Here is a 111,281-nt window from a genome sequence, read left to right as displayed (position 1 = left end):
TTTGCGGGAGGATCATTATTTCGTCGTGCCCAAGGTGATCGAATAGCGCTTGTCGCGCCGGCGCCGCGCATGTGGCGGCCTCAGATATAAAGGGACAAATGTCCGACCCCACGCATCTTTCATTGGCCGAGGCGCGCGACGCGCTCAAATCCAAACAAGTTTCCGCCGTTGAACTGGCGCAGGCGCATATCGACGCTATCAGCAAATCGCGCGCGCTCAACTGCTTCATCACGGAGACGCCGGAGGTCGCGCTGGCGCAGGCGCAAGAAAGCGACGCGCGCATTGCGCGCGGCGACGCGCGACCGCTTGAAGGTCTGCCGCTCGGGATAAAGGATCTCTATTGCTCCAAAGGCGTGCGCACGACGGCGGGAAGTCGAATTCTCGACGACTTCACGCCGACATATGAATCGACAGTCTCGGCGAATTTGCTGCGTGACGGCGCGGCCACGCTCGGCAAGCTCAATCTCGACGAATTCGCGATGGGGTCGTCGAATGAAACGAGCGCCTTCGGCCCCGTTATTTCGCCGTGGCGCCGCGCTGCGGATCCCGACGCCAAGATCGTGCCGGGCGGTTCTTCGGGCGGCTCGTCGTCGGCGGTCGCCGCGCGTCTTTGCCTTGGCGCCACGGCGACAGATACAGGCGGCTCGATCCGTCAGCCCGCCGCTTTCACGGGCACTGTCGGAATCAAGCCGACCTATGGCCGCTGCTCGCGCTGGGGCATCGTCGCCTTCGCCTCGTCGCTGGATCAGGCGGGTCCGATCACGCGCACTGTGCGCGACGCGGCGATCATGCTCAGGTCGATGGCCGGTCATGATCCGAAAGACACGACCAGCGTCGACGCGCCCGTGCCGGACTACGAAGCCGCCGTCGGCGCCTCCGTGAAGGGACGCCGCATCGGCGTGCCGAAGGAATATCGCATCGATGGAATGTCGGCGGAGATCGCCGCCTTATGGGACGCGGGCGTTGCTTGGCTGAAGGACGCGGGCGCGGAGATCGTCGAGATCTCCCTGCCGCATACACGCTATGCCTTGCCGACATATTATATTATCGCGCCGGCAGAAGCGTCCTCCAATCTCGCGCGCTACGACGGCGTGCGTTACGGGTGTCGTGAGCAGGGCCGCGACGTCAGCGAAATGTACGAGAAGACGCGTGCGGCGGGCTTTGGTCCGGAGGTGCGGCGGCGCATTATGATCGGCACTTATGTGCTCTCCGCCGGCTATTACGACGCTTATTATGTCCGCGCGCAGAAAGTCCGCAGCCTGATCAAGCGCGACTTTGACGAAGCCTTCGCGTCCGGCGTCGACGCTGTCCTGACGCCGGCGACGCCGTCGACCGCCTTCGCGCAGGGAGAGAAGGGCTCGGCCGATCCCGTGGAAATGTATCTCAACGACGTGTTCACCGTTACAGTGAACATGGCCGGTCTTCCCGGCGTCGCCGTTCCGGGCGGTCTCGCGGCGAACGGTTTGCCGCTGGGGTTGCAGCTCATCGGCAAAGCATTCGACGAAGAGACGCTGTTCTCTCTCGCCGCGGCGATCGAACGGGCGGCGCCGAAGATCGAACTTCCGCAGCCATGGTGGCGCGAGGGCTGATGATGACGACGCCGCGCGCTGAAAAGGACATTGCGGAACGCCCGCAGCAAGCGCTGCAGGACGAAATGTCCGACGTGCGTCGCTTGATCGACGAGCTGGACGAAGAGCTTGTGACGCTACTCGCAAAGCGCCAGCGACAGATCGAGCGGGCCGCCAGGATCAAACCCGCGTTGGGCCTGCCCGCCAATGTGCCCGAGCGCGTCGAGGAAGTGTTGGCGCATGTGCTTGGCGCCGCGCGCCGCGAGGGACTGTCGGTTGAGGTCGCGATGACCCTGTGGCGCACGTTGATCGACTGGTCGATCTGCTATGAAGAGCGGCTGATGGGCGCTCGCGCGCTAAAGGGCGACTCTCAAGGATCGGCGGAGCGCGACGGGTCTTTATGATCGCTGCTGGGCGTCTTGCTCTTGACGCGGACGAAACCGTTGCGGATCGACCAGCGCAGGACCTTTAGCGACCACCAATGAAAACGCCGGGACAGCCTGTGAGCGCCCGGCGAGTGCGGGGCGAGGATCGCAAGGCCCAAAGGGAACATCCACACCCCGAAGACGGGAAGCGGCGCAAGAATGGTTCCGCCGAGGATCAAACCGACGCCCACAGGAATGCTCACATAGCGGGGCGCGCCGCGCATGCGGGCCATGAGGCCTTTTCGGCGGCTGTCCTCAGAATTCGGTTCCGTGGCCATCTCGCCCGTTTCCCTCTGCTGCGCGCCGGCCGTTCCGCTCTAGCGAAGCGTGGTTTATATGGAAGGCGTAAGTTTAGCGAGGCGGATATGACGACACAGGCGGCCCCCAACAAGCTCATCAGCGGCGCAACCGGCGACTGGGAAGTCGTGATCGGCATGGAGATTCATGCGCAGGTGACGAGCAACGCCAAGCTCTTCTCCGGCGCTTCCGCGGAGTATGGCGGCGCGCCGAACGATCACGTCTCCCTGGTCGATGCGGCCATGCCGGGCATGCTGCCGGTCATCAATGAGGAATGCGTCAAACAGGCGATCCGCACCGGTCTCGGCTTAGAGGCCAAGATCAACCTGCGTTCGGTTTTCGACCGCAAGAACTATTTCTATCCCGACCTGCCGCAGGGCTACCAGATCTCTCAGTACAAGCATCCGATCGTCGGCGAAGGCGCCGTGATCGTCGACGTATCGCCGAGCGAGCGCATCACCGTGGGCATCGAGCGTCTGCATCTCGAGCAGGACGCCGGCAAGTCGCTGCATGATCTTTCGGCGACCGAAAGCCACGTCGATCTCAACCGCAGCGGCGTGGCGCTCATGGAGATCGTCTCCAAGCCCGACCTGCGTTCGGCGGAAGAGGCGCGCGCCTATGTTTCGAAGCTGCGGACGATCTTGCGCTACATCGGCTCCTGTGATGGCAACATGGAGCAGGGTTCGCTGCGCGCCGACGTCAACGTCTCCGTGCGCCGTCCCGGCGCGCCGCTCGGCACGCGTTGCGAAATCAAGAACGTCAACTCCATCCGCTTCATCGGCCAGGCGATTGAGGTCGAGGCGCGCCGACAGATCGGCATTCTTGAAGACGGCGGCGCCATCGCCCAGGAGACGCGGCTCTTCGATCCGGGGAGGGGAGAGACACGCTCGATGCGCTCCAAGGAGGAAGCGCATGACTACCGGTACTTTCCCGATCCGGATTTGCTGCCGCTCGAGTTCGACCAGCCATATGTCGACGCGCTAAGGGCGCAGTTGCCGGAGCTGCCCGACGCGAAGCGCGCGCGCTTTATCGATCAATACGGCCTGCCGCCTTACGACGCCGGCGTGCTTGTGATGGAGCGCGCGGCCGCCGACTATTTCGAGGAGACGGCGAAGGGACGCGACGCCAAGCTTGCGGCCAACTGGGTGATCAACGAGTTGTTTGGCCGTCTGAACAAGGAGGGGCTCGACGTCACGCGCTCGCCGGTGTCGGCGCAGGCTCTGGGCGCGATCATCGACCTCATCTCGCAGAATGTTATTTCCGGCAAGCTCGCCAAGGATCTTTTCGAGATCGTCTGGACGGAAGGCGGCGACCCCAAGGAGATCGTCGAAGCGCGCGGCATGAAGCAGGTGACCGACACGGGCGCCATCGAAGCCGCCGTCGACGCCGTCATCGCCGCCAATCCCGATAAGGTAGAGCAGGCGAAGGCGAAGCCAACAATGCTCGGCTGGTTCGTCGGACAGGTGATGAAGCAGACGGGCGGCAAGGCGAATCCGCAGTCGGTCAACGAGCTGCTCAAGCGCAAGTTGGGCGTCTGACGCACGCCCGATCGTCGAAAAAACGAATCAGTTCACGACGCGCGCTGCGCGATTCTTCTCCCAGCGAAGCTGTCGCGCGTCATTTTTTTTTGATCCGACCGCGCTGATCACAATTTTTTTTTCTCTCCGAATGCGCGACCTCGCGCGCGTCCCAGAGGCGCGCGCGGTCGGCGCCGCCCGACGTCCTCCGTCTCTCCGCCGGCGTCGAGTCGCGCGACCGGCACAGGCGCGTTCCGCGGTTTTTCATCGTGTTCCGATAGATCGTGTCACGGACGATCTCGGGCAGAGTGCGCGCGTCGCAACTGTTCGCGGATACGAAAGCAAATCAAGTAATTGAACAGCAGGCGCGACTTGCGCCAAAGCGCGTGTCCGCACGTCTAGAGGCCTTCTTGGAGTGGATGTCGCCAACCGAATCCGCGCGCGCATCGTCGCTAATAAAACGCATGGCGCAAACCTGTCGCGATAGTCTCGCCGAAGCGTTTGCAAAGCAGCTTCGCGATCATTTTGCTTGTCGCGCGACAGCGCTCAACATGCCTCGTCATGCGTTGCGTTGATCACTTCTGCCCGCGCAGCACTTGAACGACTGCTTAACCGCGTTACGCTATTTGCGCGTATTGTCGGTGGACCATAGTTCCGGCAATTCGGATCAAGGGGACTTATTATGGCGAGAGCTACAATGAAGCGTAAGCCGGCCAAGAAGGCTGCGGCGAAGAAGGGTGCGCGTAAAACCGCAAGGAAGGCAGCGACGAAGAAGTCAGCGGCCAAGAAGGGCGCCCGCAAGGCTACGCGAAAAACCGCTGCGAAAAAGACGGCCCGCAAGGGCGTCCGCAAGGTGGCGACGAAAAAGCGCGGCGCCGTGAAGAAGGCGGGCGCCAAGAAGAGCACGCGCAAGGCTACCGCGAAGAAGCGCACGCCGCGCAAGGCGAAAACGCCAACCCCGCCAGCAGCGCCAGCGACCGCGTAAGCCGAGCGCCTCGCATGCGCGATCGGTCTTTCGCGTCATTGCGGCAGCGCTTCACGCACTCATCGCCCGGGGTCGCGCGTCCAGTGAGACGCATCCCGGGCGATAGCATCCGCAGCTCACTGCTTTTTCGGCGCGTGCGAAGCGTCCGGCGCGGGTCAGCGGTTTAACGCGCCTAGCGCGTCAGGCATTGCGTCGCGAAATCGCGCCACATCGGCAACCCATCTTTCGACTCGCGTTTCATCCTGTCCCATTCCTCGGCGCAGGCCCGCATCTTCTCGCGCGGCGCGCGGGGAAGAGTGGGCGGCGGCTGGCTCGTATCGACCGCAGGCGGCGCTTGCGGCGGCGAAAGCGCATCGCCGCCAGGCGGCCGCGGAGTTTGCGGAGCGGGCTTCGCGCTCGGCGTCGGGGATACGACCGTTGGAGGTCGCGTTGCACGGGGCTGCCGCGCCGGCTCCTGTGGAGGCGAGGGGGTTCTTTGCTTTTGCTGCGCCGGGCCGGAGCGCGCTCGTGTCGGCGGCGTTGGCGTCGCCGGCTTGACCTGTGCGAACGACACGCTCGCAGCGAGAAGCGCGCCGACGGCGATCGCCGAAGCGCGCGCCAATCGGCTCAGAGAAGAGTTGCGCGAGCCGACTTTCAATGGTTTTTCCTCGCGCAACCACAATGGCCGTCTATCCTCTATAGCCTGAAGTCCGTTCCCCTCGAAAGCGGATGACGGTGATGACCGGAGGGACGCATGCAGCGAGCCCAGAGAGCGGAGGCGCCATGAACGATGCACGAAAGCCCCTCGAAGCGGCAGCGCGGCTGAGCCTGCTACAGCGCCCGCGTCGGAATCGGAAGAGCGAATGGGCGCGCCGTCTCGTCAGGGAAAACGCGCTTGAGGTCTCGGACCTCATCTGGCCCCTCTTCTTGATCGACGGGTCGGATCGACGCGAACCCGTATCCTCGATGCCGGGCGTGTTCCGTTACTCGGTCGACGCGGCGGTTGAAGCAATCGCAGAGGCGGCGGCGCTCGGCGTGCCCGCCGTTGCGCTCTTCCCCTATACGGATCCGGACTTGCGCGACGAGATCGCGAGCGCGGCGCTCGATCCCGAGAATCTCGTCTGCCGCGCCTGCCAGGCGATCAAGAGCGCCGTCCCCGGCATCGGCCTCATCACCGACGTCGCGCTCGATCCCTACACGAGCCACGGGCATGACGGGCTTCTCGTCGGCGACGAGATTGTCAACGACGCGACCGTCGCCGTGCTGGCGCGGCAGGCGGTCACCCAAGCGCGCGCAGGCGCGGACATCATAGCGCCCTCGGACATGATGGATGGACGCGTTGAAGCGATCCGCAACGCGCTCGACGCCGAGGGTTTCGAGAATGTTCAGATCATGAGCTACGCCGCGAAATATGCGTCGGCGTTTTACGGGCCGTTCCGCGATGCGATCGGCACCAGCAAGACGCTGAGAGGCGACAAGCGCACCTATCAGATGGACCCCGCCAATTCGGACGAAGCGCTGCGCGAAGTGGGTCTCGACCTTGAGCAGGGCGCGGATATGGTGATGGTGAAGCCGGGAATGCCGTATCTCGACATCGTGCGACGCGTCGTCGACGTCTATCGCGCGCCAACATTCGCCTATCAGGTGTCGGGCGAATACGCGATGATTACCGCGGCTGCGCAGAACGGCTGGATCGATGGCGAACGCGCCATGCTTGAAAGTCTGCTCGCCTTTAAGCGCGCCGGCGCCTCAGGCGTTCTGACCTATTTCGCGCTCAGCGCGGCGCGGGCGCTGCAAGGAAGAAAGTGACGCGTGGTGCGTCACTTCCTTCCGAAGCATCATCACGCGGCGTCGCGCAGGCTGCGTACGCGGTCGTGGTTCTCCTTCACGCCCTGATACTGGCGCTGGACCATCGATCTGATCTCCGGAGGCAGGGGCTGCGCAATGGCCTGCTGATAGGCGTCCTTGGCGGCGTCTTCGCCGCGCTCGACCTCCTCCAGCACCGCCTGTTCCGAGCGGCTTGTCAGCGCGGCCTTCAAATTTGTCCAAGCCCGGTGCACGGCGCCGGTCATGGAGCCGCTCTTCGAAGGTTCGCCGCCCAAGCTGACGATCTTCGATTCGAGCTCCTTGGCGCCTTCAGCGCAGCGCGCGGCCGCCGTTCGAAACACAGTCTTTAGCGTCGGATTTTCGACGTCTTCAGCCGCAGCCAGAAACCCTTGCTCGCCGTCACGACTGATTTCGGCAAGTTCATTCAAGGTGGTGATGACTTCAGACTTTTCCATTTTTCTGCCTCCCGAGGACGCAAGCGCGTACGGGTCCTAAACAATAGCCCGATTGCTTTGTTCCGGCGGATTGCACGGCCGGCGCGTCGGTGGGATGGACGGGCGCGGAGAGCCTCCGAGGCCGCGGGGTGGACAAAGACTCGCAAGCATGGTTTGCAGGACCGCCCGCTGCGCCGCTTTCGCGCGCGTCAGCGAGCTATCTTCAGCCCCCTCCAGGCCTCGCTAAAGATATGATTCGACGCGCCGTTCTTGTTGCCGCTCTAACGTTTTGCGCCGCCGGGCCCACCCGCGCGGATTTTCGTCTGTGCAACAACACGAGCGCGCGCGTCAGCGTCGCCATCGCTTATACCGACGGGCGCAACTGGTTGTCGGAGGGTTGGTGGAACCTTCGGCCGAGCGTTTGCGAAACGCTTCTGCGCGGTCCGCTCGCCGCCCAATATTATTATATCTACGCGATGGACGAGCGCGGCGGCGAATGGAAGGGCAAAGCGTTCATGTGCACGCGTGATCGGGAATTCCGCATCGACGGCCGAGAGGACTGTTTCGCGCGCGGTTTTGATCGAACCGGATTTTTCGAAATCGACACGGGACGGGACGCAAAGAGCTGGACGGTTCAGCTCACTGACCCCAACGCCGCTCCCGCACAATAATGACTCATTCAGGAACGGCTTCATCATGAGAAGGTCGCGGCGCGTCAAAATTATCGCAACGCTTGGTCCGGCGACGGTCGACAAAGCGGTCATCGCGGGGCTTGTGCGCGCCGGCGCCGACGTCTTCCGCATCAACATGAGCCACACGGATCATGCCGGCCTCGCCAGCTATGTTCGGATCATCCGCGAAATTGAGAACGATATCTCGCGCGCGATCGCCGTGCTCGTCGATCTCCAGGGCCCGAAGCTGCGCATCGGCGCCTTCGAGGAAGGCTCCGTGCATCTGCGCAAGGGCGACGTCTTCGTCTTCGACAGCGACCCCAAACCCGGCGACGCCACGCGCGTGCGCTTGCCGCATCCCGAGATTTTAGCGGCGCTCAAGGTTAATGATTCGATCCTCATCGACGATGGCCGCGTGCGGCTGCATGTCGTCGAAACATCTCCGGAGCGGGCGCACGCCGTCGTCGACGTCGCTGGGCGCCTCTCGAACCGCAAGGGCGTCAGCCTGCCCGACACCGAAATTCCGATCACCTCGATGACCAACAAGGATCGCGCCGATCTCGACGCCGCGCTCAAAGAGCGCGTCGACTGGGTTGCGATCTCCTTTGTCCAGCGTCCCGAAGACGTCCTTGAAGTGAAGCAGATCACGCAAGGCCGGGTGATGGTCATGGCGAAGATCGAGAAGCCTCAGGCGATTTCGAGACTAGAGGAAGTGATCGAGGTTTCTGACGCGCTGATGGTGGCGCGCGGCGACCTTGGCGTCGAAGTGCCGCTCGAGCGGGTGCCTGGACTTCAAAAACGCATCAACCGTTCGGCGCGACGACTGGGCAAGCCGGTCGTCATCGCGACGCAGATGCTCGAGTCGATGATCCTGTCGCCCTTGCCGACGCGCGCCGAAGTGTCTGACGTGGCCACCGCCGTCTTTGAAGGCGCGGACGCCGTCATGCTCTCGGCCGAAAGCGCCGCGGGGCAATATCCGCACGAAGCCGTCGCCACCATGAGCCGGATCGCGGAAGAGGTCGAGACCGACGCGATCTACCGCTCGATCATCAACGCCCAGCGCGGCGAATTGCCTAATCCAACCTCAGCCGACGCCATCGCCGTCGCCGCCCGCGACGTGGCGCAGACGCTTCATTCAAAGGCGATCATCGCGTGGACGTCATCCGGCTCGACGGCGCTGCGTATCGCGCGCGAACGGCCGCAATCGCCGATTCTCGCGCTCACGCCCAAGCGCGACACCGCCCGTCGCCTGGCGCTCGTCTGGGGCGTGCACGCGCTTGAGACGCGCGACGCCGTCGACATTGAAGATATGGTGGGCCGCGCCTGCGAATATTCGGAGAGCGAGGGGTTCGGCGGCCCCGGCGACCGGGTCATTATCGTCGCCGGCATGCCTTTCGGCACGCCGGGAGCGACAAACATGATCCGCATCGCACATCTGGGCGAGCAGCGCCAAGGCGGCGAAGTCTAATCCTGCAGTTGCAGCTTATCGGCGGAGGACCTGCCGCTACGCTTGTCCACGACAAGTTCGTAGGAAACCTTCTGGCCTTCAGCGAGGCTGTCGAGGCCTGCGCGCTCGACGGCGCTGATGTGAACGAAGACGTCCTGGCCGCCGGCGTCCGGCTGAATGAAGCCGAAGCCCTTTTGTGCGTTGAACCACTTTACGGCGCCTGTCGGCATGGCTTTTCCTTTCAAAATAGCGGGAACGCTGCGGATCGCTGCGTTCTTCTCAGTCAATCGAAGCTTGGGAAAGGTCAGGCGCCGCGCGTCTTGAGACGAGAGAGCAAGATCGTTCGGCCGAAACTCGAATGCGCGAATAATATTATAGGAGCGAACGCCCGATGAAAACCCGGCAGGCGAGAATTGTTATTCTCCCTGCGGCCGCGGCGCCGCTGCGCCTCTCACCAGAAAATCACCTGCGTAGTGACGCGGTAAACTACTCCCACTACCGCGAAGCGGGGGAGGGTCGGGGGCTAGCGCCACAGCGCATAGAAATGATGCGGCGGGCCGCGGCCTTCGCTCAATCGCAGCTGGTCCGCCGCCCCCAGCGCCCCCTCCAGCCAGACTTTCGCGGCGGCGATGGCGTCGATCAGCGGCGCGCCCTTGGCGAGTTCGCAAGCGATCGCGGAGGACAGGGCGCAGCCGGTTCCATGCGTGTTGCGCGTCGGAATGCGCCGCCCGCGGAAGATGCGCCTCTCTCCAGATTCGAAAAGAGCGTCGACAGGCTCGCCCTCGAGATCGCCGCCCTTGACCAGCACCGCGTGGGCGCCGGCGTCACAGAGAAGCCGCGCCTGCGCCGCCATCTCCTCGGCGTTTTTGGCGAGGGGCGTTTGCGTGAGCACGCTCGCCTCATAAAGATTGGGCGTCACGAGACGCGCCAGGGGAAGGAGGGCCGCAATTAGCGCAGCTTCCAGCCCGGCGGACGCGAGGCTGACGCCCTGCGTCGGCACCAGCACCGGATCGAGCACGATGTTGCGCACGTCGTAGCGCGCCAGCGTCTCGGCGACGGCCCGGGCGATGTCCGGCGTCGACAGCATGCCGATCTTGATCGCGTCGGGAGAAATGTCCGACAGCACCGCCTCGATCTGCGCGGCGACAATCTCTGGCGCGATGGGATAGGAAGCGGTCACGCCCTGCGTGTTCTGCGCGGTGAGCGCCGTGATCGCCGCCATGCCGTAGCAGCCGAAGGCGGAAAACGTCTTGAGATCAGCCTGAACGCCCGCGCCGCCGGAAGGGTCGGAGCCGGCGATGGAGAGGACGCGGGGGATTTTGCGCAAATGCCCTTACCTTTCCCGCGTCATGGCCGGGCTTGGCCCGGCCATCCACGCCTGCCGCCCCGGTGACTATTGCCACCTATGCAGCGTCCGTTCTTTTCCGTTGTGCAACATTCTAGCGTGGATGCCCGCGACAAGCGCGGGCATGACGCGCTTCCTGTTGTGTGCGCAGTCACGCCTTCGGCAGGCTCAGCACGCCCGCGTCGCCGTTCTCAGCGCCGAAGGCGAGACGCGCGCCCTTCTCGTCCCAGGCGAGCGCGCTGATCCGCGCGCGATCGTCCTCCTGCGCCGGACGGCGCACCAGAATCTCGGATCCATCGGTAAGGCGCGCCAGCATGACAAGGCCGTCGTCATAGCCCATCGCTATGACCAGAGCGGCGGGATGGAACGCGACGCGCGTCACGATCGCCGAATGCACGCCGCATTCGCGGGGCGCCTGGCCCATCGGCCCCTCCTTGCCCGAAAACGGCCAGACGATGCAGGCGTCGGCGCCTGAGGTGGCCAGCCATTTCCCGTCATGCGACCAGGAGAAGCTGCGCGTTTTGCCCGGATATCCGGCCATCCGCATGTGCTTGGCGTCGGAGAGGCGCCAGCCGTGCAGCATATTCTCCTGCATCGAGGTGACGAGAAAGCGCCCGTCGGGAGAGATCGTGGCGTCAAGATGCGATCCCGCCCAGTCGAGCGCTTCCGGCTTGCCGGCGTTCGGAAACCAGAGAGTCGCGCCGCCGTAATGCGCGATCGCCAGCCGGTAGCCTTTGGGAAAGAAGGCGAGCCCGCGCGAGGTCGAGGGCAGATCCAGCGTCTTCGCGTCGCCCTTGGCCGAGCGTGCTCTCGCCACCTTTCCTGCTGTCCACGCCACCGCGCCGCCCCGTGCGGCGACGGCGTCGATCCATTTGCCCTTTTCGTCGCCGATGACTTCGACGCCGCCTTTCGCGTCGGTCGCCACAACGCGCCCGTCGTCTCCGCCGGTGACGAGCCGGTCGCCGTCCTGCGCGACGACGAGGATGGCCGCGTCTTGGTGGGCCGGAATGCGGCGTCCCTCCGCGCCGTCGCCGAAATGCAACGTCCCGTCGGCGAGCGCGAAGACCGGCGCGCCGCCGAGGAACGCTGCGGCTGCGACAGGCTCACGAAGCCCGATTGTTTCGACTTTGTCGGCGAGCGTGGAAGACATCGTCACGTCGATGCATGGTCCTCGGCAGGCGCGCTCCAGCCAATCGGCAGGCGCGGGCGACGTTTCCGGAATTGGCCGCGCATCACGAGCGCGAAGGCGATGGCGTCCAGTCCCGCGAGGGTCAGCCACCACAATTGCTCGGCCGCGGGACCAAACAGACAAATGGCGAATCCCGCGCCAAGACCGCCCAGCAGGAAGGGCGCGAGCGCCGGACGCGACTGGCCGACGAACAGGCTGGTGCGGGCGGCGACGAGCGCCGCCGCGGCCGCACCGAGCAGGCCGAGATCGAACCAGATCTTGAAGATCAGGCTGCGCGGCGTCGCCGGCGTCAGATAGCCGCCGAGCACGCCCCAGGTGGCCGCGCCAAAGCCGTGTCCGATCAAGGTGCGCCAGCCGTCCGCCTCGATCATCTGACCCCAAAAGGCGAGATGTCTGAAGAAGCCGGGCGGACGTTCGGGCCAGATCAGATGCGCCGCATAGGCGGTGAGCGGCGCGAGCAGCACGATCGCCGTCATGAGCGCCGCAAGGAAAATGGACATCAGCCGGGCGCGGCCGAAGGCGGCGGCGAACACAGCCGCGCCGACGGCCAGCGCCGGGACGCCGTTCGGGGCGCCGGAAAGATAGCAGGCGATCACGGTCGCCACCGCAAGGGCGGCCGCCGAATACCACCGGCCGCGGACCGCGAGCGCGCCCATGGCCGGCCAGACGAGCAGGGCCAGTCCCAGTCCGGCGCGGCCAAGCGGTCCGACATCGAGAATGTCGTCGAGCGTATATTGCGGCTTCAACAGCAAAGTGACGGCGGCAAGCGCAATCGTCGCCGCGGCGACGCCGATCGGCAACAGGTTGAGATTCGAGGTTTTGGTGCGCAGCGGCAGAAATCCGGTGGCGAGCGCCACCAGGGCGAGCGTCGCCGTGATTTTGGCGAAGCGTTCCGCCGGTCCCTCGAACGGGGTCCAGAGCAGCGAGAGCGCCGTCCAGGCGGCGAGCAACAGCGCGGCGAGAAAGGGCGGCGAGAGCAAGATCGAGCGCATCGAGCGCCCCGACCCTTCCTCCGGCGTCAGTGTCGCGGCGGCGAGTAGCAACGCCGCGCCGATCGGCAGCAGCACATAAACCGTCTGGCGCGCCAGAATGGGCGCGATAAGCGAGATCACGAACAGCAAAAACACGCCAATCCGCAGCAGAAGGCGGGAAGCCTCCTCTGCGGGTTCGTCGGTATTGCGGCGCGAAAGGACAGACATGGCGGAGGTGCGGTTGAGTAGGGGATCTTCGATAGAGATTAGAACGAAATCGCCGGCGAGTAGCCTGCCGCAACGCAGTAAACCTGGGAAAGACCCCGATTTTTAGGCGACTGTGGCGCTTTTGCCTGTTTCAGGCCGTTTGGCGCCACTCTTGGCGGACAGCCGCGTCGGGTTCGGCCGCCAGCCGATCGTGGCGCAGCTCCGCCGCTCGCGCCGGCGCCAGTCTGCCGAGGGCCCAGATGGCGGCGCCGCGAACAATGGCGGCGGCGTCTGTTATGAGCCGCTCGGCTTCGGCGGCAAGTTCCGGCCGGGCTGAATTGCCGATCGCGATTAGAACATTGCGCAAGAAGCGGTCGCGTCCCACGCGCTTGATTGGGGAACCCGCAAAAAGCGCTCGGAACGCCGAATCGTCGAGGCGCGCCAATTCCGAAAGCGGCGGCGAGCCGAATTCGGCGCGCGCGGCGAGCTTCGCCTCGCGTCCGGCGCTCGCGTATTTGTTCCAGGGGCAGACTGCAAGACAGTCGTCACAGCCGTAGATGCGATTGCCGATCTTGGCCCGAAATTCGAGAGGAATAGGGCCTTTGTGCTCGATCGTCAGATAGGAAATGCATCGCCGCGCATCGAGTCGGTACGGCGCCGGGAAGGCCGCCGTCGGGCAAACGTCGAGACATTTGCTGCACGAGCCGCAATGATCGTGTTCGGGCGGATCCGGTTCGAGGCGAAGAGTCGTGAAAATCGCGCCCAGAAAGAGCCACGATCCGAAGTCTCGCGAGACGAGGTTCGTGTGTTTGCCCTGCCAGCCGACGCCGGCCGCCTGCGCGAGCGGCTTCTCCATGACGGGCGCGGTGTCGACGAAGACTTTGGCGTCGCCGGCGCCGGCGCGGCTGAGGATGAATCCGGCGAGCTGTTTCAGCCGGCCCTTGATGATGTCGTGATAGTCGCGGTTGCGCGCATAGACCGAGATCGTCGCGCAGTCCGGTTTCGTCAGCGAAGCGAGCGGATCTCCGTCCGGTCCGTAGTTCAGGCCGAGCAAGATGAGACTCGCCGCCTCGGGCCAGAGCGCGCGCGGCGCGGCCCGCCGCTCGGCCGTCTCGCGCATCCAGGCCATGTCGCCGTGCGCGCCGTCGCGCAGCCACGCCCACAGCCGCTCGCCCTGCTCAGGCGCAACATCCGCCCGCGCGAAACGGCAGACGTCGAAGCCAAGCTCGAATGCGCGGGCGCGAATTTCCTCCTCCAGCGCCGGAACCGCAGGCGATCGAACATCATAAACTGCCGGCGAACCCATCAATGCATTCGGGACAGGCGCGTGCATGTCAGCAGGGCCCTTGCAGGGGGATCGAGACGATGAACTCCGCGCCAGGATCGTGCTTCTTCATTTCAATCGTCGCACTGAGTTGACGCGTAAATGACGCAATGATCCGCATGCCGAGCCCCTTGCGATTGCGAGGGTCGATGTCATCGGGCATTCCAGCGCCTTCGTCGCGCACGGAAACAGTGAACTTCTCAGCGCCCTGGCGCGCGACCTTCACCGAAATAATTCCTGACTGGCTTTCGTAAGCATATTTCGCCGCATTGGCGATGAGTTCGTTGACGATCAGCGCGGTCGAAACCGCCCGGTCGGTTGCGATGACGATCCCTTCTTCGACCTCGGTGCGCACGTCGCATTGCGCGACGCTTTCATCCAAATCGTGACACAGCGCTTCAATGTATTTGCCAACGTCCATGCAATCGACGTCCGAGCCGCGAGACAACTGGTCATGCGCCTTTGCGATCGCTTCCACCCGGTGAGAGGCTTCGTTGAGAAGTTCGGACACCTGTTCGTCGCCTGCGTCGTTCGCTTGCAGGCGGAGCATGCTGCTGACGATGGAAAGGCTGTTCTTCACGCGATGATTCATTTCTTTGAGCAGCGCTTCGTTGCGCGCGAGCGCCGCTCTTAGCTTGCGCTCTTCCCGCTCGCGTTCGATCGCCATGCCAAGAAGATTCGCCGCGCCCTGCAGAAAGGCGATGTCCTGCTCCCTGAAATCGGCCGGCGAGCGGCTGTCGACTTCCAATACGCCATAGGGCTTTCCGTCACCCTGCAGGATCACGTTCATCGCCCGGCGAACGCCATGCTGACGCAGCAATTCGGGAGTCCTGAACCGCGTCTCCTTTTCGAGGTGATTAGAGATGACCGGTTGGCCGCTGCGTAATGCGTATCCAGCAGGCGAGTCGAGATCAGCGCCGACTTTCGCGACGCCCACGACGCCGCGACTCCAGCCGACCCCGGCGCGCACCAGAAACTGGTTCTCGGACGGAAGCAGCTCCAGCACTTTGCAGAAGTCCGCGTCCAGTCCTTGCGCCGTAAGTTGTACTGTATCCGTCAGCAGCTGATCGAGCGAAGCGCCTTGGAGGGCCGAGACGCCGAGCTCCGCCAATATTTCCTGCTGCCGGATCCGACGCTGCAGTGCGGGCGATGGTTCGCCGCCGTCGGCGGGCTTCGTCTCAACCTTTGCGAGCTCACGCTCGTTGGGTGCGCTCATACGATGTTCCCGTATTGACGGCTACTTGCCTCATTCCACCCGATGGTTGTCAAGCGCGGCCGCAGCGCGGCTTACGACAGCGCCGCCTGAGCCTTCAGACGCCGTTCAGCGACGCTTAGAAATCCAGTTCCGCGTAGTAGCGGCCGGGCGTCAATCCTGGGGCCCGATAGGACAGCAGCGGACGAAACGCGGGGCGCGACTTGATGCGTTGATACCAGTGTTTCGCCGCCTCATCCTCGTCCCACGGCGCATCGCCAAGATAATCGGCGCAGGAGATATGCGCGGCCGCTGCGAAGTCAGCATAAGTCAAACGATCGCCCGCGAGCCAGTTGCGCGCATTGGTGAGATAACCAATGTAGCGCATATGGTGGCGAATGTTGGCCCGCGCCACACGCACCACGTCCATATCGGGCGCGCCGCCCGGAGGCGCAAAGCGCTTGTAAACCTTCTCCGTGATCAGCCAGTTCGTGACCTCGTCGAAAAACTTGACGTTGAACCAATCGACGAGTCGACGCGTTTCGATGCGCGCGGCCATTTCCTGTGGCAGGAGTCGTTGCGCGCCACGTTCGGCGCCATAGGTCTCGTCGATATATTCGGCGATGAGATTGGCGCCGGGCGCGACAAGACCATTATCGTCAACGAAGACCGGCGTGCGGCCGGCGGCATCGAGCGCGAGAAATTCAGGGCGGCGATCGCTCACGCGCTCCTCGATGAGCGTTGCGTCTATTCCATATTCGGACAGGACGAGCCGGACAAATCGCGAATGGGGGCAGAGCGGGTGATGATAAAGCGTGGGCATGAGGCCTTTTCGAGCGGACGCGAAGCGACGAGCTGCGCCGCTTCTGTATGCTGGTTCGGGTTAGCGCTGCTAGCCGGCGGTTTTACGGCTTTGATGAGCTTTTAGCGCGCAGCTTTTGCTAGGATATGCCATGATTCGTTTGCTCTTCGCACTTTCGCTCGGCCTGATGTTGTTCACGGCCGCGGGGAACGCCGACACGCTGAAGGACGGCGTTCCAAATCTCTCAGTCATTGGCGAGGCTTACGAGGACGTCGCGCCCGACCTGGCGATCCTGCGGTTCGGCGTCGTCACCGAACGGCCGCTGGCCGCCGACGCCGCGGCGGAAAATGCGCGCGCGGTCGAAGCTGTTCTCGCCGAGCTCAAAAAATTAGGCGTTCCCGACGCTGAAGTGCAGACGCAAGGCGTAACGCTCGCGCCCGTCACCGTCGACGAGCGAGACCCCAAGACGGGCAAACCCAAGACATCACAAAAGTTTTTCCGCGCGCGTAACGATTTGCGCGTGCGGGTGACTCGAATCGAACAGGCCGGCGAAATCGCGGGCGGTCTGATCGACAAGGGCGTCAACAGCTTCGAAGGCATTGACTTCGAAATCGCGCATCCCAAGCAGCGGCTTGACGCATTGCGGCGCGAAGCGGTCAAGGATGCGGAGCGGCAGGCGAAAATCTATGCGGAGGCGGCCGGACTTCGGCTGTCCCGCGTGATCGAAATTCGTCCGCTCGAGGAGATCGACGCGCGCCCGCGCGCCTATGCGGCGAAGGCCGCCGGGACTCCCGGAGCCGCCGAGATTCCTTTGCGTCCAGGCCTGGAGCGTCTCTCGGCGCGCGTGAACATCGTCTGGGGACTCTCGCGCTAACTCGCTCTGCCTGCTGAAGCGGCGAAAGCGGGCGCGGCTGCTCGTAATTTGCTCGCTTGAAGCCGTATCGCGCTGCACAATTTCACGCTAAGCTCGCGTTCGCGACTGGTGGGCCGCAATGTGAGGGGTCGCTGATGGCTCATGTCATCTTTTACGAAAAGCCGGGCTGCGCCGGCAATGCGCGACAGAAGGCGCTGCTCGTCGCCTCTGGACATGAGGTCGAGGTTCGAGACCTTCTGACCGAATCCTGGAGCCCCTCGAGCCTGCGTCCTTATTTCGGCTCCAAGCCGTTGCCGGAATGGTTCAACGCCGCCTCGCCGCGCATCAAATCCGGCGAGATCGACCTAGAGAAAGTCACGCCGCAGGAAGCATTGGTGATGATGATGCTCGATCCGGTGCTCATCCGTCGCCCGCTGATGCGCATCGGCGACCATTGCGAGGCTGGTTTCGACTCGGCGGCGGTCGACCAGTGGATCGGACTTAAGCGGACCGATGAAACTGTCAGCGATGTATGCGTGCGCTCCATAGCAAACGACACTTTCTAGCCTCCTAGGTAGCGCTGCTCCGCCATAAACGTGGCGCTGCCAAACCCCTCCCGACGAACCATAATATGCTAGTGGCTCGGTTCGGCCATGCGCAGCCCATATCAATTGGCGCGGCTGCCGTGACCGTGGGGAAGCCGGGGAGGAGGAGCCCTAAGAAATGCAGCCTTCGGCGGAAGGAAAGGAATATTGGGCGATCGGAGCCGATGCGGCGCTTGAGCGCCTGGGCGTGACGCGTTCGGGCTTGAGCAAGGCTGAGGCAGAGCGGCGGCTCGCCGTCCATGGCCCCAATCGCCTCCCGGCCGGCAGACGGCGCAGCGCCCTGGCTCGCTTCGCGTTGCAATTCCACAATGTGTTGATCTATGTGCTGCTCGCGTCCGCCACGGTCACGGCGCTGATGCAGCACTGGGTCGACACCGCCGTCATCGTCGCGGTCGTCGTCATCAACGCCATCATCGGGTTCATTCAGGAGGGCAAGGCCGAAGAGGCCATGGAGGCCGTCCGCAACATGCTGTCGCTGCATGCGACGGTCATTCGAGACGGGCAGCGCGTCGTCATCGACGCGACCGATGTCGCGCCTGGCGACATCGTCTATGTCCAATCGGGCGACAAGATTCCGGCGGACATCCGTCTCATCCGGGTCAAATCTCTGAAAGTGCAGGAGTCGGCGCTCACCGGCGAGTCGCTGCCCGTCGACAAGGACCCGGCGCCGGTCATGGCGGATGTGCCGCTCGGAGATCGGGCGCCGATGGCCTATTCGGGAACCGTCGTGACCTACGGTCAGGGAACGGGCGTCGTTGTCGCCACGGGCACCGCGACCGAGATCGGGCGCATCAACGCCATGCTGTCGGAGGTGGAGACGCTTACCACTCCCTTATTGCAGCGCATGGATGAATTCGCGCGCTGGCTCACGGTCGTCATTCTGGTCGTTTCCGCCGCCGTTTTCGCTTTCGGCGCGCTGGTCTGGGGATTCGACACCGGCGAGATGTTTATGGCGGCGGTGGGGCTTGCGGTTTCGGCGATCCCGGAGGGATTGCCAGCGATCATCACCATTACGCTGGCGATCGGCGTGGAACGCATGGCGCGGCGCAAGGCGATCATCCGCCAACTGCCGGCGGTCGAGACGCTGGGCGCGGTGACGACAATCTGTTCGGACAAGACCGGCACGCTGACGCTCAATGAATTGATTGTGCGTTCGATCGTCATTTCCGGCGGGACTTACGACACGACCGGATCGGGATACGATCCGCATGGCGGCTTCTTGCGCGATGGCAAGGATGTCGTGGTGCGCGAGGACGTTCACCTGACCGCGGCCTTGCGCCCTCTTGCGCTCTGCAACGACGCCGTGCTGCGCGAAATTGACGGCGCCTGGAGCGTCGAGGGCGATCCGACCGAAGGCGCCTTGCTCGCCGCCGCCGTCAAAGGCGGCGTCAATCTGGAAAAGCTGGCGCTGGAGCTGCCGCGCACGGATGAGATCCCCTTCGAGTCGCAGCATCGCTTCATGGCGACGCTGCATCACGACCATGAAGGCGTTGGCTATATTTTCGTCAAGGGCGCGCCCGAGCGGCTTCTCGAAATGTGCTTTTGGGAAGAAGGCGTGCGTGAAGAGCAGCGTGCGATCGACTGCAGTTGCTGGCTCGCGCGCATCGATGAAATGGCCTCGCGCGGGCAGCGGGTTTTGGCGGTCGCCTCCAAGAAAGCCGAAGAGGGTCAGCAGCAACTCGCATTCGGCGACGTTGAAAGCGGGCTCGTCTTTGTCGGTCTCATTGGCCTGATTGATCCGCCGCGCGCCGAGGCCGTCGAGGCGATCCGCGCATGCGCGACTGCCGGCATGTCCGTCAAAATGATCACGGGCGACCACGCCGCGACGGCGATCGCCATCGCCCGCGAACTCGGATTGAACCATCCGGATTCAGTGCTCACCGGACGCGACCTCGACGCGATCGGCGACGAGGCGCTCGGCGAGGCGGCAAGCGCCACGACGGTGTTCGCGCGCACCAGTCCCGAACATAAGCTGCGACTCGTTCAGGCGTTGCAGAAGCGCGGCGAAGTCGTCGCGATGACTGGCGACGGTGTCAATGACGCGCCTGCCTTAAAGCGCGCCGACATCGGCATAGCGATGGGCGTCAAAGGCACCGAGGCGGCCAAAGAGGCCGCGGAGATGGTGCTTGCCGACGACAATTTCGCATCGATCGTGCATGCGGTGCATGAGGGCCGCGTTGTCTACGAAAATTTGAAGAAGACGATCCTCTACATCTTGCCGACCAATGGCGGCGAGGGCCTCACGGTGATCGCGGCGATCGCCATGGGCGAGACCCTGCCGGTGACGCCGGTACAGATCCTGTGGATCAATTTGATCACCGCGGTCACGCTCGGTCTCGCGCTCGCGTTTGAGCCGCCCACCAAGGGCGTCATGCTGCGCCCACCGCGCCAGTCGGGCGAACCGATCCTGTCCCGCTACTTCATCTGGCGCATCGTCTTCGTCTCTTTCCTGATGCTGCTCGCGACCTTCGGCCTCTACGAATTGGAGAAGGCGCGCGGCATGGGACTCGACAGCGCGCGAACGGTCGCGGTCAACACGCTCGTCGCCTGCGAAGTCGCTTATCTCTTCAACGCGCGTTTCCTTTCCGAGTCGTCACTCTCAATGAAAGGCCTGTTCGGCAGCCGCGCGGTGCTGATTTCCGTCGCCATCGTCGTCGTGCTGCAGGCGCTGTTCACCTACGCGCCCTTTATGCAGGCGCTATTCAACACCACGCCGCTCGATCCGGAGATATGGTGGCATATCGCCGGCGCGAGCGTCGTGCTGTTCCTGCTCGTTGAGGTGGAGAAAGCCATTTTCCGTTCGCCTGCCAAGGCTCCCGCGCCTCGCGGCGCTCCTGCGGCGCCGGCGACCGGCGCAGCCGCTCTCGTGGCGCCCGGCGAGTGGGTCCGACCTGTCGTCGCCGGTTTATTGGGGCTGCTCATCATTGTCGTGAGCGGCGCGTTCTATCTTCACACGCGCGTCAGTCTCACGCGTGAAGAAGCATCAGCTGGTCGAACGGTCGTCGTCAGCGGCGTGATCGCCCCGGTCGCGCAGACGCCGATCAATGCGCCTGCGGCAGGCGTGGTCGCGACGCTCTCTTGCGATGTCGGCGCGCAAGTGGAGAAGGGCGAGACTTGCGGGACGCTCGCGCCGTCTTTCGTCGACGAGGCTCTGGCGCGCGCGAAAAGCGCTCTGGCGGCCGCTGAGCGGCAACTGGCGCCGCGCCGAAGCGCACAGGCGAGGGCGCAGGCGAACCTCCAAAGATTGGAGGCGCGTTCGGCAAGTCGCGCCCCGAGCCGCAAGGCGCTTGTCGCGGCCCGAGGCGCCCTGGCGCGCGCGCAAGCGCAACTCGAAGGCGCCGAAGCGGAAGTCGCCCTGCGCCGCGAGGCGGTGACGAAGGCGGAGGCGGGTCGAGCCGGCGCAGCGCTTGTCGCGCCTATCGCCGGTTTCGTCTTAGAGCGAACGGCTGCTGTCGGCGCGCGCGTCGAAGCGGGCGCGCCCCTGTTCATCATCGCTGACGCAAAGACCTTTCGGCTTCGAGGGAAAGCGGAGGGGGAGGGCGCTTTGACGATCGCGCCGGGCGCAGAGGCGGTCGTGACAAGTGAGTCGGTCCCTGGCCGGACGTTTTCAGGAAAGGTGACAGAGGCGCGCCGAAGAGAGTCGGGCGCGTCCGTCGCCGTCGTGGTCGAGGTCGATAATCGCGAGCTGGCGCTTCGACCCGGGATGGAGGTTTCGGCGCGCATCGGAATTGTGGAGCGCGAAGCCTCATCGAGCGGCCTGTGAGCAGGCGCGGGCCAGAGACAATCCGAAAATGGTCTCGCGCCCGCGCGGTTTTTTCTTCTGGCGCTCCGATCGTCTTGCGTTCGCCGAGCGTTGCGGACATTCGGACATCAGAGCGGAATTACGGTGCTGCTAGCAGATCCAAACCCAGCCGCCGGGGGCCACTCTCCAGCAAGAACCAACGCCATAGGGATGCCAACGGCCCCTCCAGAAGCGCCCTTGTCCGCCATGACCCCAGTGTTGGCCACGGTCCAGACGGCCGCCATGACGCCAGCCGCCGCCGCGACCAGCGTCCCAGCCGCCGCCTCGTCCCTTATCGCCGGCTCGACCGATGTCGCCGCCTCGACCCATGTCGCCGCCTCGGCCCATGTTGCCGCCTCGGCCGATGTCGCCGCCTCTGTGATCGCCGGGCGCGGCCAGCATAGCTGATGGCAGAGCGAGCGCGCCCGCCAGTGCGAAGACTAGGGATACTTTGCGTAGCATGGCTTCCTCCGTATCAGACCAGAAGCAGAGCGCCATCAGCGCTCGCTTCGCTCTGCGGGATGAAGCGAACTAACTACGTCACAGGGTTCTGGCGACAATAACACGGGGCTTTTTTTATTCTTTGTTTCCAAGCTGATACTTGTCAGATTTATCGGTTGCGCCGGATCAATTATTGGTGGTGGACGCAGTCTCAGCGAACCGGTCTCTAACGCGCTTTTTCCCTCAGAGCAGGGAAAAATGCAGGGAAAAGGAAAAGCTGAGGGAATCGTACACGACCTGCCCGCCCCTGAGAGTCCGGCGCAACGTTCCCGAGCCTTCGGTTGACGCCTGTGCGACGCAGCCTTCCGGGCATCCGGCATTGGAAGCATCGATGGCCCGCGTGATCAAGCAGCAAAAGCAGATAAAAAGGCTAAGATCATCCGACGGGGACGCGGCCAGCAATATCGCGTCGGCGCAGATCCTTGCGGATGAGCGGCCGATCGAGGGGCGTTCGAGCGGTCAGCCAGTTGTGGGCCTGCGATGTCGCGTCGACTTGGTCGTCGTGCGTTGAATTTGGGAAGCCAAGGAGCTCGTTCAAATAGGTTGCGAGCCACGGCGCCGATTCGGGCAGATGGACCTGTCCGGCTTCGAAACGAGCCGCTTGCGCCAGAAGCCTGGCGAGCTTGTCCTGCTCAGGCCGTTGCGCGATGGCCCGCAAATGACCGGTTCGAATAGAGATCCTGGGCCAACGCCCGGCCGAGTTCCGTATCCTCGATTAACGTCGCGCTGGCGTTGTGGCGTTCGTGCAGTTGAATAATCGCCCGCCGTAGCTCTGGGGCTTCGAGCCTAGCCCGGTAAACATCGAGGAGATAAAAATCTAGACCCTATGCTCCCCAAACCGCGCCTACCGACCAATCGCTGGTCTCAGATAGCGTCGACGCCGTGTCCCATGAAACCACGACGCGGTCGAAGAGGCAGGGGGGACCGCGTAATAGCGTAGCCAGTCTCGTTTGATCACGTTGCCGCCCATGGGAACGGGCGCTTGCTGATACTGTGCCGAGAAATTCATGCTGCCCTGGGCGCGGCGAATGTCTTCGAGAATATTCATAGGTTCGCGCATTTCGTGCAAAACCTCTCCGGCGCGTCGAACATAAATGTCGTCTGGTCGATCGCTTAGCCGAAAGGATTTGTCCTCGGCGGCGATCGCCGGTATCGAGACGACCTCCCATACGTCGGGCTCGAGGTCGTCTTGATGCAGTCTTTGCATGACAATCACGATGGCCTCGTTCTGCTTATCGTCGAGACGCGTGCAGAGCGTGCCGATATAGAAATCCCAGACACGCCGACGTTCCGCCTCGGAGAGCGCGTCCAGCGCCTTGATCGGATCGTCGATGACGATCAAATCGCCGCCACGACCCAGAATGGCGCCGCCGATCCCCGAGGCAAAACGAAAGCCCTTGGCGCTGGTGACATATTCGTGGCGGGGTTGGACCGATGAGCGCGGCTGCAAGGCTGGGAAGAGCGCGCGATACCAGTCGCTCTCCATCACGTTGCGCGTATCGATCGCGAGCTTCTTAGCGAGCTCATCGGCGTAGGAGACCGCAATGATACGCTTCGTTGGATCGCGCCCAAGCGTCCAGGCGGTGAATGCGACGCTGACGGTGATCGATTTCATCGACCGGGGAGGGACATTGATAATGAGACGCTTGATCTTGCCGCTGGCGACTTGCGAGAGCCGCCAGCAGATATGGTCGATGTGCCAATTGTGATGATAAGCCTTGCCGGGCTCGAGCGTGCGAAAGGTTTTTTCGACAAAGCTCGGCAAATGTTGCCGGTAGAGCGCGCGAGTGATGCGGGCGAGATCAGTCATCCTCGCCCTCCTGATCGCTGCAGGGTTGCGCGCATTCATCCTCGACTAAGTCAGGCTTCTTGCACTGTCGCTTGTGGAAAGGTTTAGGCTCCGATCGGCGAGGACGCGCTGAAGGATCGTAATATCCTCCTCGCTTGTCTCGGCAGCGCCGTGACTCCGTTTTTGATCATCGAGATTATATTCGGACGATCATAGCTAACCTCCGCAGCTATCTCCCTCTGGCTTTTAATGCTAGACAGCGCTGCAATCTGCTTGGTCAATAACCTGCAAAGAGCAGTATCGGCGTGCGGTGCGGAGAATCGCCTTGCGTGCAACAACAGTTTCGTCAACGGAGCGCTTGGTCATAATTTTCATTTCTTATGTAAGTCTTGCATCGGTGACTTATTCATCGATGCACACAACATATAAATAGCAATTATTAGTAGGATAAACGTGGGACGTTTAAGGACTTGTGCTTTCATATCGAAGTGGGTTCGCTCCACTGCGAGAATGACTTTGGCCTTGATCGGATCGATGACTGGCTATCGGAGCCGCGTTCTGCGGACTCGAGCAGCTCGCTCAACACCACCGCGCCGCCATCGCTGGCGTCGTCGACAATCTGACGGGTTGGGGCCCAGTAGTGAGATCAGACGGATGGCGCCCGGTCGCCGGCGCCGTCTGCTCCGCGCATGATGGGCTATTCTGGCCGTTGGTATGCCGAGCCCGGCCCATCTTGCTTCGCTGGCGACAGGAACCACAGCACCGCGGCAACGAGCAGCAGTGCGGGCACGTCTCCAATAAGGTGACCTCTCTCGTGTTCGTCATAGATGGACTGTGCCGCCATGATGCCGGCATGCACAACGCTCGACCAGATGGCGAACGAGATCAGGCTCCGGTTCGCTGAGGGATTCCGAGCCGCCAGGATCAGGTAAATGCCAAGGACCACATAGACCCCGGAGATCATCTGCAAGTAATAGTCGCCCTGTCCGCCGTGCCATTTCCAGCCAGACGGCCAAACCAGACCGAGCGGGTAGACGAGGCACATGATTATGCCGAATGCTACAAGCGCCGCTTTGAGAAGCTTTTCGCGCGTGTTCTCATTCATGCTGAAATTTCCCAAGTGGAATGACACAAAACTCCCCTAAAGTAGGGCGCTGCCGAAGGTCCGGAACAGCCCAGCCTGGACGTAGGGAACCAAGCGTCTGATCGCCCGTCTGCTGATAGGAGTTGTCAACTTGGTCGCCGTCGAGCACCTCGATGGGCGTAGCGCTCACAGCGCCGTGGAACGAATGTCCAGCAAAAGCGTTGACTTAGCATAGACGCGGCGGCTGCCGTGCCGCAAGAGTTGCCATAAAGACGCATTTGAGAGCTTCCGCGCATCGAGATGGGAGCGTTGCACGTTCATTTTCAGGAGGCGGCCATGGAGTCGGCGCGATACCGAGTTTTGTTGCGCGTAAAGGATGCGTCCGAACTGGCGACGATTGAAGCCGACACTGGATGCATGCCCCGGCGCCGGCTTGAGGACGGCACGCTGGAAATTGTCGCGGAGATCGACGCCGACGCAATCAAGAAGCTGAAACGCAAGCGCACCGTGCAGATGGAAGTTCTGGCGAATGCGACCGAAGAGGGGAAGCGTTCGGCCGGCGAGGTGTCGCGGGGCAATCGTTACGCGGATGGAAAGCTGCCCAAGCCACTCGGTCTGAGAGAGGTGCGCCGTGTGGACTAACGTCGACGAAATCGAAACCCTCATCCAGAACTTCGCGTCGACCTATCCAGCGATCGCCGAGCGCATCACGCTACCGGAGCAGGCGGTGAGCGCAGAGCCTGGCGTCGCGCCGCGAACGGTGACGGCGCTGCGCATCGGCGTGCACGGCGCGGGCGCAGTCGACGGCGCGCTCCTCATATTCGGCCAGCATGCGCGCGAATGGACGCCGCCGGAAATTGCGCTTGAACTTGCCGGAGCTCTGTTGGGCGCCTATACGGCTGGCAGCGGCGTCACCTATGGCGGCAAAAGTTATTCCGCCCCGGATGTCCAACGAGTCCTGAACAACGTCAATGTTTTTCTTGTTCCATGTGTCAACCCGCAGGGGCGTCAGCACAGTCTCGATCACGACACGACCGATGCGGGATGGCGGCGCAATCGCAATGCGATCCCCGGCTCGTCATGCGTTGGCGTCGACCTTAATCGCAATTACGACTTTGCGTTCGATCTAGGGAAATATTTCGATCTCGCCAATCCGGATGTAACGAGCCACACCTCGGACGACCCGTGCAATTCTAATCAGGTCTACCATGGGCCGAGCGCCTTTTCGGAAACCGAAACGAAAAATGTTCGCTGGTTGCTCGACACATATCCGCGCATCCGCTGGTTCATCGACATTCACGGATATACGTTCGCGGGTGAGATCTACTACCCGTGGGGCGATGACGAAAACGAGACGACAAATCCGGCGATGAACTGGCGCAACCCGGCGTTCGACCATCAACGGGGCCGCTCGGGCGACGGGGTCAAGGAATACATCCACCCCAACGACCTCGCGATTCATCAATATCTCGCGAATAAGATCAAGACCGGCGCCGATCCGGTGAACGGTCGCGCCTATATCACGCAGCAGTCCTTCGCCTTGTATCCCACCGCCGGCGCTTCCGACGACTACGTGTGGTCGCGACATCTGGTTTCGCCATTCGCCTCGCGCGTCGAGGCGTTTACGATTGAGCATCGCGCCAGCCGGTTCAAGCCAACGAGCCCTGAGCGCGAGGACGTGATCCGCGAAGTCGCGTCGGGTTTGCTGAACTTCTGCTTGGCGTGCGCATGCGGCGTTCCGGGTCTGACCGTAGAGCTCGTGACCTCGAATGTCGTGTTCAACCAATGTCCGGAAGGCAGAACGTCGAGCCGGCCGGTGATTGCCCGCATCACCGGTTGCGACGCTGCGACATTCCGTGTGATCTCGGGACCCAGCCGCACTGGCGGTTCGACGCGCATCAATTTCGGAACCGCGATTGCGGCCAGCAGCGTCGCCGCCGCTCCGTCGCCGATGACCCGCGAGGTCTTTTTATGGCTGACCTGCGCTGGCGGGATCGGCGGAGACGCCGCTTCAGGGACAGTGCGCGTCGAGTGTCCGGAGGCGGGTTTCGTGCGTGATGTGCCGATCACGGCGAATTTCGTTGCGGCGCCGAGAGCTGGCGCCGTGCTGGCGCTTGATCGATCGGGAAGCATGCAGGACGACGGCGGAGACGGACGCACACGGCTTCAGGTGCTGCTCGACTCGGCTCCCGCCTTCGTGGAGGTCTCTCCTCAGGGCGCGCGCGTCGGTCTGGTGCGTTTCGCGACCGACGAGGCGCCCGGCGCGCCGATGACGACCATGGGGCCTGAAGGCGCCGACCCCGGCGGACGCGATGTCATTCGCGCGGCGATTGCAAACCACACGCTGGCCACTGGAGACGCGAGCTTCACATCTATCGGAGATGGCGTATTTGCCGCCGCCAGCCTGATCGGTCCAGAGACGGGAGTCGACTTCAAATCGCTCGTCGTGCTGACGGACGGACACGAAAATAGATCGCGCTATTTGTCCGACGTCGCCGGCCTCATCAACAACCGCGTCTTTGCGATCGGCCTTGGAACGCCCGATCAGATTCAGCCTGTGGCGCTGCAGGCGCTGACCAATGGAACGAATGGCTATATGCTGATGACGGGCGCGCTCGACGCGAATGATCCGTTCCGTTTGGACAAATATTATCTGCAGATTTTGACCGGCGTGACCAACGATCAGGTCGTGCTCGATCCTGGCGGCTGGGTCCACTTTGGCGTTACCGAACGGATTCCATTCTATCTTAACGAAGCGGACGCCGCAGTGGACGCGATCGTCCTGACTCCCGATCCGCGGCTGCTGCAAGTGCGTCTGCAGACGCCGTCGGGACAGGTCCTCGACCAGACGCATCCGTCGATGACGTGGACGCAAGCCTCGCGCATCGGCTTCTATCGCTTCGCGCTGCCGGTGCCGGGCAAATTCGCGAGCGAAGGTCCGGGACGTTGGGAGATGCTGCTCGACTGGGGGCAAGTCATTCCCAGACGTGGCGCGAAATCGCATCGGCAGGAGATCGAAGGGTCGAAGAACGCGGGCATCCGCTATGAAGCGCTCGTGCACGCGCGGTCGGACGTCGAGATGACTGTTTCGCTCTCGCAGGACTCGCTCAAGCCGGGCGCGAAAGTGACGCTCCGCGTTCGCCTTGCGCAATATGCGTCGATTCCGCTCGATGGTGCGCGGGTGACCGCCCGAGTCACGCATCCGGACGGAGCGGTCGTGAACTTGACGCTGCCCGGCGCCGGCGATGGCGTCTACGAGTCCGCTTTCTTCGCCGGCGTTGCTGGCGTCTACACGGTGCGGATGACGTCGCAGGGACAGACGCTGCGCGGCTTCTTCTTCACGCGCGAAGCCGTTCGCACCGCCGCCGTCTGGGCGCGTGGCGATGCGCCGCCGCCGACCGGACAAAACGAAGGCGTATGCGAAAAGCTGCGATGCCTGCTCGAGTCCGGTGCGCTGAATCCGGATGTGCTGAAGCGTCTCGGCTTCGACATCGAACGCGCGCTCAAGTGCTGCGAAACCGAGGAGCGAATTCCAGGCAAGCCCCGCTGAGGAGTAATGGCGCATCGGAGCTGTTGCGTGGTCGCCGATGCTACGACTCTTGGAGTTGCTGCCCATGCGGTGGCGAGAAAGGGTTTGTCGTCTAGCTGAGGAAACCGATTAAACATCAGCAAATACGGAATGCGCGCTGTTGGTTCGCTCGTGGCGCATCGCTGACTTCGACATCGTTATCGCGAAATAGCCGAGAACTGGGCGCCAAGCGTTAGATTTTGATCACTAGTATTCTGGACTGCGCGACGATTAAAGAGGAACTCGCCGCCCAATTTCAGCGCAGCGCCCATAGACAGACGAGACGCGCCCGATCGTTTCCATCGAGCGCGCCCCTAACTCGCGGCTCAAAATCAAGGTCGCGGGCTTTTTTTTGAGAATGGAGCACCCAACGGATTTACGACGGGGACATCGGGGAGGCCGCGTTATCGTCATTGGCAAGTATGGAGGGGAGCTATTGGCCGAGCCCCCAACCGGTCATGGAATAGGGGCATCATTTCTATCTCTCGTCGCCGGTGTTAGCCTGCTCACGCTCGGGACATGGATCGGACCGACTTGGGAGGGCATAGTGTTTGACGCCCTTGGGATGGCTTCTTTGGTCGCACTTCTTTCGTTGTTTTAGCGTTGAAAGCACGCAGCTCTGATGAGGACGACATGTTGAGAAGGATTTTGGCCGCTGCGATCTTCGCCGCTGGCATATCCACCACGGCTTTCGCTCAAACGCCGCCTCCCGCTCCGGACTGCGCCGCCAGGGCGACGGAGAAGAAACTGCACGGCGCAGCGCTGAACGGCTTCATGAAAAAGTGCGAAAGGGACACCGCCGCTGCTTCCCGCGAAGCCGCCGCCGTCGAGAAAAAGTTGGCGGGCGCCGCCAAGACGAGCTTCGCGAAAAAGTGCGTTAAGGACTCGACCGCGAAGCCGAGCGCTCAATAACGCGCGCGGGCGCATGGCGCCGTCGCCGACGCGCTCGTTGAAAGGCTCGTGAAACGAATGCCGGAAATAGAGGCCGGCGGGGTCGGGGAGCGGTTGGCAACCTCCGTCGCGCGTCGGGCGTTGTCGCGGTCTATGACCGAGATCGCGGGCAGCACCACGGACTCCGCCTTCGTGGCGAGGGCCACGGCCGCCAGAGCGCTTCGTCTCATCTAGCATAACTTGAGACGATTGAAGATGATTGGCCAGCCTGATCCACTCGGCGACATGTTCGTCGCGCTCGACCGCGGTCAGCTCGGCGCGAGTAAGATTTTCGCTAACCTCCCACTGTCGAGGAATAGCTGATCGCTCAACTTCTCCCGAAGAGCCGCGATCCACACCGCATTGGCGCGTGGCGTGAAATGCACCCCGTCGTCGCTCATCTCTACGCGGCGCACGCCATTGAGCGAGACATGCGGATTGAGGTCCAACACCTCGATGCCTCGCTCTCGGCAAAGCTCCGCCATCATTGCGTTCGCTGCATCTATGCGCGGCGCTTCCTCTCTCTGGCCGATGTAAGGCATCAAGGTGAAGATCGCGGAAGCGTCCGGATTGAGGACTTGCAGCACGCCGCGGAAATCGCGTTCGATGTCCCGGAGCTGCGCGGCGGCGCCGAAAAGATCATTCAGACCTCCGTCGATGATGAAGCTCTGCGCCCGCGTTCGTTGCGCACGCTCTAACTGCCCGCCGATATCCGCAAGCCGCGCGCCGCCCTTGGCGAAGTTTATCACCTCGAAGGGGCGACACGACAGCGTGCGGAATGGGCAGCCGGCCGCGAGACTATCGCCGACGACGGCGATGCTGGCGGCGGCAGGTCCTAGAGCGACCGCCGCCAATACCGGCGCGATGGCGCCGAGAAAAAAACGTCGCGACGGAGCAGCGATATTCGAGCTCATACAAATCCTTGTCGCAAGGATGCATCGCTCGCGACGATAGGCATCGATCTCCTCGCCAGGTATCACCGGTATCCAAGCTGGCAAGATGAGGCCGGAATATGGCGGCTACCGCTTCATTGCTCATTTCGCTGCTGCCAAAGTGGCTTGAGCCTCCCATCTTGTTTCCCTGTGGCCAAATATTGGAGATCGGGAGAGTGAAGTCCGGCGCGAGTAGTTTCTAAACTGGATTCTCCGGCTTGCAGTGCCCGCATCTCGTGACATTCTTGACGCCAGATCCGCGAGCGATTGCAAACGCTTTTTTGCTATCTAGATGCGGGCCAAGCCATTCCGTAGTGAGATTTGCTTTTAGTCCCGGCCTTCGCTGGCCCCTGCCTTCATTGCAGTGAGGACAAGATCCTTTGTGAACCGTCGCCGACTGACGGCTTGGGGCCAGGAAAACGTAAAAATTCATGACTGGTTTCTCCGCCGCGATCACCGCCAGCGGTTCACATCCGCGGGCTTTTCAGCTTCACGCTCGCTGCTGCTCGAGCAAATCGAGCATCCCTGTGCGGACGTGCGCTTGCGTGACTTTTTCGGCTTTGTGTGGCCCTTGGCGCTATCGTCCTGACTATGGAGACGCGTCACGCAGCATCGGTCGTAGGAAGAACTTCACCCGCTTGCCGGGCTGATAGGTCAGCCGCGTCGGCAATCCTATTGGACAGCGCCTCCCAAAATGCGGCGCGGCCGTCGTCGCCGTTACGCCGAAAGAGCTCGGCCTGGCGCCTGAATGATTCCTGCATAGCAGCGACCTCTCCCCCCGTGGCCGCGCCAGCAAACGATCGGATTGCTTCGAAAGTCCAGCTTCCAACTAAATCAGGATCCGTCTGCTTTTTCATGGCGAGCGCCTGTCTGCCTAAGTCCGTCAAGCTCCCTTGGAGCGCATGACATCATGGCAGACAGTGGCGCATATCCACTCTGCGGCGGAATGCGCGAGCGCACACTGCCGATAATAGGCGCGCCGGTGCATCCTTGACCGGCAGCGCCGAAGATCAGAAACGAGGCTAGATGGTATGCTCCTGTTCGGGGTTGTCAAAGACAGTGATGTCGAACACGACGTCGAGAGGCGTTCCCCATTCAACTTGTGCGAAGAACTCGACGCCGTTCGCTTCAACGTTGCTGCCATGAGGGCGAATATTCTTTACGAAAATCTGTGCAGCGCCGCGGTGTTTGCTCTTGCCGCCGATCGTGGTGCTCGGCTTCCACTCGCAGGCGGAGATGTGAACAACCGACTGCGAGGTGATCGGATCCCAGTTGAAATTCAGCCAGCCTGTGGCCACGGACTTCCACCACACGCGAATGGTTCGATTAGCCATTGAGGTCACTCCCTTTCGCAAGAAATAACTTGAGTTTGAAGTTTCGAACTTCGCACTGGTTAGCAATGCGCCGCCGGCTCGTCGCTCTTGCGAGCGCCGCTGTTCGTCCCTGCCGAAGCTGTTGGAACTGTGAATGGCTATTTCATCCGCTCAGTAGCATGCGAGCCGTTTTGACGCTTGCGCCGTTCGGATGAGGTCCGAGGTAAGCTTGCGTCCTCTGCGTTGGTCCTCGACAGCGGAGGGAGATTCGCGACTGCTCGCGGCGCGCCCGCGGTTCACAGCCGTGGGTCTTTTTCAGCTTCACGCCCGGCTCGTCGCCGTCGACGCCGGCCTTTTTGAGGGCGCATCTATGGCTCAGGCGCGAGCAAGAGTTAACGCCGCTCGACACGTCCGACCTGAATTTTCACCGGCTAGTTCTTCCAAGACCTTGAGGCGAGCGCCGTTCGGGAGGCACCAAAGAGCAGCACGCGCATGTATGCCATAGGCGCGTCCGCAAGCGAGCAACCCGGGTCTGTCCACGCGCCAATCAAGGCGGCTCGCCTCTATACCATCACAAGCTGGACAATCTGCGCCAGTAATCTCGGATCCCGCTGGGGTGCCAGTCGAAGGCAGCCACAATGCCAGGCATAAATCGATCGGCAGAACCTCGATATGCGGTCATCGTCTTTGAGGGGGCGAGGTGCACTGCATTGCACATATAGCGAAAACTCTTATGTATCGCGCCGTAGCCCCTTGGTAAGCTGCTGATCTATTCTGCGAACAGCTGCGCGCAAATGACACGCTGCAGCTCGGCTTAGTTTCAGTCATCCGTTTTTAGCTAAGCTTCGCCACACGTGTGGGCACTCGCGCGTGCTCTGGCCGAAACGAAAAAGTGGCCTATCGCCAATCCGCGTTCTTGCCGACTACGCTGCGCCCATGAGCCCGTTGGCTCATGATCAAATCCGCTGTTTCAAGACGGGCGGAGAAATATTCGGAAGGACCTTCGCGGAATTCGCTCTCCTCCGATACCGATAGGAGAACCGCCATGGCGTTGAAGGGGCGGTGACTTATATAGTCTCACATCTCGAAGGCGACCTCTGCGGACGGCTGCCGTGCGCAGCCCGTCGTGCGCTTCCACCTTTGGCTGCGAGGCCTTTGCGACCATGGTCGAATCTCAGACAATCAGAAAGCAGCTGCAAAAGGACATCGCTTCGTTCCATGCGCTCGACATCTACGAGCGCTTCGAGCAGATCGTTTGCCTGTTTCTAACCGCGCTGATCGCGCCGGTCATCGGCGTCGCTCTGTATCACCTCGGGACTAGGATTCTGCTGCTGCTCATCCAGGATGCGATCGATCCCGCGAATCAGGCCACGTTCCAGACGGTCTTCGGAATGATCATGACGGTGCTCATTGCGCTTGAGTTCAACCACTCCGTCCTGATCATGATCAAGCGTCATCAGAACATCGTGCAGGTGCGCACAGTGGTTCTGATCGCCCTCTTCGCGGTCGTGCGAAAGTTCATTGTCCTCGACATTGCCGAGGCGCCGCCTTTGACGATGCTGGGCCTCGCGACCGCCACCCTTGCGCTCGGCGCGGTCTATTGGCTCATCCGCGATCAGGACGAAAAGGACGAGGAGCGTCGTCGACGCGATAGCCCGCAAGGATGACAAACTGTTTTCTGCGGGGCCCGACGTTGGCGGCGGACTAGCTCCATCCGCAGTCCGAAGAATGCGTGGCCAAATGGCAGAGGTGGGGCATAAGCGGACGCTCCAGATAGAATTTTCTCTTATCGTGGAGCGATACCCCCGACTGGACGCGTCGCCGCTCTGTGGCGATCCTCTCTATCTGGACAACGCCCTACCGCTAAATCCACGGTCGGGGCGTTCGTGCGACTGCCCGGCGTCGAGGGGTCAGCGCTGGTGCAGCATATCACAGCTTATATCGCAGTCGGGCAGTGCTTACGCCACTCTTTCGCGGGCCGCCCACGACGTCGACAGGTATTGCCCGCGTCCAGACGAGCCCGAGTCGCTTGCTGTCTCTGAACCGCTTGTGGGCGTCCCGCATTGATCGCGGCGCGGTCGTAAGTCATGGTCTCGGCATTCGCCGCAATCATCTGACTTGACGGCGCAGCGCTCGGCGCTCTCGACGATGCGCCGAACAGTCCGCATGACGGCGCCGTCATATCGGTCGGTCACGCGCACGAGCCATAGAAAGGGCCGCGCGAGTCTGAGCCGCCATGTCAGCGCAATGATGGAGCGAAGCGGCAGAAGGTGAAGCCGCGCCTTGACTGTGTTGCGGCGTGCAAATTTGACCCCCCCCTGAAGTCTGCTGGCAGGTCTGCCCGCTCTGGCATCGAGCGGGCGGTGGGGGATGGTGGTTGTGGAGACGATCGGTCGGATCAGGCGAGAGCATTTACAGAAGGGCAAATCGATCAAGGAGATCGCGCGCGATCTGAAGATATCGCGCAACACGGTCCGCAAGGTTCTGCGTTCTAGCGCAATCGCCGCTTCCTTCAGATGTGCTCGCACCATCTCGTCGAGCCTGTTGCCTGCACGCCGGCGTCGGGTAGGGAGAAGGGAGAGATCGAAAATCAGGTCGGCCTCGCACTTCTTCACGCCGCGTCTGCGGTTCAAGACCTTTCGACGAACTGAATGCGCGGCGCGCTCAGGAACGGAGCGCCGTTCAAGGACTGGGTGTTGCCCCGGGGCGCTCGATCGCGCGCGCCGCAAGCTCGCCGGGTCAGACAACGGCGATCGTCACGCGGGCCATTCTCGCCGCCGTGCTCACTGACGGATTGCCGGCACTCGACACCGCCTGCGCCGAAGCGCTCGAAAACGGCGTCCATTCCTCCGGTCGTCTGCTCGGCGGACAATTCGGGAGCCGGTGCCGAGCCTCAGACATGGGGGACGATCCTGATGATGATATCGCAGACGCGGGGCTGCTCGTTGGCGCGTTCTGCACCGTGTTTGGCAGAATCGGCGCGCTGCAACTCAGGCGATCAAATGCATGATCTCTTCACATCAGTTTCCGAGTGATTTGCGGAGGTTTGCGATGGTCAAGGCGTCAGAGCCAAGCGGCAAGAACCGGTGGATCAGTGCTGACGCCATTTATGCGGCAGGCGTCGTGATCTGGATCGTCGCCGTTTGGGCAGGCGCGTTTTATACCGCGAGGGAGGCGATCGCGGACGAATCGGCAGGAATGGGCGGCAACGGATTTCTCCTCGCGTGTAGTCTCGCGACGGCGGCGTTGATCACGGTCTTTTCCGCCAGAGAGTTTTTGTTCGCTTACAGGCGCTTAAGCGGCAATTAGGCGTATAACCAGTAGGTATAAGGCGATGACCAAGGTTGGATTGTTTGTGACGCTCGAGGCGCAACCCGGAAAAGAAATGCAACTGGCGCAGTTTTTAATCGGCGCTTTGGAACTGGTCGAGGCAGAACGCGACACGACCGCATGGTTCGCGGTTCGCACAGGGCCCTCCACCTTCGCCATCTTCGACGTTTTTCCTGACGAAGAGGGCCGCGCGGCGCATCTTTCCGGCGAAGTCGCGAAAGCGTTGATGGCGAAAGCGCCGGAGCTCCTTGCCAAACCGCTGTCGATCGAGAAGATTGATGTTCTCGCAGATAAACTCCTGGCCGCCCCTGAGCTCGTCCGCGGTAGCTGCCGCTGAGGAGGGACGGGCCGCTGGCGCAGCTTCGGGCTGCAATGGGCTCGACCATGGAAGTTACCGTCCTCGGTTACGACGGCTGCCTAGGCGCCGGTTTGATCGGCGCCGTGGACATGCTGAAGTTAAGTTGGGTTACGATTTCCAAGGACGAAAATCGCGAGCCGATCAGCGTCTCCACCGCAAGTTTTGATGGACAGCCAATCCAGGACAGTAGCGGTCGTCGACTCGAAGTGGACAGGAGCATTACAGCGATCCCAGCGAGCGCCGTCATTGTTCCTGGCTACCTTTGTGACGACGGTGATCGCTTCCTCGGCACAGCGTCGATCGACGCTGCGGCCGCATGGTTGCGGCGCCAACATGCGCTCGGCGCACTGGTATGCGGCTCATGCAGCGGCGTATTTTTGCTTGGCGAAGCGGGCCTCCTCGATGGTCGACGCTGCACGACAACCTGGTGGCGACACGATGAATTGAGAGATCGATATCCACGCGCCGACGCTCTGTGGGGCGCTTCACTGATCGAGGACGGTCGAGTCGTCACGGCTGGAGGCCCTATGTCGTGGATAGACCTTTGCCTTCATGTAATACGTTCGCTTTATGGCGCTTCCGCCGCCAAGGTCGCCGCCGACTTCACGGTCGTCGACACTGTTCCGTCAACGCAATTTAACTACGTTCCACTTGGTCATTTGGCTGCGTCTGACCCGTTTCTATTGAAGGCTGAACACATTATTCGGCAGGCGGGCGACGCTCCGTTGACCGTGCTAGGCCTCGCGCGTGCGCTCGGCACTTCGGCTCGAACACTGCACCGCTATCTCCAGCGCGCATCAGGCGAGACGCCGAAGCACTTCATCGAACGCATTCGTTTCGAAGCCACGAGAACCCTGCTCGAAACGACGGCACACAACGTGAAGCGCTTGGCGTCGAGAGCTGGCTATGCTGACGAAGCCAGTTTTCGTCGTGCGTTCTCTCGATATTCAGGTATGACGCCAGGCGCCTACCGGAGATGGGTCCAAGCGCGCCAAAAATAATTGGCGCATCCCTCAAGCGCTCGGGCGCAGCATCACTGCAAAACGCCCGCCTTGCGTCCAGGTCGGAGCGTTCCTGTGAAACAGCGCTGTCGCTGTCCGACGGGCCGACCGTGTTCCGGCACGCCGAGAAGCTCGGCCTCGAAGGGATCGTTTCCAAGCGGATCGACAAGCCCTATCCGAGCGGCCCAACCAAGCATTGGCTCAAGATCAAATTGGCGCATTATCGGCGCTGAGATGAAGCCCGCGCCTTACGCCCTACCGCTGCGCATCCGCAACGCCGCCGAGGCCTTCGCCTGCTCATCGAAAGCTTTGATCGCCTCCGCTGTTTCCGACACAAGATTTAGCGCGGCGACAAGCGCGGTGCTCTCAGGGGCAGACTGATGAGCCGCGCCCTCGCTTCCGCGGACGGGTTCGCCCGTCGCTTGGTTTAAATCGGGCGCATTCATTGACGCCTCCGGCCGTCGTCTGTTTAGGCTTGTCGAGTATCGTCAAACATTGGTTCCCTGATGGTTGCGCGACTCAAGAATCAACCGTCGTGCAAAATGCCTCGAAAGGTTCAAACTGACGGCCGGGGGCCATAGTTCCCAAGGAGGTCGCAATGGTAAAGTTTGGCATCTTGGCGACGCTGGAAGCGAAGATCGGCAAGGAGCACGAGGTTGCGGCGTTCTTGAAATCGGCGCTGCCGCTCGTGGAAGCGGAGCCTGGCACGGTTGCGTGGTTCGCGATCCGAGTATCACCCACCACTTACGCTAATTTCGACGTTTTCAACGACGAAGCTGGCAGAGAATCTCATCTTGCTGGCGAAGTCGCAAAAGCACTCATGGCGAAGGCGCCGGAGCTTTTCTCGCAGCCGCCCAAAATCCGGAAGATCGACGTGCTGGCATCAAAGCTGGGCTGACAACGCAAAGACGTGCTGCGATCGACGCGTCGCGTGCCTCACCCAAAATTAAGATTCCGATCAGAAAAGAAACGTAGCCGAAAACCCCACGAGGTGTTTCCGGCTACATTATTGTCATTCGGTCATTTTGGGACTTAGCGACGATCGTCGCGGCGTTGTTCACGCTCGCCCTGGCGCTCGCTACGAGTATCCTGGCGCTCGCCCTGACTGTGCGGGATCAATCGGCATCTCGACTCGAAGGCGTTCGCGCCGCATTAAGACCGTTCTACAGCAGCACTGGCCGCCCGTCGGTCGATCCAGAGTTGATGTCCGTATTCTCTCGTCGGCTATTGTCTTGGCATTCGCTTGGAACGTCACCTGTGCGAGGAGGTGCATCTCAATCTCGCCTATCGCTGGTTCTGCAGCCTCGGGCTGGACGGCAAGGTCCCAGATCATTCGACGTTTTCTAAGAACCGGCATGGCTGCTTTCGCGAGAGCGACATCTTGCGCCAGCTCTTTGAATTTATCGTCGAACGTTGCATGGCCGAGGGCCTCATCAGCGCTAACGGCTTCGCCGTCGATGCAAGTCTGATCGCTGCCGTCGCCAACAAGCAACGCTCAGTTCCGAGCAGCGACTGGGACCCCGACGCAAACAAAGATGACGCGTGCCGCGCGGCGCGCGAATATCTTGCAGCGCTCGATGACGCCGCGTTCGGCGCGGCTTCGCCCGTGACGCCGAAGTTCATCGCGCGATCGGATCCTGCGGCGCAATGGACCGGCGCGCATAAAGGCCACGCATTCTTCGCCTACGGGAACAATTATTTGATCGATACGGATCACGGCGTGGTCGATGTCGAAGCGCCCCGCGCACCCAAGCAAAGCCGCTTCTTAAGCGCCAATGTCGACGCCCCAACCCGCTTCAGTAGTAGCGCGGAATTGGTCCACTATGCGGCGTAGTCCGGTGGCCGAGATCCAGAACGATCTGATCGACATAGCACCAGCCCCATCCTTCCGGCGGATCGTAGCCTTCGATGATAGGATGGTGAGTCTTGTTAAAGTGTTTAGTAGCATGCCGATGAGGCGAGCTGTCGCAGCAACCAACATGACCGCAGGTCCGGCAAAGCCGAAGATGGACCCACGCCGAACCGATTTTCAGGCATTCCTCGCACCCGAGTGCGCTTGGCGTTACGTCACGGATGCCGGCGACGTGCGGACATTCCCCGGACATCAGGACCTCGTGGTTGAAGCGATCGATTCCGCGGCGCTGCCGCTTCGGGCGAGATAAGCGTGGAGTGCAGCAACTACCTGGGCGCCTTCCCCGACCGCGGCGGCGACCCGCTTGACAGATCCCGCGCGCACGTCGCCGATGGCGAACACGCCGGCACGGTTCGTTTCCAGGGCGTGACGCTTTTCGCCACTGTCAACGCCAGTGCGCACGAACCCTTTTTCATCCAGAGCGACATCGCATTGCGCGAGCCAGTCGGTGTTTGGATCCGCGCCGATGAAAAGAAACAAATGACTTATCGCGCGTGCCGTTTCTTGATTGCTCGCGCGGTTGCGCCATCGCACCGTCTCGAGATTGCCTTCAGTTCCTTCCAGCCCCGTAACTTCCGCGAGGGTCACTACTTCTATATTTGGTTGAGCCGTGATGCGCTTCACAAGATAATGAGACATGGTCTCGACGAGACTTCCGCGCCGAGCCAGCAGCCACACCTTCTTTGCATGGGCGGCGAGAAATACCGCAGCTTGCCCTGCCGAGTTGCCGGCGCCGACGAGCGCCACTTCCTGGCCGCGGCAAAGCTTGGCCTCTATCGGCGAGGCCCAATAATGCACGGACGATCCTTCAAATAACGCCAAATTTGGCAATTCGAGGCGGCGATAACGCGCGCCGGTCGCCAACACAACAGCGCGAGCGTGCAAGGTCTCGTCATCGCCAACAGCCAAAAAATATCTCTTTCCGTCTCCCGGCGTATGCTGACCCAATTGCCGGGCTTCATCTGGTATCGCCATTTCCACCCCAAACTTCTGCGCCTGATTGAAGGCGCGCGCCATCAGCGCCATTCCGGAAATCCCGGTTGGAAATCCTAGGTAGTTTTCGATACGAGCAGAAGCGCCCGCCTGTCCGCCAAAGGCGCGGCGATCAAGAACGATGACTTCCAGGCCCTCGGAGGCGGCATACACGGCGGCCGCCAATCCCGCCGGCCCACCGCCCACGATCGCCACGTCATAGGTTTTCGTCGGGTCGATCGGGCGGACGAGGCCGATGCACCGAGCAAGCTCGTGCTCGCCAGGGTTAAGCAGCAACTTGCCATTCGGACAAAGCACGATCGGCAAATGATGCTCGTCCACAGCAAAACGCTCGATCAAGGTCCTAGCGCAAGAGTCGCTTTCAGGATCGAGCACGCGATGCGGTTGTCCGTTTCGCGCGAGGAAGAAATCCAAACGCAAAACGTCGGCGTTATTAACGCGTCCAACTATGATCGGTCCGCTCACACCACTTTCGAGCAAGCCCACGCGCCGCAGGATTAAAGCTCGCATGATGCGCTCGCCGAGCTCGGCCTCCTGCATGAACAGGTCGCGCAGTCGGTCCGATCTAATGACGAGGGCTTTAACCGGCTCCAAGGCTTCGGCGTCTACGAGCGCCGGACGAGCGGAGAGCTGCGCCAGCTCTCCGACGAACTGCCCGGCGTGATGTGTCACAATCGTTTCGCGCTGGTCGGGCCCGCAACCCTGCGTGACCTCCACTATGCCTGAAAGGATCACGATCAACCCGGGAGCAACCTCGCCAGCTTTTATAATGCGTTCCCCGGCTTGAAAGCTCCGCTCCTCGCCCAAGTGGCGCAGGCGGTCGATGTCGGCCTGCGTCATGACAGGAAACATCTGGTCCCGCCTGGCGGCAAGGATTGATTCGGCAGATTGAGACATCGCCTTCCCTGGACGGGCGCTGTCTGCCGACGCGGACGCCTAAATCTGAAGAAGCGCTTGGCGGCCGCAGACACGCCTTACTTCGAAAAACACGCGGCAGGCTTCCTGGTTCCATACGCCACAGGCGTCCAGAGGGCGGAACGTAGCGCCCGCGGCGACGTGAATGACGAAATCAGGCGCCAGATGCGAACCGGCAACATGGTCGGGTCGAGGTTGCGATAATGCTCCAGCGGTGCCCCGGCAACTCGGTTCATTCTTTCGAAGTCATCGGCATCGACCTTTCGCCGGTCCAGATCGGAAGCGCCGACGTGGCATTCTCGGCGCCGACGCTCGGCGAAATCCATGGGGCGCGCGTCAACGGGGGCGGCGGGATCAGACGGCGCGCGTCACCGGCGGCGGGAGCAAGACGGCGGAGGTCAACGGCGGCTGGAGCTTCTGTTCTGCCCCCTGAAATGTGATCCTCCGTGAAGTATGGCTTTTGAGCCTATGAGGAGGATTTGAGATGGGCAGGAAACGGCACAAGCCCGAGGAGATTGTCGCGAAGCTTCGTCAGGTCGACGTGCTGACGACGCAAGGGCAGTCGGTTGCGGAAGCCATTCGATCGATAGGCGTTACGGAAGTGACGTATTACCGCTGGCGCCAGGAATATGGCGGGCTGAAGAGCGACCAGGTCAAGCGGCTGAAGGATCTCGAGCAGGAGAACGCCCGGCTTCGCAAGGCGGTGTCTGATCTGACGCTTGAGAAGCTGATCTTGAAGGAGGCTGCGTCGGGAAACTTTTAAGCCCCGCCCGCCGTCGCGCCTGCGTTGAGCGCGCAAGGGAGGCGTTCGGCGTGTCTGAACGCTTCGCCTGCCGCGTGCTCGGCCAACATCGTTCGACGCAACGTAAGATCGCCAGGACGCCAGATGACGAAGCGGCTCTGACCGCTGACATCATCGCGCTCGCCCTCCAATATGGGCGGTATGGCTATCGGCGCATCGCGGCGTTGCTGCACGACGCCGGCTGGGCGGTGAACCTCAAGCGCGTCGAGAGGATCTGGCGGTGGGAGGGGCTGAAGGTCCCAGCAAAGCAGCCCAAGCGAAAGCGACTGTGGCTGAACGACGGATCATGCATTCGTTACGGCCGGCACATCCGAACCATGTTTGGTCCTACGACTTCGTCGAAGACCGAACACATGACGGAGAAAGGAGGATCCGTCATCCGCGGTCGTATCGCGCGTTTGACCGACATATTGGCCCCACTCCGTAGTGACCGTGGTGCTGACATTGCCCGGCATATCTCCATTTCGAGGAAATGATGTGCGTCACATCCACTGGCACAATATAGGCGAATGTCTCCGGAACGGGGCGAGCGATCGTGCGGGTCACTTTGACGAATAGCGCGTCCTGGGGTAGCGATTTCTGGAATGTGGGCATGGGAGTGTCCTGCAAATTTGAAAACGGGGAAGTGTTTCAAGTAACCTCTTGGGGGTCGCACGGCGCGTCGTTTGCCGTGTCGTCGCAGTGTCCGAAAGCTGAGATGCAAGGGCTGCGGCTTAGTCGCTGAGCGATTGCGACCCATAGCTTACGTTTTGCGGCTCGCATCGACCCTTCATAATTTCTTGTGGTGAAGCCACGTGCGGATCGTTGCGGTGAGGTCGGCCTTGCACTCGAGCGGCAGCCAGTGCGCGCCGGGAAGACTTTGCACCGTGAGATCAGCGCAAGCCGCGCGCATCGGATCGCCGAGCCGATTTCCGTTGATGGTGTTGATCTGGTCGTAGTCGCCGTTGACGAACAGCACAGGCAGCGACAGCCGGCCGCCGTTGGGTGCCGTGCGCGCATAGGTGATGTTGGTGTCGTCATTAAGGTACCACGCGCAGGGCGCACGGAAGCCGTGAGCCTCGAAGGAGCGTACCATCGCATCGAAGTCCGCAGGAGGCCAGAGCGCGGGATCGGGTTGGGTCGGGGGGGCGCGGTGCTCAGCGCCAAAGCGGCCGCCCTTGCGCGTGACGGTCGCATTCGAAGCGGGCTTGCCGACGCTGGCGGGGTCGCCACGTCGGAAGATCGAGGCCAGCGACGATGACTTTTCCGCGTTCAGGTCGGCGACCGCCGCGTCGAAATGCGTATTGTAGTAGCGATAATAGTCCCACTGCCCGTCCGGATACTCCCTCGCCGGATAGATCGTCCGGTCAACCAGCGGGACGAGCGTCGGCAAGGCGTTCGCACCTGGAAAATACGGCACCGAGACCAGCACAACCCCGCGCGCGCGCCGGGGCTCATGTCCAGCCAGCGATCCGACCACGACGCTGCCCCAATCGTGACCGACCCAAATCGCCGGCTTGCCGCCGAGATGGTCGTGCAGCTCAGCCATGTCCGCCACGATCTGTTCCTGGGCGTACTGCCCGGTTGCGTTCGGCCGGGACGAACCGCCGTAGCCGCGCATGTCGGGGGCGATGCAGTGCCAGCCGTCGATCGCGAACGCCTCCATCTGGGACCGCCAGATCAGGCTTAGCTCCGGCCAGCCATGGAGGAACATCATCAGCGGTCCGTCCGCCGGGCCAGCCTCGAGGTAGTGCGTCCGATGGCGCGGCGTGCTGAACGTGCGCGCGCCGAGGGTGGATGCGGGCAGGCCCCACGCCACGCCTGGCAGCGTGGCGACAGCGCCGATTCCCCTGAGCACGGAGCGGCGGCCTGGCAAAAGGACGGTCGATGCGCCGAGCGGCTGTGAACCTGTCATGGTCAGTTCCTTCGGTCGTAATTAGATCGATTTTGAGCGGGGAAAACCACCGCCGGGGTCGGGCCTGGCAGGCCGCGATCGATCATCAGCGCAACACCCGCCGACGGGAGATGGTCTGCCCCCTGAAAAGTGATCCTCCGTGAAGTATGGCTTTTGAGCCTATGAGGAGGATTTGAGTGGGCAGGAAACGGCACAAGCCCGAGGAGATTGTCACGAAGCTTCGTCAGGTCGACGTGCTGACGACGCAAGGGCAGTCGATTGCGGAAGCCATTCGATCGATAGGCGTTACGGAAGTGACGTATTACCGCTGGCGCCAGGAATATGGCGGGCTGAAGAGCGACCAGGTCAAGCGGCTGAAGGATCTCGAGCAGGAGAACGCCCGGCTTCGCAAGGCGGTGTCTGATCTAACGCTTGAGAAGCTGATCTTGAAGGAGGCTGCGTCGGGAAACTTTTAAGCCCCGCCCGCCGTCGCGCCTGCGTTGAGCGCGCAAGGGAGGCGTTCGGCGTGTCTGAACGCTTCGCCTGCCGCGTGCTCGGCCAACATCGTTCGACGCAACGTAAGATCGCCAGGACGCCAGATGACGAAGCGGCTCTGACCGCCGACATCATCGCGCTCGCCCTCCAATATGGGCGATATGGCTATCGGCGCATCGCGGCGTTGCGGCACGACCGGCTGGGCGGTGAACCTCAAGCGCGTCGCTGGCGGCGGGAGGGGCTGAAGGTCCCAGCAAAGCAGCCCAAGCGAAAGCGACTGTGGATGAACGACGGATCATGCATTCGGTTACGGCCGGCACATCCGAACCATGTTTGGTCCTACGACTTCGTCGAAGACCGAGCACATGACGGACGCAAATATCGCATGTTGAACATCATCCGCCTGGCCATCCGGATCAATCGCAAGCTTAACTCGACGGACGTCATCGACCTGCTGTCCGATCTGTTCATTCTGCGCGGCGTTCCTGGCCATGTCCGCTCAGACAACGGTTCCGAGTTCATCGCCAAGGCCGTGCAGGATTGGATAACCGCTGTCGGCGCCAGGACCGCTTACATCGAGCCGGGCAGCCCGTGGGAGAACGGCTATTGCGAGAGCTTCAACTCGAAACTTCGCGACGAGTTGCTGAACAGCGAGATCTTCTACTCTCTGAAGGAGGGGCGGATCGTCATCGAAAGCTGGCGGCGTCACTACAATGAGATCAAGCCGCATTCCTCATTGGGATACAAGCCTCCAGCCCCAGCAGTTCTGTTCCCCCCGCGCCCGGCTGCGCTACCTCAACCAGCTGCGCCGGGCGCGTTGCCGCTGGTCCAAACGCCGCTATTAAACTAACATTGCTTCTGGATCACCCAACGGGGGCCGGCCAGTTTTCGGGCTCGCGACGCTGCGCGAACTTCCCGACATCGAGCGGCTCGAAGACGAAGGGCGTTTGGAGCGACCGCAGCCGGGGGCCGATCTCGATGCCGTTCTTTTCTCAGGGGAGAAGAATCTTGACGCTGAGAGCGACGTCGGGGAGCATTGGGAGTGATCGGTGATGGGGTTTCGTTACTCAGTGCTCGCTGCCTTTTTCACGGCGAAAACATGGGTTCGGATCATCTAGTTACAGAGACTTACGCAATCACCTGCCGCCCTGTGTAACTCAGCCATGCCGCCGCAAGAGGCGGGCGGCGGCTCGGCAGCGCGGCGCTAGGAGGACGTTTCGGTCAGGCGAGCTATTGGGCTTGCTAGGCCGAGAGCCGAGCCCACGGCCTTTGCCATTCCTTCCGCTTTAAGCAGCGTTGCGCCGCGATCGGCTCGGTTGTGCTCCAAAGCAATATGATTATTGACACATTGTGCAGCGCACATCCTGCGCGGCTGCGTGGGAATTGCCCCGCGCGCCTAGACCAAAAAGGCATGCTCTATGTTCAGCAACTTCCCCGCGACAAAAGCGTTCGGCGCGGCTTCGTTCGGCGCTCCGTTTGCCACGGTGGTTACCTCGTCAACCAAGGGTCTAGAGGCCATTGCGGCCGAAACGACGGACTACGCAAAGGCGTCCTTCGAGAAAAGCCAGGCGTTCTTCGAGAAGCTGATCGGCGTGAAAAAGGTCGACGAGGCGATCCAGCTCCAGTCGGACTTCACCAAATCCGCCTATGACGATTTCCTGGCCTACGCCATCAAGATTGGCGAGACGTATTCGGGCCTCGCCAAGGAAGCGTTCAAGCCGATCAATGGCGCGTCGCCCGCACAGCCGCCGGTCGTCGCGCCCCTGTCAAAAGCGCCGGTCGCCACGAAGCAGAACTGATTTTACACGCGGTTTAACGCGTCTTAAAACAGGCCAACATAAAACGCTCGATCAGCTCCGCTGACCGAGCGTTTTTCTTAAGGCGATGGCGTCGGCGTATTCGGGGACAAGGGCTCCGGCTCTCCCGACGCGATGGCGCGCAGCACGCCCCAGACCCCAAGCGCGGCGCGTTGACGAAGCAACCGTCCGAGTGCGGCAGGTCCACGCAAAATAATGAAAGCGGACCTCTTTGCCGGCGATGTAGCTGTCCGCTTGGCCAAATCCGCCTGCGCCTGTCCCGGGCCATGGCTCAATGGAACGAACATCTCGCGCGAACACAGAACGGCACACGCCACATACTCGCGCACGATCGTGTAGCCGCTGGACTGCCCCCCTGAAAAAAGTGATCCTCTGTGAAGTATGGCTTTGAGCCTATGAGGAGGATTTGAGATGGGCAGGAAACGGCACAAGCCCGAGGAGATTGTCGCGAAGCTTCGTCAGGTCGACGTGCTGACGGACGCAAGGGCATTCGGTTGCGGAAGCCATTTGATCGATAGGCGTTACGGAAAGTGATGTATTTCCGCTGGGTCCAGGAATATGGCGGGCTGAAGAGCGGCCAGGTCAAGCGGCTGAAGGATCTCGAGCAGGAGAACGTCCGGCTTCGCAAGGCGGTGTCTGATCTGACGCTTGAGAAGCTGATCCTGAATGCTATTCGGCGCGTGGGGTCCAACGCCGATCTCCACGGCAAACTTCTGAATATACGTGCTCTAGCGGGGTCACTCCATGGCGCCGATTAACACATCGATGCAGATCGCCGGGAAAAGCGAGCGGGACGAGCACCACTTCGCGCATCGTCTTGAAGTTCACGATATGAATAATGTCGGCGATGAGCCCGGGGTCGGAGGAGCATTTCCCTCTCCAGGCGCGCTTAGCTCCGCGTCGAATAGACATGTCAGATGCTTGGGCCCGGCGTGCGGTCGTGAGATTCATCTTATTGGGGAACAGCCGCCCTCATGCAGCATTGGGATAGCTTCAGGGCGACTCGCTGCAGGATTACCCATGTGGATGCCCTCCTGACAGCTTCGCGATGTGCCCAAGGAGAGGCGCTGCCACGCGATGCCGACGTCTGTTTTCTGTGCGGCACGCCTGTTCGCTCAATCCGGGAGGCAGTCGGCGGCTTCTTGGTTTATCCGCTTTAGAAGCACTGGAGACGGGCGAAAGGTCACGACCCTGCGGGCGCTAATTACCGCCTCCACCCCGGTCTTTGGGTTGCGCCCGGTGCGCTGTCGCTTAGCGTGGAGGTTAAACGTTCCAAAATTGCGCAGTTTGACCGGTTCGCCGCGAACAAGCGCGTCGGACAGCTCATCAAAGGTCTCATCGAAAATCTTGCGAGCTTCGGCGCGGGACAGCGTCGGGCAATAACGATAAATCGCCACTCGCAAGTCGTATCGCGTGAAAGTTCGAACTCCTTCGCTTTTCTTCGGTGTGCGACCGCCGTCAGTTGATCCAAACTTTGCTCGTCCGCTTACGAAGATGCTCACGACCATCTCTCCATTGCGATGATAAATTAGGCAGAAAGCTCATGTTTATTAGACTGTTACGAGTAACGCAAGAGGCCCCGTTTGGCGGATGTTGCGCAGTTTGAACGTCAACGTCGCTTTTTTGCTCTGGGAAGGCATCCGTGCGATTCAATGCTTTCTCGTCTCACTCACCTGGCTTCGCGGATGGAGCGAGGTGCGTTTCGTTCGTCAACTTTTTCGGCTCGATTAGAATTGGAACGCGCAGTGTCAGGTTGAGTGCGCGCCAGCTTCTCGTGGCGAGCGCCTGCACCTGTCGCATCGCATCACAGACCTTCCCGCTTTGTAATTCCCCAACCGCCTGCTCGAGGCGCGCGTCGCCTGACAAAATCGAAGCTCGCGGATCGATCGCGAGCGGCGCAATGTCGAGCGTCGCATTCGCCTGGCGCGCTTTACGCAGATCAAGAGCCTCGACACATACGACTTTGCCGCGCAGCCGTCGCTCAACAAGCCGCTGGTTCTGGAACTGGCGCGTTGCGAATGGATAGCGAAGCGACAGAACTGCAAATCGCGCTGGGTCCAACAGGAACCGGCAAGACTCACGTCGCGCTCGCCCTTGGGCTCGCCGCTTGCCAAAAGGGCTTCAGCGTCGCCTTCGCCTCGGCCGCCGCTCTCGTGCACGAACTCATGGAGGCGCGCGACGAGCGCCGCCTGCGGGCGCTGCAAAAGCATCTCGACACCGTCAAATTGCTGATCGTCGATGAGCTGGGTTACGTGCCGTTCACGGCGGTTGGTTCTGAACCGCTCTTCGAGGTCTTCAGCCAGCGCTATGAACGTGGCGCTACGCTGGTGACCAGCAATCTGCCATTCGATGAATGGACGTCGGTGTTCGGGTCGGAACGGCTCACCGGCGCGCTGCTCGATTGGCTCACCCATCATGTCCACATTCTGGAGAGGAACGGCGACAGCTATCGTCTCGCGAGAGCCAGGAAGGCGCAACCGCGCAATGCCGACGAGCCGAGCGTAAACCCAAGAATTAAGGGAGAAGCCGACGCAGACATTTAACCGCCGCGCGCATTGAAGCGCGCTTCGCTACGCTCCGCGCGCCTCAATGCGCGCGACAACCCAGCGCACAAGGGCTTCACGGCCCTTTTCTCTCAATCAGACCGGTACACTTTTGCGCCGCCATCTGGCACAATTTGTCGCCGCCGTTGACAGATGACCGCATCGGCCGAACGCGAAAAGTTGCGCAGCGCATCGCCGACCAGACGAGCGCGCAGAAACTTTGGATGAAGCGCAGGGCGCCCGCGCCAACGCCGAAACCAAATGGTCCGCCGCAAATTCAATAGCCGGCGCACTCACAGCCGAAATCGAGGACGCCGAAGCAGACACATTCGACAGACGATGTGATCGCTTCGCTCGCGAGCGGCGGCGACGTTCTCGACAAGCAAAAAACGAAAATCGAAAACTTGCGCGCCCAGATCGAAAACGCAAAACTCGAAAGGGCGAATTGGCGGCTTGCCGAGCAAGCCGTCGAAGCTCGCCGGCATGCTCTCGGTCTGGCCGCGCTCTTTGTCGTCGTCGCCGCGCGCGCCGTCGTGACGAAGGAAGTCAACGCAGCTGCGACGATGTGCGCCGGCGAAGCGATTCGCAACGAAGTTCTCGACATGCAAAGCCGACTGGCGGCGCTCGCGAATTCGATGGAGTATGGCAGCGAACAGCGCAGGACGATCGACAACTTCGTCGATGACGTCGGTTGGCTCATCGATTCGCCGTGGCGCGATCGTCCGGCGGCGCAGCCGATCAGAGACGCGTTCGACAAGCTGTGTACCGACGCGTCGGCAGCGTTGAAGGTTTGAAAATGGTTTCCCCGGTTTGCCTCAAAGGCGCTTACGCCGGACAAATTACGCCATGCACCAGCCGCGGTTCGTGTTGAATTCCGGCGTGCGAGCGCCAAGTGGCCCGAGGGCTGCGATGCAATGGCGCTGGTACTTTTAGAGGAGCACTGCCATGTTACGCAAACTAGCGATTGTCACAACGTTAGCTGGTGCGCTCGCGCTCCCTATGGCCGCGTTCGCCGAGTGGGGCGGAGGCTATGGAGGAACTCCTGGAGCGAGCGACACCGGAAGTGGAAAAGGGTCATCTCAGAGCAGAGAGAAAGGCGGCTACGGCGGCGGGCAGAAGAGCAATAACGATAGTTGGGGCAGCGGGAAAGGCAGTAGCGGCGCCGGTCGCGGTGGTGATCGTTGGGGCAGTGACGGCGGCGGCTATGGCGGTCGCGGCGGTGACCGTTGGGGCCACGATGGCGGGGACCGAGGGCGTCGCGGAGGCTATTGGGGACATGACTATCCCCGTCGCGGTGGGGATCGCTCGGGCCATGACCGCGACGGATATGGTGGTGGTCGCGGCGATCATTGGGGGTACTCGAACGACCGCATGTCATGTCGAGAGATGCAGCGCAGAGGTTACAGAATTGCTTGCCACGGGGAACACCGGGGGCACGACGACGGTGGCTACGGCGGCCGCGGCTGGTAAGATTGAAAGGCATTGAGGCCTTTGGCTTACGTCAGTCCCCAAAACGAGCGTCGCCGTCATCTTAAGAAATCCCAGTGCAAGAGGACGGCGGCGAACTTGGCGAGCACATAGGCCCGCCGATTTTGATCGGAAAGGTGAAATAAGCGGTGGAACTAGATTGGCGCGGCGGCTCGCTTTACTGCTTGTGCTCTCGCCGCGACGCGAATATTTTGCCCTTGAGTTCAGCAGTGGCGGCGGCGTAGCTTGGGTCGCCAAAGTTCATAAGCTATCGAATCGGCTGCGAGGACCGCACTCATGGCTTGTAGCCGCAGCATGCTTTGGGGCGAGCTTGGCGATTCGTTTAGTGCTTGCGCCCTGGCTCGACTCCCTAAAATTTCTGACGTTCTATCCGGCTATAGCGGGCGCGACGCTGCTTTGCGGATGGACGCGAGGCGTCGCCGTATTACTGCTTTCAGCAGCGGCGGCGTGGTACTTGTTTTACCCGCCGGCCTATGGCTTTGAGATAAAGGACGCGAATACGGTCGTCGCGCTCGTTGGATTTCTTCTGGTCGGCGGTTTTCTCGTCGTGCTGGTCGCTGGGATGACGGACCTCATCAATCGGCTCGAATTCGCCAACCGAGCGCAGGAAAGCCTCTTCCAAGAACTGCAGCACCGCGTCGCCAACAACCTGCAGGTCGTTGTGGCCATGCTGCAGGGTGTCAGACGCGATTTGTCCGACGAAGCCACTGCTGAAGCAATCGCGAATGCCCAAGACCGCATCGCAATGATGTCGGATTTGCATCGCCGTCTATATGACCGGACAGCTTACGAGCACGGCTTGGCGCCGCTGATGTCGGACGTGCTCCACGAAGTTTTTCGCGATCTACCCGTTCTTGTCGCGGTCGAAATCGCACCTGACATCGATCTTTCGCTGGACCAGATGACTGCGATCTCCTTGCTCGTCAATGAGGCGGCGATGAACGCGGCGAAGCACGTCTTTCGGAAGGGAACGGGGACGACCTTCAAGGTCGAACTGCTAAAGCAGAAAGACGGCTTGCATTTGCTTATCCATGATGATGGACCTGGGATAAGGCGGGATTCAACGAGCGAACGTCAGTCCTTGGACATGAGCATCATGCAAACATTTGCTCGGCAGCTTGGTGGCTCATTGCGAATAAACGGTCCGACGGGAACAACCCTGAAGGTTGAATTTCCATCCGGGTCTGATCGCTGAACCTGCGGCGGCAATGCTGTCGGTTCCGGCCGTGTACGGTTGTTTCAGAGCAAGAGCGGAACGTCGCGGATACGGAAGGCGTCTCGAACGGTCTTCTAGAGATCTTCCTTTGGATCCTGCTCGGTATTTTCGCGGTGATCTGTCCGTGCAGCTTCAATTAAATCTGCAAGCTGCTTCCTGAGGACGGGCCCATGAATTTGCCGGATATCGTAGCCTTCGCGACGCAAATGTCTGACCATATCGCCGATGCGAGCATACTCTCCAGAGCGAGCCAGTTCGAACGCACGCTCAATGGTCGTTTTATTTTCCGCCATGCAAGCCATGTAGCTAGCGGTCTCCCAGGAGCTTTCAACCTTAACTTCCGTCAAGGACTCGGCTGCGCTGCTGTGAGCGCAAAGGCTATTTCTTTTTATTGATCGGCGGCCCCTCTGGAGGGGGCGAGTGACCAATGGCAGCGGATCCGCAGCAAGCTGCGAGAACATCTCTCTGAGATGCTCCGCCAATTGCTTCAGGTTGCGTTGGTGGTCTCGCTTACATGTTAGCGCGGCGGCGACTTTCCTGTGGCGCCATTTGCCGCCCTCTACATCGAAAAGTTCTAAGCGCTGCCAGGCTGGATTGTTCCTCAGCGCGCCAGACGAGCAGAGCGTGATCGAAGGGCACGCCCTGGACTCCTTGTGCGCCGAAGGAATTCAGGCGTCGTGCGAGGGGCAATGTAAAATATCACTATGCAATCGGAATGGCGGCTAGTCCCTCAAGCGTCACGACGCTGACCGACGCTGCTCGCCTTATTAAGAAACGCGGAAGGCTGAAGCGGGCGAGCGCAAGATGCACGCGGACGAACCATAAAAAGACCCGCGACCGTGCAGCCGCGGTCAAGGGGAATTAACAGGAGTCGCTCTGCCGCGTCTCTTGGGCGACATCGACCAAATTGCCTACAAAGCGCGCCTAGGCAAGCGTGGCGGGCGCAGAGCTAACCTCGATTTTGGAGCGGCAACACCGATCTCCGCGAGTCAAACCGAGGCTCTCCTTCGACGAAAGCTCCGTACGCGGTATCCAACCCGCGAATGAGAAACGGCACAACCGTCGAAATGATGTCGGTGTCCTGACCGCTGCCTCGCCAAACATGTTCGCCCTCGCCTCATAGGAGGTCGCGCGCGCAGAAGGCGCTTGAAAAGATCCATAGTAAAAATTGCCCGCTGATTGACACGTGCAGCAACGCACGTTCAGTAGACGTATTTTAGCTTTCCCGTTAGCAACATCGCTACTCGTTTGGCGTTCGGGCTTAACTTTAGGGAGAGGCTCATGAAAGGATCACCGAATGCAGTTCCCAAGTTTGTTCACGAAAACATCGATGCTGTGATCGAAGCGGAGCAAGAAGCTGAGGAAGCCAGATCATGCGGCGAAGTTGTATATGAATTTGTTGCTGGCTTGATCGGCACATTGGGATTTGTGATCACAGAAATTGTAGCCGTCTTTTTTTGGATTGCGATTAACGAAGGTTTGATTACGCCATTACCTCCATTCGATCCATATCCATACCATCTGCTAGGAGCGGTGCTCGCGTTGGAAGGTGTGCTAATTGCAGCATTTGTTCTGATGCGTCAAAATCGCATGAGCAAACTGGCCGACCGTCGAGCACACTTGGACTTACAAATCAACTTAATGACAGAGCGCGAAACCACCAAGATTATTGGTATGCTGTTGGAAGTAAGCGAGCGGTTAGATATCCAACATAAAGTGCTAGACGACGAGAGCCGTCAACTCAGCCGCCTGCTGACTATTGAATCTCTGATCGAAACGATGCGCGGAAAGTTTGGTGACTGACCTGACTGAGAAATTTGTTCGAAAACACGCACTCCGACCCACTGCAGAGGACGGACACGACTAAGCAAAGCCAGTTTACGGAAGAGCAGTTCATCGAGCGCTGCGACCGCTGATGACGACAGGTCGCGACACGCTCTCCGAGTCAAAATCCGTAACGATTGCGGCGTAGAAAGCGGCGTCCCGCTGCTCGTCGAAGCGCGAAGCGTCATCGCAGCTTTCCACGCGATCATCCGAAAGGAGCATGATGCGGAGCTCGACGTCTGGATTGAGCACGCAAAATTCAGTCTCGTCGCGTCCTTGGCAAACGGCGCAATAAAAGACAGGGCTGCAGTGCGCCACCGCAATCATATCCGCTGGTCGAACGGACATACAGAGGTCAGATCACAAAGCTCAAACTCGTGAAGCGACAGATGTATGGGCACGCAAAAATCGATCTACTGGAAGCGCGCGGATTTTGGCGCGGTCTGATCGCAGACTGCATCAAGTCTGCGTCAGAGCCAATGTTGGACGCCGATAACGGGTCAATTTTGTGAGCCGATTGACAGTCGCGCGATTTCTTGGCCTCTCTGGCCGGACGCTCGAAAAGCATCGCACCTATGCATCGCCGCGCTATTCGAAGCTCGGCGGACGTTTGGGGGGTGGAAAGTAGCCATCGCCTTATACGGCTCGTGATCCCTCGGTGTCGTAAGCGGTGAACTTGCGCTCTAAAAGACCATGTGCCCTGCACACCTCCCGCCACGGGGCGATATGCAGTGCCAGTAAGTGGCGCTGCAACGCCCTATTGTCTGGCCACAGCTCGGAAAAGCGCATTAAGTTTGGTTCGAAAAGACGGTCGAGGCGGCAAAGCAGCACCTCGAAATCGTTACCGTAGAAGGCGCTATAGCTGCGCTTTGTCAGCGACCTCACGTCGCGCGCGTCAAGGCAAAGTTCCGGATCGAAGCCGTGGTTGTCGGCGGTTGATCCGCTGCCCCACATATCGAGCATCAAGCCCCTCTCTTTTCGCCCTGTGCTGGCACCTGGGAGGCGAAGATGGAAATGCCGCGCGCGATACAGGCCTTTCCGATCACGCGGACGTTAGCTACGAGTTGGCGGCGGCAAGGCTCGGGAAGTGCGCCGAGGTAATGCCGCTGCATATCATGGATCAGAAGCGCGCAGCGATCCGGATCGAATTCCCAGGTCGCTTTGTTTGAAAACGTCATTGGCTTTCCCTCTACAGGGCCGCCGTGACAGGTGACGTTTCGCTAATTGACCATCGCCCTGGACACGGCGCCGACGGTCACAATGGATGACAACATGCCGCTCCCTAGAAGGAGCGCCACCAGATTGCACTAGGGCTCAGAGTCAGTTTCATCATCACGCGGTAATTGCCATGCGAATGCATCCTAGACAAGACAATCCTCCGCAACGACAGCTTTTGGGCCGCTTCTCGCCGCACCGCATCATCGTTATGGATGCCACAAAAGAACTCTGGAGTTTATCCTACCAAGGCCCGAATCGCCTCACAAGTCCCGCGCAAATGCGGGACCATTTGTTGGTTTGATTTTGAGTCGCGCGCGCCATGGCGTGCGCTGCGCAAGAGGCTTGGGCGTTGGCCGGCGAGCTTTCTCGACGTTCCGAGAAGTTGCTAAGCGTCGCGCCCAATTTGCGCAGGGCGGGGGATCAACATGCTGATCGCCGACGACGCGGTCGCGCAGCAACCGCTTGGGCGCTGCCGGGAGAATCTTGGGTTCGAAGTTCGATTTTTGTTTTGCCCTGAGCCTCTGTTGCTTTCTGGGTTGTATCTGTTCGCAGCGCCACTAGATGCGGTCGGTGCTGAGGCGCCGCACTTCAAGGTTGAAGCGTTGTGTTGAGTAGCGCTTAGAGTCGCAGAGCGGAGTTGGGCTCTAACGCCGGGACGGATAGCAGAGAGAGTTACAATGGGACTCGCGGGGATTATGCTCACGTTTCAGGATGGTCATGAGTTCATTCACGTGAACATTTCGAATGTGAATATGGTCGAAAAGCACAAAGGCGGGTCCCGTCTATGATCAGGGCTGAAGGGCGCATCGCATTGCAGATACCAGGCGATCTAAGCAAGCGTTCAAGCGTCGCAGGATAGCCTTCGCGCCAAGCCCGGAAATGACCGGGATTAAACACGAGGCTTTGATGGACGAACGCACAATCAAGCGATTCCTGCCCTGGGTTGTGGCCACGGCGCTTTTCATGGAGCAGCTCGACGCGACGATCGTGAATACAGCGGTTCCCGCCATGGCAGAAAGCTTGCGGGTGACGCCTCTGAGCCTCAAGGCCGTCGCCGCAAGCTATGTGTTGAGCCTCGCCGTCGGCATCCCAGTGAGCGGATGGATCGCAGATCGTTTCGGGACGAGAAGGGTTTTTGCTACCGCCATCGCGGTCTTCACGATCGCATCCATGCTGTGTGGATTATGCCAGAGCGCCGGGCAGATGATCGTGGCCCGCGTCCTCCAGGGCGCCGGCGCGGCGCTGATGACGCCTGTCGGCAGACTGACCATCGTGCGGACGTTCGAGAAAAGCGAACTCATGACCGCGATGAATTTCGTCATTATTCCCGCCCTTATCGGCCCACTGCTTGGGCCGACTGTCGGCGGCCTGATCGTTCATTGGTTTTCGTGGCGCGAGATCTTCTTCGTGAACGTCCCCATCGGGATCATCGCTCAGTGGCTGATCCATCGCCACATGCCTGATTACCGCGCTGACACGCCGCCCTTCGACTGGGTCGGCCTCGCGCTTTTCGGAAGCGGCACGGGGCTTCTGTCGTGGCTTCTGGAGATCTTCGGCGAGCACAGGATCGAACCTGTCGTCGGTGTAGTCCTCTTCGCCGTCGCGATTGCGTTGCTTCTGGCCTACTGGCTGCACGCGGTGAAAGCGCGTTATCCGCTACTTGATCTCGCCTTGTTCAGAAAGCGGACGTTCGCCGTTTCCGTCGTGGGCGGCTTCATGACGCGGCTCGGCGTCGGCGGCTTGCCTTTCCTCACGCCGCTACTATTGCAGGTCGGGCTGGGCCTTCCCGCATGGCAGTCGGGACTGCTGATGATGCCGACGGCGGCTGCCGCCATGGGCATGAAGATGGTGTCGAGACCAATTCTCGGCCGGTTCGGCTATCGCTCAGTTCTCATCGTAAACACGGTGATGATCGGCGTCACGACCTGTCTTTATACGCTTGTCTCGGATCAGACGCCGCTTGTGGTGATTGTCGCCATCGGCTTGGCGCTGGGCTTCTTCAACTCGTTGCAATTTACGAGCATGAACAGCATGGCGTACGCGGACGTGGAACCGCAGGAATCGAGCATGGCCGCCACCATTGCGAGTTCGTTCCAGCAGATTTCCATGAGCTTCGGTCTCGCCATTGGATCGCTGGTCGCCGGCTGGTTCCTCGCGGGCGCGTCCCAATCGGATCAGCACGCCGTCATCCGCGCTCTTCACGGCGCCTACGTCTCACTTGGAACGCTGACCATCGTCTCCTCCCTGTCGTTTTGGCGATTGCAGGCGACTGACGGCGCTAGCTTGAGCCGCGCGAGTCCGGAACTGGCGTGATCTGGCTGAGGGTCAAATTTGGCCCGACGTCTCGGCTTCGTTGACGCTCGCCAGACACAACCGCTAGACGCGTTGACGAAGTTCTTGGCGCCCGACGGAATTATATTCCGAGGCTCTGACCTCTCAATGGACGCCGGGATCTTTAAGGAGACACCAGCATCCGACGCACGGAACAAATAAAGGCGAGATGAAAGGAAAAAAGCATGTCAAAAGCAAAAATTGAATGGAAGAAGGAGCCTGAGGCTGAGGACTATGACGGCGCGAAAAACTTTCTAACGCTAATATGCTCCGTTGCGGAAGCGTTACAGCTAATTGAACAGTTGCGGGGAAGCGACACTGTCGAGTAAGCATCGAAGGACCTTCTCCGAGCAGCAGATTTGCCTTTGCTTAATGAATCTGACCCCCACGTGAGTGAGGACCTGAAGCGAATTCGTAAAGGCACTCCTTTGGCGCCCGTCCTGCTGGTTCGCGGGGAAATGAAAAAAGGCAATCCCTTGATCGTTGCTGATGGCTATCACCGGATCTGCGCTGTCTATAGGTGTGACGAAAGTGCATCTATCTCCTGTCGAATAGCGAAGGGCGGGTAAGTTCGGACGATCACGTTCCTCCACAGCGCCTTTCAACGGTATTAGCATCAAGCCGCCATAGCGTTTGGCTATGGCTGAGCCGCCGTTTCCTTCGATCTGAATGCTGCGTCGACCTGAATGTTAAGGCAGCACACCGTACTCTCCAGCTTGGTATGAACCTATCAGGAGACGGAAACTGTAGGACGCTGAACATTGTGTCATGGACGCGACGCCAGACAATTTCGCAGTCATTGCGTCGCGTGGCGCGCAATGCGGAAGCGCTTGAGCTCTCAATCGATGATCTCAGTAGCGATGATATTTCGTGACCACGACGACAACAGGCGCCGCCGCTAGTCGATAAGGGACAGTTGCCCTGCGTCATGCGAACTGATTTCTTCAAAGTTGGAGAGGGTCACGCCAAGCAGGCGTATTCCCTTTGACGTCGGAAACACCGGCGCCAACAGCGTTTCGCTGATTGTCGCGAAGTCGGTTAGTGAGCCGACGCCGCTGGACAAAGTTCGACTGCGAGTGATCTGCTGGAAATCGGCATACTTTACCTTGAGCGTCACGGTTCTACCGCGAAGGGAGTTGGCCTCGCAACAGCGCCACACCTTGGCGACCAGCGGCGTCAGCTCTGCGCGCGCCGCCTCGAGATCGAAGATGTCGACGGTGAAGGTATCCTCGGCGCCGACCGACTTGCGCGGCCTGTCGGGTTCAACAGGGCGCTCGTCGATCCCGCGTGCTATCCTGTAGTACCAGGTGCCTGACTTCCCGAAATTATGCTGCAGGAAGCCAAGGGACTTCGCCTTTAAATCCGCGCCTGTCTCGATGCCAAGACGCCTCATCTTCGCCGCAGTCGCAGGTCCAACGCCGTGGAATTTCTTGACAGCAAGGGCTTCGACGAATGCTGGCCCCATACGGGGCGTGATGACGGCCTGGCCATTCGGCTTATTGAGATCGCTCGCCGTCTTTGCGAGGAATTTGCAGTAGGAAATTCCGGCCGACGCATTTAGTCCCGTCTCAGCCCTGATCCTCGCGCGGATCAATTCGGCGATCGTCGTGGCGATCGAGATGTTGTGGTGGTTTTCAGTGACGTCGAGATAGGCTTCATCGAGCGACATCGGTTCGATCAAGTTCGTATGCTCGGCAAAGATCGCACGGATTTGCGCCGAGACCGCGCGATAGACCTCGAAACGAGGCGGCACAAAAATCAGCTCTGGGCATTTCCTCTTCGCTGTGACGGATGGCAGGGCGGAGCGTACGCCAAACGCGCGCGCCTCGTAGCTCGCGGCAGCCACCACGCCGCGGGCCGCCGATCCACCGACGGCGACCGGTTTGCCGCGCAGCTCGGAATTGTCGCGCTGTTCGACCGCCGCATAGAAAGCGTCCATATCAACGTGGATGATCTTACGGTGCGGACCGGGCGTAGCTTGCGCTGCAAGTCCGCCAACCATGTCCGGCGTGAAAATTTCCATCGCGCCATCCCTCGCGCCGATCCCGACGTCTGCGCCCGCGCCTAAGGTTGTGTCAGAGTATCGATATCCAACAGCGTTTCCTTATCGAGCGCACGGCGTCGCGGATCGTGGTGCCATTATACAGATTGCTGCACACGAACCGTTTTTCCTAGCGCCACATGCCCCGCATCCGTGCGCTGACATCGACGCGGACCCGCGGCGCTTCCTGTCCGGTTGCTTGCCCCGTCGGGACAATCGGCCAGGCCCGGCTTTCGAAGTGCTGCAGCAGGTTTGGAGGAATAAACCGTGTGCGCGAGGCATAGACATGGCGGTCCCCGGTGGCCGACTGACCATGGGTGAAGAAGCGCTGTGGCAAAATGAGCGATAGGCTGTCTTTGGCCCGCGTCATCGCAACATAGAGCAGCCGCCGCTCTTCCTCGATCTCGGCGGAGGTGCCTGCGCCGAGATCGGACGGGATGCAGCCGTCGACGGTATTGAGTAAGAAGACCGATTTCCATTCCTGACCCTTGGCGGAATGAATGGTCGAGAGGATCAGATAATCCTCATCGAGCAAGGGGATCCCAGCCTGACCCGACGTCGCATCCGGCGGATCGAGCGTCAATTCCGTAAGAAAGCGCTCGCGCGACGGATAGCCTGCCGCGATATCCTCGAGCTGGAGCAGATCGGCTTTGCGCATGTCCGCGTGCTCGTGCATGCGGTCGAGATGTGGCTCGTACCAGTCGCGCACCTGCGCGATCTCCGCCGGCCAGCCGGCGCTGCGTCCGCCCAATTGTCGAAGCAGCGCGACGAAACCCGGCCAATCGGCGGCGGCACGCGGCGGGCAGGGCAAATCACCGATGATGCTGATCGGGTCCGGCCGATCTGCCATGGCGTCGAGAACCGTCTGCGCCCACGATGGTCCAACGCCCGGTAGCAATTGCATCACCCGGAAGCCGGCGACGCGATCGCGTGGATTCTGCGCGAACCGCAGCGCGGCCAGCATGTCCTTCACATGCGCGCTGTCGAGGAATTTGAGGCCGCCGAATTTGATGAAGGGAATGTTCCGCCGCGTCAGTTCGACTTCCAACGGACCGCTATGATGGCTGGCGCGAAACAGAACCGCCTGTTCCTTCAGGCGCATGCCGCCCTCGCGGTTCTCCAACACTTCCTCGGCCACGAAGCGCGCCTGGTCGGCTTCATCGCGCACCGTGACGAGGCGCGGACGCTCGGCCGATTCCCGGTCGGTCCACAGGTTCTTGGTGAAGCGCTCCTTGGCAAGATTGATCACGCCGTTGGCTGCGGCGAGGATCGGTTGCGTCGAGCGGTAATTGCGATCCAGCGTGATGATCTCGGCCGGCGGTGAGAACTCCGTTGGAAAATCGAGAATGTTGCGCACCGTGGCGGCGCGGAAGGAATAGATCGATTGCGCGTCGTCGCCGACGACTGTCAAACCGCGACCGCCGGGCTTCAACGCCATCAGGATAGAGGCCTGAAGCCGGTTGGTGTCCTGATATTCGTCGACCAGAACATGATCCCAGCGTCCGCCGATATCGTGGGCGAGGATGGGATCACTGACCGTCTGCGCCCAATAGAGCAGCAGGTCGTCATAATCGAGAACGTTCTGGACCTGCTTGGCTTCGACGTAGCCCGCGAACAGCTCACGCAACTGTTCTTCCCATCGCGCACACCATGGATAGTTGGCGCGAAGCACATCCGGCAGCGGCGCTTCGGCATTCACCGCTCGCGAATAGATCACAAGACAGGTCCCTTTGGTCGGAAACCGGCTCTCCATCTTAGAGAAGCCGAGCTGGTGCCGGATCAGATTCATCAGGTCGGCACTGTCTTCGCGATCGTGGATGGTGAATTGCGGATCGAGACCGATCTGCTCGGCATAGTCGCGCAGCAGCCGCGCGCCGATGCCGTGGAACGTGCCGGCCCAAGCGAGCGCGTCGGTGAGCGCGCCGGCCTTATTGCCCAGCACCTTCGCGCAGATGCGCTCGACCCGGCGTCCCATCTCGGATGCGGCTCGACGCGAAAAAGTCATCAGCAGGATGCGCCGTGGATCGGCGCCGTTGACGATCAAATGCGCGACCCGATGCGCCAGCGTGTTGGTCTTGCCCGATCCAGCGCCGGCAATGATCAGCAGCGGGCCGCCCATTTTGCCATCGGCAAGACCGACGCCATGCTCGACCGCGCTGCGCTGCCAGTCGTTCAACTTTTCCAGATGCGCCCCGCTCATGCCCGTCCGCCCATATTCGCCATTCCTCGTTCTAATCCATGACGCGGTCCCGAAGACTCTAACGAGTCCAATTTGGCGCATGAAGTAATTAAGAACAAATAAGGAACATAGCAGCGGCGAGACCCTTTGCAAAGCCTTAAAGAACAGCTTTCCGCCATGGCCGAACCCGCGGCCAATGCCTCCATCGCCGAACTTCAGGCGCGCATCCAGCGCTTCAAAGGCGGCACGAGGCGTGGCTGCGCGACGCTTCCATTTGGGCTTGCCCCAATCGATTCCGACTTGCGGGAGGATGGGCTAGCCATTGAAGCACTCCAGGAGGCCGCCGGAAGTCGATGGTGCAGCACATGCGCCTCATGGCAAATGGCCCGCCGACCATCGCCGATCTTCGTGCCGAGCGCGTCCAGCGCGCGCGTGTATGGTGCCTAAACAGCTCTGCCAGCGCTATGGGGTCAGCGGCCCAGCCGATGGCGTGTTGGAGAAATTTGCGGCGCCGCCTTGAAATGGAATGGTGAGCCCGCCGAGTGACGCGCTTTGAAAATCGTCGAGGCCGAGGGTTACCCCGCCATCGGCAAGGCCGCAGGCGCTGTAGAAGAGCAACGTGGGTGATTCGTCTATCTCGCGGCGGTTGTCGACGCAGAACGCCGCCTCCATCGTGATCGACACGCGATGCGAAAGGACGCGGCGGCTCGCGCGGCGCCCACACTCATCGCTTGACGGGTGCACGCCCGACGAGGCCTACTTCGGCAAACAGGAAACGGCGATGGCAGCATGACTGTCGCCTTCGGTTTGTCGCAACTCTGGTCGGGCTACGCCCTCCCGACGCCGCGACAAAACCGAAACGCCCCGCGTTCAGCAAACCCCAGCAGAGATCCACTTATAATTCGCGGGGAGCTGTCCAAACATCCGGGGCCAGCTCTATTCACCGATGTGGAAAATATTTATGCCGACATAAAAACCAACAGATCTTTTTGCTTATCGGGTTCGGTTTCAAGGCTAGGTGGCAAAATCCGCGAGTGACCGTAGTCAACGTAGCGCAGCTTGCCGGAAAATCGAAGGCGCTGACGCCAACCGCGAGTTCCCTGTCGACCGCGCAGCAGGATGGCGTATCCCTTCTCGACCCCTCGGAATGCGACGCTGCGTTGAACGACGCTGTCCGAACACGCGGCAAACTCGGAGCTCGGACACTTTCAATTGAGATCGGACGTGATCAATCCAGGCCCGACGGCGCGCGGGGCTCAGTAGTTTGCCTTGGCGGCCTCGGTCAGGATCATCGAAATGGCCTCCGGCAAACCCGGGACGGTTCAATTCCTGCTACAGGGGCGAGATTGCCTGAAGCGGGCGTTGTCTCAGATGCTGCGCGCAGCAGACCAGTCATTTGGGGCGGAAAATAAGAAGGCTAGACCTTGGAAATTGAATCCGACCGGGCCATCTAAGTTGCCAAGCTTGGGAGATTCGAGGGGGCTGGCTATAGGCCGGAGGCGAATGCTTTTGAATACACCGCTGTCCACTCGGCATTATCGCTCGCGCTTGCCGGATCGAATTGCATCTTATCGCCAAGCACTTCGTCACGCGCGGCAGCGCGCTCTATAGTCCTAGACGTCATACCGGTTGCATCCGCTGTCGGAGAAGCGAACGACAAATTGAAACTCGTTTTGCGAGCTGAAGATGCGTTAGCCACCACCTTCGTTAGGGGATTGATCTCTTCAGCGGTGAGGTTCGCTCGAGTTTAGTGAAAGTGGGCGCCGCGGCGATCGGCAAAAAGTAGGCGTCAGGAGGGAGCCATGACCAAGATCGTTTACGAAATTGTCGAGCACGACGGTGGTTAGGCCTATCGAGTCGACGGGGTGTATTCCGAAACTTTTGCGTCGCATGACTTGGCTCGCCAAGCAGCGGAACGTGCAGCGAAGGAGCAACTCGTTCCAGGAGTTACGACGGATATTTCTTACGAAAGCAAAGATGGTCGTTGGCGCGAAGAAGAGTCGCCAGGCGGCGATCGGCCCGAGACCGACGTCGAGGGCTAACGAATTTGTCATCATCGCTGCTTTATTGGATACGAAGTGGCGAGGGCGCTTTCGCCTAGCGAGGCAAAACCAACCAATGTTGACGAACCTGCCGCCACGATGGGCCAACATTCAGGCTCGATCCGCGCGTCGGCAAGTTTCAGTTCCTGACGTGAGAGCGCAGCAGGACAACCCCGTCGCTCACTCCCGGTACACTCCGGCGAGGTCAGTCGGAAGTGGGATGAAGCGAAACTCGGCCGCGTTTGGTCAGATCTTTCTCCTCGTCGAGGTCGCGGTCCCGCGCCATAACACACCTGCGAGTTGACAACGACGACCGCCAGGCTGGCGCTCACCCGGCCGCCGCAACGTTGGGCTTGTAGCCGCGCGCCACAAGCGCGATCAGCGCGTGCTCCCGAACAACCGTATCACTCCTCGTCTTCGAGCGTAACCGCAACTTCGCTATTCGCCGAGAGGCGCACGCGATCCCCCTCGACGTCAGCGATCAAACCGATATCGATGTAATGATGCCGACCCTTAACCTCGCCGCCCTCAACACGACCAGCTTTCGTCAGCTTGAGACGATGGCTTTCGATGCGATCTACGGTTCCGATATGAACGCCATCGGCCCCGACGACTTCCATATGCTCTTTCACCTGTGACATGTCCATGTAAGCCTCCTCTTCGAATAAAACGCGCGATCGAAGTAGATTGTTCACACCGAAATGATGCGCCGACCCGCGCGTTATTTCGGTGGGCCGCAAGGGCACTGCCTTAGGCGGAAATCGCAGGCAATCGCAGGCAGCCCTGCATAATAGAGGTAGTTCTCGTCACGGTGCGGGCCCAAAAAGTCATCCGCGGCAACGCTTAAAACAGCTCCGGCCCACCGCGTGCTCCACCATCCATGTTTCGTTGCATCGTGTCCGAAGCGCAGCTCATCGATTGCCAATCTCCCCGCCGAGTACGGCTGAGTGTGGACCACATCTTCTTGATGATGCAGGGGCGAAAAAGACAACACTTCGAACGATCCGTGATGGCCGCGGCGTGGATGGTCGCCGCCAGTTCCGAGTCATGGCGCGCCATGGCGCGTCGCACTCATTTCTGACGCCGGCGTCAATGTTTGCCGTCGCGTGGACCATCTCATTGTTACGCCCTACAATCTTCCCGACGGCTGCATGGCGGTGTTCTGCCCCCTGAAAAGTGATCCTCCGTGAAGTATGGCTTTTGAGCCTATGAGGAGGATTTGAGATGGGCAGGAAACGGCACAAGCCCGAGGAGATTGTCGCGAAGCTTCGTCAGGTCGACGTGCTGACGACGCAAGGGCAGTCGCGGAGGCCATTCGATCGATAGGCGTTACGGAAGTGACGTATTACCGCTGGCGCCAGGAATATGGCGGGCTGAAGAGCGACCAGGTCAAGCGGCTGAAGGATCTCGAGCAGGAGAACGCCCGGCTTCGCAAGGCGGTGTCTGATCTGACGCTTGAGAAGCTGATCCTTAAGGAGGCCGCGTCGGGAAACTTTTAAGCCCCGCCCGCCGTCGCGCCTGCGTTGAGCGCGCAAGGGAGGCGTTCGGCGTGTCTGAACGCTTCGCCTGCCGCGTGCTCGGCCAACATCGTTCGACGCAACGTAAGATCGCCAGGACGCCAGATGACGAAGCGGCTCTGACCGCCGACATCATCGCGCTCGCCCTCCAATATGGGCGGTATGGCTATCGGCGCATCGCGGCGTTGCTGCACGACGCCGGCTGGGCGGTGAACCTCAAGCGCGTCGAGCGGATCTGGCGGCGGGAGGGGCTGAAGGTCCCAGCAAAGCAGCCCAAGCGAAAGCGACTGTGGCTGAACGACGGATCATGCATTCGGTTACGGCCGGAACATCCGAACCATATTTGGTCCTACGACTTCGTCGAAGACCGAACACATGACGGACGCAAATATCGCATGTTGAACATCATCGATGAGTTTACGCGTGAATGCCTGGCCATCCGGATCAATCGCAAGCTTAACTCGACGGACGTCATCGACCTGCTGTCCGATCTGTTCATTCTGCGCGGCGTTCCTGGCCATGTCCGCTCATACAATGGCCCCGAGTTCATCGCCAAAGCCGTGCAGGATTGGATAACCGCTGTCGGCGCCAGGACCGCTTACATCGAGCCAGGCAGTCCATGGGAGAATGGCTATTGCGAGAGCTTCAACTCGAAGCTTCGTGACGAACTGCTAAACGGCGAGATCTTCTACTCGCTCAAGAAAGCGCGGATCGTCATCGAAAGCTGGCGGCGTCACTACAATGAGATCAGGCCGCATTCCTCATTGGGATACAAGCCTCCAGCCCCAGCAGTTCTGTTCCCCCCGCGCCCGGCTGCGCTACCTCAACCAGCTGCGCCGGGCGCTCAGCCGCTGGTCCAAATGCCGCTCTTAAACTAACATCCGAATTGGATCACCCGATGGGGGCCGACCAATTATCGGCACCGCATCGATCGGCTTGTTGTCGAAGCAGGTCGCGCGGGCTGAATTGCTGCGCCGCGGCCTCCTGGCAACGTCGACGGCAGACGCCGCCGCTGAGGCCGTCTGACAGGTTTCAAAGCTCGGGGCAGCGCGGAGGAAACCCGACTGTCCACGCACAAGGCGGAAGCCGCAGCGCACAGAGGATGGTGAGGGTGGCGGGGGTGGCGTGTTTTCCCAGCGCGCGCCCCCTAACAGAAGCTCGCCGCCGTATTCTAGAACAGCGTAATCAGAGCGATGCCGGCGGTCATGAACGCCCCGCCGAGCGCGCGTTGCAGACTTAGCGCGTGCCGGTCCATGCCAAACCAGCCGAAGTGATCGATGACGAGGGACATCAAAAGGTTCGCTGTTATCAGCCAAGCAGCGAAAGGCCCTGCGCCCACCCTGTTGACGAAGACGAGGCCAGCTACAACGGCGAAAGCTCCGACGACCCCGCCGAGCGGCGCCCACCAGGGCATGTTCTCCAGGCCCTCGAGCGTCGGCATCGGACGCGGAAAGCACAACCAGATACAGACCAAAAGCGCCACCATCGGCAAGAAGGACACGAGGCTCGCCAGCCACGGATTTGTGAGCGCGTTGCGCAACGCGCCGTTCATTGGCGGTCCCCAAGCCTGCAGAGCGCCGGCGACGGCGATCAACGGAAAAAGCCAGTAACCACTTCCCTGCATGTCCATATCCTTCATACTGCTTACCAGGTCATAACGACATGCCGCCGATGGTGACGCCGGCGAAGCGCGCTGCACGGTTAGCGAAGGAGAAAGGCGCGCACGAGGGGCTGGCACTATTAATTCGCAGTCGGCGCGACTTCAACGGGGGCAATGCCTTTCGATTTGAACCCGAGACTTTTAGCCGCCGTGGGAGAGACGTCGATGACCCGGTCGCGTTTGAATGGCCCGCGATCATTTACCGTGACGACGACCGAACGATGGTTGCGCAGATTGGTCACTCGCGCGCGCGTCCAATCAGCTTTGGGGCCCATAATGGGAAGGTCCACAGATAGTCGGAGGACGCGAAGCCCATCGGGCGACGACGCCATGGACGTCGACGAAGCGGTCGCGGCTGGTCTACATTCGGCCCTACATTCGTCGGCACTCTGTCCGATAACGATGCGAAGACACTCGGGAACGCAATACTTTGCGGCTCGAGGGCCGAACACAATGGATCACAACAAAACATCGATCGAACGAGCGTTCGAGCTGGCTCGCTCCGGAGCATTCAAGAGAGTTGCGGAGCTTGTCGCTCACCTCGATGGGGAAGGATATGACGGCCGCCAAATTCACGGGCGCGCTCTCCGAAAGCAGCTCGGCGACCTGATCAAAGAGGCGAATGGTCATGCTCGAAACGCGCGCAGCGATGAGCGCCATCATTCCTGAGTCAAAACGCCCCTCTGATCGCGTTTCGCCGTTGCGGCTGCGCTGGTAGCGCCGCCACCTCAAAACGCGCTCAGCGCCCCGCCCTGGGCTGCCGGCAGGGGGTCAATCGACGCGCCGATTCACAATTTACAAAGCTAACATCACGCGTTGGTGTCGCGGCCCGCAATATCGCGACGACGCAGATCTTTACGGATGAGCGGCCGATCGAGCGGCGTTCGAGCGGTCAGCCAGTTGAGGGCCTGCGATGTCGCGTCGACTTGATCGTCGTGCGTCGAATTTGGAAAACCGAGCAGCTCATTCAAATAGGTCGCGAGCCAGGGCGCCGATTCAGGCAGATGGACCTGCCCGGCTTCGAAACGCGCCGCTTGCGCCAGAAGCCTAGCGAGCTTGTCTCGATCAGGCCGTTGCGCGATGGCCCGCAAATGACCGGTTCGGTAGAGATCCTGGGCCAACGCCCGGCCGAGTTCCGTATCCTCGATTAACGTCGCGCTGGCGTTGTGGCGTTCGTGCAGTTGAATAATCGCCCGCCGCAGCTCTGGGGCTTCGAGCCTAGCCCGGTAAACATCGAGGAGATAAAAATCGAGGCCCACGGCTCCCCAAACGGCGCCCACCGACCAATCGCTGGTCTCAGATAGCGTCGACGCCGTGTCCCATGAAACCACGACGCGGTCGAAGAGGGCAGGGGGGACCGCGTAATAGCGTAGCCAGTCTCGTTTGATCACGTTGCCGCCCATGGGAACGGGCGCTTGCTGATACTGCGCCGAGAAGTTCATGCTGCCCTGGGCGCGGCGAATGTCTTCGAGAATATTCATAGGTTCGCGCATTTCGTGCAAAACCTCGCCGGCGTGCCGAACATAAATGTCGTCAGGGCGATCGCTTAATCGAAACGCCTTGTCCTCGGCGGCGATCGCCGGGATCGAGACGACCTCCCATACGTCGGGCTCGAGGTCGAGAAGACGGCCGACGAGGTCATCTTGATGCAGTCTTTGCATGACAATCACGATGGCCCCGTTCTGCTTATCGTCGAGACGTGTGCAGAGCGTGCCGATATAGAAATCCCAGACACGCCGACGTTCCGCCTCGGAGAGCGCGTCCAGCGCCTTGATCGGATCGTCGATGACGATCAAATCGCCGCCACGACCCAGAATGGCGCCGCCGATCCCCGAGGCAAAACGAAAGCCCTTGGCGCTGGTGACATATTCGTGGCGAGGTTGGACCGATGAGCGCGGCTGTAGGGCTGGGAAGAGCGCGCGATACCAGTCGCTCTCCATCACGTTGCGCGTATCGATGGCGAGCTTCTTAGCGAGCTCATCGGCGTAGGAGACCGCAATGATGCGCTTCGTTGGATCGCGCCCAAGCATCCAGGCGGTGAAGGCGACGCTGACGGTGATCGATTTCATCGACCGGGGAGGGACATTGATAATGAGACGCTTGATCTTGCCGCTGGCGACTTGCGAGAGCCGCCAGCAGATATGGTCGATGTGCCAATTGTGATGATAAGCCTTGCCGGGCTCGAGCGTGCGAAAGGTCTTTTCGACGAAAGAGGGCAGATGTTGCCGGTAGAGTGCGCGAGCGACGCGGGCGAGATCAGTCATCCTCGCCCTCCTGATCGCTGCGGGGTTGCGCGCATTCATCCTCGACTAAGTCAGGCTTCTTGCACTGTCGCTTGTGGAAAGGTTTAGGCTCCCGATCGGCGAGGACGCGCTGAAGGATCGTAATATCCTCCTCGCTCGTCTCGACTTTCTGATCGTCCCCGTTTGCTACGAGCAAAAGAGTGCTGCGATCGAGGATCGTCGTGATTGCGCGCATATCGCCTTTCAACCCGCCATCGACGAGACGCATGCAAATCGCTTCCAGAGACGAGATTTCGCGCTTTTCTCCTTCGATCGTGACGATGATCGGCCTCTCGAGTGCGGCCTGGAAGGCTTGCTGCAAGTCGACGCTGCGCTTCTTCTTGCCGCCGGGATTTCCGGAGATGCCTTTGGGCCAGCGGCTGTGCATGGGCGGCTTCCCCCTGCCTACGCTGTACTCTCCGCCTTTCGGAGGATTCTTCGGCTTCGCCATGATCGCCACCGTCAAGCAGAGGGAAGGCGCTTGCGGGGTCGCACAGGTCTTGGCGGCGTCGCGCTATCGCCTACAGCGACGCGATTGGGGCCTTCATCGCGAGCATTTGTGCGACGAGAGGCTTCTTCGGCGAAGGAGAGCCCGCTGTCTGCATGGCGCGCCCGCTCGCCGGACCATTCTTCCCAACGACGAATGGCAACGTCCACATATTTGGGTTCTAACTCGATGGCGCAGGCGCGTCGCCCGATCTTAGCGGCGGCAATAATCGTCGTTCCCGATCCAGAGAATGGATCAATGACGAGGTCGTTGCGATCCGAAACGTCGCGGATCGCATCAGCGATCATCGCGCAATTTTTTACGGTCGGATGGTCAGCAAGCTGTTGTTGCCGATCGCGTCCGAATCCCGCGAGTCCGTGGTAATTCCAGACGTTGGTTCGGCATCGACCGTGTCGGCCGAGCTCGACGCGATTTTTGTGCGGCGCGCCACTTTTTTTCAATACAAACACGAGCTCATGTTGGGAGCGGTATAAACTGCCCATTCCGCCCGAGCCTTTGTTCCAGACGCACACGTTTAATAAAGAGAGGCTAGTCGCTCGGGCCGCGTCGAGGATTTCACGCTGGTGGCGCCAGTCCATGAAGACATGGAGGATCGCGCCAGGGAGGAGAGAGGCTGACGTCGTTCGCAGAAATTCCGTGAGGAAGTCCGTGAACTCCGCCTCGGTCATCTCGCCTGAAGCCATTGCGAATTCTGGGTGGACGATCTTGCCAAGTCCACTCACATGGCCGGCGATTTTGACGTTGTAGGGCGGATCGCAAATCGCCAATTGCGCCAAAGCGCCGTTTGTAGCGCGTTCGTAAACTTTCTCATCGCGCGCGTCGCCGCAAATCAAGCGGTGCTTGCCGAGCAACCAGAGATCTCCGGGTCGCGAAACTGGAGCGTCAGGAGGCTCCATTTCGAAGATATCGTCCGGATCGGGCGTTTCGCCGCTCTTCGTCGACTCGATCAATTGATCGATTTCGGCGAATGAAAATCCGGTCACCTCCGGTTCGAAATTCAGCGCGCATTCCGCGTCGATTTCGATTAGGCTCGAGAATTCGATGGCCAGGATTTTTTCATCCCAGCCTGACAATTCCGCGAGGCGATTGTCCGCGATTCGGAGAGCACGTTTTTGCGCCTCATCCAGATGATCGACTAGAATTACTGGGATTTGCGGAAGCTTTAGAAGTTTTGCGGCCGCCAACCGTCCGTGGCCAGCGATCAACTTGCCTTCGGTGTCAACGAGAAGGGGGCTGACAAAGCCGAAAGCTTTGATGCATTCGGCGATTCGATTGATTTGATTGGCGGAATGCGACCGCGGATTTTTCGCATATACACGGAGATCGACCGGGTCGACGTACGAGACCTTAAGGGCTAGTTCGGGTGCGAGTTGGATCTGCTGCCCAGTCAGTTGTGGCGTACAACCGTCGTAGTTACGCGAAGCTGAATTGACGGCGGGCGCCGTCTGCGATTTCGATAGAAAAGTACGGAAGTTGGGCTCGCTCATCATGCGGTCCTCGGAGCAAGGTCACGGAAATCCGCCGCGTTTCACACGACGGGGCTTCCGCCTGTGCTGCTCCGAAAGGCGCTGCCCATAGGCGATGACAGCAATGTATCTCGCAAATTTGCCGCGTCAACTCCCTTCGTGAAAACCAATATTGAAGCCGGGGAAATTCTATCCGTGGGTCGCCAGCGAATGCATATGGGCGGATAGCCGGGTATTTGCTCAGCGTTGGAAACCACCGCATGCAAACTCGGCTGAGCATCTCATGGATCGATCGCACAATAGCGATTCTGAAGCTCGCCGATCAATCCGTCTCGGGAACAATTACAAACAGCCCCATAGAGCCCACGAAGGGCCCTATTTGGCCCCCGGGAGCCATAAGGTCGGAGGCTGCGGGAGTGAAAATTCGGTTCGCTCCGTGTTGGGCAGCCACCGATCCCGCGTGTCACATTGATTCCCTATTGGATTGCGCCGAAAAATTCTCCAGCCTTGTGAAGACGGCTTCCTGCGTTTTCGAAGCTGGATTTCGGAGGCGACAGTCGCCAAGCTTGTAGGGGCATTCAAAGGGCGTGAATGATGCGAGCGCGCTCAAAAACGCGCCGACTTTAGGCAAAGAGTTCTCGATCAGTGATCTTGCGACGGTCTGTGAAGTCTTCAGCCCACCAGGGCAACTCGCCCGGGGCTGACGGCCGTTCAGCTTGAGCGTTTCACCTTTCTTTTTCGCGCCGGCCTGACGAGCGACGCGGAGGAGGATTTGAGATGGGCAGGAAGCGGCATAAGTCTCAATTCGCTTGCAATAGTGGCCCCCTGACGGGCGATTTTCACGTCCAATAGCGACCCCTTACCGACGTTTTGTCAGCGTCCTTCCTTTCGGCCTTTGATGGCCGGGAAGGTCCGAAGGGGATGATTGGCGTGGACAAGATCGGCGAGATAAGGCGCGCCTATTTCGAGCAGGAGCGGACGATCAAAAAGATCGTGCGCACGCTTTCTGTGTGGCGCGCGACGGTGCGCAAGGTCATTCGGGGCGGCAAGACGGAGTTCAATTACGCGCTGGAGGTTCAGCCGGCGCCCAAGCTCGGCGCATGGGTCGAGGTTCTGACGGAATTTTTGAAGAAGGAAGCGAAGCTGCCGAGGCGGGAACGCCGCTCGACGCAGCGGCTGTTAGAGGAGCTACGCGGGCGCGGCTATGACGGAAGTGTTGGGCCACGTATTCCGAGCCTTTAACAGCATCGTTGAATGCTGCCGCTAGCCGCCTTCCCAACGGGCTAAGCTCCATCACCTCAATCGATTGTATTTCTTCTGCAAGGTCTCCGGTGTCGACTTCCGCCTCGTCATCTACCTCGCCGACATCGGTTTTGAACACGCCTAAATTGATCAATGATGCCTTGTACGCTGCTCCAAACTGGCCTTCGGCCGCTTTGAGGTGCCGCCAGCTGGCAAGCTCGTAAGTCGAGAGATTTCTTTTCGCCTGATCTACCGCTTTCTCGGACCCACCCAGCGAACCGCCGACACATGCTGCGCCCTCATGGTGCAGCACAGCTCCGAGCACCATCGCTTTTTCACGATTGAGAGCGCCCTCGACGCGGCCCCGATCGCCGCTTTTCGCGTGCTCGTGATCTGCGTAATCCTGAAACGCCCACGGGAAGAACGAATAGTAGCGTGCGCGCGGGGTGATCGAGGTAATGCAGTGGAACAGCTCAGCAGCAAGTCTAGCCGAAACTCGCAAATTCAGTCCCAACGGATCTGCTGCGCTGGCTGTTGGGAGCTCCTTATTCCAGTGGAGGAGTCTTACAGCGTCGGATGGCTTTGAAATTTCGAACATCGCGCTTCCAATTGCTCCCATGAAATATAACAGATCAACTCATTGTGTCCGCTCCTGCCACGGATATCCCGCAGAAGCCAGTGCATGGAAGATATCGACCCACACGCCTTTCGCCGACCAGCGCACGAAGCGATTGTAAAGCGTCTTGCGCGGGCCATAGGCGTCAGGCGCATCAATCCAGCGCCCGCCCGATTTGAGCACATGCACGATCCCGCTGATCACTCTTCGATCATCGACTCGAGGCTTGCCTCGTGTGTCGGTCGGCAGAAGCGGTTCCAGCCGTGCGAACTGAGTATCGGTCAGCCAAAAAAAATCGCGAATCATGAGCCGCCTCCTTTCGGAAGCCATGAATCATGAACGCCCGCTGTTGGGAATCTTTATGGGTCCTGAGCCTAAGCTGGCGGCATGATCGCATTGATGCACTCCGGGTTCGCTGTGTTGACAGCACCGGGTCGGGCGTCGAATAATTTGAGACAGTTGGCGGCGCGATTTGACGGTGGCCGCGGACCATCTGACGATAAGTTTATGCGGCGGCCATTTGGTGTTGCAAGCGTCGATTTTATGCGCAATCAGTCGCTCGTCCCGCCTGTCCGTCTTGATGGGCGAGGCTTTTGCGAAGGCATTCTTCTGGCGGACTTCAACGCAGACGACGGGAAGCCCGCATTCGGCCCGCGGAAAAGCCGGTCGCCAAAGGACCTGCCTCGAGGCCGATGCGACCGATAATGCCGTCGATTTCTTCAATGCATCGACGGCATCGTCAACCTAACGGGAGCAATCGCGCAACGAAGGGGCATTCGAGATTGGCTGGCGTCATGCGGCGAGGCGGGTGTTTGTGATCTCGTTCCAGGTCTCAAAGGCTCGAGCGCGCGCAGCGCGATGATCGTCGAAGCGGGTTGTAGGCGGGACGCTATCGAGTTGGGAGGCTTCGCGCAGCAGAGAGGCTCACGTCATTTTTTTCTCATTTCAGGAGGGGCGCGAAGCCCACTCTTGGCGGCAATCATGCAGAAACAAGATCGAAACACATTGTTGCGATAGAGCCCTACATGAACGCGGAAAATATGGGACGCGCTGACGTGATGCAGGTGCTTGGAGGTAACGATGAGACAAACGCCAACTGCGCATTCGCGAGTTGCACTTTCGCGGGCAGCTGTCGAATGCTTTGACGCTGCCGCCAACAATCTAAGAGTTCGTTTTAGAAATGAGGTTGTTGCAGCATTACCAGCTTTAGCGCGGCGGCGGCTCGAAAAGGAGTGGCGGAGCCTCGTTTGCTGCGACGTGGATAGTATTCCACCGCTGGTTCATGCTTGTCTTTTGGGCGGCGAACGGTGCGTTCAAAGTTTAGTCAGAATGGACTACATAGGCACAGCTGACTCACATTTCCAAAAATGTGTGACCGGCACAGTGGACGACATTATCGCGCGCCTCGGTGTCGAGTACGTGCACTCTTTACCATTGACTCTTGCGCATCGGAGACCCTAACTCCCCATCCTGGCTCACGATTGAATCGCTTCAACGAATTGTGGCGCTGCGATCTGCTCAATCAACGCCTCATCGTTGTCGCCGACGCCCGAGCGGTTCACCCGAGGAGATACGATCCACTCCTGCAATGCATCCTCGGGCGGAGCGCGCAGTAACGGACCGGGATCGCCGCCGGCCAGCCAAGCGTTCGTATCATTCCAATCGATAATGACCGGCATACGATCGTGAAAGCGCGACATCCATTCGTTCGCCGGACCGACAATGATCGTCGCCGAGTCGACCCGAGCGTCGCTCTCAGGATCGCGCCATGTCTCCCAAAGCCCGGCGAACGCCAGCGGCGCGCAGCTTGGCGCGCTGAAATTGTGGGGCGTCTTGGAGCCGGCTTTGCCCGTCCATTCATAGAAGCCCGACGCCGGAATAACGGAGCGGCGCGATTTGAGCGCTGAACGAAACATCGGCTTCTCACCGACCTTCTCAGCTCGAGCGTTGAACGTCGAGGGGAGCTCGCTCAGCGGTTTTTTCCACCATGATGGCAAAAGTCCCCAGCGCATCGGCGCAAGCTCATTGCCGCCGCCGCAGGCCGAATGACTTCGATCTGCGTTGTAGGCGCGATCTTGTAGCGCGGCGCAAGTTGCGCGGCTGACCGATCAGGTCGGCGAGCCGACAAAACTCATCCCAAGAGAGATGGAGGTGAAGCGTCGCACATTGAGCTCGGAGCATACGTAGACCCGATATCGTAAGCCACCTGTCCTACTTTTGCGGCTCAGCGCTTTCGATAGCGTTGGGCCGCTTTTTTATGGCCTTAGAGGAGTCTGTTTTTGGATTGACGTCCTCGTAATCGGCAACACTCTGACGCCGGCTGTCTAGATCGGGCGGCGGGACTTCGAGCCTTCGGTCCTGCCACCCGTGGAGCAGTTTTCTTTAGAACCCAAGCGGACCGCGTCGAAAAGGCGCGGGCAGCCCGTTCGTAGATTGGGAACGGTTAGCGCCCGTCAAGAATTAGATCATCGAAAGTGGAGGATCTGATTGTGTTGATGGTCAAAATGAACGGGGGGCAGCGCTTGCCCGGCACTACGAAGGTCGCGACGATATCTGACTACTTGCGAGCGATCTTCGCTGGCGTCGCCGCCGAGCCTCTGCCAGCCGCAATGGAGCAGCTTCTGCGGCAAATTGCGCTGAGGATTGCATCGCAGGAGATCGAAGCTTGACCAAGAGGGGGACCGCCCCACGTGGCTAGGTAGAACCTTCCGTTTCACTCTACTCTGCGACTCGCAAGGCGGCTTTGCTTCGAAGGGCAAGGCCGCCTTCTTCATATTGTAGGCTTTCTGGCGTCTCCGGACGCCGTATGCTAGGTTCCACGCTATTGAGAGGGGTTTCTTAGTTGGTCAGAGGTGCGTGGGATGACGCGTCTCGTTCTTATTGACACAAAGAATTGCATCCGCGGCGACACCGCGACCTTAGCCGCCCATTCCCTCGAATGGGCTTATGCGTCAGCCTGCGGCAATGGCAATGTCGCGGAACTGGCTACAGTCGCTGCCCGCATATTAGATGCAAAACTCGGCGAGAATAGCCGAGCCTATTCATTCTCGACGTTCGCCACAAAGGGCGATTCGGACGGCTATTTTGTTTTCGAATGCGACCTCGTCGCCGATCGCGCGCCGCCGCCCCTGGCTGAAGACGCCGGTGCAGAAGCGATTGCCGCAGTTATGACGTCGTGTTTTTATGTTGGCTACGTTTAGAGAGAGCGATTGACGATGGGTTCTTCCGCGCTGGCAGGATGGTCCTGATCAAGCTTTTGCTCCAATTCGCTCACCAGGTATTGAAGCCTTGGCGGCAACGGCTCAGAAACAATCTTCGCGAGCTTGAATTGCAGCTGCTGCCCGATTTTTTCGAGTGCGGCGCGCGCCGCGCCGTCAAGCTCGCGAGCCGCCGCGACTCGCCATTCGTCCGGCTTTGTGTCTGCCATGAAATATCCGCCCTCGGTGCCAACGGCTCCGTGGCGGATTTGTTCCGAAGAAACATTTGGCGTCTTAAATTTTCGCGAAGAAGGACCTCCTCAAAAGACGGCGAGTTTGCGAAAGAAGGAGCGCAATAAATGAGCCGCTGCTCCGGCCCCCAAGTCACGAGATCCCAAGCCTATGATTCCCTTTCGGCGCGCCGTCAACGGCACCGCGGCTGGTAATCAGACCGTTTTCTTGATTAGTGCATTCTTTATGAGGCCGTAGGCCGCGGTGACGATTGCGCCGGTGATGCCACCGCCAGCCAAGTTGCCAAGCATTACGCCGATATCGAGTCCGCCGGTGCTGGCCGCATTGCTGAGCGCGGGGATCAAACCCTGAAGGATCGTTCCACCAATGCCGCCTCCAGCGGCGCCCGTGATCGTCTTAGCGAGAGGGCTGAGGTCCAAGTTCTTTAGAAATCCGCCAGCCGCGTTTCCGCCAATGGCTCCTGCCACAATTTGGATGATGAGATTTATGATCGTTCCGGACATGACAATCTCCCGTTCAACCCGCTGCTCTCGCCAAACCAGAGAGATGTAGGGCGGCCGATGAGAACGAGACAGGCCGGGCGTTACGGCTGAAAAAAAGCCCGCGGCTTTCCCGGCTGTGCGCAAGGTGGCTAACGATGGTCTCCCGTCAAGCCCATTATTGCTGCCCGCCGATTTCTTGCCAATAAGGCCGAGCGCTATAATGCTGATGCACGCGAGTCTCCCACTCACGATCCATCCAGCTTTCGTCCGTGTAGTCCGGCGCACTCTCGACCAAGTCCTGGGTGACATCCGCGAAGTATCCACGACAGTCTCTGTCGTATTTCAGCGATGTCCAAGGCAATGGATGATGGCCGGGATGCAGGCACATGAAGCCGCAAAATTCGACGACCGCGTAAAGAACTCGGCCCGATTCCATATCAATCATGAAATTCGATCTTGCCGATTTCCTTGCCACTCTTGTCGTAAACGGCCGCGCCATCGATGTGCTGGCTCGATATCAGGTTGATTTTCGGATTTGAGGCTGCAGTCGCCATTGCGCTCTCCTATGCGTAGGACGCCGCCCGCCGCCTTCCAGCAACACTCCTTCTCACGCTCTTTGAGACGGATCGGGCGCCTCGTATCAAAGGCAAAGGCCAGCGGCGCCATTCACACCGTAAACGCATGACCCTTGCAATGTTCCTGGACCGCCGCCTTCGAACAGCCGAGAGCACGATGCTCGCAAAGATGTGCGTAAGAGACCGTTGCCTCGGCACTAAAGCTCCGCATCTTACTTCCTAAAAGGGTGAGCCAAGGAGGCGAAGATGTTCAAAAAGATTCTTGCTGCGATCGATCTCACTGAATCTGAGATGACCAAGCAGGCGATCGACAAAGCAGCGGCGCTCGCCAAGGCTTTCAATAGCGAACTCAGGCTGGTCAATGTGCAGACGCTGATTCCCATCGCCTTCCTCGACTACGTCAAGGGAAATTTCGAAAAGGATATTCAGCAAGGCCTTGAGAAGGAGATCGCGGCCTTAGCGGCTAGCATTGCTCATCCGACCGGCCGAATCTCGACTGTTGTGTTGTTCGGTCCCGTCTATCAGAAGGTTCTGGCGGAGGCCGAGGAGTGGGGCGCAGAAGTCGTCGTCGTAGGCTCCCACCGCCCAGGAATGGATCGGTTTCTCATTGGCTCGAACGCCGGCGCCATCGTATACCACGCAAAATGCTCAGTGCTCGTCGTGCGGCAGTAGCAGCTACGGGGTGCAGGATAGCCCAACCGCAACAAAGGGCGAGCAATGCCATGACCGATCGACGCCCATACAACGGCGCTAGGTAGCCATAACCGCCATGGATGCCGACAAGACAACAATTGAGCGAGCGTTCGAACTTGCTCGCTCCGGAGATTGCAGAAGGGTCGGCGATATCGTCGCACGCCTTGACCGCGAAGGATACGACGGGCGTCAGATCCAAGGTTCCGTTCTAAAGAAGCAGCTTGCGCGCCGGATCGAAGAGGCGCGGAAAGCTGACGACGGGCGAGGCTCGAAGCCAGCGGATGAACCCTAAAAACCCCGCGGCTCTGAAACGCGGACAAGTAGTTGACAGGAGTCGCTAGAGAGGCGACGCCGGCCAGATAGCGTCGAGGCAAGCGTGGCAGGCCGAGCGCCGCAAGGACCCATACGATGACCGAAACTGAGAAGCTAATACGAGGAATAGAATCGCTGCGTGAGACTATCCGGCGCGAGTGGTTCAACATCAGGCTGGATACTCTGACGCATGATGACCGAGTCGTCATTCGAGAGCATATCGAACGCTGCCACGCCGATCTGAAAATCCTGCTGGATCGGCTATGGAATTTGGATGACGGAAATTCGAATTAGCCGCCCTATTGTCGGTTCAATTCGGCTCATAACGCCTTAATTGACCAAAGGCGTCTGCAATCAGGCTTCGATCCGAGGGCGAGACCTGAGAAAAACGTGGAAGGAGCCCGTATGCATCAGGATTTAATCGACGAGGCCTTTCGCGCCGCCAATAGAATGGCCGCCGATCGCGGGATAAGCCTCGACGGAACTGCGCTGATGCGGGCTGTGCTTGCTGTCGCCGGGGAAGGCGAGGGGCAGAACGAGCCTGAGGAAATTGCAGAGGATGCGGCTGTCGCACAAGAGTTTTCCTGAAATTTGAATTAGGAGGCAGGCGCTCTTAATGCCGGGCTGCTAGAGTTCCGCCGCCGCTTGCGCGTCAAGACTCATCGGACACTGGATTTGTGCGGGAGCCTCTCCCGCATTCATAAGGAGCTATCCAATGAAAAAGATTGCGATACTTCTGGATTGTCTCATTGCATCGACAACCGCTTCCGTTGCTGGAATCTTCGATCATTCGTGGCAGACGGCCCGTGATGGTTCAAGCTGTGGTAGCCGCGCAGCCGACCAAAGAAGCGGAGGGCGCTAAGCAGGGCTTGTTCCTGGCTTGAGTGAGAAGCGGTGACGGTCAGGTTTCAATTTTGATCTCGTTGCCGTCATCGTCCTCATAGGAGCCGGCAGGCGAAAATTCACGGTCCTAGTCGTTCGCTTAAAGTCGGACTGTCCCGAAGGCCGAGTGGCCGCAGACTCCGGCGAATTCGATTGCCGAACGCTCGCGCAACAAACGCCAATCCTGAAGCAATGGATTGCGGACCACGAGCCTTAACTGAGCGTCGAGTGTCCTTGCGACGACGTGCCTAATTGAAATTCGGTGCGCCTGCGCGCACAAATTCGCGCATGATCCGCGCACCGATTGCGAACGCTGTGATCGCATCCATTGTCGTCGCCGAGATTTTGGGCGGCATGATGCTCTTGCTTGGGCACTGACCCGACCGTGGATGTAACGACGGGCGTTTTTTTGCGATCAGCCCAGCTTTGACGCCAGCACGTCAACTTTCTCGATTTTCGGCGGCAGCGAGAAAAGCTCCGGCGCCTTTGCCATGAGCGCCTTTGCGACCTCCCCCGCAAGATGAGCGTCTCTGCCAACTTCGTCATGGAAGACGTCAAAAATGCCGAAAGTGGTGGATGACACTCGGATCGCGAACCACGAGACTGTGCCCGGCTCTGCTTCCACGAGCGGCAGCGCCGATTTCAAGAACGCCGCAACCTCGTGCTCCTTGCCGATCTTCGCTTCCAGCGTCGCCAAGATGCCAAACTTTACCATTGCGACCTCCTTGGGAACTATGGCCTCCGGGCGGTCAGTTTGCACCTTTCGAGGCATTTTGCACGACGGTTGATTCTTGGGTCGCGCAACCATCAGGGAACCAATAGTCTGTCGATACTCGAAAAGCCTAAACAGACGACGGCCGGAGGCGTCAATGAATGCGCCCGATTTAAACCAAGCGACGGGCGAACCCGTCCGCGGAGGCGAGGGCGCGGCTCATCAGCCTGCCCTTGAGAGCTACGATGTCACCGCCGCGCTGAATCTTGTGTCGGAAACGGCGGCGGCGATCAAAGCATTCGATGAGCAGGCAGCTCAAGCGCTGATGCGCGCTCGTGAAGTCGCCGATGCGGTGAAGGAAGAGCTGGGCCGCGCAGAGCTGCGCGCCGAACGCGCCGAGACGATGCTGCGCTTGGCCGAGGCACAAATCGAGCAAATGTTGGCCGCCGCCGAACAGGCGGACAACGAGCTTGAGCTCCTGCGGTCACAACTTGCCGCCAAGACGGCAGAGTATGCCGCATCAGAGCGGCGCGGAGACGACGCAGAGGCCGCGATTGAGCGCATCGTGGCTGTGATCCGGGCGCAGCTTCCCGCCAAATTGAACGTTCCGTCAGAATAAGTCGTCGTCGCTCATGTAGGCTTAGCGGCCGCCGTCAACGCTCTCGCGATTTGTCTGCGCGACAGCTAAGCGTCGGCGCCAAAGTGGCGATTGACGAGTCTGCGGCGGCTTGGATCGTCTCCGTTCGCGCCTTAGCTCCAAAAAGAAAACTCCGCCCGGCTTTCGCCGGACGGAGCCGACGGGGGTTCATGGCCACGCTCGTCAGAGCGGCGGAAGCGGACTGCGTTTGAGGCGGCCCGCTAAGGCCATTTCATTACGCGCTCACTCTGGCGGCGCTTTGAAGCCGAACCCGCTTGGTGAACCAGGCGCAGGCGCCAATGCCGACTGTGCCCGCGCGTGATCCTGTGAGATCCAATGCGTGCGGCCGTTTAGTAGCCATGACGGCGGATAACACGGCGCGTCTGCCGACGGGCGGACCTGCGCCAGACGCCACCGGCAATCACAGCCTGAACAACAAGGCCGTCGGAATTGGAAATCACGGCGCTCGATGGAACCGTCACAGGGGCAGCATCAGCCATCGGCTCATAACCGAAAAGCAACGACACGCTAATCACGAGTCCCAGAATTTTATAGCGAGTCATCGATATCCTCCCTCGTGCTTCTTGACCAACAATTTCAAAAAAGTGGCGACACATCCTCTTCCGCTTTGATCCCTGTGGCAATAAGGAATTCGCGCACTTCCGATGGCGCTAAGCAGACTCCGACCGCCTTGTTGTTCAGGCTCAGATCATCGTGTTGCCCGCCATCCAAGCTCCAGCGTCGCGCCAATCTAGGATCACCGGCATTCGAGCGAAAGCGCGGCATCCAATCGCTGGCGCGACCGGCGATGGTCGTCCCGAGTCGACTATCGCTATTTCCAGTGCACGCAGCGGCGCTGGCCCAAGCCGTGGGTCGAGCTAAAACGCCGAGTCCATTTTATGCACCGCTTGCCCTCAGGTGGGTGGACTGCTGCGCCTGGCCTAATTCTGCCGGCCTTCTGGACGAAAGACGTCGACCCAAAATCTTCCGGCGGGAGCGAGGGACGCATAGGTCCCGCCGAAACTGACGTAGTCGCTGCAATGAAAAATGCTCCGCAAAGAGCCACGAACAAAGCGGTCTTCAAACTCCTGCTCATTTTTTCCTCCCGTAATTTCAAGTCTACGCTGAAAAGGTAGATCGCCGCGGTGCTGCGTCTACTTCCCCCGGACCGAATGCAGCGCGTCCGGTCGACGTCGGGTTGACGCTTGCGGTGCGCCCGATACGGCGGCACAGATGCTGAGTGAAGCGATCGCACATGCCTTCGACTTTCACTCTCGCAGCGCATTGTAGCCGTCTTTGAAGCCATCAAGAGCGAATATGTGGCGAAGTCCCTCGCCGGGATTGACCTAGATTGTTATTAGCAAATTTTTGTCGTTGAGCATCTTGCTCATCAGGTCGTTGCTGATCGGGCCCTCAGCAGCACAGGTAATCTGCGTGCATCTGAAGAATTGTAGCTTCGAAAATTCAGTCTCGTCGACTTTGATCCCCACGCCTTCTAGCAAGAGAGTTCCCGGCGGCGCGAAAAATTGAATCTCTCCGTTGGGCATGCCCGGCGTTTTTTTGATAGCCACCATTAAGCCGACATTCGGCTATTCCTCCGACATCGCCTTTTGGACCAACGCGCCTTGACGTTAGTTGTTGACGGCGAGCACTGCGTTTCCCAAGCGCCAAATTTTGATGTTTCAGGCGGCTGCGCTAGCGCGGCGCCCGCTAAAAAATGAGCGAACGGCAGACAGGCGAGAACACTAAACAATGACCTTCTACTGCATTGCAGTGGAGAGCCTTGTTATTCACATGCGCAGCCTGCGCACCCAAGCGTCGCGCTAACAATCGCTTGTCCGATACGACGGTCAATCCGGCAGGACCTGAACCTCCCTAGCGCCGCATTCCGGCAAACGAAACGCCGGCTCTTCGGCAGGTCGATAAAGACGAAGCACGCGGGCGCTCCCCTGTGGACCGTGCGGTCAAATTCACGGGCTTCGCAACTTTTGCTGGGCGCTTCCCAAATTCTCCTTTCGTTAAATGAGCAATGAACGGCGCCCTCAGCAACGGTTCAGCCGCTCTGGGTGACATTGCGGGCGTGGATCGAGACGAGGTCTCGACACGGGCCAAGCCCAGGAGTTATCCATGACCCGCATTGCTCTTCTTGCCGCTGCTTTGATCGTTTCCGCGCCCGCTCTGGCCGAGACGACGTCCGCAATGAAGCGTGTCGCGCCGAGCGTTGCCCAGGCGCCTATCGCGAAAACGGCAACCGAGTCGCAGCGGCTCGACCTCAATTCCGCCACTCTCGACCAGCTTACGATGGTTAACGGTCTCAACAAGCACCTCGCCGAGGCGATCGTGAAGGGGCGTCCCTTCAAGAGCGTGGACGACCTCGCAACGAAGAAGATTCTTTCCGTGGATGTCTTCAGTGAGGTCAAGGACCATTTCATCGTTCGCTGATCAACTTGCGCAGCATAAGACGCCTCCGAGCCCGGTCAGCGATGGCCGGGCTTTTTTGTGCGCCGCCGCGAGCCCCACATCGGGAAAATTTGCTCAGCCCTCGACCTTGATCACCAATTTATTGGTCCGCGCGTCTGTGACCACGACATTGGCCACTCGATTCGTCTCTTTGACCTGCTGGGCGACTGCAACAGCGTCGCGGACGTCATAGAACCGGTCGTGCAAAACCTTGTCGACGCGGACTTCAAAGGGACATTCGACGAGCTTTATCGGCGTAATGCGTTCATAATCTGCGATGAGGACACGGCCAGAGCGTTCAGTTGGATCGTTAGGCCTATACGGCCATCCTATGAACATGCACGTCGTGGCCTCCATTGTTTTGCATGGCGTACATGGCGGCGCGTTCATGTTCTTCGGTCCGGGTTCGCGCCCACAGCAACAGCCCGCCGCGCGCTAATTGCGCCTGCACCCAATTGCGCTGACGACGTCGAATGAATGCGCCGATGCCCAGGCCAATCACGCTGGCGGCCATGCCAGCGCCAATGCCCGCAAAGATCGCCTCGGCAAAACTGCCGTAGATAGTCCAAACGGCGATCGCGCCAGCAATGGCGCCGACGTAGAAGAGCAGGCCGATGAGCGCAGCTTTGCCTTCATTAAGCGACTCGGCTTCGATGTAGGAAATGCGAGGAATATCGCTGTCCTCGATTTCGACCGAGCGTTTCGATCCAATCTTTTCGCGCGTCTTCGCGTCTTCGGTGAGCAGGCTGATTTCGGATCTGTCGAATCCGTGAGTCATCAAATGGTCAATGGCGGACTGCAGCTTATCAAGCGAGTCGAACAGGCCTACGACTTCGGTAAATTCGCGAGGCTGTTCGAGCGCAGTCGTTTCATTCGATTCCATGGCGTTCCTCCCGAAACTCAATGCTCTGAATCGAAGCCGGCCTCTGCGCGCCCTTGCCCATCTGAGCGGGCATTCGCCGTGTGGCCGTCGTATCAAATATCAGCATGCCCCCGCTTGGCGCTTTCGACAAGGCCAAGTGCTAGAGGTGCTCTGGCGAAGAGCTAGAGGCTGCGCCGGCGACGCGCCCGGCGTGAACGTCGGCGATCGTGGGAGGGGCAGGGTACACGGTCGAAGCTTACCAAAGTCCGCTGCTGTTCGCCGACGCTTATCGGGCAAATGTTGGGCACAGAAGTTGAATTAGCTGCTCTATCGATCACAAGTCTTTGATTTTATTGGCGCCACGGTCGATAAAGATGGGCAATATTGCTTTGCAGTGGCGCGATGACAGGGCGCGCTCCTGCGCGGAAAATTTTCCGGCTGCCCGACCGGCGCGCCGATTCCGCCCCTTTTCAACTCGGACAGCGTTCATAGTATTGTGGGCTCGCATCCAGGCTGTTTGAACGGAGCGTGCGCCGCACAAGCAGTTAGTCCCTGACTCCAATAGCAGCTTCATCCCAATCAAGGCCTGTTCCGGCGACAGCGGGTATATGCAACATGCCGTCTACGACCTCATAGGGCTGCTTCAGGATTGGATTGACCCAATTCTGCCACTCAAGCCAATGCGACGTTTCTGAAACCCGCATAACGTGGGCGCCGACCTCTGGATAGAGGTGCGTAGAAATGGGCGCCCCGAACGCCGCCGCAATGGCTGCCGATTTTAGCCAGCCGGTTACGCCGCCGATCCTCATGAAGTCTGGCATTACGAGGTCGCACGCCTTCATTTGAAGCGCACGGTGCAGATCCCGATGACCGTAGAAATTTTCTCCTATCTGCAACGGCGTTTTCAGTTGCGAAGCGAGGCGCGCATATCCATCCAGATTGTCGTAAACGATGGGTTCCTCGATCCAATCCAGGCCCAAGCTGTCGACCGATTGGCATCTCACGAGCGCTTCAGCAAGATCGAGCCCTTGATTAAAATCCGCCATCAAATGAACATCGGGGCCACCTGCAGCGCGCACCGCCTCGATCGCGCGCAAATCCTGATCTGCGGTTGCGCGGCCTAGCCGGATTTTCAGTCCGGCGAATCCTCCTTCTTGGATGAGTCTCGCTGCTTCCTCGCCTAACTGCGCTGGATCGCTCAGCCAAAGACCGTTGCTGTTATATGCCTTCACCGGCCCAACTGTTCCGCCGAGGAGCACGCACAAGGGTAGAGTCGCGGCCTTCGCCAAGGCGTCCCACGCCGCCATATCGAGGCCCGAAACGGCGATCATGCTCAATCCCTGATAGCCAACGAAATGGAGAGACTTGCGGGTCAGCTCGAATATCTCGGTCGGCGCGACGGCATGACCCACGAGAAGTTCGCCAAAGTCCTCCAAGGCGGCAACGATGTATTTCATCGCCTTTGCCGTGTACGGTTCAAGGTAGCTTCGCCCAACGATTCCTTCGTTTGTGAACAGATCGATGAGGATCACGGGCCAGTCGGAGATCGTCGCTATTCTGGCGACGATCGGGCGTTCCAATTTGAGGATCAAGGGCCGCGCCCTGATGCTTTTGATTGTCAGTCGGCCAATTGTCATTCCAAGACTCACATATCAGCGTATTGCGCTTCGCCGTTCCCGAACGACCAGTTGTCCCTAGGAACCTCGACGAGGCTGATGAAGACGTCCTCAACGCGAAGTCCCAGGCGGGAATGAAGTTCTTTTGCCACCGCTCGATAAAAAGATTTCTTCTGCTCGACCGACCGACCTGCATTGAGCGTGATCTGGATGAACACGCAGTCCTGCGTGCGTTTGATTCCAAGGTAATTCTCGTCGGCAATGAGGGCGTGTTGTGGATGTTCGGCGATCACCTGGAAGCGGTCGTCCTTGGGAACCTTCAAGACCTCGATCATCGCGTGATAGACGACATCGCCGATGCCGCGACAATATTCGAGGGGTTTGCCTTCGATGAGATCGATACGCACGAGCGGCATTTGATCTCTCCTATTTCGGCGATGCGAATCGAGCGCACGCTTCAATGCGGGATCGCTTCTTGGAACGGGCGCCCCGAGGTTCGTCGGGACGCACGCGCGCGCCGCAGGCGCGCTTGTCAGGCCGCGTCCTCGATCTGGTCCAGCAGTTGAATGAGACGCATCACCTGTTGCAGCAAAATTCCGCCGACGCCAAGGGCAAACCAAACGCCCGTGACGAAGCCCCAATGAATCGGCGCTGCGAAGAACTCCTCGCGAAACCAGAAGGTGTGGCCCCACTCGTTAAATCCTACGCTAACGAAGATCATGAACGGACCGACGACCGCAAGCGTCAGAGGGAGAGAAATCGCATTGGCGTAAAGCGGCAGGCGCGTCCTCGCGTACAACCACGCCGAGCCGCCCATGAGGATGTAGAAGGGAAAGTTGAAGTAGAACTCAATGATGTGGTTGGCGGTGAAAGGCGTGTCGCGGACGGAAACCTGATGCCAGGAATTGTCCTGCTCCGCAAAATAGCTGCCGGCCCAATAAACCGCGAATGTGTAGATGCTGATCCACATCGTCAGCGTGAAGTAGCGCGTAATCTCCTCCTTTGGCGTAATCTTGTCGAGGTTTCGGTCGCGGGTGAACCAAAGATAGCCCCACAGCGTCGGAAACACGATCAACAGAAACGCGCCTTCGAGGTAGAGCAATCGCATCCAATGAACGTCGAACGCGGGATCGGAAGAATCTAGGCCGGTCGAAATAGCATAAGCGCCCTGATACATCCTAAAGCCGACGTAGATGACGGTCATCACGGCGAAGGTCAGGAGATATTTCGGTAGGTCTCTCAGATACCAGGGCAGATTGAAAGGCGCTTGCGAGGTGGATTGGGAGATGGTTTGCGCGGTGGTGCTCATGGCCGCTCCTTTGGTTGGCCTGAATTTTTTTTCGCGCGCGCCACGTTCTTTGCCCGGGCGCGCGAACGTCAGTAGAATTTCGGGATAACCGGAGCGGACACGCTGGAGACATAGCGTCGGCCCGCGTTGTCATAGAGGAAGAGTAAGCCTCCCATCCGCGTATCCGCGTCGCGGATCAGGCCATCGAGCCTCTCCCGCTGCCAAAGCGAATCCTCGGCCGTGATGCGGATTGTTCTCGTCTCGCCCGGCGCAATGGGATCGGCCGTGTCGATGCTCAGCCCTTCGCGTGCAGCCAAAGCGGCGCCCTCGTCCTGTGGCGGCTGGACAACCGCGGGGTTAAGGAAGCGCACATTCGCGGTCGCGAACTCGCCAACCCGGACGGGATGGTCGGAGCCGTTATGAAGCAGCGCGGTCATGATCATTGCTCGAGCAGGCACATTGTATTCGGCGCGCTGAATCTTGACCTGCACCGCTCCGACGTCGACGGCGGGCGGAAGCGGATCGATCTGATCCATTGCGGCTTGCAGAGGGATGGCGTTTGGATATTTTAGATCCGTTACGAAGTTCGCGCCGAATACGATCATCGGAACTGCGAAGATGATCGCCGCGCCAATCTTCCGGTCGAGCGGGGAGATAAGGCTCGTCTCTTGGCCGGCATGCAGCAATTTATAGCGTGGAATAAACAGCGGACGCCTGACCCACCACAGTAGCCACGCCGAACCGAGCGCGATCCAGAAGCCGTGCCAGGCGACGCCATTCGCGAGCCCGTATGTCTCCATGTCGATCACGCTGCCATCAAGCGTCTTGATCTGGTTAGTGAATGCGGAGGCATCGCCCTCGACTTCCATCCATTGGCCCGGGCCCACGACGGAGCCCGCATCATGCAGATTGACGAAAGGATGAAGATGAAAGCGACCAGGAATCCTGGCCTTCATCACAATCTTGAACTCATAGTCGCCGCCGAGTTTCAAAGCGGAGGAGCTGACGGACGATTGTCCGTTGAGGTAACGCTCGGTCCGAATGAAGACTGGCCCCGGAGCGGAGACATTCAGATAGGTCGCGTCCGGTTGCACCACCCCGCGCGGCCAGTCCGCGTTGACGTGGAACTTACCGGTGATGACAACCTCTTCATTGACATTGAGCTTCGCCTTCGACCACGCCACATCGTACCATTGGATCGTACGCATGCGGACGAAAGGCTCCAGGGCCTTTTCGCCATGGGCGAGCGCGGCTTCGGGAGCAAGTGCTCCGGCGCATAATCCGAGGCAAGCGGCGCTGAAGAGAGTCTTGAGTGACTTTTTCATCTCGTTTTCTCTCCCTCAGATATTCTTGACGTATTTTGTCGTCGCAAATGCTTTTCCCAGATACCACCAGAGCGGATACATCAGGGTGCACAGCAGCGCCGAACAAAACGCCGACAACGGCGTTGCATATTGGCCGTAGGTTCGCAGCGTTCCACGCTCGATGATGCGAAGATATTCAGGCGTCCCCGCGCGGATGTATTGAAAGCCGAAGAGGTCGGCCACGGTGAGCTGTGCGCCGCCATACTCCACCGGCACATGAAACATGCCGAAAATCGGCCAATTGGTCGGGTAGAAAAGCAGTGCGAAAGCCATGCCGCCAAAGATGCTGGTGACAGTCAGACTGTTGCTCAACATCAAAATTGCGTCGAGGACGAGGGCGCTCGGCAACATCGTGGCTGGCAAGACTTCGTTTATCGGGAAAAAGTTCCACATGTGATAGGCGAAGAAGCGCGTGATCCATGTGCCGATCAGCAAGCATGAGATGCAAAGCGTCGCTCCAAGCGGCAACCTGAAGTTTGGCCAAAGCACGGCCTGTACCGCCGCGGGGAAGGTGATCATCATCAGGGGAGTGATGAGCGGCCACCATTGCCGATCCTTCCAGTCTTGCCAGAAGTCCCAGTCGCCGACAGTCAGCGCAACGTGCAAGTGGAAAGAGCCAATGAAAAGGAATAACGCGAGCACCAGGATCAGATAATCATAGGCGCGGCTGAGTCTCGCCTTTTCCCCTGTATATGGCCGTGCTGGAATATCCAGGGATTTGCCAGTCATGCGGTCCTCCACGAAGGTTAGCTCGCTTGCGACTCCTTCCCGAACGGCGGCCAGAATGGCGAACGACGAGATTGCGCAACTCTCGGCAAGCCTAGGGAGCGCAAGGCGCCGCGTGAAATGGCGAGTTTTGATAGCCCTATGAATAAAAATCACCGTCGACGCATTTGCCGCGTGCGGAGAGAGCCTAGTGAGGAAATGCCGTGACTGAGCTGCACAATTTTGATCTCAACCTGCTCGTGGCGTTCGATCTCCTCATGGAGGAGAAGAACGTCTCGCGCGCCGCCGAACGCCTGTTCGTTACGCAGTCGGCGATGAGCCATACCTTGCAGCGGCTCAGACAACAGTTGGACGATCCACTACTGGTCAAGACCCCGGGAGGCATGAAGCCGACAGAGCGCGCGCTGTCGCTGGTCGACCCGGTGAAGGCCCTGCTACGCGACATCAAGCGCCTGATCCGTGCGCCGGAAGAATTCGTTCCTGCACAAAGCAGGCGGCGGTTTGTGATCGCCGCAACTGACTACATGGACCTGCTGGTGCTTCCTCCGCTCATCGAGCGCATTGCGTTGGGCGCGCCGGGCATCGACATCCATGTCAAGAGAACCGAGTCGCCATTTCCAGAAGCGGACCTTGAGCACAATGATCTCGATGTCGTGCTGGGCTTCGATGCGATACTAAAGCCGCCGGGCTATTTGAGCAGAACGAAGCTTTTTGACGACCGGATGGCCTGCGTCGTCGGCATGCAGCATATGATCGGCAAAAGCGGTCGGCTAACGCTTGAGGAATATGTCTTGCGCAAGCACATGCTGATCTCTCGTACCGGCACACGTGTTGGACTAATCGACGAGTGGCTCGCCGAGCGAGGGCTGGCGCGCCGCATCGCGTTGATCGTGCCTCACTTCCTCTCGGCCCCCTTCATTGTGGCGAAGACCGATATGATCTTGTCCCTGCCGGAGCGGATCGCCATTGACTTTATCGGCCTTGCCCCGCTGAAAATTGTGTCCATCCCGATCGAATTGCCGGCCTATGACCTCGTCATGGTCTGGCACCCGCTCCATGATCTCGACCCAGCCCATCGTTGGTTGCGTGATCAAATCGTCGAAGTTTCCCGGAACCTACGTGTTTAGCTATCTGACTTTGACGGCGCCTTTGCCTTTTGCCGGTCCTGTTTCGACGCAGGCCAAAGCCTCATCTGCCCGCGAGGCCGGGGGCCATCGCTTTGACCTCGATGAGGAAATACGGCGGCTTCGACAATGACTCTCCGCCGTTTAGAACAGCGGATTTGTGCAAGCGATTGACGACGGCATAGAGCTTGCCCCCCGGCCCAAAACTCAGCGAGTCGACCCAGGACAACTCTTCGTCTTGTGCGAGCCGCTGATAACTGCGATCCCCCTTGATCACCCCGATCGCATTTTCGGCAAGATCGCCGAGGTAGATGTTATTGTCCCTGTCGATGCTGATGCCGTCGCAGATGGGCTTGGCGCTATAGCGCTCAACCCGCGCGCCAAGCTCCGCTTCACCGAGAGCTTCATTGGCCAAATCAGCGGCCTTTATGCGGTAAAGGCTCGTTCCGTGCATAGGACCAAAATACACCCATTCGTTCTGCAGATCTTCAGTGATCGGGTTGACGCCGATATGGGGTCGCACGAGATGGCCGGCGGAGTCTTTCGCCTGAATGGGGTGCCCATCGATGACGAGATCGATTTTCTCGGGCACAACGCTGGAGTGGCCTTCCAACACGCGACGCGCGGCGCCCGTTTGCAAATCCACCACGATGAACGCTGCATTTGCTCCACCCGCGGGATCGGCGATGAAGATCTTGTTGTGCTTGCCGTCGACGGTAAAATCGTTGACGAACGCATCTTTGGGAGCGATAGGCGGCGGCAAATAGATAACGCGGTGCAACTTATCGGCCTTCGTATCCCAGCCGACAAGTTTTGGCGTGACTCCGCTGCGCATGCCATTATCGAGCATCCAGACAACGCCGTTGGCGTCGCTCCGAATGCCCAGAACAGAATCCAACTTTAGTTCCGAATGGCTCAGCCGGTCATTGAATTCTTTGTTCGGAAAGGGCGCGAGCGAGCCGTCGTCGCGATGCTCAACGACCGAGTAATTCGGCTCGTAGAACTGATGTTGGCTCATGATAATTCTGCCGCTCCCAGTGACCGTGACGTTGCCGGGCGCTTGCGCGAGCCTTGCGATGATTTCGTAATTGGGCTGCTGCGCGGCTTCCGCTCGGCTCACAAAAACGGTCAGCATTGACAGGAGGATTAGGCTCGTTCGCATGAGATCTCCGGGACGGCTTTGGACGCCGACGGATTCTATCCTGTCGAACGCTCCCCGGCGCATGATGCTTGCTCATGGCGTCATTAGTGGCTTCGATAGAAAGCATACGGAAAGCGTGCGCCCTTGATCTTCGGTTCCGTGTCCACAGGTGACCGGCGCGCCGGTCGACTTGGCTCTGACGTTGGCTCTAATCTTCCACTTGAACGGTCTGCTGAGCCGATTTGCCGCGCCTAGAGTCATCGCCGCTTTGCATTTTAGCCGCGATCAGAACGCGGCGCTGAAAGAACAGATCGCGCAGCGAAGTAGAGAGAAATAGATGGCGAATATTCTTGCAACCGTCGCAGCGCCGACAGGCATTCTCTCAGCGATCGACAAGCGTGCGGCTCAACGAAACCAAACCCACGCGCAGCTACTGTCGCGCGCCGGTCTCGTTCAAGCGGATTGGGATGCGCTCGCAACGGCGCTCGGCGGCGCGAACGCGGCCAACCTTCGGCGCCTCTTGAACGCCAGCCACGCTGCGATTTGCGTCATGGAGCAGCCGACGGCAATCCCCGAATTCAGCGCAGCGTCACACAACGGTCCCATCGTCTCGCACTTTGGCGACCTCAGCTGATGACGGACGACGCGCCGCCCTATCGCCCTCCGCGTTGGGCGCCATGCGAGCGCGTCGTCCCGATCTACGGGCTCACGCCACTGCCGAGCTATTCGGAAATCTGGCAGGAACACGTCGATCGCAACTGGCGGCGGCGAAATTTGCCTACCGAGGACAAAGAGCGCGAAGCGATGCGCAGGAAGAGATCGCGTCGTCGAGTTTGGTAAACATTGAGCGCTAGCAGCGCGGTTGAAGGAAGGAAACGAGTGATGGAAAATCGTGGTTACGTTCGATTTGTTGGCGGCGAGACAAAAGCCTTCGCCAGCACGTCGAAGCCGAAAGGAATTCTCGCGAGCATCTTGCGCGTGCTTGAAACTCGCGGCGTCAACCGGCGTCAGATCGAAGACGCGGGCATCGACATTGAAGTATTGGAGCAAGCGTTCGCGAAGATCGACGATCGCGCATTTCAGCTGCTGCTCAACGTTGATCACTTTCACCCGATCCAGATCGTGGCGATCGAAGCGATGGAGCGGCATGCTCAGGGCATCCCGATCGACTCGCGCGACCCCGGCACGATGTTTGGTCGGTTCTGATCACTGCGGCGAATGACAACGCGCGCGATCTGGATGTGTTGGGCCTGCTCAGCGCCGGCTCGTCGCTCTTGCGAGCGCCGCTGTTCGTCCCGGCTGAGGCGGTTTGAACTGTGAGTGGCTGTCTTATCCGCTCAGTAGCATGCGCGCCTTTTCGACGCTTGCTCCGTTCGGATGAGGGCCTAAGCGTCGTCCCCCACAAAGTCGGCGCCGTCTGCATCTCAACGGACGGCGCCGCCGGACCTTATAAGTCGCTGCTGCTGGCTTCGCCTGAGTCTCGGTTCTGCGCATACCCGAGAGGATCACATGATTGCGGGCAGGTGAACGGCTCGCACATCGTTTCATTCGGCTGGCAGGAGGTCATCGAAGGATCGCAGCTTTGAGGGCATGGCCCACAAAGCGTAGGACTAATTCTTGGCTTCCATGCCTCATCGTAAATTTTCTCACGCGTATCCCTTAGCGCCCTGCTCTCAATGATTTCGGCCAGTGATGACTCGAAAATATTTCCCACGGGCCACTGCCTGGCCATAACGCATGGGTAGACGGCTCCGTTGGGCGCCACGCAAAGCTTGGAGTCCCAGCAGTGCCCGCACAGAGCTGCCATGTGGGCTTTCCCGCCCACAATGTCTTCCCCTCGGCCGAACTCGCGAACCTGGGACGCACGCACAGATTTGACGCCGAGATCCTTCAAAAACGTCCGGGTATGCTCAACGGCCGCCTCGCTTTGCTCAAATTTTATGATCGCTGCGCGCGACTCGACGCCCTTGTCCGTGAGACGTTTTAGGTTCTTGACAGTGCGAGTGTGGCTGGACCGAACTCGCGTAACAGAATCATGGATTTGAGAATCATCAGAGTAAACGGAAGTCGCGAACTTGATGTCATTCTCCGCGGCAAAGTTTAGGACTTCCTCGGGAAGTCGCGTGAGATTTGTAAAAACCTCGATATATTCGAAGCCGATCGACTTGGCCTTCTTCAGCAAGCGATAGAAATCGGGACTGAGCTGCGCTTCTCCCCCTATGAACTGCAAGACCCTGCAACCAAGCGAAAATGCTTGGAGCATAACTGACTCATAATCGTCGGCCGACATTAAATCATCAGCGCCGCTCTCAGGGGTCGATTCTGTGTAACAGTGGACGCATTTGAGATTGCACCTATTGGTGAGTTCCAACGACACAAACTTGACTGTCGGCGGTGCGAATTGCGGGGCTTTGTCGGCACTCGCGCATTCGTCTGGGATCGTCGTCGCGGGCAGGTGCATAGCATACTCCTGAGTGGTATAATTTAGAAAGGTTACTTTAAGACCTTCGCTTGCTATCTGGTCCTGTATATTTTCCAGCCACTACGAGTATCATTGAGAAAATAAATCACAAATGCCGATCGCTCACGTTTATCTTTTGGCTTATAAGTCTCTCTGACGAACGCTACAGCGTTTCCGTCAGGTGATTCGTAGACATGCAGCACTTCTGTTGTCATGTCTTTAGTTGACAGGTACCCATCGCTTGAAGCGAAACCTATTTCTGAGAGTTGGGTCGAGAGAAATAGATCGGCATCTTGCTTGCGTACAGCTTCGTCGCGTTTGCCAAATAGGGCGCTAATATCGGCGTTCATGAGGCACTCCCCTAAAGTCCGAGCCTTTCGAACATCGGACGCTGCGAATGATCATTCAGCTAAATCCGAATGGCAACGGCGAATGCGTCCAGAAGGTTCCCTAGAGGATGAAGTTTGGAGGATATCCGTTGACGCCGCCGGTCTCGTCAGTGGGCCTTGTTGCGAAATGGAGCCGCCGACGTATTTAGAGCAAAGAGATCGGGAGGCCCAATCGACATATCGGCAATATGCAGTGATAGAGAGGAAGCCATGGTCGAGTGCCCGAGTCGTACTGAGGCGTCATTCTTGTCCCTAGTCGCCGGCGTTGGCCTGCTCACGCTCGGAACATGGATCGGCCCCACGTGGGAAGGGATCGTATTTGACGCCCTTGGAATGGCTTCTCTGGTCGTTGTTCTAGCCATGAGGCGCGCATTCGCTCAGGAGGACGTTATGCTGAGAAGGATTTTGGCCTCTTCTATCTTCGCCGCGAGCGTTTCGCTCGCCGGCGCTGCTTTCGCTCAGGCGCCGTCTGCTGCCCCGGACTGCGCCGCGCGGGCGACCGAAAAGAAACTGCACGGCGCGGCGCTGAACAGCTTCCTGAAAAAATGCGAGAGGGACGCCGCTGCTTCTACCTGCGACGCCGCTGCTGTTGAAAAGAAACTGCATGGCGCCGCGAAGACGAGCTTCACGAAGAAGTGCGTCAAGGACGCGACAGCGAAGCCGAGCGCTCAGTAACGCTGGCGCCCCAACGCCGGAGCCACCTTCGCCTATCCGCCACGCCAGAGCGCATAGGCGAAGGTGGCCAGAAAAACAACGAAGAGCGCGACGCTCGGCCAGTCATAACGCTCGCGAAGCGGCAGCTTGCGCCACTCGCGTTCCTCGTCACAATCCCGGTTGTGCTGCCCTCGCCCGCACGCCGTTATATTGTGATGCGAGGATTTGCAGACGACCTGCTGAAATGATCTCGGTCAAGTCTATGAGGCCGCATTGAAAAGGTATGGAGAAAGGGTTTCGGATATGGCAACGAATAATGTCCGAGCAAATGTTTTGAAAACGGAATCGACCAAGAAGCAGACAGAGTTAATTGTCGCAAATGTTGTTGCTTTTGTTGTTTTTCCAGCAATAATTGGCCTGACTGGCGCGTTTACATCTGAGATATATAATTATGACAACGGTCTAATATTTGTATTATGGTTTATAATCATTTTGTTTTTTGGGCTATTCTGGTGGAGATGCTACCCAGCACCTCAATCTCTATTGAAACTTATTTATGAAAATGAAGAATACGAATCGATGATAGCAAGATCGCACCAAGATATTGATTCAGTGACAGACTCTATACGACTATTGGCAGCGCAAGCTGAATTGGCTCTCAGTTATCCGTCTATTGTTGTAGGTATAACTGATAATGAAATATCGACTATCGAAGATATAACAGATGGAATTTCAGATTTATGTGTACGAAATCAAGGGAGCCATGACGGGTCAGACTTATCAGCCCAGCCAAAATGAACGGGCTACCCTGCGCAAAAAACGTCTTAATGCTAGCTTCGAGTTTGCAGGAAAGCTGTTTATGCCGATCGGGCTTATGACGACCGCTGGAACAACGTTGGCCGCAACGCGTGAATCGGACAAGTTGCTGGATCGAATCGCTGCCTTCGAGCAGGAGCTTAATCGGAATCCACGCGGTTTGGAGGCCGATTTTGCGAGACACGGTTTGGTTTTGCCCGCCGAGCCGGCATTTGAATTCGCAATTAGAGAGGATGGATACGGGGTTGTCGAAACGAACACCAATGCATGGATCAATTTGGACGACAATCAGCACGCATGAACGATCTCGTCCCCACAGTTTCCTCGATCCTCAAATCTGGTCGGTTGATATTCCTTGCAGCGTTGATCCAATTTTTGAGGTTCATGGGCATGATCCTGCGGCGTTCGAGACGCAGCGCGTGATCTCGGCATAGACCGCGACGACGCCCGCCGTACAATGAAGGTGACGAGCCTATCGGACGAGGCGAAGTAGGCGGCGCGCGAAACCGGGCTGGACGATAAGCGCTCGGTGCTTCTTGCAGCAACAAAATCAAACGACGACGTTGCGTTCCTTCGCCTAACGACGGCGCAGCTCGCCTATGTCAAGCAAGCCGTTTGGCGAAATGTGCAGCGTTATCGCCGAGCCGCTTGAATTGATCGCAGTAGAATTGAATATCGTCAGACGTGTATTGGTAAATAGCTCTGCCGTCAGGAAAATTCCTACTCAAGACGTTGTTGGGGCCTAGGTAAAATCCATAATCACCGAGATTGAAAACTCGACCATGAGCGATTTCATGGCGTCTCGGACTGTATCTTATAACTTTATCCATGAATGCCATAAAGCCAGAGCAATCTTTGTTGCGGACATTCGCATCTATGGCCTTTGTCACGAGCTTGTGGCGCGCCTCGAAGCTGGCGGTATTGAAGTATTTGTTGGCGCGGTATCCATCAGGCTCTTCTATCAGTCCGATATAGCCAACGGATATTTCACCCTCGATTGTCTCCCACAGCGTAAGGGCGACGCCAACAGCACAAAAAATAGCATCCGGCGTTGAATCGCCACGCGGCTGCCTTGGCCGTTGCTGCCATGGTTCGGCGCTTATGATTGGCTCTCCCTTCGAGAAGTCGGGTTAACTCTACCATGAGTGGTATGCGGGCATCGAAACATTCGATTTGAGTTGCGGCGCGCGATCACCCTGCATCACGTCATCGCTCCAAATCTCAAACCGGAAATGGTGCCTATGGTAGGATAGGGTAATCGCTTGTGTTTCAGAGAGCGCCCAATAAGTCGCCCGTGCCCGGGGTCTGTCGAGCCAAGCTGGCGATGACGGACCCGAGCGACGCGACGATGGTCGGCTGGCGGGCCGCGCTCTTGAAGATCGCGGAGCGCAGCGGCAGAGCCGAGCGTCCCGACATCGCACGCCGTGCTTATCTGGTGCTTATTCGCTGTCGTGGCCTGCGTTGAAACATCATCGGAACAGCGATTAACTATTTGATTTTATTGGTTGGCGCACAAGGGCTCGAACCTTGGACCCGCGGATTAAGAGTCAGCGGTTCCTAGGCTTCCGGCCCACCCACGACAAAGTCCGAAAGGACTGGACTTCGTGACGTAAAAGAGCATTGCTAAGTGTTACGGCGCCTCCGGATCTTCGGAATATCACCGAGGCCGCTCCTCCACCCCGCGGGCGTCCCGCCGACTGCGGGGTTTGCTCAGTGGCAGCGCGAGCTGTCGTGATCAAACGGAGGATAAAAATGCATCATCTAACCGACGGCCAACGTCTCGTGCTTTCGTATGCCGCGCAGCGTGATAACGGCGCCGCGAATCTCACGGAAAAATTGAAAGGCGGCGCTGCGATCAAGGTTGGCGAAGCTTTGATCGCGCGCAAGCTGATGCGCGAGGTGAGGGCAAAGCCGGGCATGCCGGTATGGCGTCGCGATGCGCAAGGGCGGCTGTTCAGCCTCGTGATCTCGAACGTCGGACGCAAAGCCATCGGCGTTGCTGGCCAGCCCGTCGAGAGCGCTAGCGGCGTTCGAGAACAGGTTAGAGCGTCCTCGAGCGCAGGTCGTCGGAGCGAAAGGAACGCCCGAGGAACGACTCCGACTCCTCCAAATTTCAAACAACCTCATGCTCCGATCGTGTCTACGGCTCGCGGCGTGCGTGCCGGTACGAAGAAGGCTCTCTTGCTCGAGATGCTAAACAGATCGGCGGGGGCTTCGATCGATGCGCTGACGGGCGCGACCGGTTGGCTCCCGCATACGACCCGTGCGGCGCTGACCGGATTGCGTCACGGGGGCTATTCCGTCGAGCGGTTCAGAAGAGACGATGGCGTTTCAGCCTATCGCTTGCTCGGCGGTGCGGCATCACCGGAAGGCGTCAATCCAACATCAGATCGGCATGACGCCGTTATCGCTCGGGCGTGATGGTTATGTCCGACAACTCCAATGTGCGGGTCGTGGACGCCGGGGATGAGCCGGCTCAGATCGCGTCCGAGCCCGAGCGTCTGCAACAGGAGATCGCGCATTTGCGCGATCTCGATATCGACGGTCTCCGATTGCGGTGGCGTAATCTATTCGGCCGTATGGCTCCGAACCATCTGCCAAAGTTCTTGCTGCTGCGAATAATCGCCTATCGGATGCAGGTGAATGCCTATGGAGATCTCGGCAAGGATGCTTGCCGGGCGCTCGATCATCTGACGCGCAAGGGAGCGGGGGAGGGCGGCGCTGAATCGGCCCCGCGACCATGCCAAGCGGATCCTCGGAGCCTGCGCGTAGGAACTGTGTTCATGCGTGAATGGGCAGGGGTCATGCATTTCGTCACGGTCGCCGACGATGGTTTTGTCTGGAACGGCGCGACCTATCCAAGTTTGTCGAAAGTCGCCTGCGCAATTACTGGGACTCGCTGGAACGGCCCGCGCTTTTTTGGCATGCGGGCTAAGCGCGCCGTGTTGCCCTCAACGCCGGACGCCTATGATCGAGCCTCGGCGGAGAGCGGGCCATGAAACGCGCGCGGCGGGAGCGGAGCCCGACGCAGGCTGGCAAGATCCGCCGCTGCGCGATCTACACGCGCGTGTCGACCGATCATGGGCTAGAGCAAGACTTCAACTCGCTCGACGCTCAACGGGAAGCCTGCGAAGCCTTTATCAGGAGCCAGGTCAGCGAAGGATGGGCGCTGGTTCGGTCGCACTATGACGATGGCGGTTTCTCCGGCGGCAGCCTTGATCGTCCAGCCCTGCAGCGGCTGCTTGAGGCCGTTCGGCAGAATAAGCTCGACATCATTGTCGTCTATAAGGTGGATCGCCTCACCCGCTCGCTCGCCGACTTCGCCAAACTCGTCGAACTGTTCGACACGCAGGACGTCTCGTTCGTCTCAGTGACCCAGTCCTTCAATACGACGAGCAGCATGGGGCGGCTGACCCTGAACGTGCTGCTTTCCTTCGCCCAATTCGAGCGCGAGGTCACTGGAGAGCGCATCCGCGACAAGATCGCGGCCTCGAAGAGGAAGGGGATCTGGATGGGCGGCGTCGCGCCGCTTGGCTATCGGGTCGAAGATCGCAAACTCGTCGTCGACGCCACTGAGGCCGCGATCGTGCGTTCGATCTTCGAACGTTACCTCGCGCTCGGCTCGATGCTGTCGCTGCTCGCCGAGCTGCGCGAGCGTGGCGTGCGGACAAGACGCAGGACGCTGTCGAGCGGACGGGAGATTGGCGGCATCTTCTTCACCAAGGGGCCGCTGGCCCATTTGTTGAAGAACCGTATGTATCTTGGCGAGCTCAATCATCGCGGACAGAGTTATCCCGCCGACCACGCGCCGATCATTGATCGGGAGACCTTCGAGGCGGTGCAAGCGCGGCTAACGCAGAACCTCGCCGCGTGTCGCCAGACTCGTGCGCCATCTCGCGCTCTGTTGATTGGCAAGATTTTTGATGACCGCGGCAATCTGATGACGCCGAGTTACGCGGTAAAGTCGGGCGTCCGCTATCGCTATTATGTCTCGCGGGCGATAACCGAGGGGCGTAAGACCGAAGCCGGCTCAATCGCGCGGGTCGCCGCCGTCGAAATTGAGCGAGTAGTCTGGGACGGGCTCGAGGTGGCGATCACATCCAAGTCCGCGACCTTGCGCGCGGATCTCGGCCAGAGCGGCGTGGCGATTCCTTCTAGCGGCGGCGATCTCAACGATGAAGACTGTCGGAAGCTCATCGCGTCGCAGGTTGCGCGCGTCACAATCCGGATTGATGCGGTCGAAATCGACCTGACCGATGGGGGCGAGCAAGCGATCGGACGAGGATCGCTCATGGTCCCCTGGCGTCGGCGTCCGAGCCGCCCCCGTCGCGAGATCATTGTTGTGCAAGATTCGAACAATGTCGACCGACGGCCAATTCGATCCGAGACGAGGGCGACGTTGCTTCGGGCCATCGCGAACGGCCGTGCTTGGCTGGAGGACATCGTCACCGGCCGCGTCGCCGACACCGAAACGATCGCCATGCGAGAGGGCCGCAGCAGACGCTCGATCGCGATGATGATTTCGCTGGCATTTCTCGCTCCCGACATCGTCGAGGCGGCGCTTAACGGTCGCCTGCCACGCGGCATCGGCGTCAGGCGCTTGGTCGAGCTGCCGCCGGAATGGAGCATGCAGCGACAGGTGCTTGGGCTATCTGGGCCTCGGTGATGGCGTCTGGTTTCTTTGTTGATGCGGGCCGTCTTAGAAAAGCGGGTCAGTCTTTTCGCCGGACAGCGTAACCGTAGCTGTCTCGCCTTTCTTTGAAGCGGCGCATGCCCCTGTCGCTTTCTGCGCTTCCTTCCGTTCGACCGTCAGGGAATTTCGGCTTCAGAGCGCCGATCGCGCTTACGCATTCGCCGCCCAACGACCGACTTGCGAACCGAGTCTCCGCGAAAAGCGAACCGGTCTCTGGCAGTCGGCGCGCGGAGCGCCAGGAAACGAAATCCCTCAGGCGGAGACAAAGCGTCGACTGACGCCATATCGGACCCGGTTCGGATCTCCAAGCCACCGGAGACGCGGCGCTCGCGGTGGAAGGCCTTTGATTTTGCGGCAGGTCCCGCAAGTGCAGAAATCACTATAAAAACAAGTAAGTGCGTGGTGGGCCGGGCAGGACTCGAACCTGCAACCAGACCGTTATGAGCGGCCGGCTCTAACCATTGAGCTACCGGCCCCGAGACGGGGAGGCCCGTCCTATACCGCAAGCAGGGCGCGCGCAATATCGCGGGATTGCATCATTCGCTCACATCGTGCGCTGGCCTTCGCCTGGCGCGCGGGCCGGGTGCATGCGTCAGCTTGCCTTGCCACGGCCCGCGCCGCGCCTGTAAGGCTTCTTGTATGGACGAACATGACGCGCGCACGGCGATCGTTGACGCCGCGCGGGAGATGGAGCGGCTGGGTCTCAATCACGGCTCCGCCGGCAATCTGTCCCTGCGCGTCGGCGACGCCGCGCTCGTCACGCCGAGCGGCGTTCCAAGCCGCGAACTCTCGCCCGAATTGATCGCGCGCATGCCGTTTGCGGGCGATGGCGCTTTCGACGGTCCGTTGCCGCCGTCGAGCGAATGGCGTTTCCATCTCGACATCTATCGCGCCCGGCCGGACGTCAACGCCATCGCGCATATGCATTCGCCCTATGCGACGACGATCGCGACCTTGCGGCGCGATATTCCGGCCGTGCATTACATGATCGCGGCCTTCGGCGGTCCGAGCGTGCGCTGCGTCGACTACGCGCCCTACGGCACGGCTGAACTGTCGCGGCTCGTCGTGGCGGGGCTCGCGGATCGCGATGGCGTGCTCCTCGCCAATCATGGCGCCATCGTCACCGGCGTGACGATGCGCAGAGCATTGTGGCGCGCCGTCGAACTCGAAGCGCTCGCGCAAGTCTTCTACCTCGGCGCGCTCGCCGGCAAACCCGTCGTGCTTTCAGATGATGAGATCATGCGCACGGTCGAACGCTTCAAGACTTACGGAACGCGCGAGAGTTCGAAATAATCACGGCATGTCCGTCCCGACGAACCGAGGTTCGCGCGCGCACAAATGACGCCTAACCGGCGAGGTCCGGGAACAATCCCTTCAGTCCTTCTTCCGTCGCGTTGCAGACGCCGCGCTCGGTGATCAGGCCCGTGACGAAGCGGGACGGCGTCACGTCGAAGCTGAAATTACGCGCCGGAGACCCATCGGGCGTGAGCTGAATCTCGAACGTCGCGCCGTCGGCGCCTCGGCCGCTGATATGGGTGACTTCGCGCGCGGCGCGCTCTTCGATCGGAATGTCGCGGACGCCGTCGGCGATGCGCCAGTCGACGGTCGAAGACGGCAGGGCGACATAGAACGGCACCCCATTGTCATGCGCCGCGAGCGCCTTGAGATAGGTGCCGATCTTGTTGCACACGTCGCCGGCGCGCGTCGTGCGGTCGCTGCCGACGATGACAAGATCGACAAGACCATGCTGCATCAGATGGCCGCCGGCGTTATCGGCGACGACGGTGTGCGGGATCGCTTCGCCCAGCAGTTCGAAAGCCGTGAGGCTCGCCCCCTGGTTGCGCGGACGCGTCTCGTCGACCCACACATGTATCGGCGCGCCTTGTCGCGCGGCCGTGTAGATCGGCGCCAAAGCGGTGCCCCAATCGACGGTGGCAAGCCAGCCGGCGTTGCAATGGGTGAGGACGTTGATAGGACCGTCGCCGCGGCGCGCTTTATGAATGAGTTCGGCGCCGGCGCTGCCGATGGCTTGGCAGGCCGCGATATCTTCTTCCGCGATCTTGGCGGCTTCGGCATAGGCAAGGTCGGCGCGGACCGAGACCGGCGCCGCGAGGAGCAGCGCGCGCAGCCGATCAAGCGCCCAGCGCAGATTGACGGCTGTCGGCCGTGTGGCGAGGAGGGCGGCATAGGCGCTGGCGACCGCGGCGTCGCTCGGATCGCGCCAGGCGGCGAGCGCCATGCCGTAAGCGCCGGTCACGCCGATCAGCGGCGCGCCGCGCACCGTCATCGTGCTGATCGCTGCAGCGGCGTCTTCGCAGTTCGCGAGCGTTTTCGTCTCGAAGCGATGCGGGAGCACGGTTTGATCGATGACGTGAACGCGCCGCCCGTCCGAATCGAGCCAGATCGTTCTGTAGTCGCGACTGTTAATTCTCATGTTGTCGTTCTTGCCTGCTCAAAAGTCGCGCTTGGATGATGTCGCCATTCGCGCCATGTTAGAGCGCGCCGCGGCGCTGTGCTAGAAAGCTTTGAAACGCGGCTGCTCCACTGGACACATGGCGCAAGAATTTTCGGCGCAAGAATCGGCGCAAGAATTTTCGGTTCGATACGCCGAATCGCTCGACTCCGTCGGGGCTGAGGCGTGGGACGCGTGCGCCAATCCGCCCGGCCTGCCGGATGCGGTCGGCGAGCGATATAATCCTTTCGTTTCGCATGCGTTCCTGCGCGCGCTTGAAGTGTCGAAGTCGGTGGGCGAGCGCGCCGGCTGGGCGCCGGCGCATGCGCTCGTCGAAGATTCGCGGGGGCGTCTTGTCGCCTGCGCGCCGGCCTATATCAAAACGCATAGCCTCGGCGAATATGTGTTCGATCAAAGCTGGGCGCAGGCCTATGAGCTTGCCGGCGGACGCTATTATCCGAAGATTCAGGTGGCCTCGCCTTTCACGCCGGTAACGGGACGCCGCCTGCTGATCGCCCGTGATGCGCCCGAAGGCGCGCGCGAGGCGCTGATCGTCGCCTTGCAGGGATTGCGCAAGGCGAGCGGCGCCTCCTCCATTCACGTCACGTTCTGCACGGAACAGGAATGCGTTGCGCTGAGCGGCGCCGGCTTCATTTACCGCGCCGGAGAACAATTCCACTTCGTCAATGACGGCTATGTGGACTTCGAGGATTTTCTGGCGCGGCTCACGGCGCGCAAGCGCAAGGCGATCAAGCGCGAGCGACGCGAAGCGCTCGGCGACGGCGTCACGATCGATCTGCTCACGGGAACCGACATTCGTCCGGCGCATTGGGATTCGTTTTTCGAGTTCTACATGGACACAGGCGCGCGCAAATGGGGCCGCCCCTATCTGACTCGCGCGTTCTTTGACGAGATTGGCGCGCGCATGGCGGATCGCATCCTGCTGGTGATGGCGCGCCGCGGCGCGCGGCATATCGCCGGGGCGATCAATTTTTTGGGCGACGACGCCATCTACGGGCGCAACTGGGGGGCGCTGGAAGCGCTGCCGTTTCTCCACTTCGAGGTCTGCTACTATCAGGCGATCGAATTCGCAATCCGCCGCGGCTACAAGCGCGTCGAGGCCGGCGCGCAGGGCGAGCATAAAATCTCCCGCGGCTATGGGCCGGTGATCACCCATTCGGCCCATTACCTGGCCGACCCACGCCTCGCCGAGGCGGTCGCGGACTATTTGACGCGCGAGCGCGCAGCGGTGGCGGAATGGGCCGCCGAACATGCGGCCGAGCTTCCCTACAAGAGCGAAAACGGCGACTGATTTTTCTTTGTTGTGGCCAGGGTGATCGGGTGAAGGGCTTCCTCATCCTGAGGAGCGTGCGCAGCACGCGTCTCGAAGGGCGGGGAAGCCCGTTTCCGCGAATTTTTCCTCACCCTCGTCCTTCGAGACGTCGCCTTCGATCTCGGGCCTGCCCGAGATCGACATTAAATTCCCAAGTCGGGTAAACCCGACTTGGGCGGCTCCTCAGGATGAGGGTGAGGAAAACAATCCTTCACCCGATTTCCCTTCGCTGTGGCCTCGCCGCACTTGCCTCATGGCCCGAAACTTGTAAGTCCTGCAGCGTTTGGCGCGAACCGCTACGGAGGCACATGACCTATTGTTGCGGCATTCTCGTGCGCGATGGACTGGTGATGATCGCCGATACGCGCACCAACGCCGGGCTCGACAACATTTCGACGTTCCGCAAGTTGCATCTCTTCGAGCGGCCCGGCGAGCGCGTGCTGATGCTTGCCGCCTCGGGCAACCTCTCGGTGACCCAGGGCGTCGTGAACCTGATCGGCGACGGGATCGAGCATCCCGAGAGCGGCGTCGTCGAAAACGTCATGAACACGCCCAACATGCTGCATGCCGCCCAGCTCGTTGGGCGTGCGGTGCGCCTCTCACGCGTCCAGACGGGCAACGCTGAGGGGGAGCCCGCAGCGCAGGGCGTCAGTTTCGACGTCTCGCTGCTGCTCGGCGGTCAGATCGCCGGGGGGCCGCTCCGGCTTTTCATGATCTATACCGCCGGCAACAGCATCGAATGCACGCCGGACACCAATTATCTGCAAATCGGCGAGCACAAATATGGCAAGCCCATACTCGACCGCGCCGTCACCTATGACACCGACATTTATGACGCGCTGAAGATCGGGCTCATTTCGATGGATTCGACCATGCGCTCGAATCTTTCGGTCGGCACGCCGATCGACATCGCCTTGCTGCGTCGCGACGCGCTGCAGATGGAGGTGGCGACCAGGATCGGTTCGAACGATCCGTATTTTCGCGATTTGCGCGAGAGCTGGTCGAAGGCGCTGCGCGAGGCGCATATGGCGATCCCCAAGCCGCCGTACAGCGGCCGCAACGCGTGACGATTGTTGCGCCGGCTGACGCCGCCGCGATTGCTCGCGCCGTGGCGATCCTGCGCGAGGGCGGACTGGTCGCCTTCCCGACCGAGACCGTCTATGGCCTCGGCGCCGATGCGACGCAGGCCTGGGCGGTCGCCAGGATCTACGACGCCAAAGACCGCCCCTCGTTCAATCCGCTGATCGCCCATGTCGCCGATCTCGACGCCGCGCGCCGCGAGGCGGCGCTGCCTGAGCCGGCGCTGCGGCTCGCCGCGGCCTTCTGGCCGGGGCCGCTGACGATCGTCGCGCCCATAGCGCCGGGCGGCTTCGTCTGCGAACTCGCCCGGGCCGGCCTGCCAAGCGTCGCGGTTCGGGCGCCCGCGCATCCTGTCGCGCAAGCGTTGATCGCGGCGCTCGGACGGCCAATTGCGGCGCCGTCGGCTAACCGGTCGGGGCATGTGAGCCCGGTGACGGCGGCCCATGTCGCGGAAGATCTTACGGGCAAAGTCGACATGATCCTGGACGGCGGCCGCACCGCCGCCGGGCTGGAATCGACGATCGTATCCTTCTGTGAGGGCTCCCCGGTATTGCTGCGGCCCGGCGCGATCGCGCGGGAGGCGATCGAGAAGATCCTCGGCGCAAAGCTTGCGGCTCCGGCACAGGCGGAGATCCTCGCGCCGGGCATGACGCCGTCCCATTACGCGCCCGCCGCGCGCCTGCGTCTGGAGGCGCACGAACTCAAGGAAGGCGAAGCGGCGCTCGATTTTGGCGGCCGGCTCGCCGCGCGCGCCGAATCCGGGACCGTGGTGCTCGATCTTTCGCCGTCAGGCGATCTCGTCGAGGCGGCAGCCAATCTCTTCGCCCATTTGCGGGAATTCGACGCGCGCGAAATCGCCGATGTCGCCGTGGCGCATATACCCGAGCGGGGGCTGGGCGAGGCGATCAATGATCGGCTGCGGCGCGCCAGCGCGCCGAGACTGGATTAGGCGGCGAGCGCCGTGGGCGTGGCCGCGTTCAAATAGAAGTCCTGCGTGACCGGCTCCGGCCGGCCTTTCAGATAGGGGCACTCGTAGCCGCGCGCAGCGAAATCGCCCATGCCGACGGCGCACATTTCCACCGCGAGCCGTGTCAGGCGGTTGAGCACGGGTTCCCGCACCCAGGAAAAGGGCGGGGCGTCAGGCGCGACGGCGCGCATCGCCGCCTTGCGGCTCACATTGTTCTCATAGCTCATGCGCGCCTGCCAGCCGGCCTGCGGCTCCTGCCAATCGTTGACGACGATGACCGGTCCGCGCAGCACGCGGGCCTCGTGTTCCGTGCGTTCGATCAGCGCCATCTCGCCGCGCCGGACCCCCGCCAGGGTGAAGAGAGTTGGACGCGCAATCGGCGCGCTGGCGATAAACTCGACGGCCGCCTCGAAATTTGCGCAATGTTCGAAAGCATAGCGCAGCACATGGTCCGGCGGCCAACCGCCTTCGCTTGCCAAGGCGTCGCGCAGATTGAGGACGGCGTCATAGGCGAAGCCGAGAGACCCCTGCGTGCGCCGCTTCATCGGCGCCTGATTGATCGAGGCGCAAAAGCGGCCGGGCGCCATGGCGCTCAGCACGCCCACGGCTCCCGGCCAGGTGGCGTTGTAAAATTCGCCCGCCCCGCCGGACTGCAACGCGATTTCGACGCCCCTGCCGAGGCCCTGGAAGGGCCAGTCGAGCGTGCGGCGCAGGCGCGGCAGGCCGCGCTCGTCCTCGTAAGCCTGCGTGGTGCAGGCGAAGAGATAGGACATGTTCAGCGTCATCGCGCCGGGAAAGCCGAGAATGGCGACGATGCGCTCGAGCTCCGCCCGGTAGGCGGAGGTGGAGCGCTTCAGCCAATTCGCGGCGATACGGTCAATTGGCGGAAGGCACAGGCGGCCGACCGGCGCCGCCGCGCCAAGACAGGCCTTGCGAAGCGCGGCCGCCGCGTCGATCCGCGCCGTCGCATGGGCGACCGGGCCGCCGTTGCGCACGTCGAGGAAATGAATCGCGTCCATGGCCATCCTGCTGTCAGAAAAATGTCATCCAGCCGATATGGATTTCACATCCCTCTGTCACAATACAGTAAAAATTTAGGGTCCAGCCTCTCGGTGTAAAGTCGTCGCGCGCCCGCCGCCTAAGAATCGGGTACAAATCCCAAAGGAAAACGCGCTTGCTCTTCGAGAAAAGAATGTCGGACGCCGTCGCCGTCGCTTTTGACGCACTGAAATTTCACGCTTCCGCTTTGGAGCTGACGCGAACGCTCGATCTCTTTAACGAGGACCCCGCGCGCTTCAAAAACTTCAGCGTCAAGCTCGACGATCTTCTCTTCGACTTCTCCAAGCACCGAGTGACGCGCGAGACGATCGCGCTGCTGACCTCGCTGGCGAAGACGCGCGATCTCGATGCGCGGCGCGAAGCATTGTTCTCTGGCGAAGTCATCAACAACACCGAAAGGCGCGCCGCCATGCATATGGCGCTACGCGATCTCTCGGCGCGGCCGCTCCTCGTCGGCGGCGAAAACATGCGGCCGCTAATCGAAGCCGAACGCGAAAAGGTTTTCGCCTTCGCGCGCGCGGTGCGCTCCGGCGACATTCGCGGCGCGAACGGCGCGCCGTTCAGCGACGTCGTCAATATCGGCATTGGCGGTTCGGACCTTGGCCCGGCGATGGCGTCGCGCGCGCTCTCGCCCTATCGCGGCGAGGGTCCGCACATGCATTTCGTCGCCAATGTCGACGGCGCCGATCTCGCCGATACGCTGCACAACCTCGATCTGGCGCGCACGCTGTTCATCATCTCGTCGAAGACGTTTACGACGCAGGAGACGATGGCGAATGCGAGAAGCGCGCGCGCCCGAGTCGTCGCCGCGCTCGGCGAGGCTGCGGTGAAGTCGCATTTCGCCGCCGTCTCGACGCGGCTCGACAAGGTTGCCGAATTCGGAATCGATTCCGCGCGCGTCTTCGGCTTCTGGGATTGGGTTGGCGGGCGTTATTCGCTGTGGTCGTCGATCGGCCTTGCGCTCGCGATCGGCGTGGGACCGGAACACTTCCTGCAGTTTTTGCAGGGGGGACACGACATCGACACGCATTTTCTCGAAGCGCCGCTTGAACAAAACATTCCCGTGCTGATGGGACTTCTCGGCGTCTGGCACAGAAACGTGATGGAATGCGCCGCGCATGCGGTCATCCCCTATGATCAGCGACTCGCGCGGTTTCCCGCCTATCTGCAACAGCTCGACATGGAGTCGAACGGCAAGTCGGTGACGCGCGAAGGCGCGCCTGTCGATTATGAAACTGGGCCGGTGATTTTCGGCGAGCCCGGCACGAATGGCCAGCACGCATTCTTTCAGCTGCTGCATCAGGGAACGGACGTCGTCCCGATCGACTTCCTGGTTGCGGCCGAGCCGACAGCGGCCGACGAACATCATCACGAACTGCTGTTCGCCAACTGCCTGGCGCAGGCAGAAGCCTTTATGCGCGGCAGGACGCTTCAAGAGGCGAAGGCGCAGTTGCGCGGGCAGGGGCTGAGCGAGGAGGAGGTCGAACGCCTTGCGCCGCATAAGACATTTCCGGGCGATCGCCCGTCAAGCGTTCTGCTTTACCGACATCTTGATCCACGCACGCTCGGACGACTCGTCGCGCTTTACGAACACAAGGTCTTCGTTCAGTCGGTGATCTGGGACATCAATCCCTTCGACCAATGGGGCGTCGAGCTTGGCAAGGAGCTCGCCAACCGTTTGGCGCCAATCATCGAGAATAAGGACGAATCTACGCAAGGGCTGGACGGATCGACGGCGGGTCTGATTGCGTGGAGAAGGTCGCATTGAGTCGAGTATGATGTGCGCGCCTTTTCGCGCGCCTTTGCTCTGGATTCCCGATCAGGCCTTCGGCCTGTCGGGAATGACATCGCGCTGCTGAACATACGGGGTTGTCATTCCCGACGCGCGCGAAGCGTGCGATCGGGAATCCAGGGCAAAACCTCACACCGCCTCGGCGACGAGTATGCTTGTCAGCGCCGGCAACGCATTGCGCAAGAGCCGAAATTTGCCAAACCCCGCGTCGCCCAGTAGCGCCTCGATTTCTTCGACGCGGCGCGGCGCGCCGCGGCCCATGGCCAGCGTGTAGAAGCCGTAATAGGCGTCGAGCGGCTCGGCGCCTTTGATCCCGGACATGCCTTCGATGATCAGCAGCGTCGCGCCGGGCGCGAGCGCCTTGCGCACATTGCGCAAGAGCCTCAGCGCCGACGCGTCGTCATGGTCATGCACGATGCGGATGAGCGTCGCGACGTCGGCGCCCTCTGGAAGAGCGTCATTGAGGAAGTCGCCGCCATGGATGTCGGCGCGCGATAGCAGGCCGGCTTGTTCGAGACGATCTCTTGCGCGCGCCGCCACGGCGGGAAGATCGAAGAGCGCAAGCTGCAAATGCGGCGCGCGAGCCGCGGCGGCTGCGAGAAACACGCCTTCGCCGCCGCCGATGTCCAGTAGGCGCCGATGACGCGAAATGTCGTAAGCGTCGAGCGCCTCTTGCGCGACCATCGGCTGCGTCGCCGCCATGAACGCGCTGTAAGGGCCGATTTGTTGCGCCGACAACGCCTCGGGCGCATCCCCGTCCGAATAGGGCCAATAATCGGCGAGCCGCCCGCGCTTTTCCTGGCGCAGCAGCGCCACGGGATCGGCGAGATCTGCGTAAAGCAGCGGCTGGTGTTCGACGATGGCGAGCGCCGCGCGATTTCCGGCGAAGGCGGCGCCGAGCAATCCGAGGCCGTATGCGCCGCCGCGTCGCTCGGCAAGGCCCAGCGAAGCGGCCGCCTCGAGCAGGCGCCGGGCTGCGGGCTCGGACAGCGCGAGTTTCGTCGCCAGCGCGCCGAGGCTGAGCGGACCGTCGCGCAATATGTCGAAGAGCTTCAGTTGGGCGCAGGCGACGAGAACTTGGGAGTAGACGAAGCCGGCGGCGAGGTCGAGGCCGGCGCGCGCGCCGCGCCGCGCCAAGGGCCGCGTAATGGGATTTTTCAACGCCCAGCGCTGGAATCTCGGATTGGCGACAAGCTCGTCGCGCACGCTGCGCAATCGCTCGAGCCATGGGTCGAGTAATGCCAAGACAGTCTCTCAAGATTCAGGTGTCGCTGAGGATATAGGGCTTCGGCTTAGCATGTCGCCAGAACGTCGTCTCGGGGCAGACGCCGCCGTTGCGGCGCAAAGGTCCTTCCTGTAGAAAAGCTCTGCGCCTGCGCCCGTAGCTCAGCTGGATAGAGCGCTGCCCTCCGAAGGCAGAGGTCAGGGGTTCGAATCCCTTCGGGCGCGCCATTTATAAGAACTGATCTTCTAAGCGTTAGAACCAAGCGCTTCCCCGCGCCAAGTAAGCCTCCAGCTGTCGAATCTGCTCGCGGCATTCGAAGCCGAAGAGCCGCCGCATCCCGACTAACTTTCGAGGCTCTACTGCGGGAAGTGCTCGACATGCGTTTCAGCGGTGCGGCCAAAGTAGAGTACGCGGCGGCCCGAGAAGGAGACGATGTAGCCCGCGCATCCCGAGGCCTTCACGTTCTTGCAGAAGGCGGCGTAGGAATAGCCAGGCGGATTGGTCTGCGCCCATTTGACCTGAGCCGAAACGCCCGCTCCGTCGAACTGCGCGGCAATCGCTCCGTCCGACGGGCGGTTTTCCAGCACGACGCTATCCCCATCCGGCAGGAAATAGGTGGTGGCGTTGCGGCGGTAGTCGACGAAATAGCTCTCGAATCCAGCTTTTATCAGCGTTCCGACGATATCGGGAAACGCCATCGTCTTATCGTAGGCTGCGTTCAGGCAGGTTTGAGCAATGGAGATCCGCTGCGCTTGCATCGCGCCGTCCTTCTCATCCGTGTGTAGCGTCGTTCTGCCGATCAATGTCAGTCGATCGGCGCCTTCGTCAGTTTGCGTTCGGATACGATTTTCATGAGTAGCGCTCTCAAGGCGCGCTGTTCGTCGGGCGCTAGCATCTTGAAGAAAGTGGCGTCGTTCGCATCCGCGATCTCCGCCAAGGCTGGGACCATCGCTCGGCCCGCGTGCGTGAGAGCCAGCACCTGAGCCCGCCGATCAGTTGGATTTGCCTCATGCTCCACAAGGCCCTTCTCGCCAAGGCGCTCTGCGAGCTTGGAGATTGCTCCCCTGGTCATGCCCATGCGTTCCGCGAGCATTGACGGCGCAATGCGGTTGGCGTCGTAGAGCACTCTCAGAAATACCCATTCCGCTACGGTGACCCCTTCCTTTTCCACCTGCCGTGCGAAATTTTGCGATACGGCGTTGGAAACCGCCCTTAGCCAGTAGCCGAGGTGGTGGTGGAGATCCGATGGTGGCTTGTCGTTTGGCACAGGCGCTCCGTTGACTAGGAAACTGCCCGAATTTGGTTGCCTAGTCAACAAGAGTTCAAAGGGCGTTTTGCGGTCCGCGTTCTGTCACGGCGTTACGCCTCAATAGGCATGCGGACGGTGAAAACAGAGGTCGCGCATCACGCTGGCGCGCCACTCAGATCGTGAAAGGCGGCGCGTCGGCGCGAAAGGTTCTCGATAGAATGCGCCAAGCCATCCTGTCGCCGGTCAGAGCGAAGTCGCCGTCATCGCAGCAGTCCGCGGCAAGTTCAGCAACTTTCCGCCACTCCTCGGGGGTCGGCGAAAGCCAGATCTCCTCTGCGGTCCGATCATGGGTGGAGAGCGACAGAATCGCGTGCACGACGACCAGATGGGCGCGGGGATGTTCAGCCCACCACGCTGATGATGCAAATCGGAGAATCACTTTTTCGCTCATCGCCCTTGGTCCTTCGCCTTGTGGTCACTGCCGCGAAGCCGGGGGTGTTTTCGAAATGGGCGCTGCTGCCGATGAAAGCAATTTTAATTTGGACTTATTTCGTCTCGAAGTTGAAGCCCAGTGTATTCTTGACTCCCGAAAGGGGCCGAAATGTTTTTCGCTCGAAGGCCGGCCGAGGTCTCATATTCGCTAAGTTCTTCCCGCGTTCCAGCTTGTATTTTCGCCGATATGCGCTAGATATTGATTATCGAGTTTTCGGCCGAATGATCTTGCTTCCGCTCCCTTGGCGCGTCGGCTTCTGACTTCCTCTCCAGAACTTCGATCCCCAAGCGCCACGCAATCTTGCATGGCGCAGACAGCTGTTCTCGAAAGGACACGTCAATGCAGACCGGTATCGTAAAATGGTTCAACGCCCAAAAAGGCTTTGGCTTCATCCAGCCGGAATCCGGCGGCCCGGACGTATTCGTCCACATCAGCGCGGTTGAGCGCGCGGGACTTATGGGTCTCGCGGAAGGCCAGAAGCTCAGCTACGAAATCGCCATCGATCGTCGTAGCGGAAAATCATCGGCTGATCAGCTGCAGGTCGCAGCCTAATCATCTTCCCGGCCCCTGGTGGTCCGACCGCAATGCGGCGATCGCCAGGGGCCGGGAAAGTTCCTTTCACGAGGAACCAAGACACTATTTAACGTCCGCGCCAGATAGCGCAGCAGAGGACGTTGAGCGCGAGGCCCATTCAAACGAGGGGCGGACATGGCTAAAGGCCAACGGCGCAGTAATCGCGAAGCGAAAAAGCCCAAGAAAGACAAAACCCGCGACGGGGGTGCGGCGGCGGTCGTTAAGGATTCGTCCTGGCTGACCGTTGAAAAGCTCCAGGCGCGCGAAGCCGACGCGAAGCGACGCCGGTAAGTCAAGCGCATGGCGGGCTCATGCGCTCGTGACGATCACTCGAGGAGCGCCTCCACATGACCAATGACAACGACACGATCCGAAGCTTTCGGCGTCCGGCGCAAAGGCTTACCGCCACCCCATCGCATAAATTCGCGATCGGGGTTCGCGTGATCCAAAAATTCGGCGCCGCGACGGGGACCGATTCGTTCAGCATCTCCCGCCATCTGCCAGACGCCGGCGCCGG

The 111,281-nt window shown here is 60.3% G+C and carries 109 protein-coding genes, 2 tRNA genes and 9 pseudogenes (2 of these 120 running past the window's edge); 62 read left to right on the top strand and 58 right to left on the bottom strand.

The features are described from left to right. The 3 genes in view from gatC to ACPS74_RS03720 are tightly spaced (at most 52 nt apart) and all read left to right on the top strand, a layout consistent with a single transcriptional unit that may run on beyond the window. Positions 1–46 carry the 3' portion of an Asp-tRNA(Asn)/Glu-tRNA(Gln) amidotransferase subunit GatC gene (gene gatC, locus ACPS74_RS03730; protein WP_018408643.1) on the top strand. 242 nt of this gene lie to the left of the window's left edge, so the window shows 46 of its 288 coding nt (coding positions 243–288); the start codon falls outside the window, past its left edge; it ends in the stop codon at positions 44–46. 52 nt (positions 47–98) lie between these two features. Then, a complete protein-coding gene (gene gatA, locus ACPS74_RS03725; protein ID WP_029651720.1) occupies positions 99–1,589 on the top strand; it encodes an Asp-tRNA(Asn)/Glu-tRNA(Gln) amidotransferase subunit GatA in 1,491 nt (496 codons plus the stop codon). Beyond that, entirely contained in the window at positions 1,589–1,972 is a 384-nt protein-coding gene (locus tag ACPS74_RS03720; RefSeq protein ID WP_239754353.1) for a chorismate mutase, read from the top strand. Before gatA ends, ACPS74_RS03720 begins: the two co-directional genes overlap by 1 nt. Here the strand turns inward: ACPS74_RS03720 and ACPS74_RS03715 are convergent. Beyond that, on the bottom strand, positions 1,939–2,226 hold the full coding sequence (locus ACPS74_RS03715; RefSeq protein ID WP_244471440.1) for a hypothetical protein: 288 nt from the start codon (positions 2,224–2,226) through the stop codon (positions 1,939–1,941). The two genes, ACPS74_RS03720 and ACPS74_RS03715, sit on opposite strands and share 34 nt — an antisense overlap. Before the next feature lie 132 nt (positions 2,227–2,358). Here ACPS74_RS03715 and gatB point away from each other — a divergent pair, with 132 nt between their 5' ends. From gatB to hemB, 3 genes are all read left to right on the top strand, one after another. After that, the gene (gatB, locus tag ACPS74_RS03710; RefSeq protein WP_029651717.1) at positions 2,359–3,828 is read left to right on the top strand and encodes an Asp-tRNA(Asn)/Glu-tRNA(Gln) amidotransferase subunit GatB; all 1,470 of its coding nucleotides are present in this window, start codon (positions 2,359–2,361) and stop codon (positions 3,826–3,828) included. A gap of 676 nt (positions 3,829–4,504) precedes the next feature. Next, complete coding sequence (locus ACPS74_RS03705) at positions 4,505–4,792, top strand: hypothetical protein (RefSeq protein WP_018408636.1); 288 nt, start codon at positions 4,505–4,507, stop codon at positions 4,790–4,792. 762 nt (positions 4,793–5,554) lie between these two features. After that, entirely contained in the window at positions 5,555–6,580 is a 1,026-nt protein-coding gene (gene hemB, locus ACPS74_RS03700) for a porphobilinogen synthase (RefSeq protein WP_029651715.1), read from the top strand. A 32-nt stretch (positions 6,581–6,612) separates the two neighbouring features. Here the strand turns inward: hemB and ACPS74_RS03695 are convergent, their stop codons facing one another. After that, positions 6,613–7,053, bottom strand: a complete 441-nt coding sequence (locus tag ACPS74_RS03695) for a PA2169 family four-helix-bundle protein (protein WP_018408633.1) — start codon at positions 7,051–7,053, stop codon at positions 6,613–6,615. Positions 7,054–7,283: 230 nt separating this feature from the next. Here ACPS74_RS03695 and ACPS74_RS03690 point away from each other — a divergent pair, with 230 nt between their 5' ends. Further along, positions 7,284–7,703 carry a DUF1036 domain-containing protein gene (locus ACPS74_RS03690; RefSeq protein ID WP_018408632.1) on the top strand — a complete coding sequence of 140 codons (420 nt, stop codon included), beginning with the start codon at positions 7,284–7,286 and terminating at the stop codon, positions 7,701–7,703. Positions 7,704–7,728: 25 nt separating this feature from the next. Next, a complete protein-coding gene (pyk, locus tag ACPS74_RS03685) occupies positions 7,729–9,171 on the top strand; it encodes a pyruvate kinase (protein WP_018408631.1) in 1,443 nt (480 codons plus the stop codon). On the opposite strand, the gene ACPS74_RS03680 is transcribed toward pyk, so the two are convergent. The 7 genes from ACPS74_RS03680 to ACPS74_RS03650 form a co-directional block, all read right to left on the bottom strand. Then, a complete protein-coding gene (locus tag ACPS74_RS03680) occupies positions 9,168–9,380 on the bottom strand; it encodes a cold-shock protein (RefSeq protein ID WP_014893040.1) in 213 nt (70 codons plus the stop codon). The two genes, pyk and ACPS74_RS03680, sit on opposite strands and share 4 nt — an antisense overlap. A gap of 293 nt (positions 9,381–9,673) precedes the next feature. Beyond that, a complete protein-coding gene (gene thiD, locus ACPS74_RS03675) occupies positions 9,674–10,477 on the bottom strand; it encodes a bifunctional hydroxymethylpyrimidine kinase/phosphomethylpyrimidine kinase (RefSeq protein WP_029651714.1) in 804 nt (267 codons plus the stop codon). Between the two features lie 169 nt (positions 10,478–10,646). After that, positions 10,647–11,645 carry a WD40 repeat domain-containing protein gene (locus ACPS74_RS03670; RefSeq protein ID WP_239755483.1) on the bottom strand — a complete coding sequence of 333 codons (999 nt, stop codon included), beginning with the start codon at positions 11,643–11,645 and terminating at the stop codon, positions 10,647–10,649. A gap of 2 nt (positions 11,646–11,647) precedes the next feature. Continuing rightward, positions 11,648–12,883 carry a hypothetical protein gene (locus ACPS74_RS03665; protein WP_029651712.1) on the bottom strand — a complete coding sequence of 412 codons (1,236 nt, stop codon included), beginning with the start codon at positions 12,881–12,883 and terminating at the stop codon, positions 11,648–11,650. A gap of 130 nt (positions 12,884–13,013) precedes the next feature. Beyond that, on the bottom strand, positions 13,014–14,168 hold the full coding sequence (gene queG / locus ACPS74_RS03660; RefSeq protein ID WP_051381839.1) for a tRNA epoxyqueuosine(34) reductase QueG: 1,155 nt from the start codon (positions 14,166–14,168) through the stop codon (positions 13,014–13,016). A gap of 28 nt (positions 14,169–14,196) precedes the next feature. After that, positions 14,197–15,402: a sensor histidine kinase gene (locus ACPS74_RS03655; protein ID WP_029651709.1), complete on the bottom strand. Its 1,206-nt coding sequence runs from the start codon at positions 15,400–15,402 to the stop codon at positions 14,197–14,199. A 115-nt stretch (positions 15,403–15,517) separates the two neighbouring features. Continuing rightward, entirely contained in the window at positions 15,518–16,201 is a 684-nt protein-coding gene (locus ACPS74_RS03650; protein WP_029651708.1) for a glutathione S-transferase family protein, read from the bottom strand. A gap of 130 nt (positions 16,202–16,331) precedes the next feature. Between ACPS74_RS03650 and ACPS74_RS03645 the strand changes: the two genes are divergently transcribed. The 5 genes from ACPS74_RS03645 to ACPS74_RS03625 all read left to right on the top strand — a co-directional run bounded on the left by ACPS74_RS03645 (position 16,332) and on the right by ACPS74_RS03625 (position 22,431). Beyond that, positions 16,332–17,054: an SIMPL domain-containing protein gene (locus ACPS74_RS03645; protein WP_029651707.1), complete on the top strand. Its 723-nt coding sequence runs from the start codon at positions 16,332–16,334 to the stop codon at positions 17,052–17,054. Positions 17,055–17,188: 134 nt separating this feature from the next. After that, positions 17,189–17,599 carry an ArsC/Spx/MgsR family protein gene (locus ACPS74_RS03640; protein WP_029651706.1) on the top strand — a complete coding sequence of 137 codons (411 nt, stop codon included), beginning with the start codon at positions 17,189–17,191 and terminating at the stop codon, positions 17,597–17,599. Positions 17,600–17,756: 157 nt separating this feature from the next. Then, positions 17,757–21,401 (top strand): HAD-IC family P-type ATPase, encoded by a 3,645-nt coding sequence (locus ACPS74_RS03635; protein ID WP_029651705.1) that lies wholly within the window; start codon positions 17,757–17,759, stop codon positions 21,399–21,401. Between the two features lie 225 nt (positions 21,402–21,626). Then, positions 21,627–21,827 (top strand): hypothetical protein, encoded by a 201-nt coding sequence (locus ACPS74_RS03630; RefSeq protein WP_157055293.1) that lies wholly within the window; start codon positions 21,627–21,629, stop codon positions 21,825–21,827. Between the two features lie 424 nt (positions 21,828–22,251). Continuing rightward, the gene (locus ACPS74_RS03625; protein ID WP_239754376.1) at positions 22,252–22,431 is read left to right on the top strand and encodes a hypothetical protein; all 180 of its coding nucleotides are present in this window, start codon (positions 22,252–22,254) and stop codon (positions 22,429–22,431) included. 9 nt (positions 22,432–22,440) lie between these two features. Here the strand turns inward: ACPS74_RS03625 and ACPS74_RS03620 are convergent. The 3 genes and pseudogenes from ACPS74_RS03620 to ACPS74_RS03610 all read right to left on the bottom strand — a co-directional run. Next, a pseudogene (locus tag ACPS74_RS03620) lies at positions 22,441–22,578 on the bottom strand (hypothetical protein); the annotation flags it as partial. A 186-nt stretch (positions 22,579–22,764) separates the two neighbouring features. Further along, entirely contained in the window at positions 22,765–23,730 is a 966-nt protein-coding gene (locus ACPS74_RS03615) for a hypothetical protein (protein ID WP_239754378.1), read from the bottom strand. Between the two features lie 676 nt (positions 23,731–24,406). Continuing rightward, entirely contained in the window at positions 24,407–24,814 is a 408-nt protein-coding gene (locus tag ACPS74_RS03610) for a DUF6632 domain-containing protein (protein ID WP_051381864.1), read from the bottom strand. 315 nt (positions 24,815–25,129) lie between these two features. On the opposite strand from ACPS74_RS03610, the gene ACPS74_RS03605 reads away from it, so the two are divergent. The 3 genes from ACPS74_RS03605 (at position 25,130) to ACPS74_RS03595 (ending at position 29,273) form a co-directional block, all read left to right on the top strand. Then, the gene (locus ACPS74_RS03605; protein ID WP_018408040.1) at positions 25,130–25,435 is read left to right on the top strand and encodes a hypothetical protein; all 306 of its coding nucleotides are present in this window, start codon (positions 25,130–25,132) and stop codon (positions 25,433–25,435) included. Then, positions 25,425–28,343 carry a M14 family zinc carboxypeptidase gene (locus ACPS74_RS03600; protein ID WP_051381862.1) on the top strand — a complete coding sequence of 973 codons (2,919 nt, stop codon included), beginning with the start codon at positions 25,425–25,427 and terminating at the stop codon, positions 28,341–28,343. The genes ACPS74_RS03605 and ACPS74_RS03600 overlap by 11 nt, the downstream gene beginning before the upstream one ends. Before the next feature lie 651 nt (positions 28,344–28,994). Next, positions 28,995–29,273 carry a PsiF family protein gene (locus tag ACPS74_RS03595; protein WP_029652086.1) on the top strand — a complete coding sequence of 93 codons (279 nt, stop codon included), beginning with the start codon at positions 28,995–28,997 and terminating at the stop codon, positions 29,271–29,273. A gap of 287 nt (positions 29,274–29,560) precedes the next feature. Here ACPS74_RS03595 and ACPS74_RS03590 read toward each other — a convergent pair whose 3' ends face one another. Together ACPS74_RS03590 and ACPS74_RS03585 are read right to left on the bottom strand one after the other, a co-directional pair. Beyond that, the gene (locus ACPS74_RS03590) at positions 29,561–30,205 is read right to left on the bottom strand and encodes an SGNH/GDSL hydrolase family protein (RefSeq protein ID WP_029652087.1); all 645 of its coding nucleotides are present in this window, start codon (positions 30,203–30,205) and stop codon (positions 29,561–29,563) included. A gap of 1,040 nt (positions 30,206–31,245) precedes the next feature. Then, a complete protein-coding gene (locus ACPS74_RS03585; protein WP_029652089.1) occupies positions 31,246–31,557 on the bottom strand; it encodes a hypothetical protein in 312 nt (103 codons plus the stop codon). Between the two features lie 1,142 nt (positions 31,558–32,699). Here ACPS74_RS03585 and ACPS74_RS03580 point away from each other — a divergent pair. The 7 genes and pseudogenes from ACPS74_RS03580 to ACPS74_RS03550 all read left to right on the top strand — a co-directional run. Next, complete coding sequence (locus ACPS74_RS03580) at positions 32,700–33,203, top strand: phosphate-starvation-inducible PsiE family protein (protein WP_029652090.1); 504 nt, start codon at positions 32,700–32,702, stop codon at positions 33,201–33,203. A gap of 1,384 nt (positions 33,204–34,587) precedes the next feature. Beyond that, positions 34,588–34,845, top strand: a complete 258-nt coding sequence (locus tag ACPS74_RS03575; protein ID WP_029652093.1) for a hypothetical protein — start codon at positions 34,588–34,590, stop codon at positions 34,843–34,845. A 25-nt stretch (positions 34,846–34,870) separates the two neighbouring features. Continuing rightward, complete coding sequence (locus ACPS74_RS03570; protein ID WP_029652094.1) at positions 34,871–35,203, top strand: putative quinol monooxygenase; 333 nt, start codon at positions 34,871–34,873, stop codon at positions 35,201–35,203. Between the two features lie 47 nt (positions 35,204–35,250). Next, positions 35,251–36,225, top strand: coding sequence for a GlxA family transcriptional regulator (locus ACPS74_RS03565; RefSeq protein ID WP_029652095.1), 975 nt, complete (start codon positions 35,251–35,253; stop codon positions 36,223–36,225). Between the two features lie 110 nt (positions 36,226–36,335). Further along, entirely contained in the window at positions 36,336–36,458 is a 123-nt protein-coding gene (locus ACPS74_RS03560; RefSeq protein ID WP_255722854.1) for a hypothetical protein, read from the top strand. Positions 36,459–36,823: 365 nt separating this feature from the next. Beyond that, a complete protein-coding gene (locus tag ACPS74_RS03555) occupies positions 36,824–37,123 on the top strand; it encodes a putative quinol monooxygenase (RefSeq protein WP_029651430.1) in 300 nt (99 codons plus the stop codon). A gap of 233 nt (positions 37,124–37,356) precedes the next feature. Continuing rightward, positions 37,357–37,984 (top strand): annotated as a pseudogene (locus ACPS74_RS03550) (transposase); the annotation flags it as partial. A 37-nt stretch (positions 37,985–38,021) separates the two neighbouring features. Here ACPS74_RS03550 and ACPS74_RS03545 read toward each other — a convergent pair. The 3 genes from ACPS74_RS03545 to ACPS74_RS03535 all read right to left on the bottom strand — a co-directional run bounded on the left by ACPS74_RS03545 (position 38,022) and on the right by ACPS74_RS03535 (position 40,371). Then, positions 38,022–38,330, bottom strand: a complete 309-nt coding sequence (locus tag ACPS74_RS03545; protein WP_083481395.1) for a UBP-type zinc finger domain-containing protein — start codon at positions 38,328–38,330, stop codon at positions 38,022–38,024. Continuing rightward, positions 38,330–40,027 (bottom strand): FAD-dependent oxidoreductase, encoded by a 1,698-nt coding sequence (locus tag ACPS74_RS03540; RefSeq protein WP_029651429.1) that lies wholly within the window; start codon positions 40,025–40,027, stop codon positions 38,330–38,332. Before ACPS74_RS03540 ends, ACPS74_RS03545 begins: the two co-directional genes overlap by 1 nt. A gap of 77 nt (positions 40,028–40,104) precedes the next feature. Further along, a complete protein-coding gene (locus tag ACPS74_RS03535; protein ID WP_157055275.1) occupies positions 40,105–40,371 on the bottom strand; it encodes a hypothetical protein in 267 nt (88 codons plus the stop codon). A gap of 158 nt (positions 40,372–40,529) precedes the next feature. On the opposite strand from ACPS74_RS03535, the pseudogene ACPS74_RS03530 reads away from it, so the two are divergent. Then, positions 40,530–41,214 (top strand): annotated as a pseudogene (locus ACPS74_RS03530) (IS3 family transposase); the annotation flags it as partial. 402 nt (positions 41,215–41,616) lie between these two features. On the opposite strand, the gene ACPS74_RS03525 reads toward ACPS74_RS03530, so the two are convergent. Then, positions 41,617–42,741 (bottom strand): alpha/beta hydrolase, encoded by a 1,125-nt coding sequence (locus ACPS74_RS03525; protein WP_083481427.1) that lies wholly within the window; start codon positions 42,739–42,741, stop codon positions 41,617–41,619. Between the two features lie 176 nt (positions 42,742–42,917). Between ACPS74_RS03525 and ACPS74_RS03520 the strand changes: the two genes are divergently transcribed. Both ACPS74_RS03520 and ACPS74_RS03515 read left to right on the top strand, forming a co-directional pair. After that, positions 42,918–44,065, top strand: a protein-coding gene (locus tag ACPS74_RS03520; protein WP_239754382.1) for an IS3 family transposase whose coding sequence is annotated in 2 segments (ribosomal slippage) — positions 42,918–43,182 and positions 43,182–44,065 — 1,149 coding nt in all. Because the reading frame shifts where the segments join, the coding sequence is not laid out codon by codon here. Positions 44,066–44,699: 634 nt separating this feature from the next. Then, the gene (locus ACPS74_RS03515) at positions 44,700–45,014 is read left to right on the top strand and encodes a phasin family protein (RefSeq protein WP_239754384.1); all 315 of its coding nucleotides are present in this window, start codon (positions 44,700–44,702) and stop codon (positions 45,012–45,014) included. A gap of 166 nt (positions 45,015–45,180) precedes the next feature. On the opposite strand, the pseudogene ACPS74_RS03510 reads toward ACPS74_RS03515, so the two are convergent. Continuing rightward, positions 45,181–45,385: pseudogene (locus ACPS74_RS03510) on the bottom strand (IS21-like element ISFlsp1 family transposase); the annotation flags it as partial. A 58-nt stretch (positions 45,386–45,443) separates the two neighbouring features. Between ACPS74_RS03510 and ACPS74_RS03505 the strand changes: the two are divergent. Continuing rightward, positions 45,444–45,700 (top strand): annotated as a pseudogene (locus tag ACPS74_RS03505) (transposase); the annotation flags it as partial. 447 nt (positions 45,701–46,147) lie between these two features. Here the strand turns inward: ACPS74_RS03505 and ACPS74_RS03500 are convergent. Next, entirely contained in the window at positions 46,148–46,534 is a 387-nt protein-coding gene (locus tag ACPS74_RS03500) for an integration host factor subunit alpha (RefSeq protein ID WP_370646285.1), read from the bottom strand. Positions 46,535–46,913: 379 nt separating this feature from the next. On the opposite strand from ACPS74_RS03500, the pseudogene istB reads away from it, so the two are divergent. From istB to ACPS74_RS03480, 4 genes and pseudogenes are all read left to right on the top strand, one after another. Continuing rightward, positions 46,914–47,575 (top strand): annotated as a pseudogene (gene istB / locus ACPS74_RS03495) (IS21-like element helper ATPase IstB); the annotation flags it as partial. A gap of 341 nt (positions 47,576–47,916) precedes the next feature. Further along, entirely contained in the window at positions 47,917–48,369 is a 453-nt protein-coding gene (locus ACPS74_RS03490) for a hypothetical protein (protein WP_029650065.1), read from the top strand. Between the two features lie 236 nt (positions 48,370–48,605). Further along, positions 48,606–49,061: a hypothetical protein gene (locus tag ACPS74_RS03485; RefSeq protein ID WP_029650067.1), complete on the top strand. Its 456-nt coding sequence runs from the start codon at positions 48,606–48,608 to the stop codon at positions 49,059–49,061. 141 nt (positions 49,062–49,202) lie between these two features. After that, a complete protein-coding gene (locus tag ACPS74_RS03480) occupies positions 49,203–50,258 on the top strand; it encodes a histidine kinase dimerization/phosphoacceptor domain -containing protein (RefSeq protein WP_244471420.1) in 1,056 nt (351 codons plus the stop codon). A gap of 95 nt (positions 50,259–50,353) precedes the next feature. Here the strand turns inward: ACPS74_RS03480 and ACPS74_RS03475 are convergent, their stop codons facing one another. After that, entirely contained in the window at positions 50,354–50,572 is a 219-nt protein-coding gene (locus tag ACPS74_RS03475; RefSeq protein ID WP_083481350.1) for a hypothetical protein, read from the bottom strand. 988 nt (positions 50,573–51,560) lie between these two features. Here ACPS74_RS03475 and ACPS74_RS03470 point away from each other — a divergent pair. Continuing rightward, complete coding sequence (locus ACPS74_RS03470) at positions 51,561–52,082, top strand: DUF1003 domain-containing protein (protein WP_157055238.1); 522 nt, start codon at positions 51,561–51,563, stop codon at positions 52,080–52,082. Positions 52,083–52,739: 657 nt separating this feature from the next. On the opposite strand, the gene ACPS74_RS03465 is transcribed toward ACPS74_RS03470, so the two are convergent. Then, the gene (locus tag ACPS74_RS03465) at positions 52,740–53,069 is read right to left on the bottom strand and encodes a hypothetical protein (RefSeq protein WP_157055239.1); all 330 of its coding nucleotides are present in this window, start codon (positions 53,067–53,069) and stop codon (positions 52,740–52,742) included. Beyond that, positions 53,066–53,281, bottom strand: coding sequence for a hypothetical protein (locus tag ACPS74_RS03460; protein WP_029650076.1), 216 nt, complete (start codon positions 53,279–53,281; stop codon positions 53,066–53,068). The genes ACPS74_RS03465 and ACPS74_RS03460 overlap by 4 nt, the downstream gene beginning before the upstream one ends. 465 nt (positions 53,282–53,746) lie before the next feature. On the opposite strand from ACPS74_RS03460, the gene ACPS74_RS03455 reads away from it, so the two are divergent. Further along, a complete protein-coding gene (locus tag ACPS74_RS03455) occupies positions 53,747–53,932 on the top strand; it encodes a hypothetical protein (RefSeq protein ID WP_029650077.1) in 186 nt (61 codons plus the stop codon). Positions 53,933–54,227: 295 nt separating this feature from the next. Then, positions 54,228–55,634 carry an MFS transporter gene (locus ACPS74_RS03450; protein WP_029650078.1) on the top strand — a complete coding sequence of 469 codons (1,407 nt, stop codon included), beginning with the start codon at positions 54,228–54,230 and terminating at the stop codon, positions 55,632–55,634. A gap of 916 nt (positions 55,635–56,550) precedes the next feature. Here the strand turns inward: ACPS74_RS03450 and dinB are convergent. From dinB to ACPS74_RS03425, 5 genes and pseudogenes are all read right to left on the bottom strand, one after another. After that, positions 56,551–57,654: a DNA polymerase IV gene (gene dinB, locus ACPS74_RS03445; RefSeq protein WP_051381752.1), complete on the bottom strand. Its 1,104-nt coding sequence runs from the start codon at positions 57,652–57,654 to the stop codon at positions 56,551–56,553. Positions 57,655–57,823: 169 nt separating this feature from the next. Continuing rightward, a complete protein-coding gene (locus tag ACPS74_RS03440; RefSeq protein ID WP_029650082.1) occupies positions 57,824–59,893 on the bottom strand; it encodes an ATP-dependent helicase in 2,070 nt (689 codons plus the stop codon). Positions 59,894–60,334: 441 nt separating this feature from the next. Beyond that, positions 60,335–60,556, bottom strand: coding sequence for a hypothetical protein (locus ACPS74_RS03435; protein ID WP_029650086.1), 222 nt, complete (start codon positions 60,554–60,556; stop codon positions 60,335–60,337). A 447-nt stretch (positions 60,557–61,003) separates the two neighbouring features. Beyond that, positions 61,004–61,144, bottom strand: a pseudogene (locus ACPS74_RS03430) (IS3 family transposase); the annotation flags it as partial. Between the two features lie 1,174 nt (positions 61,145–62,318). Next, positions 62,319–62,555, bottom strand: a complete 237-nt coding sequence (locus ACPS74_RS03425) for a DUF2171 domain-containing protein (protein ID WP_370646340.1) — start codon at positions 62,553–62,555, stop codon at positions 62,319–62,321. Positions 62,556–63,138: 583 nt separating this feature from the next. Between ACPS74_RS03425 and ACPS74_RS03420 the strand changes: the two are divergent. Beyond that, positions 63,139–64,309, top strand: a pseudogene (locus ACPS74_RS03420) (IS3 family transposase). A 293-nt stretch (positions 64,310–64,602) separates the two neighbouring features. Here the strand turns inward: ACPS74_RS03420 and ACPS74_RS03415 are convergent. From ACPS74_RS03415 to ACPS74_RS03395, 5 genes are all read right to left on the bottom strand, one after another. Continuing rightward, complete coding sequence (locus ACPS74_RS03415) at positions 64,603–65,055, bottom strand: DMT family transporter (protein ID WP_029651998.1); 453 nt, start codon at positions 65,053–65,055, stop codon at positions 64,603–64,605. A 116-nt stretch (positions 65,056–65,171) separates the two neighbouring features. Continuing rightward, entirely contained in the window at positions 65,172–65,366 is a 195-nt protein-coding gene (locus tag ACPS74_RS03410) for an RlpA-like double-psi beta-barrel domain-containing protein (protein WP_036242363.1), read from the bottom strand. A 534-nt stretch (positions 65,367–65,900) separates the two neighbouring features. Next, the gene (terL, locus tag ACPS74_RS03405) at positions 65,901–67,355 is read right to left on the bottom strand and encodes a phage terminase large subunit (protein WP_239754392.1); all 1,455 of its coding nucleotides are present in this window, start codon (positions 67,353–67,355) and stop codon (positions 65,901–65,903) included. Next, positions 67,348–67,761, bottom strand: coding sequence for a DUF5681 domain-containing protein (locus tag ACPS74_RS03400; RefSeq protein ID WP_239754400.1), 414 nt, complete (start codon positions 67,759–67,761; stop codon positions 67,348–67,350). Before ACPS74_RS03400 ends, terL begins: the two co-directional genes overlap by 8 nt. A 74-nt stretch (positions 67,762–67,835) precedes the next feature. Then, entirely contained in the window at positions 67,836–69,371 is a 1,536-nt protein-coding gene (locus ACPS74_RS03395) for a site-specific DNA-methyltransferase (protein ID WP_202968007.1), read from the bottom strand. 906 nt (positions 69,372–70,277) lie between these two features. On the opposite strand from ACPS74_RS03395, the gene ACPS74_RS03390 reads away from it, so the two are divergent. Next, on the top strand, positions 70,278–70,589 hold the full coding sequence (locus tag ACPS74_RS03390) for a hypothetical protein (protein ID WP_162231975.1): 312 nt from the start codon (positions 70,278–70,280) through the stop codon (positions 70,587–70,589). Between the two features lie 658 nt (positions 70,590–71,247). On the opposite strand, the pseudogene ACPS74_RS03385 reads toward ACPS74_RS03390, so the two are convergent. Further along, a pseudogene (locus ACPS74_RS03385) lies at positions 71,248–71,511 on the bottom strand (transposase); the annotation flags it as partial. A gap of 1,169 nt (positions 71,512–72,680) precedes the next feature. Then, positions 72,681–73,217 (bottom strand): SOS response-associated peptidase, encoded by a 537-nt coding sequence (locus ACPS74_RS03380; protein WP_239754404.1) that lies wholly within the window; start codon positions 73,215–73,217, stop codon positions 72,681–72,683. A gap of 462 nt (positions 73,218–73,679) precedes the next feature. Between ACPS74_RS03380 and ACPS74_RS03375 the strand changes: the two genes are divergently transcribed. Further along, complete coding sequence (locus ACPS74_RS03375) at positions 73,680–73,874, top strand: hypothetical protein (RefSeq protein ID WP_029650652.1); 195 nt, start codon at positions 73,680–73,682, stop codon at positions 73,872–73,874. Positions 73,875–74,066: 192 nt separating this feature from the next. After that, the gene (locus ACPS74_RS03370) at positions 74,067–74,405 is read left to right on the top strand and encodes a hypothetical protein (RefSeq protein ID WP_029650650.1); all 339 of its coding nucleotides are present in this window, start codon (positions 74,067–74,069) and stop codon (positions 74,403–74,405) included. Here ACPS74_RS03370 and ACPS74_RS03365 read toward each other — a convergent pair. The 3 genes from ACPS74_RS03365 to ACPS74_RS03355 all read right to left on the bottom strand — a co-directional run bounded on the left by ACPS74_RS03365 (position 74,402) and on the right by ACPS74_RS03355 (position 75,581). After that, entirely contained in the window at positions 74,402–74,632 is a 231-nt protein-coding gene (locus ACPS74_RS03365; RefSeq protein WP_029650648.1) for a hypothetical protein, read from the bottom strand. The two genes, ACPS74_RS03370 and ACPS74_RS03365, sit on opposite strands and share 4 nt — an antisense overlap. Before the next feature lie 216 nt (positions 74,633–74,848). Then, entirely contained in the window at positions 74,849–75,157 is a 309-nt protein-coding gene (locus ACPS74_RS03360) for a hypothetical protein (protein WP_029650647.1), read from the bottom strand. 154 nt (positions 75,158–75,311) lie between these two features. Then, positions 75,312–75,581 (bottom strand): PRC-barrel domain-containing protein, encoded by a 270-nt coding sequence (locus ACPS74_RS03355; protein ID WP_239754412.1) that lies wholly within the window; start codon positions 75,579–75,581, stop codon positions 75,312–75,314. A 376-nt stretch (positions 75,582–75,957) separates the two neighbouring features. On the opposite strand from ACPS74_RS03355, the gene ACPS74_RS03350 reads away from it, so the two are divergent. From ACPS74_RS03350 to ACPS74_RS03340, 3 genes are all read left to right on the top strand, one after another. Then, on the top strand, positions 75,958–76,383 hold the full coding sequence (locus ACPS74_RS03350) for a universal stress protein (RefSeq protein WP_029650646.1): 426 nt from the start codon (positions 75,958–75,960) through the stop codon (positions 76,381–76,383). Between the two features lie 429 nt (positions 76,384–76,812). Next, positions 76,813–77,010, top strand: coding sequence for a hypothetical protein (locus tag ACPS74_RS03345; protein WP_029650641.1), 198 nt, complete (start codon positions 76,813–76,815; stop codon positions 77,008–77,010). Between the two features lie 111 nt (positions 77,011–77,121). Further along, entirely contained in the window at positions 77,122–77,304 is a 183-nt protein-coding gene (locus tag ACPS74_RS03340; RefSeq protein WP_157055256.1) for a hypothetical protein, read from the top strand. Positions 77,305–78,013: 709 nt separating this feature from the next. Here the strand turns inward: ACPS74_RS03340 and ACPS74_RS03335 are convergent. Beyond that, positions 78,014–78,313, bottom strand: coding sequence for a putative quinol monooxygenase (locus ACPS74_RS03335; RefSeq protein WP_109026458.1), 300 nt, complete (start codon positions 78,311–78,313; stop codon positions 78,014–78,016). A gap of 154 nt (positions 78,314–78,467) precedes the next feature. Here ACPS74_RS03335 and ACPS74_RS03330 point away from each other — a divergent pair, with 154 nt between their 5' ends. Beyond that, positions 78,468–78,929: an ABC transporter permease gene (locus ACPS74_RS03330; protein ID WP_239754414.1), complete on the top strand. Its 462-nt coding sequence runs from the start codon at positions 78,468–78,470 to the stop codon at positions 78,927–78,929. Between the two features lie 368 nt (positions 78,930–79,297). On the opposite strand, the gene ACPS74_RS03325 is transcribed toward ACPS74_RS03330, so the two are convergent. Together ACPS74_RS03325 and ACPS74_RS03320 are read right to left on the bottom strand one after the other, a co-directional pair. Continuing rightward, complete coding sequence (locus ACPS74_RS03325) at positions 79,298–79,510, bottom strand: hypothetical protein (protein WP_157055298.1); 213 nt, start codon at positions 79,508–79,510, stop codon at positions 79,298–79,300. 783 nt (positions 79,511–80,293) lie between these two features. Beyond that, positions 80,294–80,521: an invasion associated locus B family protein gene (locus tag ACPS74_RS03320; RefSeq protein WP_029651877.1), complete on the bottom strand. Its 228-nt coding sequence runs from the start codon at positions 80,519–80,521 to the stop codon at positions 80,294–80,296. 553 nt (positions 80,522–81,074) lie between these two features. Between ACPS74_RS03320 and ACPS74_RS03315 the strand changes: the two genes are divergently transcribed. Beyond that, the gene (locus tag ACPS74_RS03315; protein WP_029651878.1) at positions 81,075–81,389 is read left to right on the top strand and encodes a ComEA family DNA-binding protein; all 315 of its coding nucleotides are present in this window, start codon (positions 81,075–81,077) and stop codon (positions 81,387–81,389) included. 93 nt (positions 81,390–81,482) lie between these two features. Here ACPS74_RS03315 and ACPS74_RS03310 read toward each other — a convergent pair whose 3' ends face one another. The 7 genes from ACPS74_RS03310 to amoA form a co-directional block, all read right to left on the bottom strand. Beyond that, positions 81,483–81,746: a hypothetical protein gene (locus ACPS74_RS03310; RefSeq protein WP_029651879.1), complete on the bottom strand. Its 264-nt coding sequence runs from the start codon at positions 81,744–81,746 to the stop codon at positions 81,483–81,485. After that, entirely contained in the window at positions 81,724–82,290 is a 567-nt protein-coding gene (locus tag ACPS74_RS03305) for a hypothetical protein (RefSeq protein WP_029651880.1), read from the bottom strand. The genes ACPS74_RS03310 and ACPS74_RS03305 overlap by 23 nt, the downstream gene beginning before the upstream one ends. 524 nt (positions 82,291–82,814) lie before the next feature. Beyond that, a complete protein-coding gene (locus tag ACPS74_RS03300; RefSeq protein ID WP_239754416.1) occupies positions 82,815–83,861 on the bottom strand; it encodes an enolase C-terminal domain-like protein in 1,047 nt (348 codons plus the stop codon). Positions 83,862–83,914: 53 nt separating this feature from the next. Beyond that, positions 83,915–84,301: a tautomerase family protein gene (locus tag ACPS74_RS03295; RefSeq protein ID WP_029651882.1), complete on the bottom strand. Its 387-nt coding sequence runs from the start codon at positions 84,299–84,301 to the stop codon at positions 83,915–83,917. 116 nt (positions 84,302–84,417) lie between these two features. Next, a complete protein-coding gene (amoC, locus tag ACPS74_RS03290; RefSeq protein WP_029651883.1) occupies positions 84,418–85,194 on the bottom strand; it encodes a bacterial ammonia monooxygenase, subunit AmoC in 777 nt (258 codons plus the stop codon). A gap of 68 nt (positions 85,195–85,262) precedes the next feature. Further along, positions 85,263–86,498: a bacterial ammonia monooxygenase, subunit AmoB gene (amoB, locus tag ACPS74_RS03285; RefSeq protein WP_029651884.1), complete on the bottom strand. Its 1,236-nt coding sequence runs from the start codon at positions 86,496–86,498 to the stop codon at positions 85,263–85,265. Between the two features lie 15 nt (positions 86,499–86,513). Further along, positions 86,514–87,266 (bottom strand): bacterial ammonia monooxygenase, subunit AmoA, encoded by a 753-nt coding sequence (gene amoA / locus ACPS74_RS03280; RefSeq protein WP_029651885.1) that lies wholly within the window; start codon positions 87,264–87,266, stop codon positions 86,514–86,516. 200 nt (positions 87,267–87,466) lie between these two features. Here amoA and ACPS74_RS03275 point away from each other — a divergent pair, with 200 nt between their 5' ends. Further along, positions 87,467–88,390, top strand: a complete 924-nt coding sequence (locus tag ACPS74_RS03275) for a LysR family transcriptional regulator (protein WP_029651886.1) — start codon at positions 87,467–87,469, stop codon at positions 88,388–88,390. A gap of 61 nt (positions 88,391–88,451) precedes the next feature. Here ACPS74_RS03275 and ACPS74_RS03270 read toward each other — a convergent pair whose 3' ends face one another. Further along, a complete protein-coding gene (locus tag ACPS74_RS03270; RefSeq protein WP_029651887.1) occupies positions 88,452–89,549 on the bottom strand; it encodes an L-dopachrome tautomerase-related protein in 1,098 nt (365 codons plus the stop codon). A 316-nt stretch (positions 89,550–89,865) separates the two neighbouring features. Between ACPS74_RS03270 and ACPS74_RS03265 the strand changes: the two genes are divergently transcribed. Further along, positions 89,866–90,162, top strand: a complete 297-nt coding sequence (locus ACPS74_RS03265) for a hypothetical protein (RefSeq protein ID WP_029651888.1) — start codon at positions 89,866–89,868, stop codon at positions 90,160–90,162. Between the two features lie 248 nt (positions 90,163–90,410). Beyond that, a complete protein-coding gene (locus ACPS74_RS03260) occupies positions 90,411–90,734 on the top strand; it encodes a hypothetical protein (RefSeq protein WP_029651890.1) in 324 nt (107 codons plus the stop codon). Positions 90,735–90,975: 241 nt separating this feature from the next. Here ACPS74_RS03260 and ACPS74_RS03255 read toward each other — a convergent pair whose 3' ends face one another. Beyond that, positions 90,976–91,989: a radical SAM protein gene (locus ACPS74_RS03255; protein WP_083481418.1), complete on the bottom strand. Its 1,014-nt coding sequence runs from the start codon at positions 91,987–91,989 to the stop codon at positions 90,976–90,978. 53 nt (positions 91,990–92,042) lie between these two features. Beyond that, positions 92,043–92,339: a hypothetical protein gene (locus ACPS74_RS03250; protein WP_157055300.1), complete on the bottom strand. Its 297-nt coding sequence runs from the start codon at positions 92,337–92,339 to the stop codon at positions 92,043–92,045. 159 nt (positions 92,340–92,498) lie between these two features. On the opposite strand from ACPS74_RS03250, the gene ACPS74_RS03245 reads away from it, so the two are divergent. The 8 genes from ACPS74_RS03245 to ACPS74_RS03210 all read left to right on the top strand — a co-directional run bounded on the left by ACPS74_RS03245 (position 92,499) and on the right by ACPS74_RS03210 (position 98,514). After that, entirely contained in the window at positions 92,499–93,053 is a 555-nt protein-coding gene (locus ACPS74_RS03245; protein ID WP_370646288.1) for a hypothetical protein, read from the top strand. 282 nt (positions 93,054–93,335) lie between these two features. After that, complete coding sequence (locus ACPS74_RS03240; RefSeq protein WP_157055301.1) at positions 93,336–93,830, top strand: hypothetical protein; 495 nt, start codon at positions 93,336–93,338, stop codon at positions 93,828–93,830. After that, positions 93,796–94,149, top strand: coding sequence for a hypothetical protein (locus ACPS74_RS03235; protein ID WP_157055302.1), 354 nt, complete (start codon positions 93,796–93,798; stop codon positions 94,147–94,149). The genes ACPS74_RS03240 and ACPS74_RS03235 overlap by 35 nt, the downstream gene beginning before the upstream one ends. Positions 94,150–94,630: 481 nt before the next feature. Then, a complete protein-coding gene (locus tag ACPS74_RS03230) occupies positions 94,631–94,903 on the top strand; it encodes a hypothetical protein (RefSeq protein WP_157055303.1) in 273 nt (90 codons plus the stop codon). Positions 94,904–95,172: 269 nt separating this feature from the next. Then, positions 95,173–95,313 carry a hypothetical protein gene (locus ACPS74_RS03225; RefSeq protein ID WP_157055304.1) on the top strand — a complete coding sequence of 47 codons (141 nt, stop codon included), beginning with the start codon at positions 95,173–95,175 and terminating at the stop codon, positions 95,311–95,313. Positions 95,314–96,038: 725 nt separating this feature from the next. Continuing rightward, positions 96,039–96,269: a DUF3489 domain-containing protein gene (locus ACPS74_RS03220; protein WP_239755487.1), complete on the top strand. Its 231-nt coding sequence runs from the start codon at positions 96,039–96,041 to the stop codon at positions 96,267–96,269. 5 nt (positions 96,270–96,274) lie between these two features. Then, the gene (locus tag ACPS74_RS03215) at positions 96,275–96,847 is read left to right on the top strand and encodes a DUF2924 domain-containing protein (RefSeq protein ID WP_083481419.1); all 573 of its coding nucleotides are present in this window, start codon (positions 96,275–96,277) and stop codon (positions 96,845–96,847) included. Further along, positions 96,844–98,514, top strand: a complete 1,671-nt coding sequence (locus tag ACPS74_RS03210; RefSeq protein ID WP_029651896.1) for a recombinase family protein — start codon at positions 96,844–96,846, stop codon at positions 98,512–98,514. Before ACPS74_RS03215 ends, ACPS74_RS03210 begins: the two co-directional genes overlap by 4 nt. A gap of 427 nt (positions 98,515–98,941) precedes the next feature. Here ACPS74_RS03210 and ACPS74_RS03205 read toward each other — a convergent pair. After that, positions 98,942–99,017 (bottom strand) — tRNA-Ile (locus ACPS74_RS03205). Between the two features lie 163 nt (positions 99,018–99,180). Between ACPS74_RS03205 and ACPS74_RS03200 the strand changes: the two genes are divergently transcribed. Then, positions 99,181–99,834 (top strand): class II aldolase/adducin family protein, encoded by a 654-nt coding sequence (locus ACPS74_RS03200; protein WP_029651897.1) that lies wholly within the window; start codon positions 99,181–99,183, stop codon positions 99,832–99,834. Positions 99,835–99,886: 52 nt separating this feature from the next. On the opposite strand, the gene mtnA is transcribed toward ACPS74_RS03200, so the two are convergent. Further along, complete coding sequence (gene mtnA, locus ACPS74_RS03195; RefSeq protein WP_029651898.1) at positions 99,887–100,975, bottom strand: S-methyl-5-thioribose-1-phosphate isomerase; 1,089 nt, start codon at positions 100,973–100,975, stop codon at positions 99,887–99,889. 118 nt (positions 100,976–101,093) lie between these two features. On the opposite strand from mtnA, the gene ACPS74_RS03190 reads away from it, so the two are divergent. The 3 genes from ACPS74_RS03190 to ACPS74_RS03180 all read left to right on the top strand — a co-directional run bounded on the left by ACPS74_RS03190 (position 101,094) and on the right by ACPS74_RS03180 (position 104,355). Then, entirely contained in the window at positions 101,094–102,305 is a 1,212-nt protein-coding gene (locus ACPS74_RS03190) for a GNAT family N-acetyltransferase (protein WP_029651899.1), read from the top strand. Between the two features lie 329 nt (positions 102,306–102,634). Beyond that, a complete protein-coding gene (locus tag ACPS74_RS03185; protein ID WP_029652052.1) occupies positions 102,635–103,393 on the top strand; it encodes a peptidase in 759 nt (252 codons plus the stop codon). Beyond that, positions 103,390–104,355, top strand: a complete 966-nt coding sequence (locus tag ACPS74_RS03180; protein WP_029652053.1) for an L-threonylcarbamoyladenylate synthase — start codon at positions 103,390–103,392, stop codon at positions 104,353–104,355. Before ACPS74_RS03185 ends, ACPS74_RS03180 begins: the two co-directional genes overlap by 4 nt. Here the strand turns inward: ACPS74_RS03180 and ACPS74_RS03175 are convergent. Further along, entirely contained in the window at positions 104,352–105,392 is a 1,041-nt protein-coding gene (locus tag ACPS74_RS03175; protein ID WP_029652054.1) for a hypothetical protein, read from the bottom strand. The two genes, ACPS74_RS03180 and ACPS74_RS03175, sit on opposite strands and share 4 nt — an antisense overlap. A gap of 173 nt (positions 105,393–105,565) precedes the next feature. Between ACPS74_RS03175 and pgi the strand changes: the two genes are divergently transcribed. Further along, positions 105,566–107,200, top strand: coding sequence for a glucose-6-phosphate isomerase (gene pgi, locus ACPS74_RS03170; RefSeq protein ID WP_029652055.1), 1,635 nt, complete (start codon positions 105,566–105,568; stop codon positions 107,198–107,200). Positions 107,201–107,353: 153 nt separating this feature from the next. Here pgi and ACPS74_RS03165 read toward each other — a convergent pair whose 3' ends face one another. Further along, complete coding sequence (locus tag ACPS74_RS03165; RefSeq protein ID WP_029652056.1) at positions 107,354–108,469, bottom strand: methyltransferase; 1,116 nt, start codon at positions 108,467–108,469, stop codon at positions 107,354–107,356. Positions 108,470–108,599: 130 nt separating this feature from the next. On the opposite strand from ACPS74_RS03165, the gene ACPS74_RS03160 reads away from it, so the two are divergent. Continuing rightward, positions 108,600–108,676: transfer RNA gene (locus tag ACPS74_RS03160), tRNA-Arg, on the top strand. Between the two features lie 129 nt (positions 108,677–108,805). Here ACPS74_RS03160 and ACPS74_RS03155 read toward each other — a convergent pair. The 3 genes from ACPS74_RS03155 to ACPS74_RS03145 form a co-directional block, all read right to left on the bottom strand. Next, positions 108,806–109,252 (bottom strand): DUF1398 domain-containing protein, encoded by a 447-nt coding sequence (locus ACPS74_RS03155; RefSeq protein WP_083481428.1) that lies wholly within the window; start codon positions 109,250–109,252, stop codon positions 108,806–108,808. 2 nt (positions 109,253–109,254) lie between these two features. Beyond that, complete coding sequence (locus ACPS74_RS03150; protein ID WP_029652058.1) at positions 109,255–109,716, bottom strand: MarR family winged helix-turn-helix transcriptional regulator; 462 nt, start codon at positions 109,714–109,716, stop codon at positions 109,255–109,257. Positions 109,717–109,870: 154 nt separating this feature from the next. Then, positions 109,871–110,149: a hypothetical protein gene (locus ACPS74_RS03145; RefSeq protein ID WP_036242409.1), complete on the bottom strand. Its 279-nt coding sequence runs from the start codon at positions 110,147–110,149 to the stop codon at positions 109,871–109,873. Between the two features lie 381 nt (positions 110,150–110,530). On the opposite strand from ACPS74_RS03145, the gene ACPS74_RS03140 reads away from it, so the two are divergent. Together ACPS74_RS03140 and ACPS74_RS03135 are read left to right on the top strand one after the other, a co-directional pair. Then, positions 110,531–110,743, top strand: coding sequence for a cold-shock protein (locus ACPS74_RS03140; RefSeq protein ID WP_018408066.1), 213 nt, complete (start codon positions 110,531–110,533; stop codon positions 110,741–110,743). A 368-nt stretch (positions 110,744–111,111) separates the two neighbouring features. Then, positions 111,112–111,281 carry the 5' portion of a hypothetical protein gene (locus tag ACPS74_RS03135; RefSeq protein ID WP_029652060.1) on the top strand. The gene runs 97 nt beyond the window's last position, so the window shows 170 of its 267 coding nt (coding positions 1–170); it begins with the start codon at positions 111,112–111,114; its stop codon lies off the right edge, out of view.

The sequence above is a fragment of the Methylocystis sp. SB2 genome (genome assembly GCF_049817085.1).
Lineage (GTDB): Bacteria > Pseudomonadota > Alphaproteobacteria > Rhizobiales > Beijerinckiaceae > Methylocystis > Methylocystis rosea.
This window is presented reverse-complemented; position numbering and strand designations above follow the sequence as displayed.

Excerpts from the sequence above, each read along its gene's own strand:
- gatA (WP_029651720.1), top strand. The coding sequence starts at position 99 with ATGTCCGACCCCACGCATCTTTCATTGGCCGAGGCGCGCGACGCGCTC.
- ACPS74_RS03720 (WP_239754353.1), top strand. The coding sequence starts at position 1,589 with ATGATGACGACGCCGCGCGCTGAAAAGGACATTGCGGAACGCCCGCAG.
- ACPS74_RS03715 (WP_244471440.1), bottom strand. The coding sequence starts at position 2,226 with ATGGCCCGCATGCGCGGCGCGCCCCGCTATGTGAGCATTCCTGTGGGC.
- gatB (WP_029651717.1), top strand. The coding sequence starts at position 2,359 with ATGACGACACAGGCGGCCCCCAACAAGCTCATCAGCGGCGCAACCGGC.
- ACPS74_RS03705 (WP_018408636.1), top strand. The coding sequence starts at position 4,505 with ATGAAGCGTAAGCCGGCCAAGAAGGCTGCGGCGAAGAAGGGTGCGCGT.
- hemB (WP_029651715.1), top strand. The coding sequence starts at position 5,555 with ATGAACGATGCACGAAAGCCCCTCGAAGCGGCAGCGCGGCTGAGCCTG.
- ACPS74_RS03695 (WP_018408633.1), bottom strand. The coding sequence starts at position 7,053 with ATGGAAAAGTCTGAAGTCATCACCACCTTGAATGAACTTGCCGAAATC.
- ACPS74_RS03690 (WP_018408632.1), top strand. The coding sequence starts at position 7,284 with ATGATTCGACGCGCCGTTCTTGTTGCCGCTCTAACGTTTTGCGCCGCC.
- pyk (WP_018408631.1), top strand. The coding sequence starts at position 7,729 with ATGAGAAGGTCGCGGCGCGTCAAAATTATCGCAACGCTTGGTCCGGCG.
- ACPS74_RS03680 (WP_014893040.1), bottom strand. The coding sequence starts at position 9,380 with ATGCCGACAGGCGCCGTAAAGTGGTTCAACGCACAAAAGGGCTTCGGC.
- ACPS74_RS03670 (WP_239755483.1), bottom strand. The coding sequence starts at position 11,645 with ATGTCTTCCACGCTCGCCGACAAAGTCGAAACAATCGGGCTTCGTGAG.
- ACPS74_RS03665 (WP_029651712.1), bottom strand. The coding sequence starts at position 12,883 with ATGTCTGTCCTTTCGCGCCGCAATACCGACGAACCCGCAGAGGAGGCT.
- queG (WP_051381839.1), bottom strand. The coding sequence starts at position 14,168 with ATGGGTTCGCCGGCAGTTTATGATGTTCGATCGCCTGCGGTTCCGGCG.
- ACPS74_RS03655 (WP_029651709.1), bottom strand. The coding sequence starts at position 15,402 with ATGAGCGCACCCAACGAGCGTGAGCTCGCAAAGGTTGAGACGAAGCCC.
- ACPS74_RS03650 (WP_029651708.1), bottom strand. The coding sequence starts at position 16,201 with ATGCCCACGCTTTATCATCACCCGCTCTGCCCCCATTCGCGATTTGTC.
- ACPS74_RS03645 (WP_029651707.1), top strand. The coding sequence starts at position 16,332 with ATGATTCGTTTGCTCTTCGCACTTTCGCTCGGCCTGATGTTGTTCACG.
- ACPS74_RS03640 (WP_029651706.1), top strand. The coding sequence starts at position 17,189 with ATGGCTCATGTCATCTTTTACGAAAAGCCGGGCTGCGCCGGCAATGCG.
- ACPS74_RS03635 (WP_029651705.1), top strand. The coding sequence starts at position 17,757 with ATGCAGCCTTCGGCGGAAGGAAAGGAATATTGGGCGATCGGAGCCGAT.
- ACPS74_RS03630 (WP_157055293.1), top strand. The coding sequence starts at position 21,627 with ATGACCCCAGTGTTGGCCACGGTCCAGACGGCCGCCATGACGCCAGCC.
- ACPS74_RS03625 (WP_239754376.1), top strand. The coding sequence starts at position 22,252 with ATGGCCCGCGTGATCAAGCAGCAAAAGCAGATAAAAAGGCTAAGATCA.
- ACPS74_RS03615 (WP_239754378.1), bottom strand. The coding sequence starts at position 23,730 with ATGACTGATCTCGCCCGCATCACTCGCGCGCTCTACCGGCAACATTTG.
- ACPS74_RS03610 (WP_051381864.1), bottom strand. The coding sequence starts at position 24,814 with ATGAATGAGAACACGCGCGAAAAGCTTCTCAAAGCGGCGCTTGTAGCA.
- ACPS74_RS03605 (WP_018408040.1), top strand. The coding sequence starts at position 25,130 with ATGGAGTCGGCGCGATACCGAGTTTTGTTGCGCGTAAAGGATGCGTCC.
- ACPS74_RS03595 (WP_029652086.1), top strand. The coding sequence starts at position 28,995 with ATGTTGAGAAGGATTTTGGCCGCTGCGATCTTCGCCGCTGGCATATCC.
- ACPS74_RS03590 (WP_029652087.1), bottom strand. The coding sequence starts at position 30,205 with ATGAGCTCGAATATCGCTGCTCCGTCGCGACGTTTTTTTCTCGGCGCC.
- ACPS74_RS03585 (WP_029652089.1), bottom strand. The coding sequence starts at position 31,557 with ATGGCTAATCGAACCATTCGCGTGTGGTGGAAGTCCGTGGCCACAGGC.
- ACPS74_RS03580 (WP_029652090.1), top strand. The coding sequence starts at position 32,700 with ATGGTCGAATCTCAGACAATCAGAAAGCAGCTGCAAAAGGACATCGCT.
- ACPS74_RS03575 (WP_029652093.1), top strand. The coding sequence starts at position 34,588 with ATGGTCAAGGCGTCAGAGCCAAGCGGCAAGAACCGGTGGATCAGTGCT.
- ACPS74_RS03570 (WP_029652094.1), top strand. The coding sequence starts at position 34,871 with ATGACCAAGGTTGGATTGTTTGTGACGCTCGAGGCGCAACCCGGAAAA.
- ACPS74_RS03565 (WP_029652095.1), top strand. The coding sequence starts at position 35,251 with ATGGAAGTTACCGTCCTCGGTTACGACGGCTGCCTAGGCGCCGGTTTG.
- ACPS74_RS03555 (WP_029651430.1), top strand. The coding sequence starts at position 36,824 with ATGGTAAAGTTTGGCATCTTGGCGACGCTGGAAGCGAAGATCGGCAAG.
- ACPS74_RS03545 (WP_083481395.1), bottom strand. The coding sequence starts at position 38,330 with ATGTCCGGGGAATGTCCGCACGTCGCCGGCATCCGTGACGTAACGCCA.
- ACPS74_RS03540 (WP_029651429.1), bottom strand. The coding sequence starts at position 40,027 with ATGTCTCAATCTGCCGAATCAATCCTTGCCGCCAGGCGGGACCAGATG.
- ACPS74_RS03535 (WP_157055275.1), bottom strand. The coding sequence starts at position 40,371 with ATGGATTTCGCCGAGCGTCGGCGCCGAGAATGCCACGTCGGCGCTTCC.
- ACPS74_RS03525 (WP_083481427.1), bottom strand. The coding sequence starts at position 42,741 with ATGACAGGTTCACAGCCGCTCGGCGCATCGACCGTCCTTTTGCCAGGC.
- ACPS74_RS03485 (WP_029650067.1), top strand. The coding sequence starts at position 48,606 with ATGGAGGAACTCCTGGAGCGAGCGACACCGGAAGTGGAAAAGGGTCAT.
- ACPS74_RS03475 (WP_083481350.1), bottom strand. The coding sequence starts at position 50,572 with ATGGCGGAAAATAAAACGACCATTGAGCGTGCGTTCGAACTGGCTCGC.
- ACPS74_RS03470 (WP_157055238.1), top strand. The coding sequence starts at position 51,561 with ATGAAAGGATCACCGAATGCAGTTCCCAAGTTTGTTCACGAAAACATC.
- ACPS74_RS03460 (WP_029650076.1), bottom strand. The coding sequence starts at position 53,281 with ATGACGTTTTCAAACAAAGCGACCTGGGAATTCGATCCGGATCGCTGC.
- ACPS74_RS03455 (WP_029650077.1), top strand. The coding sequence starts at position 53,747 with ATGCTGATCGCCGACGACGCGGTCGCGCAGCAACCGCTTGGGCGCTGC.
- ACPS74_RS03450 (WP_029650078.1), top strand. The coding sequence starts at position 54,228 with ATGGACGAACGCACAATCAAGCGATTCCTGCCCTGGGTTGTGGCCACG.
- dinB (WP_051381752.1), bottom strand. The coding sequence starts at position 57,654 with ATGGTTGGCGGACTTGCAGCGCAAGCTACGCCCGGTCCGCACCGTAAG.
- ACPS74_RS03440 (WP_029650082.1), bottom strand. The coding sequence starts at position 59,893 with ATGAGCGGGGCGCATCTGGAAAAGTTGAACGACTGGCAGCGCAGCGCG.
- ACPS74_RS03425 (WP_370646340.1), bottom strand. The coding sequence starts at position 62,555 with ATGTCACAGGTGAAAGAGCATATGGAAGTCGTCGGGGCCGATGGCGTT.
- ACPS74_RS03415 (WP_029651998.1), bottom strand. The coding sequence starts at position 65,055 with ATGCAGGGAAGTGGTTACTGGCTTTTTCCGTTGATCGCCGTCGCCGGC.
- ACPS74_RS03410 (WP_036242363.1), bottom strand. The coding sequence starts at position 65,366 with ATGGGCCCCAAAGCTGATTGGACGCGCGCGCGAGTGACCAATCTGCGC.
- terL (WP_239754392.1), bottom strand. The coding sequence starts at position 67,355 with ATGACTGATCTCGCCCGCGTCGCTCGCGCACTCTACCGGCAACATCTG.
- ACPS74_RS03400 (WP_239754400.1), bottom strand. The coding sequence starts at position 67,761 with ATGCACAGCCGCTGGCCCAAAGGCATCTCCGGAAATCCCGGCGGCAAG.
- ACPS74_RS03395 (WP_202968007.1), bottom strand. The coding sequence starts at position 69,371 with ATGATGAGCGAGCCCAACTTCCGTACTTTTCTATCGAAATCGCAGACG.
- ACPS74_RS03380 (WP_239754404.1), bottom strand. The coding sequence starts at position 73,217 with ATGCGCTGGGGACTTTTGCCATCATGGTGGAAAAAACCGCTGAGCGAG.
- ACPS74_RS03370 (WP_029650650.1), top strand. The coding sequence starts at position 74,067 with ATGACGCGTCTCGTTCTTATTGACACAAAGAATTGCATCCGCGGCGAC.
- ACPS74_RS03365 (WP_029650648.1), bottom strand. The coding sequence starts at position 74,632 with ATGGCAGACACAAAGCCGGACGAATGGCGAGTCGCGGCGGCTCGCGAG.
- ACPS74_RS03360 (WP_029650647.1), bottom strand. The coding sequence starts at position 75,157 with ATGTCCGGAACGATCATAAATCTCATCATCCAAATTGTGGCAGGAGCC.
- ACPS74_RS03355 (WP_239754412.1), bottom strand. The coding sequence starts at position 75,581 with ATGATTGATATGGAATCGGGCCGAGTTCTTTACGCGGTCGTCGAATTT.
- ACPS74_RS03350 (WP_029650646.1), top strand. The coding sequence starts at position 75,958 with ATGTTCAAAAAGATTCTTGCTGCGATCGATCTCACTGAATCTGAGATG.
- ACPS74_RS03345 (WP_029650641.1), top strand. The coding sequence starts at position 76,813 with ATGACCGAAACTGAGAAGCTAATACGAGGAATAGAATCGCTGCGTGAG.
- ACPS74_RS03340 (WP_157055256.1), top strand. The coding sequence starts at position 77,122 with ATGCATCAGGATTTAATCGACGAGGCCTTTCGCGCCGCCAATAGAATG.
- ACPS74_RS03335 (WP_109026458.1), bottom strand. The coding sequence starts at position 78,313 with ATGGTAAAGTTTGGCATCTTGGCGACGCTGGAAGCGAAGATCGGCAAG.
- ACPS74_RS03330 (WP_239754414.1), top strand. The coding sequence starts at position 78,468 with ATGAATGCGCCCGATTTAAACCAAGCGACGGGCGAACCCGTCCGCGGA.
- ACPS74_RS03325 (WP_157055298.1), bottom strand. The coding sequence starts at position 79,510 with ATGACTCGCTATAAAATTCTGGGACTCGTGATTAGCGTGTCGTTGCTT.
- ACPS74_RS03320 (WP_029651877.1), bottom strand. The coding sequence starts at position 80,521 with ATGGTGGCTATCAAAAAAACGCCGGGCATGCCCAACGGAGAGATTCAA.
- ACPS74_RS03315 (WP_029651878.1), top strand. The coding sequence starts at position 81,075 with ATGACCCGCATTGCTCTTCTTGCCGCTGCTTTGATCGTTTCCGCGCCC.
- ACPS74_RS03310 (WP_029651879.1), bottom strand. The coding sequence starts at position 81,746 with ATGTTCATAGGATGGCCGTATAGGCCTAACGATCCAACTGAACGCTCT.
- ACPS74_RS03305 (WP_029651880.1), bottom strand. The coding sequence starts at position 82,290 with ATGGAATCGAATGAAACGACTGCGCTCGAACAGCCTCGCGAATTTACC.
- ACPS74_RS03295 (WP_029651882.1), bottom strand. The coding sequence starts at position 84,301 with ATGCCGCTCGTGCGTATCGATCTCATCGAAGGCAAACCCCTCGAATAT.
- amoC (WP_029651883.1), bottom strand. The coding sequence starts at position 85,194 with ATGAGCACCACCGCGCAAACCATCTCCCAATCCACCTCGCAAGCGCCT.
- amoB (WP_029651884.1), bottom strand. The coding sequence starts at position 86,498 with ATGAAAAAGTCACTCAAGACTCTCTTCAGCGCCGCTTGCCTCGGATTA.
- amoA (WP_029651885.1), bottom strand. The coding sequence starts at position 87,266 with ATGACTGGCAAATCCCTGGATATTCCAGCACGGCCATATACAGGGGAA.
- ACPS74_RS03270 (WP_029651887.1), bottom strand. The coding sequence starts at position 89,549 with ATGCGAACGAGCCTAATCCTCCTGTCAATGCTGACCGTTTTTGTGAGC.
- ACPS74_RS03265 (WP_029651888.1), top strand. The coding sequence starts at position 89,866 with ATGGCGAATATTCTTGCAACCGTCGCAGCGCCGACAGGCATTCTCTCA.
- ACPS74_RS03260 (WP_029651890.1), top strand. The coding sequence starts at position 90,411 with ATGGAAAATCGTGGTTACGTTCGATTTGTTGGCGGCGAGACAAAAGCC.
- ACPS74_RS03255 (WP_083481418.1), bottom strand. The coding sequence starts at position 91,989 with ATGCACCTGCCCGCGACGACGATCCCAGACGAATGCGCGAGTGCCGAC.
- ACPS74_RS03250 (WP_157055300.1), bottom strand. The coding sequence starts at position 92,339 with ATGAACGCCGATATTAGCGCCCTATTTGGCAAACGCGACGAAGCTGTA.
- ACPS74_RS03240 (WP_157055301.1), top strand. The coding sequence starts at position 93,336 with ATGGCAACGAATAATGTCCGAGCAAATGTTTTGAAAACGGAATCGACC.
- ACPS74_RS03235 (WP_157055302.1), top strand. The coding sequence starts at position 93,796 with ATGACGGGTCAGACTTATCAGCCCAGCCAAAATGAACGGGCTACCCTG.
- ACPS74_RS03230 (WP_157055303.1), top strand. The coding sequence starts at position 94,631 with ATGAGCGATTTCATGGCGTCTCGGACTGTATCTTATAACTTTATCCAT.
- ACPS74_RS03225 (WP_157055304.1), top strand. The coding sequence starts at position 95,173 with ATGACGGACCCGAGCGACGCGACGATGGTCGGCTGGCGGGCCGCGCTC.
- ACPS74_RS03220 (WP_239755487.1), top strand. The coding sequence starts at position 96,039 with ATGCTAAACAGATCGGCGGGGGCTTCGATCGATGCGCTGACGGGCGCG.
- ACPS74_RS03215 (WP_083481419.1), top strand. The coding sequence starts at position 96,275 with ATGTCCGACAACTCCAATGTGCGGGTCGTGGACGCCGGGGATGAGCCG.
- ACPS74_RS03210 (WP_029651896.1), top strand. The coding sequence starts at position 96,844 with ATGAAACGCGCGCGGCGGGAGCGGAGCCCGACGCAGGCTGGCAAGATC.
- ACPS74_RS03200 (WP_029651897.1), top strand. The coding sequence starts at position 99,181 with ATGGACGAACATGACGCGCGCACGGCGATCGTTGACGCCGCGCGGGAG.
- mtnA (WP_029651898.1), bottom strand. The coding sequence starts at position 100,975 with ATGAGAATTAACAGTCGCGACTACAGAACGATCTGGCTCGATTCGGAC.
- ACPS74_RS03190 (WP_029651899.1), top strand. The coding sequence starts at position 101,094 with ATGGCGCAAGAATTTTCGGCGCAAGAATCGGCGCAAGAATTTTCGGTT.
- ACPS74_RS03185 (WP_029652052.1), top strand. The coding sequence starts at position 102,635 with ATGACCTATTGTTGCGGCATTCTCGTGCGCGATGGACTGGTGATGATC.
- ACPS74_RS03175 (WP_029652054.1), bottom strand. The coding sequence starts at position 105,392 with ATGGACGCGATTCATTTCCTCGACGTGCGCAACGGCGGCCCGGTCGCC.
- pgi (WP_029652055.1), top strand. The coding sequence starts at position 105,566 with ATGTCGGACGCCGTCGCCGTCGCTTTTGACGCACTGAAATTTCACGCT.
- ACPS74_RS03145 (WP_036242409.1), bottom strand. The coding sequence starts at position 110,149 with ATGAGCGAAAAAGTGATTCTCCGATTTGCATCATCAGCGTGGTGGGCT.
- ACPS74_RS03140 (WP_018408066.1), top strand. The coding sequence starts at position 110,531 with ATGCAGACCGGTATCGTAAAATGGTTCAACGCCCAAAAAGGCTTTGGC.